This window comes from Bartonella sp. SD1336NMGDW, assembly GCF_042193565.1.
Taxonomy (GTDB): Bacteria; Pseudomonadota; Alphaproteobacteria; order Rhizobiales; family Rhizobiaceae; genus Bartonella; species Bartonella grahamii.
In genome coordinates, this window is sequence record NZ_JBHILW010000002.1 from 115,343 (window position 1) to 216,007 (window position 100,665).

General features: G+C 37.5%; 77 protein-coding genes and 3 pseudogenes (1 of these 80 running past the window's edge). 46 read left to right on the plus strand and 34 right to left on the minus strand.

Going from position 1 to position 100,665, the window contains the following annotated elements:
- Positions 1–84 carry the 3' portion of a uracil-DNA glycosylase gene (locus tag ACFIKH_RS02405; protein ID WP_375625043.1) on the plus strand. The gene continues 585 nt to the left of window position 1, outside the view, so the window shows 84 of its 669 coding nt (coding positions 586–669); its start codon lies beyond the left edge, outside the window; its stop codon occupies positions 82–84.
- 49 nt (positions 85–133) lie between these two features.
- Here the strand turns inward: ACFIKH_RS02405 and smpB are convergent, their stop codons facing one another.
- Both smpB and dapA read right to left on the minus strand, forming a co-directional pair.
- Entirely contained in the window at positions 134–610 is a 477-nt protein-coding gene (gene smpB, locus ACFIKH_RS02410; protein ID WP_012231306.1) for an SsrA-binding protein SmpB, read from the minus strand.
- Between the two features lie 18 nt (positions 611–628).
- The gene (gene dapA, locus ACFIKH_RS02415) at positions 629–1,513 is read right to left on the minus strand and encodes a 4-hydroxy-tetrahydrodipicolinate synthase (RefSeq protein ID WP_375625842.1); all 885 of its coding nucleotides are present in this window, start codon (positions 1,511–1,513) and stop codon (positions 629–631) included.
- A 252-nt stretch (positions 1,514–1,765) separates the two neighbouring features.
- On the opposite strand from dapA, the gene ACFIKH_RS02420 reads away from it, so the two are divergent.
- On the plus strand, positions 1,766–3,856 hold the full coding sequence (locus tag ACFIKH_RS02420) for a lytic transglycosylase domain-containing protein (RefSeq protein ID WP_375670922.1): 2,091 nt from the start codon (positions 1,766–1,768) through the stop codon (positions 3,854–3,856).
- A 242-nt stretch (positions 3,857–4,098) separates the two neighbouring features.
- Here the strand turns inward: ACFIKH_RS02420 and ACFIKH_RS02425 are convergent, their stop codons facing one another.
- Entirely contained in the window at positions 4,099–4,881 is a 783-nt protein-coding gene (locus ACFIKH_RS02425) for a cell envelope integrity protein TolA (RefSeq protein ID WP_375625186.1), read from the minus strand.
- Positions 4,882–5,125: 244 nt separating this feature from the next.
- Between ACFIKH_RS02425 and ACFIKH_RS02430 the strand changes: the two genes are divergently transcribed.
- The 5 genes from ACFIKH_RS02430 (at position 5,126) to ACFIKH_RS02450 (ending at position 11,475) form a co-directional block, all read left to right on the plus strand.
- Positions 5,126–7,306 carry a TonB-dependent hemoglobin/transferrin/lactoferrin family receptor gene (locus ACFIKH_RS02430; protein WP_375670924.1) on the plus strand — a complete coding sequence of 727 codons (2,181 nt, stop codon included), beginning with the start codon at positions 5,126–5,128 and terminating at the stop codon, positions 7,304–7,306.
- A gap of 271 nt (positions 7,307–7,577) precedes the next feature.
- The gene (locus ACFIKH_RS02435; RefSeq protein ID WP_375625047.1) at positions 7,578–8,621 is read left to right on the plus strand and encodes a hemin-degrading factor; all 1,044 of its coding nucleotides are present in this window, start codon (positions 7,578–7,580) and stop codon (positions 8,619–8,621) included.
- An 18-nt stretch (positions 8,622–8,639) separates the two neighbouring features.
- On the plus strand, positions 8,640–9,542 hold the full coding sequence (locus ACFIKH_RS02440; RefSeq protein ID WP_375625048.1) for a hemin ABC transporter substrate-binding protein: 903 nt from the start codon (positions 8,640–8,642) through the stop codon (positions 9,540–9,542).
- 5 nt (positions 9,543–9,547) lie between these two features.
- Positions 9,548–10,645 carry a FecCD family ABC transporter permease gene (locus ACFIKH_RS02445; protein ID WP_375625834.1) on the plus strand — a complete coding sequence of 366 codons (1,098 nt, stop codon included), beginning with the start codon at positions 9,548–9,550 and terminating at the stop codon, positions 10,643–10,645.
- The gene (locus ACFIKH_RS02450) at positions 10,642–11,475 is read left to right on the plus strand and encodes a heme ABC transporter ATP-binding protein (RefSeq protein WP_375653271.1); all 834 of its coding nucleotides are present in this window, start codon (positions 10,642–10,644) and stop codon (positions 11,473–11,475) included. The genes ACFIKH_RS02445 and ACFIKH_RS02450 overlap by 4 nt, the downstream gene beginning before the upstream one ends.
- A gap of 1,146 nt (positions 11,476–12,621) precedes the next feature.
- Here ACFIKH_RS02450 and ACFIKH_RS02455 read toward each other — a convergent pair.
- Positions 12,622–13,596 carry a tail fiber protein gene (locus ACFIKH_RS02455; RefSeq protein ID WP_375625830.1) on the minus strand — a complete coding sequence of 325 codons (975 nt, stop codon included), beginning with the start codon at positions 13,594–13,596 and terminating at the stop codon, positions 12,622–12,624.
- 2,556 nt (positions 13,597–16,152) lie between these two features.
- Here ACFIKH_RS02455 and thiC point away from each other — a divergent pair.
- The 9 genes from thiC to ACFIKH_RS02500 all read left to right on the plus strand — a co-directional run bounded on the left by thiC (position 16,153) and on the right by ACFIKH_RS02500 (position 27,858).
- Positions 16,153–17,988, plus strand: a complete 1,836-nt coding sequence (gene thiC, locus ACFIKH_RS02460) for a phosphomethylpyrimidine synthase ThiC (RefSeq protein WP_375625828.1) — start codon at positions 16,153–16,155, stop codon at positions 17,986–17,988.
- A complete protein-coding gene (locus tag ACFIKH_RS02465) occupies positions 17,985–18,935 on the plus strand; it encodes an FAD-dependent oxidoreductase (RefSeq protein ID WP_375625826.1) in 951 nt (316 codons plus the stop codon). The genes thiC and ACFIKH_RS02465 overlap by 4 nt, the downstream gene beginning before the upstream one ends.
- 3 nt (positions 18,936–18,938) lie before the next feature.
- Positions 18,939–19,136, plus strand: a complete 198-nt coding sequence (gene thiS, locus ACFIKH_RS02470) for a sulfur carrier protein ThiS (protein ID WP_273791115.1) — start codon at positions 18,939–18,941, stop codon at positions 19,134–19,136.
- A gap of 4 nt (positions 19,137–19,140) precedes the next feature.
- Positions 19,141–19,914, plus strand: coding sequence for a thiazole synthase (locus ACFIKH_RS02475; RefSeq protein ID WP_375625054.1), 774 nt, complete (start codon positions 19,141–19,143; stop codon positions 19,912–19,914).
- Entirely contained in the window at positions 19,911–20,516 is a 606-nt protein-coding gene (locus ACFIKH_RS02480) for a thiamine phosphate synthase (RefSeq protein ID WP_375625055.1), read from the plus strand. Before ACFIKH_RS02475 ends, ACFIKH_RS02480 begins: the two co-directional genes overlap by 4 nt.
- Positions 20,507–21,265, plus strand: a complete 759-nt coding sequence (locus ACFIKH_RS02485; protein ID WP_375625187.1) for a hydroxymethylpyrimidine/phosphomethylpyrimidine kinase — start codon at positions 20,507–20,509, stop codon at positions 21,263–21,265. The genes ACFIKH_RS02480 and ACFIKH_RS02485 overlap by 10 nt, the downstream gene beginning before the upstream one ends.
- 445 nt (positions 21,266–21,710) lie before the next feature.
- Positions 21,711–22,553: a uracil-DNA glycosylase family protein gene (locus ACFIKH_RS02490; RefSeq protein WP_273788417.1), complete on the plus strand. Its 843-nt coding sequence runs from the start codon at positions 21,711–21,713 to the stop codon at positions 22,551–22,553.
- A gap of 69 nt (positions 22,554–22,622) precedes the next feature.
- Complete coding sequence (gene pepN / locus ACFIKH_RS02495) at positions 22,623–25,250, plus strand: aminopeptidase N (RefSeq protein WP_375625056.1); 2,628 nt, start codon at positions 22,623–22,625, stop codon at positions 25,248–25,250.
- Positions 25,251–25,536: 286 nt separating this feature from the next.
- Positions 25,537–27,858, plus strand: coding sequence for an ATP-binding protein (locus ACFIKH_RS02500; protein WP_375625819.1), 2,322 nt, complete (start codon positions 25,537–25,539; stop codon positions 27,856–27,858).
- Here ACFIKH_RS02500 and ACFIKH_RS02505 read toward each other — a convergent pair.
- Positions 27,855–28,379 carry a methylated-DNA--[protein]-cysteine S-methyltransferase gene (locus ACFIKH_RS02505; RefSeq protein ID WP_375625817.1) on the minus strand — a complete coding sequence of 175 codons (525 nt, stop codon included), beginning with the start codon at positions 28,377–28,379 and terminating at the stop codon, positions 27,855–27,857. The two genes, ACFIKH_RS02500 and ACFIKH_RS02505, sit on opposite strands and share 4 nt — an antisense overlap.
- A gap of 825 nt (positions 28,380–29,204) precedes the next feature.
- On the opposite strand from ACFIKH_RS02505, the gene carB reads away from it, so the two are divergent.
- The 3 genes from carB to ACFIKH_RS02520 all read left to right on the plus strand — a co-directional run bounded on the left by carB (position 29,205) and on the right by ACFIKH_RS02520 (position 34,671).
- Positions 29,205–32,690, plus strand: coding sequence for a carbamoyl-phosphate synthase large subunit (carB, locus tag ACFIKH_RS02510; protein ID WP_375670927.1), 3,486 nt, complete (start codon positions 29,205–29,207; stop codon positions 32,688–32,690).
- A gap of 246 nt (positions 32,691–32,936) precedes the next feature.
- Positions 32,937–33,146 carry a cold-shock protein gene (locus tag ACFIKH_RS02515; protein ID WP_012754908.1) on the plus strand — a complete coding sequence of 70 codons (210 nt, stop codon included), beginning with the start codon at positions 32,937–32,939 and terminating at the stop codon, positions 33,144–33,146.
- Positions 33,147–33,468: 322 nt separating this feature from the next.
- Complete coding sequence (locus ACFIKH_RS02520) at positions 33,469–34,671, plus strand: pyridoxal phosphate-dependent aminotransferase (protein ID WP_375625813.1); 1,203 nt, start codon at positions 33,469–33,471, stop codon at positions 34,669–34,671.
- Positions 34,672–35,818: 1,147 nt separating this feature from the next.
- Here ACFIKH_RS02520 and ACFIKH_RS02525 read toward each other — a convergent pair.
- Positions 35,819–36,724 (minus strand): LysR family transcriptional regulator, encoded by a 906-nt coding sequence (locus ACFIKH_RS02525; protein WP_012754906.1) that lies wholly within the window; start codon positions 36,722–36,724, stop codon positions 35,819–35,821.
- Between the two features lie 42 nt (positions 36,725–36,766).
- Positions 36,767–37,723, minus strand: a complete 957-nt coding sequence (trxB, locus tag ACFIKH_RS02530) for a thioredoxin-disulfide reductase (protein WP_375625809.1) — start codon at positions 37,721–37,723, stop codon at positions 36,767–36,769.
- 312 nt (positions 37,724–38,035) lie between these two features.
- Here trxB and ACFIKH_RS02535 point away from each other — a divergent pair, with 312 nt between their 5' ends.
- Positions 38,036–39,430, plus strand: coding sequence for a TrkH family potassium uptake protein (locus tag ACFIKH_RS02535; RefSeq protein ID WP_375625807.1), 1,395 nt, complete (start codon positions 38,036–38,038; stop codon positions 39,428–39,430).
- Between the two features lie 1,163 nt (positions 39,431–40,593).
- Here the strand turns inward: ACFIKH_RS02535 and ACFIKH_RS02540 are convergent.
- Together ACFIKH_RS02540 and greA are read right to left on the minus strand one after the other, a co-directional pair.
- Positions 40,594–41,652: a glycosyltransferase family 4 protein gene (locus tag ACFIKH_RS02540; protein WP_375625805.1), complete on the minus strand. Its 1,059-nt coding sequence runs from the start codon at positions 41,650–41,652 to the stop codon at positions 40,594–40,596.
- A gap of 17 nt (positions 41,653–41,669) precedes the next feature.
- A complete protein-coding gene (greA, locus tag ACFIKH_RS02545) occupies positions 41,670–42,143 on the minus strand; it encodes a transcription elongation factor GreA (protein WP_007347010.1) in 474 nt (157 codons plus the stop codon).
- Positions 42,144–42,481: 338 nt separating this feature from the next.
- Between greA and ACFIKH_RS02550 the strand changes: the two genes are divergently transcribed.
- From ACFIKH_RS02550 to ACFIKH_RS02560, 3 genes are all read left to right on the plus strand, one after another.
- Entirely contained in the window at positions 42,482–42,796 is a 315-nt protein-coding gene (locus ACFIKH_RS02550) for an SH3 domain-containing protein (protein WP_273788409.1), read from the plus strand.
- Between the two features lie 259 nt (positions 42,797–43,055).
- Entirely contained in the window at positions 43,056–45,374 is a 2,319-nt protein-coding gene (gene uvrB, locus ACFIKH_RS02555; protein ID WP_375648333.1) for an excinuclease ABC subunit UvrB, read from the plus strand.
- Positions 45,375–46,116: 742 nt separating this feature from the next.
- On the plus strand, positions 46,117–46,698 hold the full coding sequence (locus ACFIKH_RS02560; protein ID WP_375625802.1) for a BA14K family protein: 582 nt from the start codon (positions 46,117–46,119) through the stop codon (positions 46,696–46,698).
- A 51-nt stretch (positions 46,699–46,749) separates the two neighbouring features.
- On the opposite strand, the pseudogene ACFIKH_RS02565 reads toward ACFIKH_RS02560, so the two are convergent.
- Positions 46,750–46,903 (minus strand): annotated as a pseudogene (locus ACFIKH_RS02565) (MBL fold metallo-hydrolase); the annotation flags it as partial.
- Between ACFIKH_RS02565 and ACFIKH_RS02570 the strand changes: the two are divergent.
- Positions 46,892–47,133, plus strand: a pseudogene (locus ACFIKH_RS02570) (excinuclease ABC subunit UvrB); the annotation flags it as partial. The pseudogenes ACFIKH_RS02565 and ACFIKH_RS02570 overlap by 12 nt on opposite strands.
- A 582-nt stretch (positions 47,134–47,715) precedes the next feature.
- Complete coding sequence (locus tag ACFIKH_RS02575; protein ID WP_375670930.1) at positions 47,716–48,474, plus strand: BA14K family protein; 759 nt, start codon at positions 47,716–47,718, stop codon at positions 48,472–48,474.
- A gap of 65 nt (positions 48,475–48,539) precedes the next feature.
- Here ACFIKH_RS02575 and ACFIKH_RS02580 read toward each other — a convergent pair whose 3' ends face one another.
- Complete coding sequence (locus tag ACFIKH_RS02580) at positions 48,540–49,190, minus strand: MBL fold metallo-hydrolase (RefSeq protein WP_375625798.1); 651 nt, start codon at positions 49,188–49,190, stop codon at positions 48,540–48,542.
- A 142-nt stretch (positions 49,191–49,332) separates the two neighbouring features.
- Here ACFIKH_RS02580 and ACFIKH_RS02585 point away from each other — a divergent pair, with 142 nt between their 5' ends.
- Both ACFIKH_RS02585 and ACFIKH_RS02590 read left to right on the plus strand, forming a co-directional pair.
- The gene (locus ACFIKH_RS02585; RefSeq protein ID WP_375625796.1) at positions 49,333–50,037 is read left to right on the plus strand and encodes a response regulator; all 705 of its coding nucleotides are present in this window, start codon (positions 49,333–49,335) and stop codon (positions 50,035–50,037) included.
- Between the two features lie 8 nt (positions 50,038–50,045).
- Positions 50,046–51,386, plus strand: coding sequence for an ATP-binding protein (locus tag ACFIKH_RS02590; protein ID WP_375625794.1), 1,341 nt, complete (start codon positions 50,046–50,048; stop codon positions 51,384–51,386).
- A gap of 45 nt (positions 51,387–51,431) precedes the next feature.
- Here ACFIKH_RS02590 and ACFIKH_RS02595 read toward each other — a convergent pair whose 3' ends face one another.
- On the minus strand, positions 51,432–51,932 hold the full coding sequence (locus ACFIKH_RS02595; RefSeq protein WP_375625792.1) for a YbjN domain-containing protein: 501 nt from the start codon (positions 51,930–51,932) through the stop codon (positions 51,432–51,434).
- A 381-nt stretch (positions 51,933–52,313) separates the two neighbouring features.
- Positions 52,314–52,586: an accessory factor UbiK family protein gene (locus ACFIKH_RS02600; protein ID WP_375625790.1), complete on the minus strand. Its 273-nt coding sequence runs from the start codon at positions 52,584–52,586 to the stop codon at positions 52,314–52,316.
- Positions 52,587–52,892: 306 nt separating this feature from the next.
- Here ACFIKH_RS02600 and lgt point away from each other — a divergent pair, with 306 nt between their 5' ends.
- The 4 genes from lgt to ACFIKH_RS02620 all read left to right on the plus strand — a co-directional run bounded on the left by lgt (position 52,893) and on the right by ACFIKH_RS02620 (position 57,135).
- Positions 52,893–53,771 (plus strand): prolipoprotein diacylglyceryl transferase, encoded by an 879-nt coding sequence (gene lgt / locus ACFIKH_RS02605; protein ID WP_375625788.1) that lies wholly within the window; start codon positions 52,893–52,895, stop codon positions 53,769–53,771.
- Positions 53,746–54,825 (plus strand): class I SAM-dependent methyltransferase, encoded by a 1,080-nt coding sequence (locus tag ACFIKH_RS02610; RefSeq protein WP_375670932.1) that lies wholly within the window; start codon positions 53,746–53,748, stop codon positions 54,823–54,825. The genes lgt and ACFIKH_RS02610 overlap by 26 nt, the downstream gene beginning before the upstream one ends.
- Positions 54,826–54,927: 102 nt before the next feature.
- Entirely contained in the window at positions 54,928–55,719 is a 792-nt protein-coding gene (gene pgeF, locus ACFIKH_RS02615) for a peptidoglycan editing factor PgeF (RefSeq protein ID WP_375651564.1), read from the plus strand.
- A gap of 483 nt (positions 55,720–56,202) precedes the next feature.
- Entirely contained in the window at positions 56,203–57,135 is a 933-nt protein-coding gene (locus tag ACFIKH_RS02620) for a ribose-phosphate pyrophosphokinase (protein ID WP_375625782.1), read from the plus strand.
- Here ACFIKH_RS02620 and ACFIKH_RS02625 read toward each other — a convergent pair.
- Entirely contained in the window at positions 57,132–58,631 is a 1,500-nt protein-coding gene (locus tag ACFIKH_RS02625; protein ID WP_375625076.1) for a helicase HerA domain-containing protein, read from the minus strand. The genes ACFIKH_RS02620 and ACFIKH_RS02625 overlap by 4 nt on opposite strands.
- 292 nt (positions 58,632–58,923) lie before the next feature.
- Between ACFIKH_RS02625 and ACFIKH_RS02630 the strand changes: the two genes are divergently transcribed.
- Positions 58,924–59,553, plus strand: a complete 630-nt coding sequence (locus ACFIKH_RS02630) for a 50S ribosomal protein L25/general stress protein Ctc (RefSeq protein ID WP_375625077.1) — start codon at positions 58,924–58,926, stop codon at positions 59,551–59,553.
- A gap of 76 nt (positions 59,554–59,629) precedes the next feature.
- Positions 59,630–60,211, plus strand: a complete 582-nt coding sequence (pth, locus tag ACFIKH_RS02635) for an aminoacyl-tRNA hydrolase (protein WP_375651565.1) — start codon at positions 59,630–59,632, stop codon at positions 60,209–60,211.
- A 242-nt stretch (positions 60,212–60,453) separates the two neighbouring features.
- Here pth and ACFIKH_RS02640 read toward each other — a convergent pair whose 3' ends face one another.
- Positions 60,454–61,197 carry a L,D-transpeptidase gene (locus tag ACFIKH_RS02640; RefSeq protein WP_375648323.1) on the minus strand — a complete coding sequence of 248 codons (744 nt, stop codon included), beginning with the start codon at positions 61,195–61,197 and terminating at the stop codon, positions 60,454–60,456.
- 264 nt (positions 61,198–61,461) lie between these two features.
- Here ACFIKH_RS02640 and ychF point away from each other — a divergent pair, with 264 nt between their 5' ends.
- On the plus strand, positions 61,462–62,565 hold the full coding sequence (ychF, locus tag ACFIKH_RS02645) for a redox-regulated ATPase YchF (RefSeq protein ID WP_375625777.1): 1,104 nt from the start codon (positions 61,462–61,464) through the stop codon (positions 62,563–62,565).
- 157 nt (positions 62,566–62,722) lie between these two features.
- Here the strand turns inward: ychF and ACFIKH_RS02650 are convergent, their stop codons facing one another.
- From ACFIKH_RS02650 to petA, 4 genes are all read right to left on the minus strand, one after another.
- Positions 62,723–63,163 (minus strand): PRC-barrel domain-containing protein, encoded by a 441-nt coding sequence (locus ACFIKH_RS02650; RefSeq protein WP_375625080.1) that lies wholly within the window; start codon positions 63,161–63,163, stop codon positions 62,723–62,725.
- Between the two features lie 113 nt (positions 63,164–63,276).
- Complete coding sequence (locus ACFIKH_RS02655) at positions 63,277–64,170, minus strand: cytochrome c1 (RefSeq protein ID WP_375670935.1); 894 nt, start codon at positions 64,168–64,170, stop codon at positions 63,277–63,279.
- Positions 64,164–65,420 carry a cytochrome bc complex cytochrome b subunit gene (locus tag ACFIKH_RS02660; RefSeq protein ID WP_375625773.1) on the minus strand — a complete coding sequence of 419 codons (1,257 nt, stop codon included), beginning with the start codon at positions 65,418–65,420 and terminating at the stop codon, positions 64,164–64,166. The genes ACFIKH_RS02655 and ACFIKH_RS02660 overlap by 7 nt, the downstream gene beginning before the upstream one ends.
- A gap of 4 nt (positions 65,421–65,424) precedes the next feature.
- A complete protein-coding gene (petA, locus tag ACFIKH_RS02665) occupies positions 65,425–65,973 on the minus strand; it encodes a ubiquinol-cytochrome c reductase iron-sulfur subunit (protein ID WP_375625083.1) in 549 nt (182 codons plus the stop codon).
- 728 nt (positions 65,974–66,701) lie between these two features.
- On the opposite strand from petA, the gene ACFIKH_RS02670 reads away from it, so the two are divergent.
- Positions 66,702–67,178 (plus strand): tRNA (cytidine(34)-2'-O)-methyltransferase, encoded by a 477-nt coding sequence (locus ACFIKH_RS02670; RefSeq protein ID WP_012754878.1) that lies wholly within the window; start codon positions 66,702–66,704, stop codon positions 67,176–67,178.
- A 537-nt stretch (positions 67,179–67,715) separates the two neighbouring features.
- Here the strand turns inward: ACFIKH_RS02670 and ACFIKH_RS02675 are convergent.
- A complete protein-coding gene (locus ACFIKH_RS02675; RefSeq protein WP_375625770.1) occupies positions 67,716–68,969 on the minus strand; it encodes a CCA tRNA nucleotidyltransferase in 1,254 nt (417 codons plus the stop codon).
- 246 nt (positions 68,970–69,215) lie between these two features.
- On the opposite strand from ACFIKH_RS02675, the gene ACFIKH_RS02680 reads away from it, so the two are divergent.
- The 5 genes from ACFIKH_RS02680 (at position 69,216) to ACFIKH_RS02700 (ending at position 77,833) form a co-directional block, all read left to right on the plus strand.
- On the plus strand, positions 69,216–70,247 hold the full coding sequence (locus tag ACFIKH_RS02680) for an AAA family ATPase (protein WP_375625768.1): 1,032 nt from the start codon (positions 69,216–69,218) through the stop codon (positions 70,245–70,247).
- Complete coding sequence (locus tag ACFIKH_RS02685) at positions 70,248–71,159, plus strand: DUF58 domain-containing protein (protein ID WP_375625766.1); 912 nt, start codon at positions 70,248–70,250, stop codon at positions 71,157–71,159. It begins immediately after the preceding gene.
- A complete protein-coding gene (locus ACFIKH_RS02690) occupies positions 71,156–73,954 on the plus strand; it encodes a DUF4159 domain-containing protein (protein WP_375670937.1) in 2,799 nt (932 codons plus the stop codon). Before ACFIKH_RS02685 ends, ACFIKH_RS02690 begins: the two co-directional genes overlap by 4 nt.
- The gene (locus tag ACFIKH_RS02695) at positions 73,951–76,047 is read left to right on the plus strand and encodes a glutamine amidotransferase (protein WP_375625762.1); all 2,097 of its coding nucleotides are present in this window, start codon (positions 73,951–73,953) and stop codon (positions 76,045–76,047) included. The genes ACFIKH_RS02690 and ACFIKH_RS02695 overlap by 4 nt, the downstream gene beginning before the upstream one ends.
- Before the next feature lie 895 nt (positions 76,048–76,942).
- Positions 76,943–77,833, plus strand: a complete 891-nt coding sequence (locus tag ACFIKH_RS02700; protein ID WP_375625089.1) for a metallophosphoesterase family protein — start codon at positions 76,943–76,945, stop codon at positions 77,831–77,833.
- Positions 77,834–79,209: 1,376 nt separating this feature from the next.
- On the opposite strand, the gene ACFIKH_RS02705 is transcribed toward ACFIKH_RS02700, so the two are convergent.
- The 12 genes from ACFIKH_RS02705 to ACFIKH_RS02760 form a co-directional block, all read right to left on the minus strand.
- Complete coding sequence (locus ACFIKH_RS02705) at positions 79,210–80,028, minus strand: outer membrane protein (RefSeq protein ID WP_375670939.1); 819 nt, start codon at positions 80,026–80,028, stop codon at positions 79,210–79,212.
- Positions 80,029–80,693: 665 nt separating this feature from the next.
- The gene (locus tag ACFIKH_RS02710) at positions 80,694–83,639 is read right to left on the minus strand and encodes a bifunctional [glutamine synthetase] adenylyltransferase/[glutamine synthetase]-adenylyl-L-tyrosine phosphorylase (RefSeq protein WP_375625759.1); all 2,946 of its coding nucleotides are present in this window, start codon (positions 83,637–83,639) and stop codon (positions 80,694–80,696) included.
- Positions 83,640–83,716: 77 nt separating this feature from the next.
- A complete protein-coding gene (locus ACFIKH_RS02715; RefSeq protein WP_375651572.1) occupies positions 83,717–85,099 on the minus strand; it encodes an ATP-binding protein in 1,383 nt (460 codons plus the stop codon).
- Positions 85,096–85,782, minus strand: coding sequence for a winged helix-turn-helix domain-containing protein (locus ACFIKH_RS02720; protein WP_375670941.1), 687 nt, complete (start codon positions 85,780–85,782; stop codon positions 85,096–85,098). Before ACFIKH_RS02720 ends, ACFIKH_RS02715 begins: the two co-directional genes overlap by 4 nt.
- Before the next feature lie 72 nt (positions 85,783–85,854).
- Entirely contained in the window at positions 85,855–87,366 is a 1,512-nt protein-coding gene (locus ACFIKH_RS02725) for a Do family serine endopeptidase (RefSeq protein ID WP_375625755.1), read from the minus strand.
- A 187-nt stretch (positions 87,367–87,553) separates the two neighbouring features.
- On the minus strand, positions 87,554–88,006 hold the full coding sequence (locus ACFIKH_RS02730) for a cytochrome c-type biogenesis protein CcmH (protein WP_375625753.1): 453 nt from the start codon (positions 88,004–88,006) through the stop codon (positions 87,554–87,556).
- Between the two features lies 1 nt (position 88,007).
- A complete protein-coding gene (locus tag ACFIKH_RS02735) occupies positions 88,008–89,987 on the minus strand; it encodes a heme lyase CcmF/NrfE family subunit (protein WP_375670943.1) in 1,980 nt (659 codons plus the stop codon).
- A gap of 7 nt (positions 89,988–89,994) precedes the next feature.
- Complete coding sequence (gene ccmE / locus ACFIKH_RS02740; RefSeq protein WP_375625097.1) at positions 89,995–90,474, minus strand: cytochrome c maturation protein CcmE; 480 nt, start codon at positions 90,472–90,474, stop codon at positions 89,995–89,997.
- Positions 90,475–90,551: 77 nt separating this feature from the next.
- On the minus strand, positions 90,552–91,322 hold the full coding sequence (locus ACFIKH_RS02745; protein ID WP_375670945.1) for a tetratricopeptide repeat protein: 771 nt from the start codon (positions 91,320–91,322) through the stop codon (positions 90,552–90,554).
- A 246-nt stretch (positions 91,323–91,568) separates the two neighbouring features.
- Positions 91,569–92,987, minus strand: coding sequence for an ATP-binding protein (locus ACFIKH_RS02750; RefSeq protein ID WP_375670947.1), 1,419 nt, complete (start codon positions 92,985–92,987; stop codon positions 91,569–91,571).
- Positions 92,987–93,652 (minus strand): response regulator transcription factor, encoded by a 666-nt coding sequence (locus ACFIKH_RS02755; RefSeq protein WP_375625188.1) that lies wholly within the window; start codon positions 93,650–93,652, stop codon positions 92,987–92,989. Before ACFIKH_RS02755 ends, ACFIKH_RS02750 begins: the two co-directional genes overlap by 1 nt.
- 21 nt (positions 93,653–93,673) lie before the next feature.
- Positions 93,674–93,910 carry a hypothetical protein gene (locus ACFIKH_RS02760; RefSeq protein WP_375625100.1) on the minus strand — a complete coding sequence of 79 codons (237 nt, stop codon included), beginning with the start codon at positions 93,908–93,910 and terminating at the stop codon, positions 93,674–93,676.
- Between the two features lie 348 nt (positions 93,911–94,258).
- Between ACFIKH_RS02760 and ACFIKH_RS02765 the strand changes: the two genes are divergently transcribed.
- The 4 genes from ACFIKH_RS02765 to ACFIKH_RS02780 all read left to right on the plus strand — a co-directional run bounded on the left by ACFIKH_RS02765 (position 94,259) and on the right by ACFIKH_RS02780 (position 98,874).
- Positions 94,259–96,409 (plus strand): transglycosylase domain-containing protein, encoded by a 2,151-nt coding sequence (locus tag ACFIKH_RS02765; protein ID WP_375625746.1) that lies wholly within the window; start codon positions 94,259–94,261, stop codon positions 96,407–96,409.
- A gap of 17 nt (positions 96,410–96,426) precedes the next feature.
- Positions 96,427–97,023, plus strand: coding sequence for a DUF1214 domain-containing protein (locus tag ACFIKH_RS02770; RefSeq protein ID WP_375625102.1), 597 nt, complete (start codon positions 96,427–96,429; stop codon positions 97,021–97,023).
- Entirely contained in the window at positions 97,016–97,555 is a 540-nt protein-coding gene (locus tag ACFIKH_RS02775) for a hypothetical protein (protein WP_375625103.1), read from the plus strand. Before ACFIKH_RS02770 ends, ACFIKH_RS02775 begins: the two co-directional genes overlap by 8 nt.
- 533 nt (positions 97,556–98,088) lie before the next feature.
- Positions 98,089–98,874: a DUF1499 domain-containing protein gene (locus tag ACFIKH_RS02780; RefSeq protein WP_375670166.1), complete on the plus strand. Its 786-nt coding sequence runs from the start codon at positions 98,089–98,091 to the stop codon at positions 98,872–98,874.
- A 687-nt stretch (positions 98,875–99,561) separates the two neighbouring features.
- Here ACFIKH_RS02780 and ACFIKH_RS02785 read toward each other — a convergent pair.
- Positions 99,562–99,753, minus strand: a complete 192-nt coding sequence (locus ACFIKH_RS02785; protein WP_375670949.1) for a hypothetical protein — start codon at positions 99,751–99,753, stop codon at positions 99,562–99,564.
- On the opposite strand from ACFIKH_RS02785, the gene ACFIKH_RS02790 reads away from it, so the two are divergent.
- Positions 99,737–99,907 (plus strand): hypothetical protein, encoded by a 171-nt coding sequence (locus ACFIKH_RS02790; RefSeq protein ID WP_375670951.1) that lies wholly within the window; start codon positions 99,737–99,739, stop codon positions 99,905–99,907. The genes ACFIKH_RS02785 and ACFIKH_RS02790 overlap by 17 nt on opposite strands.
- A gap of 91 nt (positions 99,908–99,998) precedes the next feature.
- On the opposite strand, the gene ACFIKH_RS02795 is transcribed toward ACFIKH_RS02790, so the two are convergent.
- Complete coding sequence (locus ACFIKH_RS02795; protein WP_375670953.1) at positions 99,999–100,214, minus strand: hypothetical protein; 216 nt, start codon at positions 100,212–100,214, stop codon at positions 99,999–100,001.
- Positions 100,215–100,468: 254 nt separating this feature from the next.
- Between ACFIKH_RS02795 and ACFIKH_RS02800 the strand changes: the two are divergent.
- Positions 100,469–100,665 (plus strand): annotated as a pseudogene (locus tag ACFIKH_RS02800) (peptidase domain-containing ABC transporter); the annotation flags it as partial.

Sequence of the window (100,665 nt, forward strand, 5' to 3'; positions counted from 1 at the left end):
TATAATACAAATACTGGACGCTTGACAGACGCCATGTTTCACCAAATTTTTCAAGCAGCAAAAACATACTTAGATCAATGCTAAAACTGTTTTAAACCAGCGCTATAAATAAAGGATACCTAGATCGCATTCGTCATCCATATCTTTTTAAAAGTCTTGCTTTTTCACGTCCCCAATCGCGTTTTTTTTCCGTTTCTCGCTTATCATGAAGTTTTTTCCCCCGCGCTAGAGCAATCTCCAACTTAACGCGCCCACGTTCATTAAAATAAAGTTTAAGAGGAACAAGCGTCATTCCTTCACGAGACGTTGCATTAAAAAAACGTGCCATCTCACGTTTTGAAAGTAATAACTTGCGCAAACGTCGCGGTTCATGATTAAAACGATTAGCCTGCGTATATTCAGGAATATAGCTGTTTACTAACCATAATTCCCCATTCTCAAAACTCGCATAGCTTTCAGCAATATTGGCATGATTAGAACGTAAGGACTTTACTTCCGCTCCCTGAAGGACAAGACCGGCCTCGAGATTATTAAGGATTTCAAAATTAAAACGTGCTTTACGATTGTCAGCAATTATTTTCCGTACGGGCGCGTTCTTTTTTTTATTCATGGCTTTGTCAATATCATTTTATGCTTTTAAAATACCAGCATGACTGAGGGCTGCATCAATAATCTTCTTTGTTCTTTCTGTTAACGGAACAATCGGAGAACGCACAGTATCACCACAAAATCCTAATTTTGCAGCAGCATATTTAATACCCGCTGGACTAGGCTCAATAAACACAGCACGATTAAGAGGCATCAAGCGATCATTTAATTCTCGTGCTGTTTTATAATCACCACGAAAACAAGCATCTTGAAGCTCTGCACACAGCTTTGGAGCAACATTGGAGGAAACTGAAATACACCCCATACCTCCATGTGCATTAAAACCTAACGCTGTACAATCATCACCGGAAAGCTGTACAAAATCCTTCCCACACTTTTCACGTTGTTCACTAACGCGTTCAATTCTGCTCGTTGCATCTTTTACACCAATGATATTTTTAAAATCTTGATAAAGGTCTTTCATCGTTTCCACAGCCATATCGATAACAGAACGACCAGGAATATTATAAATTATAATCGGAATAGAAACAGCTTTGGCAATGGAAGAAAAATGTTTGTATAAACCAGATTGATTTGGTCTATTATAATAGGGAGTGACAACCAAAACTGCATCTGCACCAGCTTTTTGCGCGTATTGTGCAAGCTCTACAGCCTCACTTGTGCTATTTGATCCCGCTCCAGCAACAACAGGAACACGCTTTGCGACCTGCTCAACACACAATTCTATAATCCGCTTATGTTCTTCATGACTTAACGTTGCTGATTCACCGGTTGTCCCAACTGGGCTTACACCGTTAATCCCTTGTGTGATCTGCCATTCAATAAAATCACAAAACGCCTTCTCATCAATTGCGCCCTTATTATCAAACGGTGTAATAAGCGCAGTTATAGCTCCCTTGAGCATGATAAACTCCCTATAATGTTCGCTTTTATTTTTTTTAATAATCGCCTTTTATAAATTTTAAATAGAGCATAATCTTGCTCTATCATTGAAGCAAGATGAATTTCAAAAAAAGCCCTCTTAAGATAAAAATATTCCTCCTTAAATGTTGCACATTTTTTTAAAATAAGCCGTCTATATTAACGCGTTTTTCATGCTTGTGTTCTATAAATCCTTAAGTTTTTACAAAAAGCAAGGTCTCAAGGTCTTTTCTCTATGCGTGTATTTTCCACCTCTCTTTTCGTATCAACCTTTACTGCACTTATACTGGCAATAAGAATTTTATTTTCAAGTGCATCCGCGCAAACACCCCTTTTGCACGGGAAAGCGCCAATCCCTTTGGTGCGCCCTACTCCCTTTACCGAAAAAGAAGCTCTAGAGCCTCTTCAACAGATACACACGACATTACACAATACTGCTACACTTCAGAAACTGAAAGCTGGGCTAGATGCACTAGCAAACAACAATATTGCAAAAACAATAAATCTTCGTAATTCAATGGAAAAACATAGCCTTGATCGTCATATTTTGACATGGGCGCTGGGGATATCAAACCAAGCTGATATACCAAGTTCTGAAATATTTAATGCAATCAACATGCTAAAAGGATGGCCCAGTATAGAAACGATGCAACGCAATGCTGAACGTGCTTTTCTTAACGAAACCAACCTCACACGCGCAATCATCCAAAAATTTTCTCATCACCCGCCCCAAACAGCGCAAGGAATGGCTCTCTTCGCTAAAGCACTTATTGCAACGGGACAAACCACTCGTGCTCGACACGTTATTGCGCCATGGTGGCATAAAACACAGCTTAATGCAAAAGAAGAAATATTTGTTCTTAAAAATGCAAGCGCTGCATTAAAACCTATTGATCATCTGAAACGCATGCAGTTTATGCTGTATGCATATCGTTTTGATTCAGCAGCACGCGTTGCAAAATTAGCCCATGCTCAATCTCTTTTTGATGCTTTTGTGGCCGTTGAAAAAAATGATCCTAGAGCTACACAAAAATTAAAAGCTGTAGAAAGATCATGGCAAAAAGATCCTCTTTTTCAGTTTGCTCGAATACGCCATCTTCGACGAACAGAGCAATATAATGCAGCTGCAGCACTCATGATGAAAACATCAAAAGATGCATTCCACCTTATGAACCCTCATTCATTATGGAAAGAACAACGCGCCCTTTCTCGTGAAATGCTCGATTTAAACAAACCAAAAATTGCTTATCAACTCGTTGCAATGCACACTGGTATAACATCTGCATTAGCTATCGATGCTGAGTTTCATGCAGGATGGTACGCACTACGGTTTCTTCATAACCCTAAATTGGCAATGCAGCATTTTTCACGTATTCCTCAACTCTCTTCTTTACCTTTTTCTGCATCACGTGGATATTACTGGATGGGACGAACAGCAGAAACGCTAGAAGAACATAAAAATGCCCAGCAATACTTTCATCGCGCAGCTCATTTTGGTGCAACTTACTATGGTCAATTAGCCGCTGCACGACTCAACCAAAAAAAGCTTAAAGTTTCCTTTCCCAAACCAACAACCGCTGAGCGACAACATTTTAGTGCACGAAAAGCGATCAAAGCAATTCAACGTCTTGAAGCAGCCGGCTATGCTGATTTTGCTAAAATTTTTTATAGAGAGCTCGGAAAAAAAATAGAAAGTCCCGGCGAATTAGCCCTTCTGGCTGTTATGGCAGAAAAAAACGGAGACTATTATACCAGTCTCAAAATTGGAAAAATGGCTGTTTTTCAGGGAAAAAATGTCGGTGCACTCTCTCATCCTCTGGGAGCTATACCAGCTTCTACTAATATTTCTGTAGAAGAAAAATCGCTTATCTATGCCATTGCACGCCAAGAAAGCGAATTTAATCCAACAGCCATATCAAAAGCAGGTGCACAAGGTATACTCCAATTGCTTCCTACAACAGCAAAAGCATTGGCAAAAAAACACTCAATTGCATGGTCTCCTAAAAAATTTAGCAGTGATGCTCATTATAATGCAACATTAGGTGCCCATTTTCTTAATGAACAATTGGAACGTTTTAATGGATCCTATATACTAACTCTTATTGGCTATAATGCGGGTCCCCGTCGTGTCAATGAATGGATAAAACGTTATGGCGATCCTCGAGGACAATCTCTCGATAACGTCATTGATTGGATTGAGCGTATTCCTTATACAGAAACACGTAATTACGTGATGCGTGTCATGGAAAATTATGGTGTCTACAAAGCAAGACTCACTGGGAAAATAGATATAAAAACCGACCTGCTTTCTGGTCGACGGAAATAATATGCCTTAACTTCCCAAATAGTACTTTGAAAGCGTTCATAAGACGTGTTTTTATTCCTTTTTAAATAGCACCCACATACCAACCTGCTTATGATGTATACGCAAGTAATTTTAATTGATTCAGTATCAATAAATTCAAAATGAGAAAACCCTATGCTATTAGGATCTTTTATTTCAAATACAAAATGATGAATTATCATTATAAATCAATATATTATAAGAAAAGCGCCCCATATAAAAAATCAGCTAAATATCAAGGATACTCTGATTATTTTATTCACTTTTGATGGGGGGGGGGGGGGGAAAGAACCAACGCGTTGAAGTGCCGCCATCGCTAATCGATCAAGTTCCGGATTACCAGCAGAGACTGCTACACGACTAGAAAAAATACTCCCCTGCTTATGCACCATAAATTCTAACTTCACCGTTCCTTTTGCACGACTGGTACGCTGTCCCACAATATAATTTTTTTGCCTTTCTAATTGTGACTGTACCTTTGCTAACCACTCCATTAACAACATATCTTCAAGCCCTGCTGTACTGACGCCCTTGTTGGTGGAAGAAGAACGTACCGCCTTTGCATTGGAGCGCTTTACTACAGCTTTTGGCATCGGTATTGTTTTTTTGATAAACGCTTTATGCTCCACTTTTTGAGGAAGGGGTTCTTCCAAAGACTTTAAGTCATCTTGTTCTACCATATGCTGAGGCTCTTCCGATTGAACTTCATCCACGGATTCTAATTCCTCTGACTCCTTCTCTAAAAGATCAGACTGTAATACTTTTGGCTCTGTATTAATATCCGAATTAATATCCGACTCTGTATGAATATCTGACAAATCTGTATCAACATCCGGATAGATAGTTTCTTGCACAAAAGTCAGCATAATCTCCGACGAGAGCAAGCTATTACTTACACCCGTACTTTGAAAATAAAACTGCGCTCCCAATAATACATGCAAAAATAAAGCTCCAACAAATGCACCAATCCAAAGAGTTAATAATTGCGTCGTATTTTCAAAATTCATCGTTTCTTCTGCCGCTATTTTAAGCTTAATATTGGTGTAAATCTCATTAAAACAGGCTATTTTGAAATTGCAACTTTTTTCTTGACTGATTTTGTCATGTTTAATATGGTTTTCTAGTGGTTTTGTCTTGTTGGCAAAATCACTTCTGCTTGGCTGGCAAGTTTTAATCAGCGGGTCCAGCCTTTTTGTATGTAAATAAAATTTCAAAACAGAGAGGGGATGTTTAAAAAGGTTGTGATGTGTTATGCAAATAAGACGAAAAAATATCTATAAAAGCTGTGTGATTTTAAGTGCATTATCGGTCTGTATACCTTCATTTGTTTTTGCACGAAATAAAGATGGAGGAGCTGTCACTGAACTCAAACCAATTGTTATTGAAGAGAAAAAAATAGGGACGGCCTTGGATTCGGTCACTATTCTGACAGATCGGAAAACCGCGAAGGATATTCGTGAGAAACAAATAACTGATGCCTATGATATTAGTCGTCTTTATCCAACCGTGGGGTATAGCCCAAGTAATAACAGTTTTGTCATTCGTGGTTTAGAAGCAAACCGTGTTCTCACAACAGTGGATGGTATTGTTCTTCCGTGGTTCAATGATATATTGCGTAATAACAGTGGTAACACAATGTTTGACTTTAGTGCGCTTTCCACACTTGATGTTATTCAGGGACCGGATTCTAGTCTTTATGGATCTGGTGCACTGGGAGGAGTTGTTGCGTTGCGTACCCTTGATCCTGAAGATCTTATCACAGAAGGAAAAAATTGGGGTGGTCTTATAAGAAGTGGTTATCATTCTGTTGATAATAGTTGGCACGTAGATCAAGCTGTTGCAATGCGTGCTCAACAAACGTTTTTGCTTTTCCAAGGTTCTTATGCGGAAGGTCATGAGCGCAAAAATATGGGAACCCTAGAAGGTTATGGAGAGCGCACACGTAAAAACCCTGCTCATTTTGACCAAAATAATTTGCTCTTTAAAATTCACCAATACCTTGATGACAATCACCGACTTGGTTTTACAGCAGAACGTTTTGGTCACAATGTTGATACACATTCATTGAATGCTTCTGAAAGATATTATGCCCGTGGTTCCGTTTATGACAAGGACGACAAACTCCGTGAACGCCTTTCTCTTTCTTATGACTATAACGGCAATGAAGATGCACTTTTTGATGCGTTTCGTGGACAGATTTATTGGCAAAGACAGTCAAGTCATGATATTATGACTTCATTTCGTGTTCGGGCACCCAAAGGGGATTTTTTGAGAGATAATTTTTTGCGTAATACCAATTATGGTTTCAATGCTGATGCTCTCAAGAAGGTTCATATTGGCACTGTAGACCATACGTTAAAGCTTGCCGCTAATGTCTTGTCATCTAAGTTTCATCATTATTTGTTCGGGAAAGATAATTGTCACTTGCCGGAAAATGCACGGGGATGCCTCTTTGTGCCCGCTAATCGGTCAGATTCACCAGATACAAATGGCTATAATTTGGGTTTTGTTTTCGAAGATGAAATTGGCCTTGCCGATAACCATTTCCGTATCACACCTGGAATTCGTTATGATTGGTATAAGTATGTCCCTCAGAAAACGTCTTCTTATGAGAAAGCTCTACTTTCTGACAAATTTCCTCCAGAAAGAAATGGTTCACGTTTTTCTCCCAAATTACGTGTGGAGTGGGATGTTCGTGATCAAGTAACGCTTTATGCCCAATGGGCACAGGCTTTTCGTGCACCACGTATTGCAGAACTTTACGTCTCTTATATAAAACCCTCTGCTTATTACTCGAAGGGCAACCCTGATCTTAAAGCAGAAACGAGCAATGGGTATGATGTTGGTATAAGGTATGGAAATAGAAATTTGGGTGGTTCAGTCAGTGCCTTTTTCAATCAATACAAGGACTTCATAGACACTGTGGATAAAGGTCCATCAGAGGAATTCCCATTAGCACGTCGCCATTATATAAATCGTGCAAATGTGCGTATTTATGGTGCTGAAGCAAAAATACATTTGGCTCTTAATGGTGGATTCCATAGCAATTTTGCTCTTGCCTATTCGCAAGGAAAAGATATTGATAAAGATGAATATCTTAACTCAATTCCAGCTTTAAAAGCGATTGTTGGGATCGGATATGCAAAAGAAATCTGGGGAGCAGACGTTGTTCTTACCTCATCTGCCAAACGTGATAAAGTTGCTAAGGAATCGGACTATCAAAAAATTCCAGGTTATAATATTATTGATGTGTCAGGTTGGTTGAAGCCATTTGGTGAAAAGGGTCCTGTTATAAGGGCTGGTGTTTATAATCTGTTCAATCAAAAATATTGGAATGTATCAGATCTTCCTTCCGATGACGGCTCAACACCGAAGGATTATTATAGTCAGCCTGGTCGCAACTTTAAAGTTTCGTTCGTGCAAAAATTTTAGTCACTTTTGTTAATCATTAGATCAATTAAAAAGGTTATATCGATAAAAAATAAATTATTGCGTTTCTGTTCTCATTGTTCTTTGAACAACGAATTTTGAGGTTTGCGCTTTAACTCTTTGTAATTTATTGGTTTTTATTGTTCTATTGTTGATAAAATAAGGGCTTTTTTGGTGGTGAGTTGAACCATTAGTTGATAGTGGTTCAACTCACTGTTTTTGAGTTTTAAAATTAAACAATTAACCTTTAAACAGGTAACATAAGGATAAGCCCATGTCATACACAGCCGAAATGATTATTCACTTGCGTGAAGAAAAAAAAGAAATGCGTAACCGCGATTTCGCGGACTCTATTGGTATATCCGAAGCAGAACTCATTGCGGCTTATTGTACAATTGGAAAAGCAAAAAAACTACGCGCTGATGTCGCTACTCTCTTGGAAAATGCTCCTAAACTTGGAATAGTCATGGCATTAACACGGAATGAAAATGCTGTCCATGAAATAACAGGATGTTTTGAGAAGATTGTTCAAAGTCAGCATATTCCGATAACACTCGGTGAAATTGACTTGCGTATTTTTTCAAAACAGTGGAAGTTTGGTTTCGAGCATGACGTGACTATTCTCGGAACACCTATGAAAAGTCTGCAATTTTTTGATCAATATGGCATTGCTATTTTCAAACTCTATTCTCAAGACGCAACAAATATGGAAGAATGGGCTGCACTTGTTGAAAAGTTGCTTCATGACGATCAATCATCCGCACTTGATATTTCTCCCGCTCCTACTCCAGTACAATGTGATACGGCAAAGCTAGATGTTGAAAAGTTCCGAGATCGTTGGCGACAAATGACTGATGTGCATCAACTTCATGGAATTATTTCTGAACTGAAAATTAATCGACATAATGCCGTAAAACATGCCGGAAATGAATTTGCCGATGAGTTAAAAATAGAAGCTGTTGAGATGATGCTCAAACAAGTTGCACAAGAAGAGTTACCAATTATGTGTTTTGTTGGAAATAAAGGATGTATCCAAATTTTCACTGGGCAAGTAAAGAATATTAAGCAAATGGGACCTTGGCTTAATGTTCTCGATCAGAAGTTTCACCTCCATTTACTCGTTTCTGGAATCAAGAAGGTATGGCGTGTTCGCAAACCTACAATTGATGGATATGTCAACTCACTTGAAGTTTTCGATAAAGATGATGAGATGATTATTCAATTCTTTGGCGTACGCAAGGAGGGCCAAAAAGAACGTGAAGATTGGCGCTCTTTATTGAATGGTTTACCATCGAGCCAAGAAAACAGCAGTAACTAAGATAAGGTAAGGTCAGACATGTTCATATCTCTTTTGCATAGGTTATCAAACCTTTTCCTTATATGTTTACTGCTCTCTCTTACCTGTTTTTCTAAACAAGTGATTGCTGAACCCACAACCCGTTTTCCTGAAAATGCTCGAATTGTTTCTATCGGCGGAGCACTTACAGAAATTGTCTATGCATTGGGTGCCCAAGATCAGCTTGTCGCCCGTGATAGTACAAGCGTCTACCCGCAAGAAGCGCTCAAGCTTCCTGTGCTTGGATATATGCGTGCTCTTTCACCGGAGGGTGTTTTATCACTTGCCCCAGAGGGCATATTGCTTGTTGAAGGAAGCGGTCCCGCTTCAACAATTGATATTCTCAAAAAAACATCAATCCCTCTGGTGATCATACCAGAAGACTACTCCCGTGAAAATGTGATAGAAAAGATTCGCCTCGTTGGTCAAGCCATTCATCGGGAAGTTCAAGCCGCTGCGTTAATTGAAAAATTGAAGCGTAATTTTTTAGAAAACGATACGCTTTTGGCGAAAGTAACAACACCAAAGCGTGTTCTTTTTGTTTTCTCTGTGCAAAATGGACGCGTCATGGCATCTGGAACAGGTACTGCAGCTGATAGTATGATAAAACTTTCAGGTGCTATCAATGCTATCACCGATTATAAAGGATATAAACTTCTCAACGGCGAAGCGTTATTGAAATCAGATCCTGATGTTATCTTACTTGTAAAACATGGTGCAAGATCAACTAGCATTGATAAGATTTTAGCCATACCGGCAGTTCAAGCAACAACAGCAGCAAAAAATCATGCCATAAAACAGATGGATGCTATGTATTTTTTAGGATTTGGTCCACGCACTGCAGACGCATCAAGAGAGCTTATTGAGATACTTTATGGTGCAAATCAAAACGGTAAGAGCTGATAAAAATGGTAGACGGTACATCCATGATGCATTTACCTGAAACAAAAGAAGGTAAAAAAATAAACCGTTCAAAGCAGGGGAAGGTTTTATTATTAAGCTTAATAATATTCCTTACCTTCAGTATTTTTGGTGGGCTCTTGAATGGTGCCGCAAAGGTTTCTTTCCTTGATCTCCTCCATGTGATGCTTACACAAGATTTTTCAGTAAGTAGTAAAACGCGTGATTACCTGGTGCTTATCGACATAAGGCTTCCCCGTGTTATCTTTGGATTGTTAATTGGAGCAGCTTTAGCTGTCTCCGGTGTTCTTATGCAAGGGCTTTTCCGTAATCCTCTTGCAGATCCTGGAATTATAGGTGTATCAGCAGGTGCTGGACTTGGAGCAGTCTTAGCAATTGTTGTCGGTATTGCTTTTCCTGTTTCATTTGCACCTTTTCTAGAGCCTTACAAAGTTATCATAGGTGCTTTTTTTGGTGGACTTTTATCAACGATTATTCTCTACATAATAGCAACGCATAATAGCTTTACCTCTATTGCAACCATGCTGCTTGCTGGTATTGCTCTTGGTGCATTAAGCAGTGCAGTTGTTGGAACATTGATTTTTATCGCAAATGACCAACAACTCCGTGATATCACTTTTTGGAGTCTTGGCTCTCTTGCAGGCGCTACATGGTTGAAAGTATGGCTCGTTCTCCCTTTCATCGTTATTGGTCTTCTTTTCTCTCCCTTTTTATCACGAGCACTTAATGCCCTTGCTCTTGGAGAAGCTGTTGCTGGCCATATTGGTTTCCATATTCAACGCGTTAAAAATATTGCTATTCCCCTTGTTGCCCTTATGTGTGGTAGTGCTGTTGCTGTCAGTGGTGGTATTGGTTTTATTGGTATTATTGTTCCTCATATTTTACGTCAACTCATTGGTCCTGATCATCGCTATCTCATTCCTTGCTCTGCTCTCTTGGGAGCAGCATTACTTATTTTTGCTGATACGTTTGCACGCTTAATTGTTGCCCCCGCAGAATTGCCGATTGGGATTGTAACAGCGCTTTTTGGTGCTCCTTTCTTTCTATGGATCCTTATATGCAAACGAGGAACAGACTTTTCATGATTAAAGCGACAAATATTTGTGTTCAGCGCGGAAAGAAGCAGATTCTTAAACACATTAATCTTCAAGCTAAAAGTGGTGCTTTTACCATTATTATTGGTCCTAATGGATCAGGAAAAAGTACTTTTATCAAAGCTCTGAGTGGTGAAATTCCTTACAGTGGAAAAATAACCTTAAATGGTTATAATGTATGCCAAACAAAAACTCATGAAATGGCAAAAATGCGCGCTGTGCTACCACAATCAACAACGCTCGTATTTCCATTCTTAGTCCATGAAGTTGTAGGGCTTGGCCTTTCTGTAAACCAATTTACCATTACCAAAGCCGAAGTGCAAAATCTTATCCAAAAAGCTTTAGAGTGCGTTGACCTTTCTGATTATGGCAACCTGTATTATCACCAATTATCAGGTGGAGAACAAGCTAGAGTACAACTTGCCCGTGTCCTTTGCCAAATCTGGAAACCTGTTCATAATGGGATTCCTCGCTGGATGATATTAGATGAACCTATTGCTAGCCTCGATATTCAACATCAAATCATCGTTATGGATATTGCTAAACAATTTGCCCATTCTGGTGGCGGCGTTCTTGCTGTTCTTCATGACCTCAATCTCGCAGCACATTATGCAGATAACATGATCTTGCTCAAGGAAGGAGAGATTTATTGCAAAGGAAATGCAACTAACGTTTTGACAACACAAAATCTTCGCGATGTTTATCATTGTTCTTTAAACGTTTCTGAATTACCTAAAGAAGATATCCCATTTATACTCCCTCAAACAGCCTCCTCCTATGAAATTAGATCTCTAAGCTATCGGTTTCAATCTAAAAACTAAAGTCCATAGAAAAATAAAACATGCAAATATTTAAGAATCTTTTTTATTTTTATATGAACTTCTTTTTGTCATCTGTCATTTTAAAAAAGAAAACCAAACACCCTAAAAATATTTTGAGAAAAAACCACTAGTTTAAAATCTTTCAAGATTTTACATAACTAAAAACATGCGAAATTTTGTTTTGCTATCAAGCTGTTAGATAATACGAATTTATACAACATAAATATGCGTTTTTCCACTCTTTCTATCACTTTTATCTTTATAAAAATGTTTCAAGAAATGCGTACAAATGCCTTTGTTATAATAATGGGGTGTATTATTTATATCTTCTAAGGACTATGTAGAAATCAAGTACCTTTCTCCCATCTATAAAAATTTATTTGTAGCTTTAATGGTAATATTTTCTTTATAACACATATACTTTAGCTTTTTGTATAAATAAATATTGATTTATAATGATATTTTTTACTTTTCTCTCTCTATTTAAAAAATCGTTTATTGGCATATCACAAAGAATTAAACTATTGAATAAAAACTTTAAAATAAAATCAATAACGCTTCTTGTAAGCCCCCTAATACAAAAACAATGCGGAATATAGGAATGAGGAGAGAGATAGCATTTGTCTGCTGCTTCACAAGCATAACGATGATTCCACTCAAGGAATACTATCATTTACAGATAAAGCCTACACCATAGCAATGCAAAGAAATGAAATGGACAACAAGATGAGAGATATCTTTATGAGATAAATTAACTCATACAGGGGTATGCTATTTTTACACAAAAAACGTTAAAAATATTGTACTTTTTATGCCTCAGGTTGAATAATTTTATCACCTTATCCCCTATCAAAACACCTTATGAACAAATATATCTCCAGATCTCTTCATGGCACAGTTTAAATGATTTAATACATTTTCCCTATGTTATCATACAATTATAAAAAAGTTATGATTTTCTTTTTCTTATAATAAATTATATCCTTAACTCTTTCTTTCAATCATTTTTAAATTGTTTTTTTGATTCTCTCAAGTATCCTATTAACAGTATAGACTTCCTCTTCATATGCATATGAAAATAACGCGGAATTGCTCCGCGTTAACAAAAATTATCAGGGTGTATAGATTATTATTACTCAAACATACTCATGATTTTATAGCATAGACAACGGTTGCATTAACAGGACGCGTTTCTGCCTCACCCGTATGGGAAAGAGTTACCTTGTGTGTATGTGCGCCAGCAGAACCTGTTCTCCCCTTCAGGGTCGCATTATAGGTATAATGGTTCGGTAGTCTCCCAATATCACCAACTGGCCATCCAACTCCTTTATACTCAAAATTATGCGCATGCTCGCCTGCATTTTCAATACTCCCAATATGCGTATGCGACTTTATGCTATCTTGTTGTTCATCTGCAAATTTTCTACCACCATCTAACCCCCGACCATTATCAAAGCCGCGTAAAAACATGCCTCTAAAATCAGGAACTTTAAAAGTTTTATTGCTGTCTTTTCCCCATTTATCACCTATTGCGTTGAATAACTGCGGATAATCTTCACGCTTATAGGCCTTACCATCACACAAAAGCCAACCATTTGGCACATTTTGCATAGCAAATGTTGCAATAAATCCAGAGGGAAAACTTTCTATCTTTGGTGGTGTAGGATTTAATAAATACCACCCCTCATGCTCTTTTATTAAAACACCATTATTGTATACCATTTCATAAATGCCATCTGTTTGAAATTCTCCACCTTCTAATGGTATAACCCCCGCATCAGTTGCTTTATAGATAAGCTTTTCTCCTATATTATTAACAGTTATTTTTGTCGAGCCAATATTTACACCACAAGCTTTAAAACGTATGATGATATCATTGTTGTATTTTTTTATAGGCGAAACTGTCTTTAAGGTAATTAATGTTGTTTTATCTTCCACATTTACTGTAAAGCTTGAATTAATAGATCCACCATTATCTGCAAGATATTCACGCACGCGCTGCATCATCGCCCGTGCACTATCATTAACAGAACTAGGCGGCTGACCTTCTGCCCAATTAATGATACTATCTGAATAAGCATTTTCATCAGCCTTTAGAGACCAATTGTAAATATTAGACATTATAAATCCCCCATTATTTTCATAGTTTTTCTAACAAATTCTCGTTCTGTGCACTAAAATGTGCTGCCACTGTTGATTGGTACATCATAATCACTGCACCATCCGTATTTACGCATTTTACCTCTCTTCACTCCTTATAATTTAATAACCTAAATTCACCAGATGCTTTTCATAACATTAGTATTAATGTTTTCTCTTCTAATGTGTGATGTAACCACCTCATCTGATGTTACTTAATATCTTGTTTTGTTGCTTTGCTGTTGTTATATAAATATTTCTCAAATCTTGCATCTTGTTGCAAAATTTATAAATACTGTTCAAAATTTTCCTTATTATGGATTTCATATAACCATTATCGAATGTAATAACTTATCATCCACATAGAAAGTTTCTGACTTAAGCATTATCTTTTTTATTTTTTTCAATAGTTTAAATCTATCTCGTTGATATTTTAAAACAAGGAAACTCTATCTTTTGGCTATCACTTGTATTAAAATTTTAAAGTTAGCTTTAAATTCTTTGCATGCTTCATTATGTTTTTATTCACATGCAAATGCTTTGTTCTATTTTATTCAATTTATTCCTGAAATTGTGTTACAAGGTCAGCACCAATGTTTTTTTGAACAGGCTTTTGTTCAATCTAAATGCACCATAGAGAATATACTCAATATGGCCATTTCCTCACACTTTCATTGAACTGGAAATGAAATACCACACACCTTCACCACATCTGAAGGTTGTATCCGATCCGGAAAACATTAAAAAACATAACCTAGCACCCTCCCCCAATTTTTATGAACAATACCCTTGTTTTTTTAATGCCCCGTAACCAAATTCTCCCCTCCCGCATTTAGCATATTTCTATATATGTTATTATATGTATATTTTTTTTGCAAGAATAATAAATCATTCTCAACAACATCTTGCAATTATTGGTGCTCTTCTCTATTCTTTCCAGCGTTTACCTCATTATTTAGTATAATTGAACTACTTAAAAATGATTTTTTTAACAAGATCTAAAAGATAAGCTATTTTTTATATCTTTCATAGTGTTCATAACGAGTTTTATGATATTAGTGGAACAATGCAAAGCAATTATAGAATGCTATGATAGTTTAGATAAAGAATTCACTAACGAATTTATCTATGAGTCTCTTGTTAACACATTTGTCTATCTCTGGGGTATACCAATCATCTTTTCCTGTATAGCTGCAGATTTTATATGGCTACCAATTGTAACATTGCTAATAATAGCAATATTAGTGGGAATTTGGTTACTCTTCCTCATAATTCCTTACTTATTCCAAAATTGGTTTTTGGCTTTGATAATCATTATTATAATAATTCTTTGTTTGCGTTTGTTTTATTTATTCCCTATTTTAGTGTTTAAAAATTTTTTTGAGGCGAATTTACTCAATTTTTCTCTTGTTGTATTATAATAAATAAGAGCACTTCATTATAATTAGAAAGCTTTTTGTATATCTTTTTGTATATAATGAGTGATTTCTTATCTGTAATATTACTGCACGATATCACATGACTCTTGAGTACCTTTACCTTGAAAACAAAGAGCTTTATGTCTCAGAAAATGAATTTAAGTAGTACTTTATACTGAGATACATCCTTTTGCTTTCTCTCTTCCAACTCTTTAAAAGTGTTGATGAAATTTCAAGATGAAAAGCCTTTGTTCATTTTCATCATCATTTTTTAATAATAAAGATTAAGTATTGTTTCACATTTTTGTTTATCGCATTCTTAATGGGAATATCTCCTCATGAAAAATAGAATGCCCCACACAAAATATAATGATATTGCATATCACGCACTTTTTAAAGAAACATTGCTCAAAATATACTCTGTTCATTTTACGATAGCACACGTCAATGATACAATAGAAAGCCATTACAGATCATCATCTTTAAGCTTTTGAAGATACAAGCTGGAACCCATTATACAATTTTGTTGGTCGCCACATTGCGATCGTCCTCGCATCTGAGAATGTTCATGTATGACTTTTCGCTTCCTTTCTTCAAGTATTTTGCCCCATATGCTCCCACTGATGACGTGCAAGAAGTGATTTTATATGAAAAGATGTATGATGAAAGAATCTTATGGTATTCTGAGTTATTATTTTAATATGAAAAAAATCTCGATCAGAGCTATAAACTATCTAATTTTTCCTTGATAATCCGTTTTTAACTTTATTCTTGTTTATAAAAGCTTCAGTATCATAGTTTATCACTTCATAATATCTATTTTCACTCTTAAAAAACACACCAAAATCATTTAAATATATTTTTATGATTGACAATATAGATATTTAAGCCAACCATATTCGTATTAAAAAAATACTTTAAATGGGAGGAGGCATGCAAATATTAGAATAGATATTGTATCAATTTTTCAAAATAAATTTTCTTGAGCTTTATTCGGTTTGCTTTGCTATAAAGCAAATACTATTTCTATTCATCCGAATGCTCGTAATTGATAATTTGAATATATCTCCATTAACATCGCAACCTATTTTTGAACTCTGTATCTATAAGGAAAAAGTTTGTGCAGAAAAATACTCCATCAATCAGTTGTAACCCCTTTCCCGCTTCACGCAAAATTTATCAACAAAGTCCTATCTTTTCTGATGTGCGCGTACCATTGCGTGAAATTTCACTGACTGATGGCAGTGGTGAGAAACCTTTAAAAGTTTACGATACTTCTGGCCCCTACACAGATAAAGATATGATCATTGATATTACAAAAGGCTTGCCAGCAATTAGCTTGCCTTGGCTCTCTAAGCGGGATGATACTGAAACTTATCCTGCACGATTAGTTAAACCTGAAGATAATGGATTGGCTTCTGATAAAAACCTTACACCAACCTTTAAACAAAAACGTCCCATTTTACGAGCAAAAAATGGCAAAGCAATTACACAAATGGCTTACGCGCGCGCAGGCATTATTACCGAAGAAATGGAATATGTGGCTATACGAGAAAATGAAGGATTAGCAGTAAAAGAACAGCAAAATGTACCATCAAATGAAACATTTGCTGGATCAATACCAGAAATTTATACTGCCGAATTTGTTCGCAATGAAATTGCTTGTGGACGCGCCATTATTCCACAAAACATTAATCATCCAGAGTGCGAACCCATGATTATTGGGCGTAATTTTCGTGTTAAAATTAATGCTAATATTGGCAATTCAGCAGTGACTTCATCTATGGAAGAAGAAGTTGATAAAATGGTTTGGGCCATTCGCTGGGGAGCAGATACAGTTATGGATCTCTCAACAGGTCGAAATATTCATAATATTCGTGAGTGGATTATTCGAAATGCCCCTGTTCCTATTGGAACTGTTCCACTTTATCAAGCACTCGAAAAAGTACAGGGTATTGCCGAAAACCTAACATGGGATATTTTCCGTGATACTCTTATTGAGCAAGCAGAGCAAGGTGTTGATTATTTTACCATTCATGCGGGATTAAGATTACCTTTTATCCCTTTGACCGTTGATCGGGTAACAGGTATTGTTTCACGAGGTGGTTCTATTATGGCAAAATGGTGCTTGCAGCATCACAAAGAAAGTTTTCTTTATGAACATTTTGATGAAATTTGTGATATTGCACGCACGTATGACATCTCTCTTTCCTTGGGGGATGGATTGCGCCCTGGCTCTATTGCCGATGCCAATGATGAAGCCCAATTTGCAGAGCTTAAAACTTTGGGAGAATTGACAAAAATTGCTTGGAAAAAAGATGTACAGGTTATGATTGAAGGTCCTGGGCATGTCCCAATGCACAAAATTAAAGAAAATATGGAGCAACAATTAGATCTCTGTCATGAGGCGCCTTTTTATACTTTGGGACCTCTTACAACCGACATTGCTCCTGGTTATGATCATATTACATCAGCAATTGGTGCCGCTATGATTGGATGGTTTGGAACAGCTATGTTGTGTTATGTAACACCTAAAGAACACCTAGGACTCCCCGATAGAAATGACGTAAAAACTGGTGTGATCACTTATAAAATTGCTGCTCATGCCGCTGACCTTGCCAAAGGTTTGCCTAGAGCACAATTGCGCGATAATGCTCTTTCGCGTGCACGATTTGATTTTAGATGGCATGATCAATTCAACCTTTCTCTTGATCCGGAAACAGCCTGTGCCTTTCATGATGAAACAATGCCTAAAGAAGCCCATAAATTGGTACATTTTTGTTCCATGTGTGGACCAAAATTCTGTTCTATGCGTATTTCTCATGATATTCGTGAGGCAGCAGCAATAAGAAAAACAAAAGGGGAAGGTATGATCGCCATGGCCGAAAAATATCAAAAAAATGGTGATCTTTATATGGAAATCATTTCTCCTCAAAAAAAGAAAGTAAACAGTTGAAGAACATTCTTATCAAAGGTGCAGGTGTAGGCGGCTTAACGGTTGCCTTTATATTACAGCAAAAAGGTGTTTCTGTTACTATATCGGCTCCCCCTCATTCTCCTATAGGAAGTGCTAGTTGGTATGCAGGAGGAATGCTCGCACCTTACTGTGAGAGAGAAAATGCGGAACAGATTGTTGAAGATCTTGGTATACAAGCTATACAGTGGTGGCGTAAAACGCTTCCCAACCTTGTCATACAAAAAGGCACTTTAGTGGTTGCACCTACACGAGATAGAGGAGAGCTTGAACGGTTTTCTGGACGCACGCATAATCACAAAACCATAGATAATATAGAGATAGCTCATCTTGAACCAGATCTTGCGGAACGTTTTAACTGTGCACTCTTTTATGAAAATGAAGCCCATATTGATCCTCGCAAAGCACTTATGGCTTTAAAAGAAAAGCTTCTCAACAATGGAGCGTGTTTTGTTGATGTAGAGACGGCTGAAACAAATTTTGATATTGTTATTGATGCGACAGGAATAGCACGTTTAGGAAAAGATAAAAATATACGGGGCGTACGCGGCGAAATGCTTCTCGTGCGCTGCACCGATATTAAAATTTCGCGTCCAATTCGTCTTCTTCATCCACGGTTTCCTCTCTACATTGTACCTCGACAAGATAATATTTTTATGATTGGTGCAACGATGATTGAAAGTGACTTTGATGGTGCAATCTCAGTGAGATCAATGATGGAACTGCTCAACGCGGCTTATACTTTACATCCTGCTTTTGCTGAAGCAGAAATTATTGAATCTGGCGTTGGTGTTCGTCCATGTTATCCTAATAACTTCCCTTCTGTGCATAAAGATGGTAACTTTATTTCTATTAATGGATTTTATAGACATGGTTTTCTGTTGTCTCCAGAAATGGCAAAACGAGCAATGGAATTGGCATTGGAATAAAGCATGCAAATATTTGTTAATGGTGAAACAGTCCAAACAGAAGTTATGACTCTCGGTCTCTTGCTTGAAGAATTGGGGTATGAAGGAAATTGGCTTGCAACTGCTGTTAACGCTGAAGTTGTTCCCATAGATGCACGAAGCCAATTTGTCTTGCATGAAGGAGATAAAATTGAAATTTTAAGCCCAATGCAAGGAGGCTAAAATTATGCTGAATCTTTATGGACGACAATTCTCTTCCCGTCTTCTATTAGGTACAGCGCAATATCCTTCACCAGCAATCCTTCGTGATGCTATTCATAAATCGAATACGGAAATTGTAACTGTTTCCTTGCGCCGTGAAACTGCAGGTGGAAAACAAGGTGGACAATTTTGGCAATTTCTTCAAGGACTTGGGGTAAAAGTGCTTCCTAATACTGCTGGTTGTTATACTGTTAAAGAGGCCGTAACCACAGCCCAATTAGCAAGAGATCTTTTTAAAACAGCTTGGATTAAACTCGAAATTATCGGTAATTCAGATACCTTACAGCCAAATATTTTTTCCTTAATCGAAGCAGCTCAAATTTTAAACAATGAAGGTTTCAAAATTTTTGCTTACACAACGGATGATCTCATTGTTGCTGAAAAACTTTTTGACATTGGTTGCCGTGTTATTATGCCTTGGTGTGCTCCTATTGGTTCTGCCAAAGGACCTCATAATACTGATGGATTGCGTTCTATCCGTGCTTACCTTCCGGATGCTACTCTTGTTATTGATGCCGGCATTGGACGCCCATCACATGCCGCCATTGCGATGGAACTCGGTTACGATGCAGTACTGCTTAATACCGCAGTTGCTAAAGCAGGTGATCCTGTCTTAATGGCTGAAGCATTTTCTAAAGCTGTTCAAGCAGGACGTATGGGATATAAAGCTGGCATGATCGAAGCACGCAATGTGGCAGTCCCTTCAACGCCAGTCATTGGAAAAGCAGTATTTTCATGAAACTGGATCCATTTTACCTCATCGTTGATAACGCTGATTGGGTTGAACGTTTGCTCCCTCTTGGCATCAAGCTCGTACAATTGCGTATGAAACATGAAAATCAACAAATAATCCGTCAACATATCAAGCGCGCAAAAAACATATGCAATAAATTGGGAGCACAATTAATTATTAATGATCATTGGGAAATAGCAATTGATGAAAAGTGCAATTTTATTCATCTGGGACAAGAAGATCTAAGCAATGCTGATCTTCACGCAATTCGTAAAAGTGGTATAAAAGTTGGTCTTAGTACACACGATGAACATGAATTGGATATCGCACTCTCTGTTAATCCTGAATATATTGCACTTGGTCCTATTTATCCGACAATCTTAAAAAAAATGAAATGGATGCCGCAAGGACTAGAAAAAATCAAACAATGGAGAAAGCGGATTGGTGCTTTACCTTTGGTGGGCATTGGTGGTTTAACACCAGAACGCGCAGTTGGTGTTTTAAAAGCGGGAGCAAATAGTGCTGCTGTTGTGACTGATATTATCCTCCATAAAAAACCTGAAGAGCGTGTCCAACAGTGGATAAAAGTGACACAAATATGGCGTTGATACCTTCCATTCTTATTGTTGCAGGCACAGATCCAACAGGAGGTGCCGGTATTGTTCGTGATATAGAAACCGCTGCACATTTTCAAATAAAAGCAAATTTAGCAATCACTTGTGTTAACGTACAAGATGATAATCGCGTTGCCGAAATCATTCCAATGCGTGAAGACCTCGTCGCTGCGCAAATGCGTGCTGCCCTAGAAGCAAATCCAATAAGCGCAATAAAAATCGGTATGATGGGGACAAAAGCAATTATAGAAGCAATCTGTAACGTACTCAAAGACTATCCCCATATCCCAGTTATTTTGGACCCCGTACTTGTCGCTTCATCAGGAGGAAAACTAACAACGGAAACAATCATCGACACGATGATCGATAAACTGCTTTCTCATGTTACTCTTTTAACACCGAATAGAGAAGAACTTGCTCTTCTTAGCCAAAGTCCATTGGCATCTTATGATGAGCAAGCAATACAACAAGCAAAAAAACTTTTGTCATTGGGAGCTCAATCTATTTTAGTAAAAGGGGGACATGCAGAGGGTCCTCTTGCAATTGATAGCTTCTTTGACAAAACTGAAGTCATAAATATTTCTACGCCACGTTTAAAAGGAACAATGCGAGGAACAGGTTGCATTCTCTCAAGCGCTATTGCTGCGCATTTGGCGTTAAATGAATCTATGACTGAAGCGGTAAAAAAAGCAAAAGCATATACCCACACATTACTTTTAAACCATTGTAAAAACAGTTTGTAAAGTCTTAGTATTTTTTCATATAAAAGTAATATTTATATATCTCATTAATATATTTAATATTTTTAATAAAAATTATTAAAAATAATATAATAATAAAAAAATATACTTAATTTTATAAATAAAATACTATAAAAGTAACTTTCATTAATTATTAAATATAGAATATAATGATCAAAAATGTTATCATACCACTTGCATTCAGTAGAGAATTCTTTTATTATAAAGAACTTAGTCTGTTTAAAAATTTAAAATAGCGTAATTTAAACAAATTGTACATTTAAAGATGTATATAATCGCGAACACTCGCATTTTACGATTTGCCTTTTTTGTGAAAAGAGAGAATCCTATCAGCGTTCTTGTACATTAATGGCTAGCGAATACATTTATAAAACTTGAAGGATAATTTTGTTTGATCTATAGTTGCTAGATCATTAGAAAAAATAAAATGTTAAATCAAACGCCGTGCTCAATTTCCTATGAAGAACTCTTAAACTTTTATAAAGAAAGTGGTGCGGATGCTGTTCTGACAGATTTCCCTATTAATCGTTTTAAGCAGTCTGCTTGTTCAGAGAGCAAATTAATATCTGTCGTGAACATTTCTCATAATCAACAAACATCTCCCAAAACATCTCCCACCGTAAAATCAGATCATCGTCCGCTGCATAACTCTAGGGGGGCTATACAAAATGAACCCACAGCTATAGAGAGTGCAAACAATGCAAAAACACTTGATGAATTAAAATCTGCTCTCCTTGCATTTAATGGCTGTTCACTAAAATTGACAGCAAAAAATACCTGCTTTTCAGATGGAACAGCAGGAAGCCCCCTGATGCTTATAGGCGAAGCACCAGGACGAGAAGAGGATATACAAGGAATTCCTTTTGTGGGAAAAGCAGGAATGTTGCTTAATAAAATCCTCGCATCAATTGGCTTAACAAGGAATAATGTTTACATTGCCAACACTATTCCTTGGCGTCCACCAGGAAATCGTACACCAACACCAAGAGAAGTCGCCTTGTGCCGCCCTTTTATTGAACGGCACATTTATCTAGCGCGTCCTCGTGTACTTATAGCACTGGGAGGCATTGCTGCACAGCTCCTTACGGGATCTCAAAATGGGATTATCCGAACACGAGGGAAATGGCATATTTATGAAAGTGAGGATAATATAAAAATACCTGTTATGCCAACTTTCCACCCTGCCTACCTTCTCCGAACCCCTAGTCAAAAAAAACTTACATGGATAGACTTCTTAGAAGTAAAAAATCGCCTCGATAGCCTTTTGTAATTCTTTAATCTTCTTTGACTCTAAAATTAAAAACCTTCTTTAACTCTTAAAATATGAATGGGAAAAACTATGGAACAGCCAACAACACCTATTTATCGTTTGGAAGACTACCAGCCAACCCCTTACGTTATTCCTAAAACACAACTTTCCTTCCAATTGGCACCAACAAAAACCTATGTTACAGCCATATTGTCTATTGAGTCCCGTCACAATACAAAAGAATTAACACCTCTTGTTCTTTCTGGTGATGATCTTACTTTAATTTCCGTTTCTATTAATGATGAGACATTAGCCCCAAACACTTATAAAGTGACGCCTTCACGTTTAGAAATTACAACGCCACCAGCAGCTCCTTTTACATTGAAATTGGTTACGGAACTGAATCCTGAAAGCAACCGCCAACTTATGGGCCTTTATCTTTCAAATGGTGTTTATTGCACACAATGCGAATCGGAAGGTTTTCGTCGTATTACTTATTTTTACGACCGCCCAGATGTTCTTTCTACCTATAGAGTGAAAATTGAGGCAGATTCCCAAACAATCCCAATCTTGCTTTCAAATGGTAATCTGGTGGAAACAGGAACTTTAGAGAATAATCGCCATTTTGCCATTTGGGAAGATCCTTATCCCAAACCATCCTATCTCTTTGCTTTAGTAGGTGGAGATCTTGATAAGTTAGAAGATCATTTTACAACTGTATCTGGACGACGTATCGAGCTTGGTATCTATGTGGAAAAAGGAAAAACCAAACGCGCAACCTATGCAATGGATGCTCTTAAACGTTCCATGCGTTGGGATGAACAATGTTTTGGGCGCGAATATGATCTTGATATTTTCAATATTGTTGCAGTGTCCGACTTTAACATGGGAGCAATGGAAAACAAGGGACTTAACGTTTTTAATGATAAATATGTTCTGGCAGATCCTGAAACAGCAACCGATCAGGATTATAGAAATGTTGAACGTGTCATTGCACATGAATATTTCCATAATTGGAGCGGTAATCGTATTACCTGTCGCGATTGGTTTCAACTCTGTTTAAAAGAAGGATTCACTGTTTATCGTGATCAGGAATTTTCATCAGATCAAAATGTACGCAGCCTACAACGAATTGAAAATGTAAAAGCATTAAAAGCGACGCAATTTGCAGAAGATGCAGGACCTCTTGCGCATCCTGTACGTCCTCGTCAATATAGCCAAATTAATAATTTTTACACCACAACTGTTTATGAAAAAGGTGCCGAAGTTGTTCGCATGATACGGACTATTTTAGGACCCTCTCTATTTCGTAAAGGTACTGATCTTTATTTTCAACGTCATGATGGACAAGCTTGTACAATTGAAGATTTTATCGCCTGTTTTGCTGAAGTATCTGGTCAAGACTTTTCCCAATTCATGTTGTGGTATGAACAAGCTGGAACACCAAATGTAGAAATCGATAGTCATTATAGCGATGGTGTTTTAACAATTCATGCAAAGCAACATATTCCGGCAACCCCACAACAAAATACAAAAAAGCCCATGCTTATCCCTATATTATTTGGCTTGTTAGGACCTAATGGAGAAAACCTCACCTATGAAGCGGATACAGATATTCAATCAAACGTTATGCTTTTATCCAAGGAAAACCAAACGTTTACATTAAAGGGTCTGCGTGAAAAACCTGTTTTATCACTGCTTAGAGACTTCTCTGCACCAATCAATCTACAAACTCCATTCAATGAAAGCGAACTTATTTTTCTTGCACAACATGATGACAATCACATCAATCGCTGGCAATCTCTTAATCATTTAATGACGCAAGCTTTGATTCAAAGCATTCAAGATGAAACAAAAGCAAAAGAGGGTATGCCCTCTGCTTTGATAAAATTGATTGAAGCTATCGTTACAGATGAAAGTCTTGAACCTGAGTTTCGTGCATTTTGTTTAAGTTTACCGAGCGAAGTTGAACTTGCCCACACACTTGGTAAAAATATTGATCCAGAGCGTATTCATCATGTGCGCAATCAGTTTTTAGCTTCGCTCGCGCATACACATCAAGGGCTCTTCACAAAATTTTATGGGCAAATGCAAACTAAAGAGCCCTATTCACCAAACACTGTACAAGCTGGAAAGCGAGCATTAAAGAATATAATACTGGATTATCTTTCCATTACTGAGGCCAATCCAAATCGTGCTGCCACACAATATGCAACAGCTGATAATATGACTGACCGTATGGCTAGTATCGCTGTTCTCGTGAAGCGTTTTAATGAAAGTGAGCAGGCGCAAAATGCCTTAAATGATTTTGAAAACCGCTATCACCATGATCCTTTGGTCATGGATAAATGGTTCTCCATTCAAGCAATGGTTGCAGGGGCATCAACGCTCGAGAATGTTCAAAAGCTCATGCAACACCCGCTCTTTTCAAAAGATAATCCCAATCGTGTGCGTTCCCTAATCGGTGTCTTTGCCTCTAACAATCTCACGGGCTTTAACAGGATGGATGGAGCGTCTTATCATTTTCTTTGCCAAATTATTTTGGAAATTGACAAAAAAAATCCACAGCTCGCTTCACGATTATTAACAACGATGCGCTCTTGGCGACAATTAGAACCCATTCGACAACAAAAACTTGAAACTGAATTAAAAATGATTGCTGCTGCACCAAAGTTATCAAGTGATGTCGCTGATATCATCAACCGTCTGCTCACTTGAAACGAAAAAATTATTTTAAATCAATATTCTATAATATTTTTTAAATAAATTCTACAGACTATTCGATCATCATTAAATCTATAAACAGGCAATCTAAGCCTGTTTATAGATCATGTTTAAAGTGCCTTTTCCTTTTCATATTCCAAATTCATAGAAGTAAAATTATTTTTTTTAAAAAAAAGACTGGACAGAAGACTCCTGTTTTGATTCATTGCACTCGATGGGGTTACTATGAATATCGAAGCAGTTTTTAAATCACATTATTCCATAATTAAAGGAACTGGAAATGGCTAAATTGGACGCATATCATGCGCCAACGGAGGTGTATGCTGATTCAAAATCGAGCGCTCCAAGTCATAAAGCGCAGAAAAAACGTATTCATCTGCTTTCTGGCTCTGCCTATCAAAAGCTTCTCTTTATTGAGCCTTGGTTGCGTCGCTCACTTCCATTTGTCATTGTAGCATTTCTTATTGTACTTGCATCAATTCGTTTTGTATCACTCTATGATTGGCGTAACACGATTGATAAAAACACGCGTTCTACCATCACTCTCTTAGCTTCTCATATTACCAATACAATTAATCATGACTTACTGGCTGTTTCTCAGAAAGGAAAAGTCTCTACCCTTTCTCATAGTCATTTACAAAATATCCTCACCACTTTTCGTAATCAAGAGCTTATTAATCCTAGCACTCTGATCGCCATTATTGATCAAAAGGGAAATGTCTTAGCTTCATCTAGTTCAGAGATTGCTTTAGGTAAACCTTTGCAAGATTTTATCTCTGACAGCATTGCTTTACAATCTCTTGGTCAGCACATTGGAATTATGAAAATCACAATAGGAAAAGATGCCCCTGCTCTTGCTTCATTTCACCAAACAGAAAATGGGCAATATGGCGTATTCATTAGCGAAAAGATGCAAGATAGCGCCATGGAATGGCGGAAAATTCTCTCGTTAAATATAACTCTGTTCATTGGAACTAGTGGCGTTATCCTCGCTCTTCTTTATGCTTATTACAACCAAATTGTACGAGCACGCAAAACGGATCTTGTTTCAGAAAAAATTCAAAACCGTATTGATATGGCAATGATGCGTGGACGCTGTGGACTATGGGATTGGAATATGGCAAGTGGACGCGTCTACTGGTCACGAGCAATGTACGAAATGCTCGGCTATATCCCTCAGGATGCATTGCTCTCAATTTCCCAAATTAGCGCCATTATCAATCCAAATGATGCGAATTTTTTTGATCTTGCTCAGGAATTAATGAGTGGTAAAAAAAAGCATATCGATATTAACGTTCCCATGCGTCATGCCGATGGCCATTATGTCTGGATGCGTATTCGTGCTGAAGTTACTGAAGAAGAAGAACCCCATTTGGTTGGTATTTCCTTCGATATTAGTGAACAGCAACAATTGGCTGAACAAACAGCGCAAGCCGACCTTCGTATCCGTGATGCGATTGAAAATATTTCAGAATCTTTCGTCTTGTGGGATGCTGAAGGACGTTTAGTCATGTCCAACAGCAAATTTTGCGAATATGCCGCTATTCCTAAACAAATTCTACAATCAGGTATCCAACGTGCAACCGTCGAAGCCATGGCACGCCCTGCACTCAGTGAATATCCCCTTAAAGATGATGGTACTGGTAACTTAACCAGTATTCGCCAAACGGCAGATGGTTGTTGGCTCAAAATTAACGAACGGCGAACCCAAGACGGAGGATTGGTTTGTATTGGTACTGACATTTCTGAGCTTAAACAACAACAGGAAAAATTTGAAGACAGTGAAAGGCGTCTTTTTTCTTTCATTCAAGAACTCAAACGTGCTCGAGGAAGTGCTCAACAACGTGCCTCAGAAGTTGAAAAACTTAATAAAAGTCTCAAGGCAGAAAAAGAGCGTGCTGAAAGTGCTAACAAAGCTAAATCAGAGTTTTTGGCTAATATGTCCCATGAATTGCGCACTCCACTTAACGCTATTCTAGGCTTTTCAGATATCATGTTACAATCGACTTTTGGTCCTCTTGGTTCACAACGCTATAAGGAATATATGCATGATATTTACAATTCAGGAACCCATCTTCTAACCCTTATCAATGACATCCTTGATATGTCAAAAATTGAAGCTGGAAGATTTACGCTTGATTGTAAAAATACCGATCTTGAGCCCATCATTAGTGAAGCAGTACGGACATTAACGCCTCAAGCTCAAGAAAAAAATATTGTTGTTACAACAAACATTACGCCAGAACTTCATGCTGAAGTTGATGGTCGTGCTATGAAACAGATTTTCCTTAATCTCATCTCTAATGCCGTTAAATTTACGCCTTCTGGCGGAAATATTGATGTTTGCGCTTTCAAGAAAAAAAACAGCCTTATTTTTAAAATTACAGATACAGGTGTTGGTATTCCCCAATCAGCAATTAAAAAACTTGGGCAACCTTTTGAACAAGTTGAAAATCAGCTTACTAAATCTCACACGGGCTCAGGTCTTGGCTTAGCCATTTCACGCTCCTTGCTAGAACTCCACAAAGGAAAACTTGAAATTACCTCAAAAGAAATGAAAGGGACAACTGTAACGATTATAATGCCCATCACACAAAATTAAATTCCTCCATTTTGTTCTCGTTGTAGCAAAATCTGTTTCCGTTTGGATCCCCAACGATACCCTGAAATAAAACCATTTTTACGCACAACACGATGACAAGGAATGATAACAGCCAATTCGTTACGTGCACACGCATTAGCAACGGCACGAAAAGCGTTCGGTATACCAATACGGCACGCTAAGACTTCATATGAAATTGTTTCACCACATGGTATATCACATAATACTGCCCATACTTGTCGTTGAAAAACTGTACCATTTATATCTAAGGGAAAATTATATTTTTTGACCAACTTAGGTGTTTCTATCATGGCTATAATATGGGCAACTTCTCTCTTAAATGTATTGTCACCTACAACTTGTTGTGCATCACCAAAGCGTATCGTAAACCCCTGTAATAATTGCTCTATAGTGTCTCCTAACGCTATATAACAAATCCCTTTTTGAGACCTAGCCACCAAAAGCTTTCCTATTGATACATCTTTCAAACAGAATATTCTCGTTTGGGAAATGTTCAGCATTTTAGCCTTCTTTATATTTTTAAATATTTTAAAAAGTTTTGAACATCATCCATAAAGTAAAGAGAGAGTATTCACTATCTTTTAACAACAAACAAAATCATTCTGAAATTATCTCCTTAGCCATTGTATTAAAATACACTCTCGCCCTTTTATGAAATGGAAACATACATCGATTGACTTCCTTCCTACCCTAAAACGGAAACTTCAACCAGAAAAGATCTATCAACAATCTTGCTTTTTATCTAACAGATTCCAACTGAGACCATTTCATATGGTTTATTTCACAAGCTCTCTACAAACAAATCCTGCCCTGAATTCTATCATATACTCTAACAAAAAACACCTTAATGTGGTAAATTTTCATACCTTATATTAGAGCTCTAAACGGTAGTATTTTACGGATTAACAAGATAAACTTCCCATTTCATTTTACGAAATCTCATCGAACCATAAATAATAGCTTATGTTTTACAAGCAACAGAAAAAGCGCGCGTCCTCTTTAGGCAAACAACGTCATAAAACACAAAATATGCCGGCAATGGATTGGAAAGATGTTCCGGCTTTTTATTCTCCACAGTATGCTTAAATATTCTAATTTGTTGGAGCACTATTATTATTTTTTATCAAAGATCATACTTTTGATATACTGACGAGATGACTCAGCTCAAAAAAGAAATTTATCTTTAATTTTATGAAAAAAAGCATGGAAAAGGTATTTTAGTGCTTACTTTCTTTGTCACTTAACTTATAAAATGACTGTAGCCTCAGAACTGAAATATTTTACCCGCAACAATCGCGCACAGATATTTGTCATAGGAAAAAGCCATGCCCAAACGCACAGATATAAAATCTATTCTTATCATCGGAGCAGGACCTATTATCATTGGTCAGGCATGTGAATTTGATTATTCAGGCACTCAAGCCTGTAAAGCATTAAAAGAAGAAGGTTATCGAATTATTTTGGTAAACTCTAATCCTGCCACGATCATGACAGATCCAGATCTAGCTGATGCAACTTATATAGAGCCCATTACTCCTGAAATAGTTGCCAAAATTATTGCCCACGAACGTCCCGATGCCCTTTTGCCCACTATGGGAGGACAAACAGCTCTCAACACTGCTTTATCATTAAAGCGTATGGGTATTTTAGACCGCTATCATGTTGAAATGATAGGGGCCAATGCTGATGCTATTGATAAAGCTGAAGATCGTGCTTTATTCCGCCAAGCGATGGCAAAAATCGGTTTGGAAACGCCACGCTCTATGTTAGCCAATGCAACAGAACTAAAAGAAGAAAATCGCCGACAGCACGCAAAAACGCGTGCTGAACTTAAAGCAAAACTTTCTGGTGCTGCACTTGACAAAGCACTCGAAGAACTTGAGCGCAACTGGCGACATACCGAAACTGATCGCAAACAACATTATATCGCCCATGCAACAGCAAAAGCAGTTCAAGCTCTTGATATTATTGGACTTCCAGCTATTATTCGTCCTTCATTTACCCTTGGTGGAACCGGTGGTGGAATCGCTTATAACCGCTCTGAATTCTATGAAATTATTGAACGTGGGCTTGAAGCTTCACCAACAACAGAAGTTTTAATTGAAGAAAGTGTTTTAGGGTGGAAAGAATATGAGATGGAAGTTGTTCGTGATAAGAACGACAACTGTATCATCGTTTGTTCTATTGAAAACATTGATCCAATGGGGATTCATACCGGTGATTCGATCACTGTAGCACCTGCTCTCACCTTAACCGATAAAGAATATCAATGTATGCGTAATGCTTCGATTGCTGTTTTGCGCGAAATTGGTGTTGAAACGGGGGGATCCAATGTACAGTTTGCTGTCAATCCTGAAAATGGGCGCCTCATTGTTATTGAAATGAATCCGCGTGTTTCTCGCTCTTCAGCGCTTGCCTCAAAAGCAACGGGGTTTCCCATTGCCAAAGTAGCGGCCAAACTGGCTGTTGGTTATACTCTTGATGAATTAAAAAATGATATCACGGGTGGTGCAACACCAGCATCATTTGAACCTTCTATTGACTATATTGTAACAAAAATTCCTCGTTTTGCTTTCGAAAAATTTCCCGGTTCATCACCTGTCCTCACAACTGCGATGAAATCTGTAGGAGAAGTCATGGCAATTGGACGCACTTTTCAAGAATCGTTACAAAAAGCACTCCGTGGACTTGAAACAGGACTTACGGGTCTTGATGAAATTGTTATTCCAGAGCATGCTGAAGGTGATGAAAAAAGTTCTATACGCTCCGCCATTGCAATACCAAGCCCTGATCGTCTACGCTACATTGCTCAAGCCATGCGCACAGGCTTACCCTTAAATGAGATTCACCAAATTAGCAAAATTGATCCATGGTTTTTAGAACAAATAGCCTCCATCATTGAAATGGAGCAGCGTATCCGCGTTCATGGATTACCCCAAGACTCAGATAACTTACGTATGTTAAAAGCTATGGGATTTTCAGATGCGCGATTAGCCTCCCTTACTGGAAAAGAACCCGATTATATCGCAGCTTTACGCAAATCACTGAATGTTAAACACGTCTTCAAACGGATTGACACTTGTGCCGCTGAATTTTCTTCTCCTACAGCCTATATGTATTCAACATATGAAGTTCCCTTTGCAGGTGTAGAGCACTCGGAAGCACACGTTTCTGAACGCAAAAAAATTGCTATTTTAGGCGGTGGACCAAACCGCATTGGGCAAGGTATTGAATTTGATTACTGTTGCTGCCACGCTGCTTTTGCACTGCGTGATGCAGGCTTTGAAGCGATTATGATTAACTGTAATCCTGAAACAGTTTCAACCGACTATGATACCTCTGATCGTCTTTACTTTGAATCTTTAACAACAGAAGATGTTATCGCTATTTTAGAAGCAGAACAGGAAAAAGGAGATTTGGTTGGAGTCATCGTTCAATTTGGCGGACAAACACCCTTGAAATTGGCAAGCGCTCTAGAAAAACACAACATTCCTATCTTGGGTACTTCACCTGACGCTATCGACTTAGCAGAAGATAGAGATCGCTTTCAAAAACTATTATTTAAACTTAACTTAACACAACCTCAAAATGGTATTGCTCACTCCATCGAACAAGCACGCCTCATTGCCCACGAACTAGGCTTTCCATTGGTTGTACGTCCCTCTTATGTTTTAGGAGGACGTGCTATGCAAATTATCCGTGATGAACGTAGCTTACAAAATTATTTACTTGAGAGTGTCCCTGAATTAATTTCAGAAGATATCAAAGTCCGTTATCCTAACGACACAACAGGACAAATCAATATATTGCTTGGTAAAAATCCGCTTCTCTTTGATACCTATTTAACAGAAGCAATTGAAGTAGACGTTGATTGTCTATGTGATGGCAAAGAAACACTGATTGTTGGTATTATGGAACACATTGAAGAAGCTGGTATCCACTCTGGTGATTCAGCATGTTCTTTACCAGTCCGTACGCTCTCAAATAAAATAGTTACTGAATTAGAGCGCCAAACCAAAGCATTAGCACAAGCACTTCATGTTCGCGGCTTAATGAATGTACAATATGCTATAAAAGGTGATACCATTTATGTCTTAGAAGTCAATCCCCGTGCTTCACGTACTGTCCCATTTGTTGCAAAAACGATTGGTCGCCCTATTGCTAAAATGGCTGCACGTATTATGGCAGGAGAAACACTTCATGATGCTCTTCAAGCTTATGGTGGATTACCTTCTTTGCAGAAAAAACAACATATTGCCGTCAAGGAAGCAGTGTTTCCTTTTGCTCGTTTTTCAGGTGTTGATACACTTCTTGGTCCAGAAATGCGTTCAACCGGTGAAGTTATGGGACTTGACTATGAATTTTCGCTTGCTTTTGCTAAAGCCCAACTTGGAGCTGGTGTAAAACTCCCTAAAGAGGGAACTTTGTTCGTTTCTGTAAGAGATGAAGATAAAAAACGCATCTTAAATCCTGTAAAACGTTTAACTGAGCTTGGCTTTTCTGTTGTCGCCACAAGTGGAACACAAAAATTTCTCACAGAACACCACGTTGAAGCAACAAAAATCAACAAAGTTCTAGAGGGACACCCCCATATTGAAGATGCTATTCGTAATCGCCAAATTCAATTGATTTTTAATACAACTAGCACTGCCAGTGCCATCTCAGACTCAAAATCATTACGTTATGCAGCACTCATGCAAAATGTTCCCTATTATACAACAATAGCTGGAGCCGAAGCCGTCGTAGAAGCGATCAAAGTACTCAAAAAAAGGCGCCTTGAAGTACGTTCACTACAAAGTTATTTCAGTTGAATTTTCTCTACTCAGCAAAATGTACACTGTTTTCTTATTTTTTCTTTATATAAAATTTGATTAAGACTTGCTTTTTGTTCTAAAGACTTTTATAGAGGTTTCATCGAATTTTCGGTTACGTGACTTTCTTTCCTGTGCGATCTGCACTTTTGACGAAACTTCTCCCACCTAATTTCGATCTACAACCGTATTGAAGGAATGAAAGCTTCAATACTCAATATAATTATATATTCTAAGGAGTTTCCTATGTCTACAGGAACAGTTAAGTGGTTTAATACAACAAAAGGTTTCGGATTTATTCAGCCTAGTGATGGTAGTGCAGATGTATTTGTACACATTTCTGCCGTCGAGCGTTCTGGTCTAAACAGTCTTAATGAAGGGCAAAAAATTTCCTATGATGTTCTTCAAGATCGTCGTTCAGGAAAATTTGCCGCTGGCAATCTTGCAGCTCTTTAAGGTTTAAGTTCTGCAATATTTTATTTAAAAATCTTCGTCTGTAACGACGAAGATTTTTTTTATTTTGTATGAAGCATCATTTTATCTTGTTAACATAAAAGGCTGCTTATCTCCTTTGCACAATTTATCAAACCTCCCTTATACTTCCTCAAAAACTTTCATAAAATCTACGAAGAGATTATCTTGTAAAAATCTCAAAAAAGATGAATATAAAGCCCGTGTAAGAGTGTTTTGGAAGTTTTTTATTGCATACAATATAATCTCTTATAGAATATCCTTAAAGCAATAACCATTTGTTGATATAATATAAGGATTTAAAATTATGGCTTTTATTGCCGACAAACTGTCTCGTATCAAACCTTCTGCAACAATTGCTGCTTCCCAAAAAGCCCGTCATTTAAGAACATTAGGGCGCAACGTTATTGCTTTAAGCGCTGGAGAGCCAGACTTTGATACCCCAGACAACATCAAAAACGCGGCCATTGAAGCTATTCGAAGAGGAGAAACAAAATACCCTCCCATATCTGGAATTCCAGAATTGCGCCAAGCAATTTCTGCAAAGTTTAAAAGAGAAAATAATCTCAATTATGAACCAGAGCAAATTATTGTTGGAACCGGTGGTAAACAGATTCTCTTTAATGCATTGATGGCAACTTTAAATAAAGGGGATGAAGTCATCATTCCATCTCCTTATTGGGTAAGTTATCCAGAAATGGTCGCACTCAACGATGGTACGCCTGTCTTTTTAGAAACAAAAGCCGAATTTTCTTATAAACTCCAACCACAAGAGCTAGAAGCTGCCATTACCCCCAAAACCAAATGGTTCATCTTTAACTCTCCTTCAAATCCATCAGGTGCCGCTTATACACATAATGAATTGAAAAAACTCACAGATGTTTTAGTAAAATATCCTCATGTTTATATTCTTTCCGATGATATATATGAACATCTCACATATGAGGGTTTTACCTTTGTTACTCCAGCTCAAGTAGAACCAGCGCTTTATGAGCGTACACTTACAATGAATGGTGTTTCCAAAGCCTATGCGATGACGGGGTGGAGAATCGGCTATGCAGGCGGACCACAAGAGTTAATTAAAGCTATGGATACCATTCAAGGTCAGCAAACATCTGGAACAAGTGTCATTTCACAATGGGCTGCTGTTGAAGCTCTCAATGGACCACAAGACTTTATCGCTAAAAATAAAAGTATTTTTCAAGAACGCCGTGATCTCGTTGTTTCCATGCTCAACCAAGCTCCTGGCATTCACTGTCCAACGCCCGAAGGTGCTTTTTATGTTTATCCTTCTTGCACAGGACTTATTGGAAAGAAAACACCCAACGGTCAATGTATTACGAATGATGAAGACTTTGCCATAGCGCTTCTAGAAACAGAAGCTGTTGCTGTCGTCCAAGGATCTGCTTTTGGACTTGGATCAGCTTTTCGTATTTCTTATGCAACATCAGAAGAATTACTTGAAGAAGCTTGTATACGTATACAGCGCTTTTGCAACAGTTTAATTTAAAATTTTTAATACCATCTCTTGTGATCGTTTTTTTGCCGAATGTCAGTATAGGCGAGAAAATATCGGAAACTGTATCATGACCTGAATCAATCGATTCAGTAAAAATATCCATGAATAAACACGTGTAGATAAAGATCAAAAAAATCTAGCGATCAAATAAATGAATCGGTTTATTATCATGAAAGATGAAAAACCTTTTCTGCTTTCTCCATTCAATTTATAACTCTAAAAAAGATCGAGAACTTTTAAATACAATTGCCCTTATAATCAAGAGCCCTTACAATCAAATCTTTTTTATTTCTCGGCTTCTTCTTGGTCCTAAAATGAAGAAGAAGCCACCTCCCGTCGTTATGTAAACAATCCAGTTTCCTTTAAGTTCTATCTAATAACGACTTGATTTACTTCATAGGCTTTATGAACAAAACCTGCCTTAAATATTCACCTCACACTCTAATAAAAAGCACTTCATGTATAAAGTTTTAAATATTTTATATCACGTCCCTAAAAGACAGACTTTTATGCTACAACATGATAAATCTCTCTCAAACTCCTTATTGAATTGTAGTATTCTTAAAAAAATGTTGGATATCTACAAATTTCGAAATTTTTTCCTTATCATCCTCCCATATATTGCAATTTCTAGGAGCTCTTTCAAAAATAAAAAAAAGCCGGACATCTGTCCGGCAAATTTGGAAAATCCTCAGAGATAAAATCAATCTGATAGATCTTCGTAAGGGAACACTCAAGAAAATGCACTGGGAGGCAACATAATCAAGAGATAGTATTCTATGTCATCTTATAAGAAAAAGTACAATAAAGACTTAAGCGTATCTGCTATGCAATAAACACATAGCTTTAAATTTGTCTCCATCATGTACCATTCTTTTTAATTAAATATAAAAATGTAAGCTACACCATCACACGATTGTCCAGTTTTCAATATATAATAACTCTCACATTCGCTAGTATTCATAAAAAACATTTATCCCTTTTTCCAAAAGTATTTCTCCACACGGACTCCCCCCACTTTTAATATGCAACGAATAGTTTTAATTGATTCAATATAGGCAAATTTGAAACGAAAGAATATTAGGGAGTCTCAAGTTATAGAACAGTTAATTATTCCTTATAAATTAAGGCATTAACATTAAAAAGACCACTGACGGGCTTTTAAAAAAATATAATCTCGAAAAGCATTTAATCTTGCCAAATTCTTTAAATTATAAGGATAACAAAAAAAAGTATCAAACGAAGGAATATCAACCATATCAGGAAAAAGACGCACCAAATGCTCATCATTATTGACGATATAATCAGGCAGCACAGCAATCCCAAGATCACGCATAAGCGCATTCTTTATTGAGATAATATTGTTGATTTGTAGAACTGAAACGCGCAATGATCCATCACTTCTACCAGCCTTTTCCAACCAATTTAAACCAGACAAATAAGGTGGGACAGGTTCACCGAACGAAATAATACGATGCTCATCGAGATCAGACAATTTTTCCGGCTTTCCATAATTTGCAATATACTTTTCCGAAGCATAAACATGCATATGAATTGTAAAGAGTTTTCTTTGTATAAGATCAGGTTGTTGGGGTTGATGTAAGCGAACAGCACAATCCGCATGACACATTGTCAAATCAAGCTCTTCATCGGAAAGCAAAAGCTGAACCTGCATATCAGGATAAAGACTAAGAAATTCTGGCATACGCTCTGCAATCCACCCTGCCCCCATTCCAAAGGTCGAGGTCACACGCAAGTGCCCCGTTGGTTTTGCATAGCTTTCACTTAATTGCAAACGTACACTTTCAAGCTTCATCAAAACATCATGAGCTGTACGATAAAGAGTTTCTCCCTGTTCTGTAAGAATCAAACCACGCGCATGACGTTGAAATAAGGATACCCCAACCTCTTGTTCTAAAGCCGAAACCTGTCGTGAAACTGCTGATTGAGATAAATGAAGTTTTTGAGCAGCATGCGTAAAAGATCCCGCTTCTGCTGCAGCGTGAAAAACCCTTAACTTATCCCAATCCAACGGTGGCGCCACAATTAATTCTACCTCTAGATTCTTTATGTTCTCAATGAATTACTAACGCTTAGGTATATCCAAAAACCGTTCTGCTTCCAACGCTGCCATACATCCTCTTCCTGCAGCTGTTACAGCTTGGCGGAATATTTCATCTGTTACATCCCCAGCAGCAAAAACACCAGCAATGCTTGTTGCTGTTGAGTCCGGTGCTGTCCATAAATAGCCGCCTCGTTTTTGTTTCAGCTGTCCTTCAAACAGAGAAACAGCAGGATCATGCCCAATAGCAATAAATATTCCCTCTGCATTCACTGTCATCTCGTGACCTGTCTTAACATTTTTTAGACGTGCCCCTGTTACAACAGCGCCCACTGCCCCCTGTGCAGGCAGCCCCACAATTTCTTCCACCACATGATCCCAAATGATACGTACGTTCTTGCAAGCAAGCAACCTATCTTGTAAAATTTTTTCTGCCCGAAACTGCCCCCGCCTGTGAACCACGCTTACACTTTTAGCCAAATGCGATAAATAAAGTGCTTCTTCAACAGCGGTATTTCCTCCTCCCACGACAATAACGTCCTTATCACGGTAAAAAAAGCCATCACATGTAGCACAAGCGGACACACCACCGCCCATAAAGGTCTGTTCACTTTCTAAACCAAGCCAGCGCGCTTGAGCTCCTGTTGCAATAATCAGGGAATCACAAGAATATTGTGTTCCTGAATCCCCATATAAAACAAAAGGATACTTCAACAAATCAGCCTTTATAATTGTATCATAGAAAATTTTTGTCCCCATATTCTCAGCTTGTTTCGCCATTTGTTCCATCAACCACGGTCCTTGAATGGGATCTGCAAAACCTGGATAATTCTCAACATCAGTTGTAATTGTCAATTGTCCACCCTGCTGCAAGCCCGTCACCAAAACCGGCTTAAGCATTGCTCTTGCTGCATAGATCGCCGCTGTATAACCAGCCGGACCTGAGCCAATAATCAGCAGACGAATATGTGATTGTACCATTAAATCCCCTTCACTTTATTATAACTTAATTATTCTATAAATGATAACGGAATGCAGCCTTTTAAAAAAATATTTTTCAAGAACTCCAATTATGTTATACATACTTTATTTTCAAGTTTTATGAAAAGGTCTGATTACAAATTTCATCAAGGCATGCTAATGTTAATAATTAATCTTTATCCTATGAAGAGAAAAACGTAAATTCTTATGAGCACAAAACCATAATAAAAAGAGATACAAAGATAGGGAACGGTCATTTTTCAGTTTATTATCAATGTTTGTGCACGGTTTGCGTTAATCATGGCAGGAGCAATGCTTTTGCCAATTTTTGTGGATCTGCACGACAACAATCGTAATTGGATAACCTTTCTCTATTCTTGTGCCATAACCACCATGTTAGCAACGCTGATTCTTTTAGCAACTAAGGGAGCTACTTGTCGTTTTTCAGCACGGCTTGGCTTTATGCTCACTGTTTGCCTTTGGCTAACAGGAAGTATCGTAGGTGCCTTACCTCTTTATCTTTCTCCTCTTCCCATTTCTCTAGCAGGAGCGATTTTTGAATCTGTTTCTGGAATTACAACAACAGGCTCCACAGTCCTTTCTGATCTTGATAATTTATCGCGAAGTATTTTGTTATGGCGTTCTCTTATATGCTGGATTGGGGGTATTGGTTTTATCGGTTTAGCCCTCTTACTTTTGCCTTCACTGCGTGTGGGTGGCGTACGACTTTTTCATATGGAATCATCTGATAAATCTGAAAAAATATTGCCTCGCATCAACCAAATTGCTAACGGAATTATCATCGCTTATGTTGGGTTAACATTGGCTTGTATGCTTTCTTATTTTGCTGCAGGCATGAATTTATTTGATGCCATTAACCATGCAATGAGTACAGTCGCAACAGCTGGTTTTTCAACGCATGATGCTTCTTTTGGTTATTTTTCTGATACACCAGCCATCTTAATTATTTCAACAATCTTCATGTTGCTTTCTGCTTTGCCCTTCGTACTTTATGTTAAATTAGTCCTTCCTGGACACTCCAAACGCTTCCTTGACCCACAAGTGATTGTTTTTCTCCATATCGTTCTCCTTTTCAGCTTTGCTTTAGCGGCATGGCTACGGTTTTATGATCATCGCGCGTTCCACTTGATTTTCCTTGATGTCATTTTTCACCTTTCATCCATTATTAGCACCACAGGTTACAGCGCTGAAGATTATCAACTTTGGGGACCGTTTGCGCTTGGAATTTTCTTCATTGTTTCTTTTACAGGCGGATGTGCTGGTTCTACTTCTGGTGGCATGAAAATCAATCGCCTCATTATTCTTTGGCGTATTACACAAACAAATATAGAAAAACTTCTTTCTCCTAATGTCGTTGTAAAGGCCCGCTACGATCACTCAAATATATCAAACGATGTTGCTCAAGCCGTTTTGTTTTTTGTTTGTCTTTATATGTTTTGCCTCGTTATCGGCACTGCACTTTTGCTTACAACCGGTCTTGACTTTACCTCTGCCTTTACGGGAGTCTTAACCGCACTTTCAAATGTTGGTCCAGGCTTTGGAGATATTATTGGCCCCACTGGTAATTTCTCTACAATCAACGATAATGCTTTATGGATTTTAAGTTTTCTAATGTTAGCTGGACGCCTTGAAATCATAACAATATTCGTCCTTTTTATTCCCGCTTTCTGGCGTGAACAATTCTAATGCATAGAGCATTTTATTCTACTATGATAAAAAATTTACAATATAAAAAGGCGTGAACAGTATGAGTCATAATATTCACCCCTTACTCAATCCACTGAAGATTTCCTAAAATTTCATACAAGTCATCATATCAACGATATAAATGTTGATATAAAAATAATTCGACAAGAACAATCAAATACCAAGAGCCTTCAAATCGAGAACATATAAAACTTCACTTTATTGATCTTCTTTATCAAATAAAGTGGGCACATAGAACATCCTTTTTTTACGAATAATCTCTCATGCAAAAAATATGAATATTTGCTGATAAAAGTGCTTTTTCTCTTTAATAGAGTTACATCCTTATAGAAAAAATGCTATTATATTATGGATTCACAAGCTTGTTTGTAAAAAAAATCTCACAATACTCATCAACCCCATTTCACGACAGTTCTCATGAAAGATATAAAATGGGCACCATCATTTTTACTTAAATAATAATAAGGTGCAAGTCGGTACCACAAAATAAGATATAAATTAGTACCACCATATTATTTTCTTTCTGTTAATGCCGTAACAACCTGCAGTTCAGACAATTTATAAGAAATCTCTTTACACCCTGTCTTCAATAGTTTTTATCCACCACATGCTTTCTTCCAATTGTGATGTGCAAGAGGATAGCTCTTATTCAAATTAAAAAGGTAAATTATCTATAGAAATCATATATATATATTGTATATATTGATCTTAGATCCATCTTATTATGAATTTATTGAAAATATGTACGACTATTTTACCCATGGAGACACCATAAATATCTTTTTTAAGACAAGAAAACGTTTTTTCCATCTATTTAAGTCTTCCAAAACGAACAATATCAGTACGACACCGTATATCTAGACTTGAGTTAAAGCATTATTTTCTTATTCTAAAATATCACTGAATAAAAATAGCTTTCCTCTCTCCTAATATGCTTTATCATAAAGCACATGTTGCTCTCAAGCGTATACATTTTTAATATTTTATCCAAAATTTTGAGAACTTCTTATAGCGTTCTACTAAAGAAAATATAAATTTTGTAAAATAACATTTATATCATTGAGCTGTTTTCTTGATGACTATGAAAAATCTTTAAGGAAAAAACTTTTTATCACTCCTCAAAAAGATTTTTGATATAATAATCAAAGTGTTTTTTCCGCAAACAGTTCTTTGTAAACACGCTCAATCTCGGTTGCCTCTTTTTCCAAAGGAAAGTGCGTACGAACATGGGTTAAAGCTTTCTTTCCGGCTGCCAATGTTTTTTCTACATCAGCAAAATAAGGTTCAATTGCTGCTTTTAAAGCCGCTCCATCTCCTGCTTTTACAACTGTTCCTGTTCCCTTGACCACCAATTCTTTAAAAATTCCTACATCACTCGCCACTACAGCCGTCTGTGATGCCATTGCCTCCAATGGTGTCAGACCAAAACCTTCCAAACGAGAAGGAGTCACATAAAGTGATAAACGGCGATACCACACAGGTATATCAAGCCTTTCACCAAGAAAAATAATGCGGTCGTTTAAACCAGCTTCAGCAATCTTCTGTCGTAATTTCTTTTCAAAACCATAATGCTGTTCTGTAGTCCGACCAGCGATAAGTGCTGTCCATTCGGGATAGTCAGGCAATAATGCTATCATCGCGTCCACAAACAAATCAGTACCCTTTAAATAGCGCACGCGCCCAAAACATCCTACCGCATATTTTCCTGGCACCCCAGTTGCTGGAAAGTAATCATCAGGAATTTTGGGGGGTGAAAAACGCCTAATATCCACTCCATGCATAATAACCTTATGAGGCACTTCTAGATAGGTTCCCGTACATACACTAGTAGCGATAACTTTATCCATACGACGAAGCAACCATTTGGTAAAAGGCTTGTGTTCGCGTCGAGATGCCGAAGTAAAGATGAGTTTAAGCTTCATTCGCAAAACATCGCGTAAAAACACCCCGCACAGCATCTCAATATTGCGTCGTGCATGCCAAATACGAAATGGCTTCCCTTTCGGACTTTTCCAAAGTCCGAAAAGGTCCTTAAAGGCAAGAGTCGGCAAAGTTTGTGGTAAACCAAACCCTAAAGTGGATATACGCACACCCTGTTCGCGTTGCAGTGGAATAAGCTGAATAATCGTAGATGTTACTCCCGATAAACGCCTTTTAAAGTGAGGCGCAATAATTTCAGTTTCGTCCAAAGATACACGCATAATAATCCATATGTTATTTAGATATACTGAACCTTAATGATCTCGTAATTATGCGCACCACCTGGTGCATTCACCTCAATCACATCACCTTCTTGCTTTCCAATGAGTGCACGTGCAATAGGCGAAGAAATAGAGATTTTACCAACCTTTACATCAGCTTCTTGATCTCCTACGATCTGATACACTTTTTTTTCTTCTGTATCCTCATCCAAGAGTTTAATGGTTGCTCCAAATTTTATTTTGTCGCCTGAAAGACGCGAAACATCTATAACTTCTGCTCGGGCAATATAATCTTCAAGCTCATTTATACGCCCCTCATTATGGCTTTGTGCTTCTTTAGCTGCATGATACTCAGCATTTTCTGATAAATCACCATGTGCACGCGCCTCAGAAATTGCTTCAATAATTCGCGGACGCTCCTGTTGTTGACGCCAACGCAACTCTTCTTTAAGACTCTCAAAACCAGCTGTAGTCATCGGAACTTTTTCCATAATCCGTCCCTTTCTATTACACGGAAGGTTTAATAAAAACACAAAAAACGGCTTCCAAAATTACTTTTGGAATCCGAAAACTACGATCTTTTTTATTATATAGTACAGTATCGCTATTTTCCATACAAAAATAAATAAAGGAAACAAAACATGCACAAATAGTGATTAAAACATCTCATTTTGGTGTTTAAAACGTTAAACTTCACTCTTCTCTTTAAAATCTCCTAAAGAAGAAAGAATTGTATTTTTTTCTGTTTTATCATAATCTAGCAAAAGAAATCATATGGGATACAAAGAGAGAAGGATAGAAAATCTCTAAAGAAATTCTTTACAGAAGAATGAAAAAAATCGTCATTTTTTTTATGTTTGGCTCTTTCTTTTTCGCCACAACAGTATCTGAAGCTGCGGATGCTTTTGTTACGAGAAATCTTAATTTTAGAACAGGTCCCAGCACTCAGTATGCACTTTGCGGCTTAATCTCTGCTGGAGAATTGGTTTTTGTTAAAAACTGTGAAGGCAATTGGTGCCATATCCGATATAACACTCAAATAGGTTGGGTGTCATCTCGTTATCTTTCATTTAAAGATGGAAATGATCTTTATCACACATACACAATGTCTTTAGTGCCCAAACGTACCGATTATTCTCCATAACAGCCATAATAATTTATGCCATCTTAAATATCATCATGGCAAAAATGCAATAGTGTCCAAGAACAACCACAATATGCCCCCTCCAAAGAACCACTTCGAAGAATTCGTCTCATAGAAAAAACTTGATCAATATCCTAATGAAAGCTCCAATAAACCAAAATAAATCTGTTCAATAACGTTTTGCTGTTATCGTAATGAAATTGTAAAAATTAGTATTTTCTTTAAAATCACCAGCACTTTTCTATTAAAGGATACAACAATGAAAAATGGTGTTACAGCAACAGTTGAGGCTCTTTCTGCTCTGATTGCCTCAGGCAATCCTCTTTTTAAGAATGGCGTATTATGGACACCTCACCGCCCTATTCGTCCTGAAAAATCTGAAGGTGGCATTCCATTTCAACTCGAAACACCCTTTGAACCTGCAGGAGATCAACCTCAAGCAATTAAAACTCTGGTTGAGGGAATTCAAAAAGATGAACGTACACAAGTGCTTTTGGGTGTTACCGGCTCAGGAAAAACCTATACAATGGCCAAAATCATTGAAGAAACACAGCGTCCAGCTTTAATCTTAGCACCAAATAAAACTCTAGCAGCGCAGCTTTACGGAGAGTTTAAAAGTTTTTTTCCCCACAATGCCGTCGAATATTTTGTTTCCTATTATGACTATTATCAGCCAGAAGCCTACGTTGCACGCTCTGATACCTATATTGAAAAAGAATCCTCAATTAATGAACAAATCGACCGTATGCGCCATGCTGCAACACGTGCTGTCCTTGAACGTGATGACGTCATTATTGTCGCGTCTGTATCGTGTATTTACGGGATTGGTTCAGTAGAAACTTATACTGCTATGACCTTCAAAATAGAAAAAGGTGATAAACTCAATCAACGAAAACTCTTGGCTGATTTAGTCTCTCAACAGTATTATCGACAAGATATCAATTTCATTCGTGGTTCCTTTCGTGTTCGAGGGGATACAATCGAAATTTTCCCTGCCCACCTCGAAGATCGTGCTTGGCGTATTTCGCTCTTTGGCGATGAAGTGGAAACAATTACGGAATTTGATCCTCTAACGGGACAAAAAACAGGCGATCTTCAATCGATTAAAATTTATGCCAACTCACACTACGTAACACCACGCCCAACACTCAATCAAGCGATGAAATCGATCAAAATGGAACTCGCTCAACGCCTTGATGAGTTGAACGCAGCTGGACGTCTTTTAGAAGCACAACGTTTAGAACAACGTACAATTTTTGATTTGGAAATGTTGGAAACCACCGGCTCATGCTCTGGAATCGAAAATTATTCACGCTATTTAACAGGACGAAAACCCGGAGAACCACCACCAACCTTGTTTGAATACATTCCAAACAATGCTCTTGTTTTTATCGATGAAAGTCACGTAACCATTCCCCAAATTGGAGGCATGTACCGAGGTGATTTTCGAAGAAAAGCAACCCTAGCAGAATATGGGTTTCGCCTACCTTCCTGTATGGACAATCGCCCTTTACGCTTTGAAGAATGGGATGCCATGCGCCCACAAACTATTGCCGTCTCTGCAACACCAGGACGCTGGGAAATAGAACAATCTCATGGCACTTTTGCAGAACAAATTATTCGTCCAACAGGGCTCATTGATCCGCCAACAGAGGTTCGTCCAGCGAGCAATCAAGTCGATGATGTTGTAAATGAAATTCGTAAAACAATTCAAAAAGGCTACCGTACATTGGTGACAGTTCTCACAAAGCGTATGGCCGAGGACTTAACTGAATATCTCCACGAACAAGATATTCGTGTACGCTATATGCATTCTGACATTGATACATTAGAACGCATTGAAATTCTACGCGATCTGCGGCTTGGCACCTTTGATGTCCTCATCGGTATCAACTTGCTCCGAGAAGGCTTAGATATTCCAGAATGTGGTTTTGTTGCCATTCTAGATGCTGATAAGGAGGGCTTTTTGCGCTCTGAAACTTCCCTCATACAAACAATCGGACGTGCTGCACGTAACGTAGATGGCCACGTTATCCTCTATGCAGATACAATCACAGGCTCCATAGAACGAGCCTTACAGGAGACACAAAGACGTCGACAAAAACAAATAGCCTATAATGAAGAACACCATATCACACCCAAAAGTATCAAAAAAAATATCGGAGATATTCTCAATTCAGGCTATGAAAACGACCATATTCGCACAATTACCCCTGATGTCATCGAGAAAAAAAATATGGTTGGCAACAATTTAGCATCTCATATTAAACACCTTGAAAAATTAATGCATGAAGCAGCTGCTGATCTCAACTTTGAAGAAGCAGCACGCCTTCGCGATGAAATCAAACAATTACAAAAGATAGAACTAGAAATCGCTGAGAACCCCTTAACTCATCATAGCGAACAATCTACCCTTGAGCCCGTATTACAACCAAGTCTTTTCTCCAAACCAGACCTTGCACACATGGGACCAACCATGGATACTGGTATTTTGGAAAATCGAAAAGGAAAATCTGGTAACCCCCCCCCTAATCAAGCAACAATAAAACGAAAAAAAACGCAACCAACAAAGGAGTAAGAAATTTCAAACCGCCTAAAATAATCTTCAGCTCTTCTAAAAAAACAACTAAAGCTCAAAAGCAAACAGCATTATCCGCAAAACAGACAACCTCAAACATCAAGGGAGCTCCAATTTATCTAAAACACCATGAGAGAGAACTTTTTACAAAAAATGCCTAAACTTTATTAACTTTTTAAGTAATTTTTCTTGTTAAACCGCGTTATAAAAAATTCTAAACTCTAAAAAAGCAGACAAATTTAAAGAGAATGTTTTATATATATCAAAAAATTACTTACAATATATTATCTTTATACAGTTATACTCTGATATCGAACTCAAATATTATTTAGACTCACAAGAGAATATTCAAATATTACACTGTACTATAACACAAATAAAGTAAAACAAGACTTTATCGTAGAACCATAAAATCATGATAAAAAATGATAACTTTTATTCATACTCCTATTATTCAATTTATATTGTATCAAGTGATGCAAAAAGTATCCCTAAATAAAGAGTTTATATTCCATAGTAAAAAATCGGGTACTCTTACTACAAACTTATTAATTAACCTCAAGCATAGTACATTAATTGAAATCAAAATTCTGTCATGATTTTATTTTACTGTATCTGAGATGGGTTTAACTAAATGAATTTTCATTTGTTTTGCCACAATAAAGTCCAAAATTATTCAGGCTCTATTCAGTTTGAAACATGTAGGATGTGAAAAATACGAATTTACACAAGGAGCATCATTATGAAAAAGATGATCAGGTTAGCGGTATTATCAGCAATGTCAACTGCAACCGTTTTCATGCCGCTAAATACAACGCTTGCGGATATGGCATGGTATCAAATGAGTGAAATGAAGAGGGAGTCTGGTTTACCGTCTCGCAATTTTAGCTCCCATTCTTTTCATAGTAAACATCACTCTTTTGATGATCCCCACAAGCGTCATTATTTCAGCCAGACATGGAGAGAACAACAACATCATCATGTTGAAAGCAAAACATATCATTATGTCGAACGTAAAAAGACAAAACACAGTAATATTCAAGGAGATGCTTTAGCATTGGGCATTCTTGCTCTTGCAGCAGGTGCAGTTCTTAGTAAAGTTTTTAAAAAACCAGAACAGCCACAAATTGTCTATCAAGACGTACCACAAAATCAGGTGATTTATCAAGTGCAGCAAACGGTGGAATATGAGCCAGTACAACAATCATCAGAATCTGATTGGCTTCAATATTGCAAGAAAAAATACCGTTCCTTCAACCCTAAAACAGGTACTTTTCGAGGCCGTGATGGCTTAAATCATGTCTGCTATGCTCCAGTAAATTGAATTAACATTGAGAAAAGCCCGCTCTAAAGCGGGTTTTTGATGCCCTCCCCCTTAAATCTCTTGAAGAAAAGGATTATTTTTGGCGCTCATAGCCTATGCTACTTTTGGGACCATGCCCACAGATAAAACAAACATCATCGCCTAAGGGAAAAACTTTTTCTCGAAGGGATTGCATCAATTTTTCATGGAAGCAGAATGGGATGCCATGCGCCCCCAAAAACTATTGCCGTCTCTGCAACACCAGGACGCTGAGAAATAGAACAATCTCATGGCACTTTTGCAGAACAAATTATTTGTCCAACAGGGCTCATTGATCCACCAACAGAGGTTCGTCCAGCCAGCAATCAAGTCGATGATGTTGTGAATGAAATTCGTAAAACAATTCAAAAAGGCTACCGCACATTGGTGACAGTTCTCACAAAGCGTATGGCCGATTAAGCAATTTTTCTTGTTAAACCGCGTTATAAAAAAATCCCTAAAAAAGTAAAAAACTTCTAAACTCTAAAAAAGCAGACAAATTTAAAGAAAATATCTTATATATATAAATTCCTAAAATATATTATATTTATACATTTATACTCTGATATCGAACTAAAATATTATTTATCCTCACAAGATAATATTAAAATAGGACGCTGTTCTATAATACAAATAAATTAAAATAAGACTTTATCATAGCACCATAAGCATATGATAAAAAATGATAACTTTTATTTATACACCTATTATTAAATTTATATTGTATCAAATGATACAAAAATTATCCCTAAATAAAGAGTTTATATTCCATAGTAAAAAATCGGGTGGGGTCAATAAAAACTTATTAATTAGCCTCAAGTAGAGTACATTAATTGAAATCAAAATTCTTTCATGATTTTATTTTACTGTACCTGCAATGGGTTTAACTAAATGAATTTTCTTTTGTTTTGTCACAATAAAGTCCAAAATTGTTCAGGCTCTATTCAGTTTGAAATGTGTAGGATGTGAAAAATACGAATTTACACAAGGAGCATCATTATGAAAAAGGTGATCAAGCTAGCGGTATTATCAGCAATGTCAACTGCAACCGTTTTCATGCCGCTAAATACAACGCTTGCGGATATGGCATGGGATGTTACTCACTCTATCACGAGAGAAATAGATGATATGATGAGGAAGATGCGTAAAGAAAGAGATGATGCGACAAGGGAAATGGATAAGGAAATTGATATGTGGCGTTCCAGTTTTTCTAGCTCCCGTTGTTCTGATAGCAAAAATGTCTGTCATTCTGATGATTTCCAAAAGTTTGTTGATGATTTCCGCAAGCGTTCTGAAGAAAACTCTAGAAGATTTGAAGCCAAACTTAATAGGACGGAACAACAACAACAACAACAACATCATCATCATCATCATCATCATCATCATTATTATCATCATGTTGAAAACAAAACATATCATCACATTGAGCGCAAAAAGACAAAACACAGTAATATTCATATAGACAACTCAGGAGATGCTTTAGCAGTGGGTATTCTTGGTACAATTTTAAAAAAACCAGAACAGCCACAAGTGGTTTATCAAATAGTACCACAAAATCAGGTAATTTATCAAAAAGTTCCGCAAAATCAAAGAGTTTATCAGGTGCAGCAAACGGCGGAATATGAGCCACTCCAGCAATCATTAGAATCTAATTGGCTTAACTATTGCAAGAAAAAATACCGTTCCTTCAACCCTAAAACAGGGACTTTTCGAGACCGTAATGGTTTGGAACACATTTGTTATGCCCCAATAAATTAACTTCTGTTCTACTAAAAAAGTCTTAAATGGCACAAAAAAATGCTTCAAAGCGTTTTTTTGTTTGCTCATATATTAAAATCTTGAAGAAAAGGATTATTTTGGCGCTCATAGCCTATGCTACTTTTAGGACCATGCCCACAGATAAAACAAACATCATCGCCTAAGGGTAAAACTTTTTCTCGAAGAGAGTGCATCAATTTTTCATGAGAACAGAAGGGGAAATCAGTGCGTCCAATAGAACCACGAAAGAGCACATCACCCAAGAGAGCTAAGCGTTCTTTTTCATTGAAATAAATAACATGACCAGGAGAATGTCCTGGGGTGTGAAAAACCTTAAACACATGTCCAGCAAAATGAACGCACTCACCATCTTCTAACCATTGGTCAGGAATACAGATGCATGCATCAGTGATGCCGTAATTTTTTGCGCTTTCGCTCACGGCATCCATCACAGGCTTATCATCGCAATGTGAACCGATAATTTTTACATTAAGCGCCTCTTTCGCTTGCATTGCTGCTCCCACATGATCAAAATGACCATGTGTTATCCAAATAGCCTCAACGATAACGCCATTCTTTTCGATTACGTCTTGAATCCGCGGCCAATCACCACCGGGATCAACGAGAACCCCCGTTTTACATTCACTATCAAAAAGCAAAGTGCAATTTTGTTGGAATGTCGTAACTGGAATAATATGTATATTAAGACTACCCATAATATCCTTTTCAAAAATAACTTTTTTAAATTTATAAATAAAACTTTCTCTCCTTTAAGGTAAAGGTGCTGCTCGACAGCTTTATACAACTTATGTAAACTTGCATTTTGTGTAAACTAAATTTTTATCAAGGTTTTTAAGAATGTCCGATCATGTTCAAGTTTTGTGTGATGACGCACCTCACCTTCTTGTGATTGATGACGACACTCGTATCCGCAATCTTTTATTTCAGTTTCTCATTAAAAATGGATTTCGTGTTTCAGTTTCAGCCAATGCTAATGAAGCAAGACGACTGTTGGCAAGTTTAGATTTTGATCTTCTTATTGTTGATGTCATGATGCCTGGTGAAAACGGTATTGATCTTACTCATTCACTCCGGCAAACAAAGGATGTTCCTATCTTCATGCTAACAGCTTTATCAGAAATAGACAATCGTATCCATGGCTTAGAAGCGGGTGCAGATGATTATCTTGCTAAGCCTTTTGACCCTCGTGAACTTCTTCTTCGTATCAATGCCATTTTACGGCGTGGTTTTCCCCCTCACCAACCCAAAATTGAGCAGATCGTTTTTGGACCTTATATATTTTCAATTTCACGGCGCGAACTCAAAAAAGGGGGAGAAATTATTAAATTAACAGATAAAGAACAAGAAATGATGGTCATTTTTGCCGAAAATGCAGGCAATACAATTCCGCGCCATAAATTCGCGACCGATGACAGCAATATAAGTGAACGTACCATTGATGTACAGATCAACCGCCTTCGTCGTAAAATCGAAAAAAACCCACCACTGCCTATATGGCTCCAAACCGTGCGAGGAATAGGGTATAAACTCTCTATTGAATAGGCACAAGAATGATCAAACCTTTAAGATTTTTTCTTCGATGGTTAACGAAAAAAATGCCTAAACGGCTTTATGCCCGCTCTTTGATCATTATTATCGCTCCTATGGTGCTTCTGCAAACAGTCATTGCTTACGTTTTTATGGAACGCCATTGGCAAATGGTAACCGAGCGTCTTTCAATAGCTGTCGTGCATGACATTTCAGCTATTATCGATATCATTGAAACATATCCGCAACAAGATAACTATGAAGATATCAAGCGTATTGCACAACAACGCATGGGATTAAATATTTCTATCCTGCCCCCTTCCCCTCTTCCCCCTCCAGGACCTAAACCATTTTTCGCAATTCTTGATTATTTTCTGAGTGAAGAAATCACCCGCCAAATTAACCGCTCCTTCTGGATTGATACAGTAGGCGATTCTAATCTTGTTGAAATCCGTATCCACCTTGGTCACAACATCTTACGCGTCTTTGCTCCACGCAGCCAAGCCTACGCTTCCAATACTGCTATTTTTTTAAGCTGGATGGTAGGAACAGCGCTTGTTTTATTGCTGATAGCAATTTACTTTTTGCGCAACCAAATCAAACCCATTCAACAATTGGCTGAAGCAGCAGAAAGCTTTGGACGCGGTCGTCCTTTACCAAAAGGATTTCAACCACAAGGAGCTGATGAAGTCCGTCGTGCTGGCATTGCTTTTTTACGTATGCGAGAACGTATTGAACGCCAAATCGAACAACGCACCATGATGCTCTCAGGAGTAAGTCATGATTTAAGAACCATTCTTACACGCTTTAAACTTCAGCTAGCATTAGTAAATACTGACTTTGATATTAAACCGCTTGAGCAAGATGTAAGTGACATGCAAAATATGTTAGAAGATTATCTTGCTTTTGCTCGTGGTGAAGGAAGTGAAAGTGTCAAGACTTTTGATTTAAATGCTCTTATGCAAAAATTCTCCGCCGATGCTCATCTTCACAAACGTCAATTTTCTTACACCATTGAAGGTCCTACAGAAATACAAGTACGTCCCCGTGCTTTCATACGCTTGGTCAGCAATCTTGTATCAAATGCATTTTGTTATGGCACAACCGTTACACTAACAGCTAACTCTCAACAAGAATCTTTTATATTAATAATCGATGATAATGGACCTGGAATTCATGAAAATATGCGCACAGAAGTTTTTAAGCCATTCTTTCGACTTGATAAAGCGCGAAATCAAGATGCAAGTGGAACAGGACTTGGTCTTTCTATTGCTCAAGACATAGCACGCAGCCATGGTGGCAATATACAATTAGATGAGAGCCCACTCGGAGGATTACGCGCTATTCTTGATATCCCCCTATGAGCAATATTTCAGCAAACCATCTGTAAAAATAACAGACTGTGTATTTTAGGCATTCCCTACAGTTTCAAACAAAGTGTACTGCAGTGCCTTGTAAGCACTTTCTCCCGACAAAGCAACCATCTGAAATGCAACATAATGGCTTTCACAGACTTTAAGTGCATGTATCAACAATGTTTCAACCTGTATATGAGATGGATGCATCCCACCAGCCAAAAGAAGACCTTGCCGATAAATAACTGAATTATTCCTTTGCCAGTAATCAAAATGTCCCAACAACAACTTTTCATTAATTGCTAGCAATAAGCGCTGTATTTCAGCTGTTCGAGCATTTTTAATAAAAAGATCAAACGAACAAGCCAAATGAAGTGCTTCATGCTCTTCCATCCATGAAAAAGCAAGACGATAATTTGCGCGCTTTCCTTCCACACAAACGCTAATTTCATCTTGCGCATCCCGCTCAAACGACCAATCATATTCACAGGCAATCTGTTCGATAAAGTCAACAGGGTGCTCTTTTCTCTCTGTGGCCCAAAATGCAAGCCTCATCACAATCCTCAATCATCTTAAAAACATTGTCAACAGAATATAAACCGCCTAAACTGTAACAATATTTTGCTACAATCAGAACCTTTACAACAAACAAATACACATAAAAACATCGACAGCACACAAACACCCAGAACACAATCGCGCTGTTTAGGGCAACCTGATAGTCATAAAACGAATCATCAAGTCTTTTCAGTGTATTGATACAATTTCATAGCGCCAGCCCCCCTGATTCAAAAAAATGTATTTTACCCAAAAAAAAATCAAAAATAGACAAATGCTCCGCTCTAACAGACTCAAGATTAAGCATTTTTTAGTTTCACGCATCATATTGAAAAATTGGGGATATTTTTTTGAAGATTCTTTTTTTAAGAAACTATCTTACTTTTTTTTTGTGTCTGCGTTTTTTAAATCATCTTTTTTTAAATCATCAAGACGCCTTTTCAAATCAGCATTATCAGCATGGATTTTCAGCATCATCTCCTTAAAAGTCTCAAACTCTTCGCGAGAAACAAGACCAAGTTTGTTTGCTATCTTTTCAGCCTGCACACGAAAAGCTGTTCCAGCTTCACGTCGTATACCTTGCGCGACGTCAGCAGCATCTGTTGTTAATTTTGCTAATTCATCAAGAATACGATTTGATCCATTACGCATAACATTTTTCCTTAAATTTTAATTATTGACGCACGCATTATAGCGTATTCTCATAACATTTAGATACTGTAATTTGTTCCTTTTACCCTATATTTTATATACTGTGCCGATTTTTCATGACTATTTTTTTTAAGATTTTTTAATATTTCTTTTATCACCATATTTTTTTACCGCGATAAACCAGTGGAAATCTATTCCCCTTTCTGACTAGCCTCCCTACTGACTTGACCATTGTGCATTCATCTGTCATTTCTGACCATCAGAGTCACTTCATATTCATCTCGTATAATGTAAGATGCTTAATTCATGAACAATCTTTCTTGTCCAGCCATTGCTTTTCCGTCTTTTCTTGATCCTGTCATTATCCAGCTAGGTCCCATAGCACTTCATTGGTATGGACTTGGTTACGTGGTGGGGATTCTTTTTGCTTGGTGGTATGCGCAAAAATTATTAAAAAAAACATCTCTATGGTATAGAGACCACCCTCCTATGGATAAAGAAAAGATCGGAGATTTTGTTGTCTGGTCTGCCATAAGTGTTGTTGTCGGAGGGCGTTTAGGACAAGTTCTTGTATGGGATCCCATTTACTATTTTAACCATCCAAGTGCTATCATTGCCGTATGGGATGGGGGAATGTCCTTTCATGGCGGACTTATTGGTATTATCATTGCTATGGTCTGGTTTGCCCGCAAAAATCATATTAACATACGAGCCATGTTTGATATCATTGCTGCAGGTGCTCCTATTGGTATCGGCATTGTACGAATTTGCAACTTCATTAACCAAGAGTTATGGGGCAATATTACTACACGTCCTTGGGCTGTTTGTTTTCCTCTCGATCCTCACTATCTACCGCGCCATCCAAGCCAACTTTACGAAGCTTTCATGGAAGGATTTCTTCTCTTCATCATCTTATGCCTTATCATTTTTGCCTTCAAGGCATTAAAGCGCCCTGGAGCTGTTGCAGGAACATTTATTATAGGCTACGCAGTAGCACGCAGCATTTCTGAAGTTTACCGTGCGCCTCAAGAAGATCCAGAATGGTTTTCGACTCTTTTCCATTCTACTGGTTTTACCTATGGCATGGCTTTATCTCTTCCCATGCTTCTTTTAGGGTTTTATCTTCTTCTCCACGCCTTTAAATATAAATCGACAGAAAATGACCAATCTAAAAGAAAAAATTAAAGAAATTATTGCCCTTAATGGACCAATCACTGTTAGCCAATATATGACGTTGGCACTTACCGATCCTCAATTTGGTTATTATCAAACACAAACACCTTTTGGACGTGCTGGTGATTTCATTACAGCACCCGAAATAAGCCAATTATTTGGAGAGATGATTGGGATTTGGACTCTCGCAAGCTGGAACGCTCATGGTTGTCCTCACCCTTTTATCCTCGCTGAAATAGGTCCAGGACGTGGAACTCTCATGGATGATGTTTTGCGTACCATTCAAAAATTATCCACAACAGCATTTAATGCAGCTGAGGTTTTTCTCCTTGAAATAAGTGAAAAACTCGCAGAGGAACAAAAAAAGCGCCTTTGCCCTTATCAAAAACAAATCCATAGCATTGAAAGTTTTGATCAAATCCCCTCAAAACCTCTCTTCCTCATAGCTAATGAATTTCTCGATACACTCCCTATCAACCAATATATTAAAGTCAATGGAGAATGGAAAGAGCGCTGCATTACAGTCAATCAAGATGGAGATCTCATCTTTATTGCTGCCCCGCATAAACTTCCCTCTTCTTATCTACAAACCTATTGTTCTAAAATGCCTGACGGAACAATTTTTGAATATTCCCCCTTACGGCATCAATTCATGCAACAAATCAGCCACCATTTAGTACAAGTGACAGGTTCTGCTTTACTTATCGACTATGGTGCTGCTGATCTTGCATTTGGCGATACACTGCAAGCACTGTCAAAACATAGATTCCGTGATATTTTTGATGCCCCTGGTGAACATGATTTAACATCCCATGTTGATTTTTCTTTTTTAAAAAACATAGCCCTTGAACAAGGTTGTTTTGCTGAAATCTTCGAGCAAGGAGATTTTCTTTTAAAAATGGGGCTACTGGAGCGCGCAAAACAGCTTGGAGTTGGCAAAAGTGCTCCTTTGCAAGACAAAATCCGCCAGGACATCGAACGGCTCGCTGGTCAAGATCAAATGGGAAAATTATTTAAAGTTTTACATGTTTGTGATAAAAACATCTCCATACCTCCCCAATTTTGATAACCGGCGCTTTTGTCAATAAGCACATCAGTATCTGAAATATTCATTGACTAAAATAAACATCTCCACCCTCGCTTCCAATAATCTCCATAAGGAACTTTTATGAAATCTATCCCTCATCCCATTCTTGCAAAAAATCTTTCTACTTTACAAACCCATGGGATAGAACATGGTTTTTTTACTCGTCAAGGTGGTGTTTCAAAAAGCCTTTACCAAAGCCTTAATGTTGGCCAAAGCTCAAATGATCACCCTGAACATATTATACAAAACCGCACTTTGGTCGCTCATTATTTTGATGTTGAGATACAAAATTTAGTCACTGTCAATCAAATACACTCTTGTGAAGTCGTTGTCGTTGATAAAGCTTTTATCGGCTCCCCTCCTAAAGCCGATGCTCTCGTTACCACCACACAAGAACTCGTAATCGGCATTCTTACAGCAGATTGCGGACCCATTCTGTTTGCTGATCCACAAGCAGGTGTCATCGCTGCAACTCATGCTGGCTGGCGCGGAAGCTTAAATGGAATTATCGAGAAAACAATTGCTGTTATGGAAAAACAAGGAGCCGAAAGACAATCAATAACAGCAGTCCTTGGACCTTGTATTGGTCCTTGCCACTATGAAGTAACAAGCGAATTTTACGACCAATTTATTGATTGCCACAGTAAATACCAAAAATATTTTATAAAAAAAGACAAAATAAATCACTTTTACTTTAATCTGTGGGCATTCATTATGCATCAACTCATAGAAGCAGGCGTTAATGCTTCTTGTGTAGAGCTTTGCACCTACAAAGATGAACAGCGTTTTTTCTCCTATCGCCGTGCAATACACCGTAGTGAACCTGATTACGGACGGCAAATTTCTACTATTATGCTAAAAAATAAAAGATGATCCCCTTTTATTTTTAAAACAATACCAAAACTGCAAAACTAAACTTTTTACCCAAATGTAAAAATAAATCCTATTGTACTTTGCTTTGCTTTTTTTACAAAATCATTTACCAGCCCATAAAATATGATAGCATTTGCTCTGAATCATTTTCAATGTTTAGTTATAATGATTGAAAGCAAGATTATACTTCTTTGTTATTTACTCCCCTTCATTCATCTTAAATATGAAACATTCCCCATATTGAAAGCATTTTTTTATAAAGTAATAACCAAAAAGCTTAATCAATACGTATTTCTTTGTCGCATGGAGAAAAAACTTTGCTCTAAAAGCAACAAACTTTTGGAAAAAGAGAAAACATACCGCATAGCTCTTTAACAATAATCGATAAAATTGTAAGGCTTTTGTAATCGTTCTCTTGCAATTTAATAAAAAGAAATTAAAAACCGTGTCGCATTCCCACCATGATGATTTAGAGGTTCTACTATGAAACTTTTCTGCGGAAATTCTAATCCACGCCTAGCTGAAGATGTTGCAAATTATTTGAACATCCCCTTAGGCAAAGCAACTGTAAAGCGCTTTGCTGATCAAGAAATTTTTGTAGAACTGCATGAAAATGTACGTGGACAGGACGTGTTTGTTTTGCAATCTACATCCTATCCTGCCAATGATCATTTGATGGAATTGCTCATCATGATTGATGCGCTTCGCCGCTCTTCGGCACGTCGCATCACAGCTGTTATCCCTTATTTTGGCTATGCACGCCAAGACCGTAAACCTGGTCCGCGTACTCCCATTTCCGCAAAACTTGTTGCCAACCTGATTACTGAAGCAGGGGCCCATCGTGTTTTAACATTAGACCTTCATGCAGGACAAATTCAAGGTTTTTTTGATATCCCTACGGATAATCTTTATGCTGTTCCTGTCATTTCTCGCGATGTCAAAGTGCATTATTCTCTTGAAAATGTTATTGTTGTTTCACCTGATGTGGGTGGTGTTGTACGCGCACGCTCGCTCGCCAAGCGTTTGAACAGTTTGCTTGCTATTGTAGATAAACGTCGTGAACGTCCCGGTGAATCAGAGGTTATGAATATCATTGGAGATGTATCGGGAAAAGATTGCCTTTTGCTTGATGATATTGTTGATTCAGGTGGAACTTTATGCAATGCAGCAAGTGCTCTGCTTAAACATGGTGCCAATAGTGTCACGGCTTATATCACGCACGGTGTTCTTTCTGGTAATGCAATCGAACGAATTAGCAATTCAGAGATGAAAGAATTGGTTATTACAGATTCAATTATGCCAACACAAGCTATTGAGAACGCCCATAATATTCGTGTTTTGCCCATTGCCGACCTTATTGGGGAAGCAATAGCAAGGACAGCAGCAGAACAATCGGTTTCCAGCTTATTTGGTTAAAGTGGTTCCTTGGGGTCTCCGGGTGCTGTTTCAACACCAAGATCAGGAAATGCAACAATACGTTGACCACTAAAATGCGTGTGAATAACAATAAGTCCACGCTCTTCAAAGTAGGTTAAAAGTCGGCGTGCACGGCTTAAAGAATGAGTTCCATAAAGACGTGCTAAAAATGCATCCGATGGACATGGCTTTCCCCCTAATGCGGCCTGTGCTACATTCAAGAACACTCCTTGGACATCTTCTTCTAAACTTTCTGATATCTGCAAAATATGTTTCCAATGTTCACTGACAGCCGTTTGTTCATCAACAAAAGCCTGAGCAATAGCCAATTTACGCCGAAACTGTGAAAGATTAAAAGGAACCTTTGACATACCATGGATACGACAACGAACTGAAAAATCTTGATAAAGCACCGCTGTTGAACGATAAAAAGCCTCAGAATCTTCAAGAATTTCCCGAATAATATGTTCTGCTTGGCCGTCACGCTCAACATCAGAAAGTTCAGGAAATAAACTCGGGGTTTCTTCCAACAACTCTTGTTTTTTATGCACTACCTCCTCTAACATCTCGTGCATTGATTTTTCCCTCATCGGCTCTCGTATTTGTTTAAATGGCTTTAAAATTTCCTCTGGTGAAGCAGTAAAAACGAGCTCTTGCACATCATCCCGCTCTGTTGGAAGTGGCATTAATTTAGGGCTAGAAGAGCGTGCCAAAGTTTCAACAGAACCGATAATGATTGGTAAGGGACGTCGTGATAAAGCGGGACCTAAAGCTATAAAATTCCCCCGCTCAAGATCTCTAAACATTTCCGCTTGGCGGCGCTCCATTCCCAAAAGATCAGCAGCGCGCACCATATCAATATCTAAAAAAGTCCGCCCTATTAAAAAGTTTGAAGCTTCAGCAGCAACATTTTTGGCCAACTTAGCCAAACGTTGTGTCGCAATAACACCAGCAAGACCACGTTTACGCCCTCGACACATAAGATTGGTCATAGCACTAAGAGAAATCTTACGTGCTTCATCAGAAACTTCTCCTGCCGCAGTTGGAGCAAACAATTGTGCTTCATCGACAACGACAAGCATAGGATACCAATAATCACGTTCCACATCAAACAGTGCCCCAAGAAAAGCCCCTACAGCACGCATCTGTTGTTCAGTATCCAAACCTTCAAGATTAAATACCACTGAAACCCGATGTTGGCGAATGCGATGAGCAATACGAGTCAATTCTAATTCACTACGTTGAGCCTCTACAATAACATGACCGAATTTATCTGCCAAAGTTACAAAATCGCCTTCTGGATCAATTACACAATGCTGCACCCACTTAGCACTTTGCTCCAAAAGACGGCGTAAAAGATGTGATTTCCCTGAACCGGAATTACCTTGTACAAGAAGACGTGTCGCCAATAATTCTTCCAGATCAAGAAGTGCTGGCATCGATTTATGCAAAGCACGACTCTCTGACATCTCACCCAAGGCAATCTCAACCTTCATAACATCTCCAGTGTTTGATTTTGAACATATCAGTGCCAGCGCATATTGGTTGATTCTCCATCCACACCGTAATTTGTAACATTTCCTCCTTTTTAACGGTAGAAATCATCGATTTTTCCCACAACTCTTGCATCTATGAATAGTTTGAATTATAGAACAAGCTTCTGCGTAGACACCCTTGGAGGCAACGCAGAATGGAGCGATCGCTGTTGGTTAGCGCATATCTTCATATCCATGCAAAAACTATTATTGTTTTTGAAGGATCTCCAATCATGTAAAAAGGACTTAAATTATGAGCAAAAGCTACACTCTTAAGGCCGAAAAACGCGAGCGGGTTGGTAAGGGGTCCTCCCGTGAACTTCGCCGCAACGGTCTTATTCCTGCTGTCATTTATGGTGAAAAACAACCCCCTTTGGCAATAACAGTTCCCTATAAAGAAATTTTCTACAAAATTCATGCCGGTGGTTTTCGTACCACCATTGCAACGATTATTCTTGACAAGCAAAAAATTATGGTTTTGCCAAAAGATTATCAATTAGATCCCGTGCGTGACTTTCCCCTCCATGTAGATTTCTTACGCATTTCAGCAAAATCCGTTGTAGAAGTGAATATTCCTGTCCACTTCCTCAATGAAGATACAGCACCTGGACTTAAAAAGGGTGGTGTCCTCAATATTGTTCGGCACGAAATTGAATGTACTGCTCCAGCAAGTGCTATTCCTGAAGCTATTGAAATTGATCTCGCCAGCTACTCTATTGGTGATTCTATTCACATTTCAGCAGTGCAACTGCCAAAAGATGTGACTCCCATCATCCAAGATCGAGATTTTACCATTGCAACCATTTCAGCTCCTGCTGGCATGGATGTCAGTGATGAAACTTCTGAACAAGAAGATGATGAAGAAGACACGCAAACTTCATAAAACTCAAAAGGCGGGAATTTTTTCCGCCTTAATTTATGAGACACTACCCTTACTCATACTTTGACTGAAGATACACATGTGGCTTATTGCTGGTCTTGGCAATCCTGGTTTACAATATCAAAATAACCGCCATAATATCGGTTTTATGGCTGTTGATGCCATCTATCAGTCCTTCTCTTTTTCTCCATGGTCGAAGAAGTTTCAAGCAGAAATCTCTAATGGTTTCATAAATAATGAGAAAATTTTTCTTATAAAACCGCAAACTTTCATGAATCTCTCTGGTCAAGCTATCGGTGAAGCTTTGCGATTTTATAAATTAGATCTGAAGAATTTGATCATCATTTATGATGAGTTAGACCTGTCACCAGGAAAAGTTCGTATAAAAATTGGTGGAGGAAATAATGGGCATAATGGTATTAAGTCTATTGATGCCCATTGTGGTACTAACTATTGTCGTATACGCATAGGAATTGGTCATCCTGGAAGTAAAGAACTTGTTCATCAACATGTTCTGGGAAATTTTGCCAAATCTGATCAAGAATGGTTATCCCCTCTCTTAGAGACAATCGCAAAAAATATCGCTCTCCTTATAAAAGATGATAAATCCCTCTTTATGAATGAAATTTCACAAACGATAAAAAACAATCAAAGCCATTGACTTGCGTATCACAGTCGCGTGAAGCATATGGATAAGAACTCTTGAAAAAAGAAAAAAATGCCTCTTATACACTTTCTAAAAGGCAAAATCTGTTGGCAACCTGAGAAGCTATAAAAAAAATAAGAATACAATCTTGTATACACTTTTGAAAAAGAAAGGTTTATATTCTCTTTTGAGAGAAAGAGAAGATTGAACAGCAAACCAAAATACTCAAACGGTTCTCTCCAATCTTCTCCCCCAAATTAAAAAAATTCATTTGGCTGAATGGTCGACTGTAGCGGATCATAGCCATTTGATTGTTGACTATAAACTGTAGGAATACTCCTATTGTTTTGTAAGACCACAACACGCGAACCAACGGGAACACGATCATAAAGATCAATAATATCTTGATTAAGCAAACGAATACACCCACTTGAAATAGCACGCCCAATTGACCACGATTCGTGTGAGCCATGAATACGGAAAAGTGTATCTTTCCCATTTTTGAACAAATAAAGTGCCCGCGCACCTAATGGATTATCGGGTCCTGGTGGCATTCCTTTCCCAAGATGACCATAACGTTCTGGTTCTCGAGCCATCATAGCTGCAGTAGGAGCCCAATTTGGCCACCGACGCTTGCGCTGTACAACCCCTTCACCATCAAATGCTAAACCTTCCTTACCGACCCCAATCCCATAACGCAAAGCCTTTCCATTTTCACCAATAAGGTAAAGAAAACACTCTTGCGTATCGATAACCAATGTTCCAGGTGGATAAGATGTATAATAAATCACTTCTTGTCGCCAAAACTTTGGATCAATTGTCGCAAGATCAACAGCAGGTAACAAATAGGTCTCATTCGTTACAGGACCGTACAAAGCCTGTATTTCTGGTGGAATGTATCGAACTTGTTGAAAAGGAACCGATGACATATCTGACTGATGTGTAGCACATCCAGCCAAAGCTAAAAGTGCTGCAATTAAAAAGGCACAACGAGATAACACTCTTCTATTTTCTCCGATTAATTATTTATGCAGATTTGCATATCATGAAAAACTTAGCACATTATTAACATTAATTCGAAGTTTTCTTATCCTTGAGACTAAGGAGAGCATTAAGATAAGAAGAACTAAGGTAAAAAAGCAGATTATCTGTTACTTTAGACTTTTTTCTCACTTATCGCAACACAAAGACTATAACTCTTCTGAAAATATGCTATAAAAAAGAAGCTATCTTGACTATAAAATCAAAAGAAAAGAAAGACTCTCATGGGCTTTAAATGCGGTATTGTCGGATTACCTAATGTTGGGAAATCAACTCTTTTTAATGCATTAACAAAAACAGCCACTGCACAGGCTGCCAATTATCCTTTTTGTACCATTGAACCCAATACCGGTGAAGTTGCCGTTCCAGATTTACGAATGGAAAAAATTGCATCAATCGCTGGTTCAAAAGAAATAATTCCTACACGCATTAACTTCGTCGATATTGCGGGGCTTGTACGAGGAGCTTCAAAAGGCGAAGGTTTAGGAAACAAATTTTTAGCCAATATTCGCGAAGTCGATGCCATTGTCCACGTTTTACGATGTTTTCAAAATGAAGATATTACCCATGTAGAAGGACGTATTGATCCTGTTAGTGATGCCACAACCGTTGAAACCGAACTCATGCTTGCGGATCTTGAAAGTCTTGAGAGACGAATCATACAAATTCGTAAACGAGCAACCGGAAAAGATAAAGAAGCTCTCACAATTTTACCCCTTATGGAAAAAGCATTAAACATACTGCAACAGGGAAACCCTGTCCGGTTATTACTCAAAGATATCTCTTCCGATGAACACCCCATTCTTAAGAGTTTGAATCTTTTAACCTCCAAGCCTGTACTTTATGTTTGTAACGTAAGCGAAAATGACGCCGCTCATGGAAATAGCTTTACCCAAACAGTTGAAAAAATGGCAACAGAGCAAAATGCGCAAAGCATTATCATTTCTGCTTCTATCGAAGCGGAAATCACACAACTGAGTGATGCTGAAGCATCAGAATATCTCAATGCTCTAGGACTCTTCGAACCAAGTTTAAATCGCCTTATTCGTGCTGGCTACTCTTTGCTTGATCTCATTACTTACTTCACCTGTGGGCCTAAGGAAACACGAGCATGGACAATTACGCGTGGTACAAAAGCTCCCCAAGCAGCTGGCGTTATTCACTCAGATTTTGAGCGCGGTTTCATTCGTGCCCAAACCATCAGTTACAATGACTATATTGCTCTGGGTGGAGAAAGTGGTGCAAAAGAAGCAGGAAAAGCCCGCGATGAAGGAAAAGAATACATTGTACAAGATGGCGATGTCATGTTATTTAAACATAATACTTAAATCTTCACTCTGTCTTAATAGTTTATCTTGAAAACTTTGTAATAGGTCCTTGGAATCTTGTAGCAAAAGCTGCCAAGAATTTTTTGAACAAAAAAATGTTGCTAGCATATTATTATGATAGCAACAGTTTTATCCATTAAAGAATGGACATATAAAATTAGCGCGCCCAACGCCCTTCGTATTTAAATGTTGGAGCGTCCTTTAAAGAATCCTTTGTCGCATTTGTAATGAGTTTCCATTTACCATAATCATTTGTCATCTGGATTGTTTCTGGAGAAACGACTACATAACTCTCGCCTATGCCAAGAAAACCACCAACAGCAACAACAAACCCTGCAATATTATTTTCACGCAAAATAATATCTTTTACTTCACCAATATTTTCATCTTCTATATTATAGACATTGGCGCCTATAAGGCTGGAAGCAACAAAATCCGTTGCTAAAGGTGTCACATAACGCACAGACTTATCTACCCCCACCTGTACAATACCCGTAGAAGAGATCATTTCAGGTTTTGAAGGCACTTCAAAAGACTGGGCGTAAGTACTAGAAACCATCAAAATTGACATAAGAGTAGTACATGCAATTTTTTTCATTTTAACATCTCCGTTTTTACTTTGCTTTTACTTTATAAAATCTCAATGCATCATAAACAGATTTGTTCCTTATGCTCTTTATACTCTATACTCTTTCAAGCCTTGTCGCTTTATCATTTTCTCTTTATTTCGTCTTTTGTTTCTTTCTCTAACTCTTCTTCTAAACCACACCAAATACGATTTTTTAAAATATAAACAAGCCCTGCAAAAATGATTAAAAATAAAATAACACGAAAACCGGTTTTTTTACGAATTTCCATATGAGGATCAGCAGCCCACATCAAAAAAGCAGAAACATCGCGCGCGTAATTTTCAATGATTTCTGGGGTTCCATCTTCATAAGCAACCATACCATCACTCAAAGGAGGAGCCATAGTTAAAGAATTCCCGCCAATAAAATAAGGATTATACCAATAACCATCCGCAATTTTTATCTCCTTCGGTGCCTTCTGATATCCTGTTAAAAGAGCTGTAATATAATCTGGACCAGCTGTATCATAATGATCCAATACATCAGTAATTAAAGCAGGAAACGGCAAAGATACACCACGTGCACGTGCCATCAATGACAAATCTGGAGGATAAGCACCATTCAAAATAAATCTTGCTTCTTCTTCATGTGCAAAGGGAGAAGGAAAATAATCCGTTGCAATCCCAACACGTTTAAAAAATTTTCCTTCTCGATTAGGACCATCGCGCACTTCATATTGCCCCGCCAAAGCTTTAATCTGTTCTTGATCATACCCAAGAGCTTTTAAATTGCGAAAAGCCACATATTTTAGCCCATGGCAGCTGGAACAAACTTGTTTATAAACCTTTAACCCACGCCTCAATTGCGCCTTATCATAAAGCCCAAATGGACCTGAAAAACTCCATTCTTGTTTTTTAGGAATCCTTAAAGGAAAAGAAATAAATTCCTCCTCCTGATCAGAGGCATCTCTCGCTAAACTCTGAGCAGAAAAGCTGATAGCAACGATAACAATCAGTCCGACAAAAACATTTACCATAGTCTCTTTTTTTTCTGTTTTAAATCTTGCATAATTGAAGAAGGAAGAGAACAATTTTTTTCAAAGGCTGGCAAAGTAGGCAAAATAACCAAAAAGAATATAAAATAATAAACCGTAGCCAATTGCGTCCATAAAAGGATTTTGTCATTTATTTCTCTTGACCCCAACCAACCAAGGAAAACGACATCAATAACCAACGCCCAAAAGAAAATTTTATAAACAGGTCGATATCTTGCTGAACATATTTTAGAGCGGTCTAACCATGGCACAAAAATTAAAATGCAAATCGAACTGACGAATAAAACAAAGCCCACAAAAGTGGAAGGGAAAATACCAATATCAAAAGTTATAGCACGAAGTATCGCATAAAAAGGCAAAAAATACCATTCTGGAACCACACGAAGAGGTGCTTTTAAAGGATCTGCCACATTATAATTTTCAGCCTGCCCCATATAATCGGGCATATAAAACAAAAACCAGGCAAAGAAGATCAGAAAAACAGTAATAGCAAAAATATCTTTGATAAGCGCATAAGGTGAAAATGGAACCGTTTCCTTATCTGATTGTATAGCAAGACCCGTTGGATTGCCTTGCCCAACACAATGGATTGCCCAAATATGCAGCCCCACAAAAAGAAGCAAAACAAATGATAAAACATAATGGAAAACATAAAAACGATTCAACGTTGGTTGTCCTACGCCATAACCACCCAGAAGTGTCTCATGCAACCATGTCCCCACCAAAGGTATCGTTTTTAAAAGCCCTGCAATCACTGAAGCCGCTGAAATAGACATCATCCCCCAAACAAGCACATAACCAAAAAATGCTATTGCCATCATGATGATATAAATAAAAATACCTGTAACCCACACCATTTCTCGCATATTTTTATAAGAACCATAATAAAGTCCACGTGCCAAATGGATATAAACAGCAATAAAAAAAAACGAAGATCCTACAGAATGCCATGGACGAAAAAGCCAACCAAACTGCCCTTCACGCCGAAATCGTTCACTAGTTTCAAAAGCCAAATGAATATCTGGAACATAATGCATAGCCAAGACAATACCAGTCAAGAGCTGTGATAAAAGCATAATGGTCAAAATACCGCCAAATGTGTAAAAGTAATTAAGATTACGCGGAACAGGAAAAATTATAAATGTATTATAAAAAAAACGAGGAAGAGGAAAACGCTTATCAAACCAACGAGCAAGAGCATTTTTAGGACAATAAGGAGGAAAGCTTGTCATAACCTTATCCTATTTTGAGCAAAGTATCAGAAAGAAATTGGTAAGGTGGAATAGCCAAATTATAGTTAGCTGGACCTGACCGCACTCTTCCAGCAGTATCATAAACAGACCCATGACAAGGACACAACCATCCTCCAAATTTACCCGATTGCCCAAGTGTTACACAGCCTAGATGCGTACAAAGATTAATAACAATAAGCCAATTTTCACGTCCTTTACCTGCTGAACGCGCAAAATCTGTTGCTTCTTTTTCACCTTCAAGATTAGGATTTCGCGCTTGACGGTCTTTTAGAAGACTTAATTTAGTAGCGCGCGCATCAGCAATTTCTTTTGTCGTACGATTTCGAATAACAACAGGCTGTCCTCGCCACTTTACCGTCACCGACATCCCCTCTTCAATACCAGAAAGATCAACCTCAACAGAGGAAGATGCCAAAATAGCTTCATCTGGACGCAACTGACGGATAAAAGGCCACGCAACCGCTCCCATTCCAACTGCTCCTGCAACAGCTGTTACCAAAAACAGAAAATCCCGCCTCGTTTGCTCAACCATGGCCTTAACTTAAAGAGACTATTTGCTAAAACATTCTTCTACCATACCCTCTCCCATTGTACAATGCTTGATCACTGAGTTGCCTCAACCATAACAACATGCCTGTAAAAAACTTCTGCCATTTGTATGGTCTATACAAAAAACTGCTTTATAATGATAATTCATCGTTTTACAGAGTGAATGAAATACTGAAACACCGTAAACTTCTTTCATTTCAAACCTATTCATATTAATCAATCAAAATTACTCCCCCGCCTGTGAAAAATGGAGATAGCGTGTAAATAAACACTCCTAAAGAAAGAAACATAGTCTTGTTATGACCAGGTCTCAGTAAATAAGTTGAGCTTATCGATTATTTCTTTAACACATTTACAGCACCTCTCCCTCCCTCAATTCCAACTGGTTGAATGAGTATTTTTTCCGCTTCTGCTTTTGCATAAAAAGCATATTTTGTTGATTTTCATTAAAATGGATGATCTAACCTTATTAAATATCCCACTTTTCAACATAATGAGCCAATCCATTTCATGTATCGCTCAATATAAAGGAAGTCCCTAATAGGGAGATTCTCTCTTATCCCAAACAAACCTGTGTACATAACTTTTTCCCTGAAATTTAAAGTGAATAAAAATTAAACGTAAAAAAACATGTATTTCTCAAAGCATATTTTTCGAATAAATTGTGGCGCTTCTTTACAAAGTCGAAAGAAAAATCATATTACAGAGAACATGACACTTCATATAGCTCTTTTCCAACCTGATATCGCTGGTAATACTGGAACGATTTTACGTCTCAGCGCTTGTTTTGGTTTACATGTGCACATTATTGAACCCGCAGGCTTTAATCTGTCGGATCGTAATCTCAAACGCGCAGGATTGGATTATCTCGAATATGCTTCCTTAGAACGACACATCGATTGGCAACATTTTATAAGCTCCATGAAACACTTTAACCGCCGTCTGTTGCTTTTAAGTACAAAAGCAAAAACATGCTATACGCAGATATGCTATCAAAAAAATGATGTTTTACTTTTTGGTCGTGAAACAGCTGGGGTTCCCGATTATGTTCATGAAGCTGCCGATTACACATTGAAAATTCCCATGCAACCACAGGCACGCTCTCTAAATCTCGCCATGTGCGTAGCCATAACAACGGGAGAAGCATTACGACAAATTGGTTATCATGAAAGAAACTGTAATCTATAAAAACACAACAATTCCATTAAAATCTTTAGTAGAATATAATGAGTAATTAAAAGCGCATAAAGTTCAATAATACTTTTGGAATAACTTACAGAATGCCTATAAAAACCCATAAATTATCACGAAAACAATATACAACATATAAAGAACAGTTAGAGCGTATAACGCTTATCATTTTCCAACAATCAAGTGCTGATAAAATAAATATTTCTTAGTGCTCATCACATCCATTTCATATCACCACCTATGAATGATTAAATACTCCTCATAGTAAAAATCCATTGGACATCCCCCTCTTTATGCTCATACAAAGTGCAAACCGCTATCATTATTCTTTTTATCCGTTTTCACTTTCAAAATCCTTATCTTTGAAATGGTTCATACGAGACTTTTTTTCTCTCTGTAATCATTTTTCCTCACACGGATTTCCCCACTTGTAATGTGTAAGGCTATAATTTTGATTGATGTAATAAGAACAGGTTTGAAATAACCTTACAATATTCAGAGCTCTTGTTTCACATGACGAATAATGAATTATTATTATAAATCAATTTTTTCTAATAATACATGACGATCCATTAAAAATCCGCTTTCAACCCATATCATTTCTAACTCTTTAAGCTTTTTTCCTAAAAGCACACCTTTAGCAAAACCTTTCTTTATTAAATCGTTACCATTAATGGGAAAAGTTGGAATCTGCCATTTTTTGGCAAGTTGATGAAGCTTGACATAATCCTCTGCTTTTTGCAAAGCATCACTTTTTTCCAGATTATCGAGATGTGATGCAGCGACAGACAACGATAATTGATCTAAAACTGGCTGTCGTCCATGAAAATAAATCAGTTTTTGCACAAAATGATCAGAACTGTTTTGGTTTATTATTTCTAACTCTGCCCATTCTTTTAATCGCGTTCTTTCTTTATGGGAAAAATGCAAGCGCTGTGCCATTTCATGAAGACGTATGGGGTCAGGAGGAAGAAGGCTTTCTAGCCGTAACAATGGATCAACTTTCCAACCAAGAGCGTGTTCTGTCTTCACCAATGCGTGAATTGCATCAATACCCCATCGTTCTGTTTCAGGAAAAATGAGTGCCAAAATTCTGCTTTGTCGCATCCATAACAGAGCACGCGTTGGATCAAACGCCGTAAGAAGCTTTTTCATTTCTGCCCAAATACGTTCAGAAGAAAGTTTTTTTAAACCGTCTTTTAAACGAACACATGCCTTCAATCCTTGTACATCAGGTCGCCCTGCTCCATACCATGCAAAAAAGCGAAAAAAACGTAAAATACGCAAATAATCTTCGCAAATACGATCTTCTGCAATCCCAATAAAACGAACTGTTCGGCTAGCAATATCACTCAAACCTCCCACATCATCATAAAGATTGCCAGCAGCATCACAATAAAGCGCATTTATCGTAAAATCCCGCCGTTCAGCATCTTTTTTCCAATCACGACCAAATGCCACTTTTGCATGACGACCATCTGTTTCAATATCGCAGCGAAGCGTTGTAACCTCATAGGAACATGAATGAGCAACTACTGTTATTGTACCAAAAGTAATCCCTGTAGGAATAGCTTTAAATCCTGCTTCTTCTACACGTGCAATAACCTGTTGCGGCAAACAGGTTGTTGCAATATCAATATCACTAATAGGCTGCCCTAGCAGTTGATTGCGCACTGCTCCCCCTACAATACGCGCCTCTTCTCCCTCCAAAGACAAAACACGAAGAAGTGTTTGGATATCCCTTTGTTGTAACCACGCAACCTGTTTGAAGTCCTGTCTTATGTTCACCCTTTAACCTTTCAAAAAAGTTGTCTTCATTGCTTTAAAGAACTCTCTTCATACAACAAAATTTTTAAGACATCCCTTATAAAACACGTCTATTCCTTCCAAAAAACTTTTCTCTTCTTGTATACGAATATGAAAAAATGGCATATGATACTTCATTTCTTCTCATTTTCTGTTACAAACAATAAGATATCCATTATCATGCAGAGAAAATTACCATTTTTGCGACAAACGCCTTAAGGAAGAAATATGAGTCAACATGATCCATCATCCAATTCTGTAAAAAAGGTCAATATCAATCATGAGGCTCAAGTCATTATTGATGATATTGATACGGCACACAAAGAATTGGATATTTTACAACAAGAAATTGACAAAGTTATTTTTGGGCAAAATCAGGTAATCGAATATGCTTTAATCGCTATTTTTGCTGGTGGTCACGCCCTTCTTGTTGGTGCTCCAGGACTTGCAAAAACACGTCTTGTTGAAACATTGGGAACAGTCTTAGGGCTTGACGAAAAACGCATCCAATTTACTCCTGACTTAATGCCATCGGATATTATTGGTTCTGAAATTATGGATTCCGATAAAGACGGTAAACGTTCTTTTCGATACATTCAAGGTCCTATTTTCACGCAACTTCTCATGGCCGATGAAATCAATCGTGCTTCTCCACGGACACAGTCAGCCCTTTTACAAGCTATGCAAGAATATCATGTTACTGTTGCAGGGAACCGTTATGATTTGCCACAACCTTTTCATGTTCTTGCAACGCAAAATCCTCTCGAACAAGAAGGAACCTATCCACTTCCTGAAGCGCAACTAGATCGCTTTTTGATGCAAATCGATATTGACTATCCTGACCTCACAACAGAGCGACGGATCATTTTAGAAACAACAAAAGAAAAGAAATCAAATGCAAAACCAATTTTATCTGCCAAAAAATTGCAAAAAATTCAAAATATCGTTCGCAAAATGCCTCTTTCAGAAAATGTGATCGAAGCTATTTTAAAAATTGTCCGCTCAACTCGCCCTCATAAAGACAATAGCCTTGCTAATACTTATGTTTCTTGGGGACCTGGTCCACGGGCATCACAAGCCCTTTCACTTTGTGTTCGCGCCCGTGCTCTTTATTATGGACGCTTAGCCCCCTCACTTGATGATGTTGAAGCATTGGCCTATCCCGTATTACAACACCGCATGGCTCTTAATTTTTCTGCCCGTGCTGAAGATATAACCGTAAAAGATATTATCAATAATCTTGTGAAAGATGCTCTTTGAATGGCTATTGGCAAAAAAGTTTTACAAAAGCCTCCATTGTCGCTGGCAAATGAACTCCATAAGGATATTGGCAAAATGCCATATTTCCTTTTACAAGCGCGTCATATCGCTAATACACTGATAACCGGATGGCATGGACAACGTAAACGCGGTAATGGGGAAAACTTTTGGCAATTTCGTCCCTATATGGAAGGAGAATCCATTACCCGCATTGATTGGCGTCGCTCAGCGCGTGATGAAAATACGTATCTCCGCGAACACGAATGGCAAATGACACAAATCGTTTGGCTCTGTCTCGATCAGAGCGCATCAATGCATTACTGTTCGCGCTTTTCTAAAATCTCTAAAGGTAATCATGCCATTATTCTTACCCTTACCCTAGCATCACTTCTTGCTCGCAGTGGCGAACATATTGCTATTCCAAACTTAATGTCCCCCACAATGACATCAAATGTCGTAGAGCGAATAGCCTTTGCTTTAGAAAATCATTCAGATGAAAATTCATTTCCGGATTTTTCAACGATTACACGCTTTTCACATGTCGTTATAATGAGTGATTTTCTCGACTATCCTGAAAAAATCATCCAACATTTAACTGTTTTAACTACAAAACAGGTGACAGCTCATTTAATTGAAATTTCTGATCCCGCAGAAGAAAGCTTTCCCTACACAGGCCACACAGAATTTTTTGATCCTGAAACGAAAGAGAAACATGTTTCCACAAAAGCAGAAGATCTTCGTAAGAACTATTGTAAACTATATCACGCAAGGCGACAAGAATTGGCAAATTTTTGCGCACGCCAAGGATGGTCTTATCATGTTAGTACAACGGATCAACCTTTAACAGAGACCATTTTTTATCTTGCAAATACAATGGGCGGCTCTCCATTGCAAAAAAGGGGGGCGCTTTGAGTTTTTCTGCTCCCTTTCTGTTACTAGGGCTTTTATTCCTACCGGTCATTTGGTGGCTGTTGCGGATAACTCCTCCATCTCCGCGTAAAGAGCTTTTCCCTCCGTTACGCTTCTTACCCAAACCGACTCATCAGCAGGAAACAGCAAAACATACACCTTGGTGGTTGCTCTTGTTGCGTTTAACCATAGCGGCACTTGTTATCATAGCTTTAGCACGCCCCACGTGGAATCAAAAACCAATCAGCTTTTCGGGATCTCAACCCCTTGCACTCATTATTGATAATGGTTGGGCTTCTGTAAAAGAATGGAAAAAGCGCATCTCTATCGCTGAAATGCTCCTTACACAGGCAGAAAAACAGCAAAAAAATATTTACCTTGTTGCAACGGCTGAAAATGATATCTCCAATATAGAGCCCCAACCAGCTAAGATTATAAAACAGCATTTAATGCATTTGCAACCGCGTCCTTGGTCTGTCAACCGTGTGCATGTCTTAAAAAAACTCAGAAAAATAACCAAAGGAAAACCTCTTGATATTGCTTATTTAAGTGATGGATTACAAACAAATGAAGATGAGCAAACTTTTGCTTTGCTTGAAGAATTAAAACCTGAAAAATTCTTATGGTATTTGGCGGATATTTCCGATTTAATCGGTATAACATCCGTAGAAAATAATGATGGAAGTATGGTCGCGCGTATTATCCGCTCAACAACACACGGCAAAACTTCCGCTACACTCAACCTCTACGATTCAAACAATCAACTTCTCGGTCAATTTACGAAAAATTTTTCTGAAGGAGAAACAACAGCTCTTGTCCCTTTTGATGTACCACTTGAACTACGCAATGACATCGCTTGGATAAAAATGAATAATCAAAACCATGCTGCTGCAACTTTCTTGGTAGACAGCCATAATAGGATAAGCCGTGTTGCTCTTCTATCACCCGATACCAATGAAATGGCACAGCCTTTACTTTCTCCATTTTATTACATTATCAAAGCATTACAGGAATATACACAGCTTATAACCGCCGGTGGAAGAGAGCTTTCAACGGATATTGATTATTTGCTTAAACAAAATCCATCTGTTTTCATTATGAGCGACATGGTTAACATGCCTGAAAAAGCAGAAAAAAAACTTTCTGATTTTGTGAATAAAGGGGGAACACTCATCCGCTTTGCAGGAGAAAAACTCAGTAGTGCAGAACATTATGATAGTCTCCTTCCGATACCGCTGCGTCAGGGTCAACGTTTCCTTGGAAGTATTATGTCTTGGACGAAACCACAAAAGCTTGCTCCTTTTGCAAAAAATAGTTTTTTCTTTGATCTCCCTTTTCCAGAAGATGTCTCTGTCTCGCGCCAAATCCTCGCAGAACCAGCCCCAGATCTTTTTGAAAAAACGTGGCTTAGCCTTGCGGATGGAACCCCTCTTATTACCGCAGCAAAACGTGGTAAAGGAACCCTCATTCTCATTCATGTTGCTCCTGACCCAACATGGTCTAATCTTCCTCTTTCTGGCTTTTTTGCACAAATGTTGCAAAAACTAATCACATTAGGGTCTCACGAAAACACCAACCTAACACATAGAGAAAAAAGAACAATGTTACAAAACCCGTGGCGAACCATAGCCGCTGACGGACAATTACAAGTACCGCCCTCTCATGTTGTTCCACTGGTCTTTGACTCTCAAAATCCACCCCATCCTTCCTATAATACTCCCCCAGGACTTTATGGTGTCAAAAGCGATTTTTATGCACTCAATCTCTTAACTCATTCGTCGCACTTGATGAAACAATCATCATTGCCAACTTCTCTTAATAAAAGCCCTTTATCTTACGATACAAAAGAAAAAAATCTTATCGGTCCACTTTTAGGATTAGCCATCTTATTATTCGCCTTTGACAATTTTCTCATTTTATGGATGGGAGATATTTTTTCTTTCATGAAACGGCGTAATATATTTCTCCTCCCTTTTATAAGTCTTATTGCCTTATTTTCATATGATCCAACACTTCATGCACAAACGAAAGAAAATCATCATGATAGTGTACAAGCTGCTGGTGCAACACATCTTGCCTATGTTATAACCAATAATCATGAAATTGATACAACGAGTAAAAGTGGTCTAGAAGCGTTAAGTCAATTTATCGCAGAACGTACAATGCTTACCCCAGGCTCTGTTACAGCACTTGATCTCGATAAAGATGAACTCTCTTTTTATCCTCTTATTTACTGGCCAATTGATGTTAAGAGTCCTATACCTACCCCCAAAAGTCTTGAAAAAATAAATAACTTTATGAAACATGGGGGAACAATTTTATTTGACACACGCGATCAGATAAAGAGTAATCTTAATCTTGAAGGAGATGCCACTCCAGAAACGCAACGATTACGAGATATCTTAAAAGAGTTAAATATTCCATCCATTGAGCCAGCATCAACGGATCATGTTGTTGCACGTTCTTTTTATATTATGCCAGATTTTCCTGGTCTCTACCGTGGTTCACCTTTATGGATTGAATCCTCATCAACAAACAAAAAAAATAAAAATTCTCTTGCTAGCGGTGATAATGTAAGTTCTCTTCTCATCACCGCCAATAACTTTGCCGGGGCTTGGGCACTCGATGAAAAAGGGACATGGAAATATCCCCTTGTTCCCAATGATCCAATGCAACGTCTATGGGCATTTCGTGCAGGTTTAAATATTGTCCTTTATGTTCTTACAGGAAACTATAAAGCGGACCAAGTTCATGTTCCAGCACTCTTGGAACGCTTTAAAAGAGAAAGAAGGCAATGATATCATTTTTCACTTTTCAGCCTTTTTTACCACTCATTTGGATTCTGTTCTTAAGTGGAATATCAATGCTTTTTGTCGTTGTTGGTCTTGTTACGCAACGTCAAGGTTCTTTATTTCGTCTGATGGCATTAAGCGCCCTCATCCTTGCTTTGCTCAATCCAATGATCATAAAAGAACAGCGCGAACCACTGAAAAGCACCGTAGGTATTGTTATTGACCGCAGCAAAAGCCAAACATTTGGAACACGTACAAACGACAGTGATGAAGCGCGCGCGCAATTAACGCAAGCATTAGCGCATTATCCACAATTTGAACCACGCTTTATTGAAGCTGGAAAACTTGCTGATAATCAGTATGCGCCCTCAACGAATTTGTTTGAGGCTTTAAAACAAGCAGTATCTGATGTACCGCCCTCTCGTTATGCAGGAACCATTTTTATCACCGATGGACAAGTGCATGACATTCCTGACCTATCAGACCTTCATCATGAAGCCCCTCTCAATGCCCTGATTACAGGGCACTCAGATGAATTTGATCGCCAAATCAAGTTTATTTCTCCTCCACGCTTTGCCCTTGTCAACAAACCACAAACGCTCTCCATTTTAGTAGAAGATAAAGGGCCAGCCCAAAAAACAATACCGCAGAAAGCAAATATTACACTAAGCGTCAATGGACAAGACATTGGCCATTATTCTGTGACTCCTGGCGTGATTTTTCAAACTGAAATTACCCTTCCTCATGCTGAAAAAAATATTATCCAAGTGATAACCGATCCACACAAAGGTGAACTAAGCTTTGAAAACAACCGCGCCATAACAATTATTGAAGGAATCAGAGAAAATTTACGCGTTCTTCTTATTTCAGGTGCTCCTTATAATGGAGAACGGACATGGCGAGACCTTTTGAAAGGTGACTCCAATATTGATCTTGTTCACTTTACTATTTTACGTCCTCCCACCAAAGCAGATAATACGCCCTTAAGCCAATTATCCTTGGTGGTCTTTCCGACAAGAAAACTCTTTGTTGAAGAGATTAATAACTTTGATCTCATCATCCTTGATGGCTACCAGCACTCTGCTGCTCTACCCTTAATCTATTATGATTATATCGCCCAATATGTACAAAAGGGGGGTGCATTGCTGATGGTAACAGGACCTGAATTTACAAAAAACAACTCACTTGCGAAAACACCTTTAATAAGCATTCTACCGGCATTGCCCAATGGAACTATTATTGAAAAGCCTTTTCGCCCCACATTAACCAAAGAAGGTGAGCGCCATCCTGTCACAAGGGGACTTGCAACACTTAACCTTCCAGCTTCTCAATGGGGGCAATGGTTGCGACAAATTGCTATTCAAAACATAAATAACGGAATCGCCCTCATGAAAGGAGCCGATGAACAACCACTTTTACTTCTCGCGCATGTTGATAAAGGACGTGTAGGCATGTTGCTCTCCGATGAAAGTTGGCTTTGGGCACGAGGTTTCGAAGGCGGCGGTCCTTATGCAGCTCTTTATCGTCGTATTGCCCATTGGCTCATGAAAGAACCAGAGCTTGAGGAAGAAAAATTAAGTGCAACTAGCAGCCATCATCATTTAACAATTCGCCGCCAAACTCTAAAAGACCATCCAGAACCCGCTGAAATAACCTTTCCTTCTGGAAAAAAAGAAAATATCACTCTCACCAAAGAGCAAGAAGGTCTCTTCAGCGCAACCGGGACCACTGATGAAACAGGAATTTTTACCATTAAAAATGGCGATTTAACAATACTTTCTTCTGTAGGGATACTCGATAATCTTGAATTGTTTGACTTAATTTCAACACAAGAAAAACTAGCTCCCATTATTAAGCACACCGGTGGTTACATCGGACGGTTACACCCTGAGGGAAAAGAAAACATTCATCTTCCTCCATTCAAGCTGATTCAATCAAAAATAAACCCGTCTTCTTCCCCAGCACATTCAATTGTTCTGAAAGAAGCGACAGAAACCCGTTTAATTAATACCTTTTATTTTTCGATATTTTCTGGTTTCTTGGCGCTGCTTGCTTGCCTTTTACTGTTGAGCAGCATGTGGTATCGTGAAAGCCGTTGAAAAATCTGAAATTTCATATAATAGTCTTAAAATTCAGCTTATTTTTTTGTGTATTTTCTTGTCTTTTACAATTAGATAAAAACATTGATCTATAATGATAATTTATCATTATTGTCATATTGAGTTATTATTCCCTGTAGGGTTTTTCTTTTTTGTAATACTTTCTATATTAAATTAATTAAAATCACTCGCTTGCACATCATTAAAAGAGATCTGTATGAATAAACACCATTGAAGAAAAGAGTAAAGTACCTCTTATGAATCCTCTTAAAGCAAGGATTTTCACAAAATTGGGAGGGAATAGTATGATGGTTTTACTTTGCACCTTGTATAAATGTAAAATGGTGGCGCATAATAAGCCTTATAAACGAGACTTTTCATAGAATTGAGAACTTTCGTGAAATGCGATCAAGCGCACTGGGAAATATCTCTTCAAAACAAATATATGAATGTACAACACAATGATATTTTATTTGGGATCTTCTTCTTGAATCGTTCTGTTTTGCGTGAAAAAATCTCCCGTTAAAAGCAATACATGGCAGCCAAAAACCGTAAAAATTCCTGATAAATACAATACATTCTTTTGCATTTTATACTGAATAATTAGATTTTTTATGATAATGTGTGGTCGTATGAAAGCTGTTTAAAAGTCTTAAAACTTTATGACCATCATTTTAAAGTCTATCCCATCATAGAAAAAACATATCGGCTACCAAGAATGATATGTTGTATTATGTTGTTCTTTTCATAAAAAATACAATACAGCGTTAATTCTTAAAAGAATTTTCTCATATTTTCAACAAGCTATTTTTCATTTTACAATCCTTCTTGCCTTTAAGTATCAACTTATCTTATGCTTATTATCTAAATCATTTTTAATACTCTACGAGCTTTTATGTTTTATCTTGCCCATATATCGGATGTACATCTTTCCCCTCTCCCGCAACCTTCCCTTTTTGAACTTTCTGGAAAGCGTCTTACCGGTTATCTGAATTGGCAAAGAAAACGTAAGAGTCAAATGGTAACAAATGTCCTAGAAACTTTAATAGATGTCTTGAACAAAAAAAAACCTGATCATCTTGTGATCTCTGGTGATCTTGTTAATCTTGCTCTAGATAAGGAATTTGAACAAGCACATCGTTGGCTACTTAACTTAGGACAACCTCAAGATATTTCCTTGACATTTGGAAATCATGACGCCTATGTCCGCGGTGCTTTCCAAAAAGCATGTACTCTTTTTAAACCTTGGATCACAGGTGATGTCCCTCAAAAAAGCGCCTTTCTTTTTCCTTATATGCGCATTCGCAAAAATGTCGCCATCATAGCAACTTCTTCAGCCATCGCGACACCACCTTTTCAAGCTTCTGGTTATTTTGGTAAAATGCAAGCGCAAACTTTACCGCTCTTTTTAAAGGAAGCAGCACAGCGTAACCTTTTTCGTGTCGTCATGATTCACCATCCCCCCTTTCCCAAGGCAACATCTTGGCATAAAAAACTACGAGATATAAAACGTTTTCTAGACGTTATCAAATATCACGGTTGCGAACTTATTCTTCACGGACATACTCATTTACCCACATTGAATTACATTGAAGGACCAATTAAAAAAATTCCTATTGTTGGTGTTCCTTCCGCATCACAAGCTTTTGGTGATAAAAAACCACCCGCAGGCTTTAATTTATTTTCCATTGAACACTTACAAAATCAATGGCACTGCCAATTGCAACGTTATAGCATTATCAACCCTCAAAACGAGATTGCATGTATTGAAACAATTAATCTTTAAACACCTTCATAGTTGCCAAAACAACCAAAAACGAAAATATTTTTATTTCATATCCCTTTGGAAATCATAATTCTTATTTCCCTTTTTCTCCTTAAAAGACAAAGTTTCACTTTCTCTGTCGATAAATTAATTTCTCTCAGAGAATTCTATCTGCTACCCCTCTTATATGACTGGCTTTACAAGCTCATCGGTCTATTTCCTTCCCGTCCTAAAGGACGAAAACTTCTACCACACCTGATCTATAAATAATCCAGATTCTTGTCGCACAGATTCCACCTGCTAATTGTGCATGTGATTGACTTCACAAAGTTCTACACACAAATCATGCCTTGAATTTTATCATACACTCCTCCAAAAGCATCTAATGCGCAAAATCCTTATACCACTACAGTGATGTATATTCTATAGAATAATAGAGAACCTCATTCAGATTCTATACCTGAAAATCAATAACTAAAGTATATAATTTCAATAACCAAACATACTTGTAGTTCATGAACAAATGATGTTGATTGATTTATCGTCAATACAGATTTATCGTAAATATATTTTAAATAATCCCCTACTATTTCATTCGACATTTATTATCGTACATTTAAAAGATTTATAAAAATAATAGATTCTATTTCTATAATAGGCATAGTTAATAATGTTTTTTATGTCTCGATAAATTCATAATTTGCTATCTATTTTTTCCTATAAATCACTTTATAATAATCTTTATAGATATTTTATTAATATAAATTATTATTATTAAGTTTTATTGCGGATGTAGTTTTACGTGCTTTAACGATTTTTTGTTATTAAATAAATATCTTACGACAATGAAAAACAGAAACGTCGATTGTATGAGAGGTATTTCAAATAAAACAAAACGCAATTAAGTTGCCAATTCATGTGTTTGTTTTAAAAAAGCATCTTTTAAAGCACCCAAATCCATTTCCCACAGCACCTATGAATAATGTAATGATAAGTCCATTTAGCAGCACCATCTTTACGTTTATGAAAAAGCCAGCTAGTATCAAAATCTCACACTTTGCCAAGTCCCAATGCAGCGACAGCCTTTGGCACTTGAGAAGGTTCATAAGGAGTATTTTTATTCTTTCTTTCATGTTTTTTATCTCACGGCTCTCCCTCCTTTTGACGTGCAAAAGACATGGTTTTCACTGGTTCAACATGGTATAGGTTTAAAATGAGAAAATCTTATGATACTTGGGTCTCTCACTCAACATGAAAAAGTAAATTATATTTATAAATAAACGTATTGTTCGAATAAAATAGTAACTCTTTTGAGTGAAGGATATTTCACTGCACATATCTAAAAAATAAAAGCCTCATTCTAAAATGAGACTTTTGAATTTTTAATTCGGCAAAAACTAAAATTTATAAGCTACACCCACGCGGAAATCGTTTGTCTTGTAGCCCATTTCAAATTTATCATGCACGAACTTCTTCTTACCAAAATCTGAATAACGGTATTCTGCACGCACAATAACATTATCAGCCATTGCAAAATCAACACCACCTCCGAGGGTATAACCAATCATGGTCTTTTTTTCATCATGCAACCAATCAGAAAAATTAACTGCTCTGTTGTTGCTGTCAGCAACTAACCCAAAAATATTCTGAAGTTGCGTATAAGCAATCCCTCCAGAAACATAAGGCATTACACGCTCAATCGCAAAACCAACTCTCACCCGCGTAGCACCAGCCCATTTTTGTTTTAAAGTATGACGTACAGCTTCAATAGGTATTGTCGAATCCTCCTCATGAGAATCTCTTGTTAGATTTGCTTCTTCTGAAGAATCTTCTTCAGTTTGACTTTTTTTGGGTCGATTAATATCTTTTGTACCCTTTTTATCAGACCACATAATATCCGTATCAATACCTATAATAAAACCATTATCGATATCAATATTGGAACCTGCATAAACTCCCCCTATAAAACCAGAAAGTTTAGGTAAATCCTCCTTTCCAATTGGATTCCATATCCCCGTCTCATCTTTTAAATAACTTGCAGTTGTTTTACCTGAAAAGCTACCAATCTGTCCTCCAAGATAAAATCCTGTCCAAGAAAAAGCAGGAGCTGCAATAACAGGAACGGGCTGTTCAGGAATAACCATATCCGCCGCCTGTACTACAGAAATTGAAATTAAAGAAAAGATAGATGTTGAGACTAAATACTTTGTAATCATAATTGCTCCCCTAAAAGCTAATGTGATACATAAATAATAGTAAATAGTTTCACAGTTTTTTTTTAAAATCTATAGCAAAAATGACACAGTTATAAAAAAATAAAATTAGTTTTAATAAATAATATTATAAAAAAATTTAAATATGCTTTATATTTCCATTAATTATTACATATTAGCTTTTATAGCTTCATATTAATCATGATTATACAAATAATTATAATATCAATTTTTTGAAAAAATGAGATATGTAATCAATAAAGATTTTTATCATATTGATTTTAATATTTTGGTATTATTAGTGTAATGAGACATAATCTCTATAAGTTTTTATATAAATATGTACGATAAAAACACTCTTGCATATATTTTTGTGTTGAATATCCCTTAATTCATAAATGTATCTGATATACCGCTGCTTAATAAATGACCCATATGCTTTTATCATACACATGAGATAAGGCTCATAAAGAATATCATTCACTAAACTCGTCACTCATCGCTTTTTGTATAAAGAATGACACATCTAACAGAAATTTTTTTTCATCACACTTGAGAAACCAGTAGAGAACTTCACTCTAACCCTCTCAAGTGTGTAATGAAATAAAAGACAAAAATTAATATATAAAAACGGAATTAATAATTTTTATTATTCTTATAAAATTATTTTAATGTTTCATGATTTTTGTAAAAACTGAACAGACCAATTGCCCAGTTTCTGCAATTAGTTTTTCAACACGAAGCAAATCAGGTTCCCCAACACTATTTAACAAAAGGTCACTTAATCCAGGTGGCATATCATTGGGATCAAGAGAATCATTTAAGCAAAGCCGTATAATTTGACTCAAATTTGTATAAAGATGATAGGCATAATGTAAATCAGCAATACATGACTGATTAAGAAAACTGTCTGGTAAGTGATCTAAAATATCAGCTGTTGTTGCTCCAATTTGAAACTCAATGACATGCGTAATAAGAGAAAATTGAGCAATAAACTCCAAATCCATAATGCCACCAGACATCGTTTTTAAATCCCATTGATTTTTTGGCGGCTTTTCTTTTGCAATCAAGGAACGCATTTCACATACTTCTTTTGCAACTTCCTTCTTATCACGAGAAATAGCAATAATTGCACACACTTCATTTTCTAGCTTTTGTAAAAAATCAGGATCTCCTGCAATGCCTCGAGCCCTTGTTAAAGCAAGATATTCCCATATCCATGCTTCTTGGCGATAATACTTTTTAAAAAATGGAAAAGAAACAGCAACAGGTCCTTTATTGCCTAACGGCCGTAACCTTAAATCAACGACATAAAGAACACCTTGGCTTGTAAGAGTGGATAAAGCAGAAATGAGGCGCTGTGCTAAACGCGTATAATATTGAGAGATATAAAGAGGCTTTTCTCCATCAGATATTTCTGCATCATCATCGTGTTCATAAAGCAAAACGAGGTCAACATCGGAATCTGCTGTTAATTCGCGACTTCCAAGCTTCCCCATACCCAATATGCCAACACGCCCCCCTTTAATACTACCATGAAGACGAGAAAATTCCTCTTGAACGGCAGCAAATGTTTTTGTAATCATAAGATCAGCAAGCGCAGTAAAAGCAAAACCCGCTCTTTCTCCTGTAATTGCACCATTCAAAATTCGAATACCAATTAAAAAACGTTGTTCATCTGCAAAAATTCTTAAATGGTCGAGAATTTCCTCATAAGAAAGAATATTTTCAAGAAAATATTCAAGCCGTTTTTCTAAATACGCTTTTGTTGGTAATTCTGAAAGAATATTCGGATCTAACATTCCATCAAAAACATGGGATCTGCGTGTAATAATTTCTGCAAGACGTGGAGCAGCACCCATAATAAGGACAAGCATATCCAAAAGAGAGGGATTAGACTGTAAAAGACTAAAAAGCTGAATTCCTGAAGGTAAGCCCTGTAAAAAACTATCAAAACGCAACATCGCCTCATCAGCTCGTTTTGTCCCACCAAAAGCTTTCAAAAGAGCTGGTGTTAATTCCGTTAATCTCTCGCGTGCTTCGGCTGATTGCGTTGCTTTATAACGACCACAATGGAGAGTGCGCATAATACGACAAATATCACTTGCTCTTTCAAAGCCTAAACGGCTTAACGTTATTAATGTCTCCGGATCATCTTCTTCACCTGTAAAAACTAAATTACCAATTTCTAAACCAAGTTCTTGCTCATTCTCAAACAGTGCTGCATAATGTTTTTCAACAACCTGAAGTGTTTTTAATAAATCACGGATAAAACTGTTACTGTCTTGATAACCCATTAAATAGGCAACACTCGTGAATTGAGCAATATCATTTGGAAGAAGGTGTGTTTGTTCATCGAAAAGCATCTGAATCCGATGTTCCACATTTCGAAGAAAAGCATAACTTTTTATAAGACTATTTCTTGTTTTCTCACTAATCCAACCAAGCGTGTGAAGTTCTGCTAACATTGCAACTGTCTGACGTCCACGTAATTGAGGAAAACGCCCACCGGCAATAAGCTGTTGTGTCTGAACAAAAAACTCAATCTCACGAATACCACCACGACCTAACTTTATATTATGCCCATAAGCTGCAATTTGACCGTAATTTTTATGCGCATGAATTTGACGTTTGATCGAATGAATATCAGCAATAGCAGCGTAATCTAAATATTTCCGCCACACATAGGGAAAAAGCTCTTTAAGAAAGTTAAAACCTGCCCTCTTATCGCCAGCAACTGGACGTGCTTTAATCATGGCTGCTCGTTCCCAATTTTGTCCACGCCCTTCGTAATACCGCAAGGCAGTCCTTACTGGTAAGGCCAAAGGGGTTGATCCTGGATCTGGACGAAGCCGAAAATCAAGACGAAAAACATATCCTTCCGCAGTGCGTTCTTGAATGATACGGATTAATCGGCGTACCATTTTAGAAAATACGTCAACACTTTCAGAAAGATTACCAATATGAGGTGATGTTTCATCAATGAAAACAATAAGATCAATATCAGAAGAATAATTAAGTTCCCCTGCTCCTAATTTTCCCATCCCTAAAATAATTAAACCACAGTCTTTTTCTGGATTCTCACGGCTTAATAAATTGATCTTACCATGATCATGCGCTTCTCTTAATAGAAAACGCAGCGCTACACTTAATGCTGCTTCGCCCAAACGTGTCAACCAAGCACATGAAACTTCGTAAGTAAAAACACCACTCAAATCAGCTAAAGCAATGAGAACATGCGCTTCTCTTTTTTTGCGCCTTAAAGCAGCCATTAATGAAGTTTCATTTATAGTTTCATCCTTATCAATAGCCGTAATATCATCTATAATTTCGCTCAGCCTTGTTTCTATATCAACATTTAATAAAGCACTAAGATATGATGGATTGGCAATTAAAACCTCACGCAAAAAAGGAGATAAGGTCATAACTGAACTGATAAAATCAATCTGCGTTCCACTCTCTAAGATAAGGGAAATAAGAGATTCTAAACCTTCTTCCCTTGCTTGTTCTTCCATGTCTTTTAACCATTGGGAACCACTTTTATCGAGAGGGCATAAAGGGAGAAGCTGTGTTTTTAAAAAAGCTTGTTTCGTCTGCGCTCCCTTGAAAAGCATTTTGCCTTCCTTTCTATTGCTTTATACTTTTAAAATAGTTGTTACGTATGAAAAGAGAAAAGTGAAGAAAAATATCTTTAAGGAAATAACAAAACAGCCCTAAGCCCTGGATTTGCATTTTCAAGTAACAACTCACCCCCGTGAAGCTTCATAACTGCTTTTGCTATACTTAAACCAATCCCAAACCCAGGTTGTGTGCGGCTTTCTTCAAGACGAACAAATCGTTCTGTCACTTTTTCACGTTTATCCTCTGCTATTCCTGGTCCATTATCGCTCACAACAACTAATAAATGTTCATCACGATATTCCATTGATAAGCAAACCTCCGCTTTCCTTTCACCTTTAGACGCATATTTAATGGCATTATCTATAAGGTTAAAAATTGATTGTGCAACAAGCTCACGATTCAACTTAAGCTCTTTATCAAATATATTCCCCAACCGAAGTAAAACACCTGACTCTTCAGCAAAAGGTTCGTAAATCTCAACAGCATCTTCAAGGATCAGTTTCATATTCATCATTTCAAGATGCTCAATCGCACTGCTGGCCTCAATACGTGAAATCATTAAAATCGCATTGAACGTACAAATAAGTTGATCTGATTCTGCAATAACCCTATCAAGGACCTGACGATATTCAAGCTTTGTCTTATTTCCTGAAAGCGCCTCTTCAGCGCGATTTCTAAGACGCGTTAACGGCGTTTTCAGATCATGAGCAATGTTATCTGATACTTGACGTAAACCAATATTTAACTCTTCAATGCGGTCTAACATAACATTAAGATTAGCTGACAATCGATCAAACTCATCCCCTACTCCAGAGACAGGTAAACGCCCACTGAAATCACCATCCATCAAGCGCTGTGATGCAGCCGTTACATGATCAATCCTTTGTAAAGCTCTCCTGCCAACAAAAAACCATATGAGTAAAGCGCCTCCAACCATTGCAGCAAGTGCAATGACCACAGCTTTACGAATAACCACTGCAAAACGTTCTGGCTCATCCAAATCGCGTCCTATAAGAATCTTCATAGCATTAGGTAAATCAACAATAACCGCCAAAGCGCGATGTTCACTTGTTTTGCCATGTTCTCCAAAACGGGAGTATAAAAAAGAGGTAGAAATAAAACCACTCTGATTCAAAAGACCTAATTCAATACGTGCTACATTTCCTGCTAAAATACGCCCCATAGAATCCGTGACAAGATAAAGAAATGCTCCTGGTTGTCTTGAACGATAATCAATAGTGCGCATTAATAAGGATAATCCTCCATAATTATAAGCATTTTCAATATACTTTAATTCTTCATGTAAAGCCTGTTCAGTTTGCTCTGTTAACAATGAAGCAGAAAATGCCGTCATATAAATAGAAAGCCCTGTTGCCACCAATCCAAACAATAAAATGTAAAGTGCTGAAAGCCTTAGCGCCGTCGTGCGCATTATATTAATCAAACGACTCATGCTTTGTTATCTGGTGCTTTCAGCATATACCCAGCTCCACGCACAGTATGGAGAAGGGGAACATCAAAATCTTTTTCAATTTTGGCTCTCAAACGGGAGATATGGACATCAATGACATTCGTTTGTGGATCAAAATGGTAATCCCAAACATTTTCCAAAAGCATAGTGCGTGTAACAACCTGCCCCGCATAGCGCATCAAATATTCAAGTAAACGAAACTCTCGTGGTTGCAATAGGATGTTTCTATCACCCCGTTTTACCGTATGTGCTAGCCGATCAAGCTCAAGATTACCTACACAATAAACAGTTTCTGCTTCTTTAGGATTTTTCCGCCGTTGTAAAACTTCAACACGCGCAAGAAGTTCAGAAAAAGCATAAGGCTTTGTCAAATAATCATCTCCCCCTGCACGCAACCCCGTTACACGATCATTGACTTGCCCTAAAGCAGACAGAATAAGAACCGGTGTTTCATTGCCTTTAGCGCGCAATTCAGCAATAATAGAAAGACCATCACGATGCAAAAGCATTCGATCAACAACCATAACGTCATAATTTTCCGTGGTCGCTAAAGCGTATCCCGTATCCCCATCATAAGCAATATCAACGGAATGCCCTACTTCCAAAAAAGCCTTTTCGAGATAATGCCCCGTCTCATGATCATCTTCAATAACGAGTATCTTCATAAAACGTATCTCCATTACTTTATTATGTTGTAGGACAAATATTTAATAAACATTTGTCCTACAACTAAAGCCTTATTTTTTCAAAATTGGAAGAGCAACAAAACGATTTTGATCATTTGTTCGCACTTGTAAGAGTATAGCCTTTCGTCCTAACTGCTGAGCATTTTTTATTGTGCTAACAATATCAGAGACTCGTTTAACCGGTTTATTATTTACTGTCACAATGATATCACCAGGGCGTATCCCTTTATCTGCAGCATCTGAATCGGTATCGACCTCCGTTACGACAACCCCTACACCATCATCAGAGGGTATAACAATCAGACCATAATCTTCCAATGTTTCATCTAAATCACCCCGTTCATTTGAATATTTTGAAGCCTCTTTCTTACTTTCATCTTCAGACATTGAAGCGAGCTTAACCTTGATACTCTCCTCCTTACCTGATCTCCAAATCCCTATAGTTACCGTTTCTCCTGGTTTAATATTTGCAATACGTTTCGCCAGCTCACGCGTATCAGCAACCTTTTCATTATTCACTGAAATAATTACATCACCCGCTTTAATACCAGCCTTTTCTGCCGGTCCTTTTAACGGATCAGTAACCAAAGCACCTTTGGCTTCTTTCAAACCTATTGAATCGGAAATCTCCTTTGTTACCGGCTGAATCTGAACACCTAACCAACCACGTTGAACTGAACCTTTTTCAATAAGTTGTTGTACAACCTGTTTTACAGTCGCTGCCGGAATAGCAAAAGCAATCCCAACATTTCCTCCAGAAGGAGAAAAAATTGCTGTATTAACCCCAACAACCTTTCCATTAAGATCAAACGTTGGACCACCAGAGTTTCCTCTATTAACAGCAGCATCAATCTGAATAAAATCATCGTACACACCAGTGCCAATATCACGTCCACGTGCAGAAACAATACCTGCTGTCACAGTTCCACCAAGGCCGAATGGGTTCCCAATGGCAACAACCCAATCCCCAACACGAAGCTTTGAATCATCACCAAAATCAACATAGGAAAATTTTCTTTTATCACTCACTTTTAATACGGCAAGGTCGGTTTTGGGGTCTTTCCCAATGAGCTTTGCATTCAATTCTGTACCATCATCAAGAACAACAGTATAACTTGTTCCATCAGAAATCACATGATCATTGGTCACGATGTACCCATCAGACGAAATAAAAAAACCCGATCCAAAAGCAACAGGACGGAGTCTTTGCGATTGGTGGGGAAATTTATTTTTAGGTTTATCAAAATCATAAAACTCTTTAAAAAATCTTTTTAAAGGATGCTGGTCTGGTAATTGATCAAGTCCTGGACCACTAAAAAAGTTGCTAAAGAACCTATCTTCTTTCTTTTTATTGCTCTTTACTTGTACTGCTACAACGGCTGGTTTCACTTGAGCAACAATATCGGCAAATCCCTGTTGTTGTATTAACGAAGTAAATACAGAACTTGCATGAGCCTTTGTTATCCACAAGCTTGATGTACATCCACTAAAAAACAGTGCACTTTCCAATATCGCAGAAAAACTCACTGCGACAAATGTTTTAAAGAAAGCCTTTTTAACCATTTACTCTATGCTCCTATTCAATCATACCTTTATTCCAATTTCGATCACTTATAAAACACCAGACCTTACCATTTTCTGTCTAAATTATTAAAGTTTTGTAAGGTTTCAGTATTCCCTAATATAATTACAATAAGATTGTATGCTCATTGCAGATGATCTGATTTTTTTCTTTTATATAACATCTTTTTTAATGCAATGGCATTTTTGGCTGTTCTTCTTCATTCACATAACTCATTATTTTCTCATGATTGTTCCGTTTGAAGTGGAAAAATATGATACTTGCGCCAATGATGATAATGATCAAAGGCGAAAACCATAAAAACCAAGTTATTTTATTCAATGGTGGCTTCAAGAGAATAAATTCACCATATCGCTCAACAAGAAAGTCAGTGACTTGCTGATTACTATAGCCCATTTTTAGCCTTTCCCGAATTAAAAGCCGTAAATCACGTGCTAAAGCAGCATCTGAATCATCAATTGATTGATTTTGACAAACCGGACAACGTAAATGCGATGAAATATGGCGTGCTCGCGCTTCAAGAATCTTATCCTTTAAAATCTCATCCGGCTCTACTGCTATTGCTAATTGAAAAGGAAACGTTGCAATTAAAAAAAATACAATCCAAAGAATTTTTTTCATCTCAATGTCTTTTCCAAAAATTTAAAGCAGGCATTACCCTATTGTACATACCAATGCGAAACCAATACCCCAGAAGAGAAAGACATCCCCCCATAGCCATCATGAATGCCCCTAACCAAATACATATTACATAAGGCTTCCACCATACATGCACAACAAGACCCCGATTATCGATATGTCCTGGTACAATATATAGCTGCGATAAGCCATGATTTTTCAGACCAACTTCTGTTGTTGATGTATTTTGGCTCGAGTAAAATCGCTTTGAGGCTGTTACATGACCCACAATGTTTTTATTTTCATATATTTTAAAATAAAACTCCATTGCCGAATAATTCGAACCAACATCATCATACACTGCATCAAAATGAAGCGTTTTATCCGCTATCGTCACCCTATCCCCTACGTTCATGATTAAAATACGTTCTTGCCCAAAACTTGCCACACAAACAATACCAAATAATGTAACACCTAATCCCATATGTGCTATTGCTGCACCAAAAGTAGACCATGGCAATCCAAGAAATCTCTTAACGCGTACTGAAAAAGCTCTCTTGCCATATCCACTCTTTCCCCATAGATCCGCTAAACTGCCTAAAAAAACAAACGCTGAAAGCCCAATCCCTAAAACGGCAAAAATATCACGCACAGATGTCGCATAAAATATTATAAAACAGACGATACCAACCAATACAAAAACAAACCATAACCGTTCAAAAACTGCAAGAAAATCACCGCGTTTCCATGCCATCATTGTCCCAAACGGAACAAACAACAACAGCAAAACCATTAGCGGTCCACAGGTAAGGTTAAAAAAAGCAGCCCCTACAGAAATTTTTTGTCCTGTTAATATCTCAATAAAATAAGGATAAAGCGTACCAATCAATACTGTTGCTGTTATTGTTGTTAGTAACAAGTTATTTAAAACAATAAACCCTTCACGTGAAATTGGTTGAAAAAAATTTCCTGTTTTTAAAATAGGGGTGCGCAAAGCAAAAAGAAGAAAAGCCGCTCCTGTAAAAAACAATAAAAGTGCAAGAATTGCTTGCCCCCGTGCTGGATCAACAGCAAAACTATGAACAGAAACTAAAAGCCCCGAACGCACAAGAAAAGTTCCCATCAGAGAAAGGGAAAAAGTAAGCAGCGCTAAAAACAAAGTCCAACTTTTCAATATTTCTCGTTTTTCGAGAACAAGAGCAGAATGTAAAAGAGCCGTTCCTGAAAGCCAAGGCATAAACGAAACATTTTCAACAGGATCCCAAAACCAATAGCCCCCCCATCCTAGCTCATAATAAGCCCAATAGGAGCCAACCATAATACCCAATGTCAAAAAACACCAAGAAAGTAAAAGCCATGGACGAATCCCACGCGCCCAAATTCTATCAACATGTCCCATAATCAATGCCGCAACGGCAAAAGAAAAACAAAGTGAAAAACCAACATAACCTAAATAAAGTAGCGGTGGATGAATTGCTAATGCGATATCTTGTAAAAGAGGACTGAGACCATTTCCCTGTAATGCTGGTGGATTCACACGTAAAAATGGGTTGGATACAAAAAGAATAAATAAAAGAAAAGCAGTTGTAATCCAACTTTGGCAAATTAAAACAAGCGTCTTAAAATCTTCTGGAAAATGTTGGCTAAAAAAGGCCATCAATGCACTAAAAAAAGCAAGACTTAAAACCCATAACAACATAGAGCCTTCGTGGTTGCCCCAAACACCGGTAATTTTATAGAGCATCGGTTTTTCTGAATGAGAATTCTCAACAACGTTCAAAACAGAAAAATCAGATACGACATAAGCATAAATTATCACTAAAAAAGATAAAAGTAGTAATGTAAAAGTGATATATGCTAGAGGAACAGCTGTTTGCATTAACAAACGCTCTCTCCACCAAACACCTAAAGCAGGTAAGAACGCCCCTAATAAGCTTACTGAAAATGCTGCAGCTAAAAAAATATGACCCAGTTCGACAAGCACAATCGAATTATTTCTCCATACTGTAATATTTTTTCAAACGATCAGCTGTTTCTTTAGGCATATAAGTTTCATCATGTTTTGCTAAAATACGCATCCCTATAAAAAAACCCTGTTTATCAAAATGCCCTTCTACAATCACTCCCTGACCTTCACGAAAAAGATCCGGTAAGGCACCGTTGAAAACTACTTTTTCATGTTTTTTGTTATCCGTTACAAAAAAAATAACGCCTCTCTCTCCAACATATTGAACGGTTCCCTTTTCAACAAAGCCACCCAAACGCAAAGGGCGCTCCGTTAAAATATCTTCTCTTGTAATTTCAGAGGGCATTCTAAAAAAACTGACCGCATGACGCATTGCATACACTATGAGACTTGCTGCAATTGTCATAACCAAACAACATAATAATATGATCAGTAAGCGCCTTTTTTTTCGCTGCTCTAAAATAACCTTCCATGAGGCAGAACTCTTTAAAGATTGACTGTTCATAGACACTCTGCGAAAAAAGTTTAAATACGTTATAATTAAGTATCAATATTTTATTTCTTAAGAGCTTTGCACATCTTCTACACAGGTGCAAGATTTCTTTTCTCTGTATGCTCACGCGATAAATCACGTAACTGAATCATCATTTTTTTAACACGTGATTGTCCTGAAAAATTTTCAGGCATTGTATCAAGAAAGCTTTGTAAAAATTGCACTGCCTGCGCAGTTTTTCCTGCTTGATGCAATGCATCGGCCAACAACAAACGTGGATAAAAATCTGTTGGCGCTAAATCTGCTGCTTTTTGAAAAGCATTTTGTGCTTCTTGTGTTATCACTCCCCCTTCATAACCAACCAATGCTAAACCATATCCTACAAGCCTTGGAGCTGTTTCTCCATTCAAACGAAGTGCGTCTAAATAAGTATTCACAGCCTCTTGAAAAAGGCTTTCTTCGAGATACCCTACCGCTAACGCATCTGCTAGCTTGCCATCATGAGGTGCACGGAAAAAAAGCACTTGTAAACGAATAAGCTTTTCTTGCTTACTAAGAGTTTTAGGATCCTTATCCATTAATTCGCTAAAAAAATAACTTTTCACTTCTGGACTGCCTGTCAGACCATAAATATTCCATGTCATAAGAAGAACAAATAAAATACTTAAAGCCTTAAGAATATTTCTTTTTTTATAATGCATATAAAGCTTGTTAAACTCAATCGTATGCTTATGACTTCTATAACCATCCGCGGTTTGAACTTTCCATTCTTTCTTTATCTCATCATCAAAACGTAGTGAAAGAAAAAGAATACTTGCCAGAAAAGTCAGAAAAAATGCTGCAAAAATTAATAAGAGCATATCATTTTTTTCCAATACAAACAGAGAATGACTCGCTTACATTTTACCCTCTTCATGAGAAAAATGATGTGAACTGATAAAAATTCATTTTTTCATGGAAAATATTATAAAATCTATTGTCCATTTTTCTTATATATATCAATTAAACAAAGAAACTCAAAACAATGTCTCCTTACTCTTTATGTATTATCTGAAAATACTGCTTTACAGACTTTATAGACATTTCTTGCTTAAGGAAAAAATGTGTTATTCTCCCATCTTAGGTAATAAAACTTTTGCATACAACCCACCCAAATCAGAACGTGATAAAAAGAGCTTTCCACCATATTCACTAACCATATCTGAAACAATTGCTAGCCCTAAGCCTGCCCCTAGTTTACTTTCATTAAACCGCCGCCCTCTTTTTAATGCTTCCTCCATTTTATCTTCTGTTAAACCAGGGCCATCATCTTCTACAAAGATACTAAAATATTCTGTTTCTTCAACATTTTCTTCTAAACAACAAGAGATCAAAACCTTTGCTCGAGACCACTGAGTAGCATTTTCAATCAAATTCCCTATAATTTCTTCTAAATCTTCCTTCTCTCCAGAAAAAACAATATCATCAACATCCATAGTAAATTGAATTTGTTTTTCAGGATTAAGCTTTTTCATAACCCGCACCAAACGTTCAAGTACACTGCGAACAGACGTATGATAGACAATACTATCGCATTGTGCTGCAATCCGCGCACGCTGAAGATAATGATTGATTTGAGCTTGCATTATTTGCGTTTGCTCTCTCAACAAACAAGCCTTTTCTCCGCGCATCTTATCTGTCTCATTCATAATCACGGATAGAGGCGTTTTCAATGAATGAGCAAGATTACCAACCTGTGTGCGAAATCGCTCAATAATACGCTGATTATTATTAATGAGAGCATTCATCTCTTGTACAAGCGGCATTACTTCGCTTACTAAATCCGTATTCACATAGTGAACTTTTCCTTCGCGAATATCATTCAATGCGCGTCGAATAAGCTTCAACGGTTGAAAACTAAAGAAAATAATAGCAATATTAATAAGGACACTCCCGATACCAAAACTCCAAAGAAAAATTTGCAAAGTTCGCTTAAATTCCTTTACCTGGGCATGAGCTTCATCGATATTCCCAACAAGCCGAAAACGTGCAATATGATTTTCATTATCAAGAACAACATCACTCTCAATCACTTGTAGCTTTTGACCATTGTTCCCCTTTATCCGATAAGAGCGAAAGAACTTATTGTCAAAAGGTATATCAACATCACTTGGTGTAAATATCTCGCCTGTTCCCAATGAGGGGGATGTCAATCTTCCTTTTAAATTATGGGATATCGCAACAACTTCCCAATACCATCCTGTTGTTGGATCAGAATAACGAATATCATCAATCCCAGCCCCTCCTCTCAAAGTACCTTCCGATGACACCGTCACTGTTGCAATAAGACTGTAGAGTTGAGCAGAAAGAATACGCTCTAGGCTTTGTTCAGTTGAACGTTTATAAAATAAAATACTTACTGCAGAAATCGATAAAAGAGAAATAACAACCCATAATGTTGATAAGACCATAACACGTAAACTGAGAGATCGAGTAATTACAAAAAAGAACCTCCTACACCAATTATTCTCTTCGAAAGTATTCATTAATCACCTAGCGTTCTCACGCGATACCCCATTCCTCGAATAGTTTCAATCAAATCCACTCCAAGCTTTTTCCGTAACCGACCTACAAAGACTTCCACCGTATTCGAGTCCTTATCAAAATCCTGATCATAAAGATGTTCAGTAAGCTCTGTTCTTGAAATGACCCTATCACAATGATGCATGAGATACGAAAGTAGTCTGAATTCATAAGATGTTAGTTTAATCAACTGACCATCCACAAAAACACGAGACGTCTTCGTATCCAACAAAACATTTCCGCAACATAATGCACTTGTCGCATGTCCCGTAGCGCGACGAATTAATGCCCGTAAACGCGCCATCACTTCCTCCAAATGAAATGGCTTCACAACATAATCGTCAGCCCCAGCATCAATACCGTGCACCTTATCAGACCAACGGTCTCGCGCTGTTAGCATTAAAACAGGCATGGAGTGCCCTTCTTGACGCCATTTTTCAACAACACGAATACCATCAATATACGGTAAACCTATATCAAGTATCACCGCGTCGTAAGACTCTGTGCTACCTAAAAAATAAGCCTCTTCACCATCGAAAGCACTATCGGAGACATATCCTGCACGTCTTACAGCTTCTACTAATTGATGGTGAAGATTCCGATCATCTTCAACGATTAAGATACGCATCACAACACCATCTGCCAAAAACTAATCAGCAGGAACAAAAAACTCAACACGACGTAACTTTTCACCATTACGGGCTGGTACAACAACTACAATTGCACACATATCCTTTCCGTCCTGAACTACCGATTTTGAACGGACGAGAACCCCGCTCTCTTGCGCGGCAACCTTCTTACCTACTTCAGCACACCCAGAAGCTAGAACAGAATCTGCTCCTAAAAAAGCTGCTATTATTACAAACAAAAATTTTTTTTTCATCATAAATATTTCAATAACCCATCTCTTCTTTTCCTTGATAAAGAATAAAAGAAATAATGTTTTTTTTGGGTCGACTTAAAAATCACAAATGGAAATAATTTATCCTCTATCTTACAGAAGAACACATTAATATTATTCCAAATTTTTAAAAACTCAAAATAAAATATTTTTAATAATGAGAATAAAATTTATTCAATAAAATAATAAAATCTTAATACACTATCTTACGAAAAATGAATAATTCTAAAATAAACTCTTTCTCTGTTAGCACTATAGCAAAAAAATACTTCTACTCCATATAATTATTGTAGATTTGTTTGGTTGTATTTCTTTGCCATAGGCTCTCTTTAAATGTTTGATTTTTTTAAAAAAAAGAAAAGGCAACATCGTAAGCCATTTCACAGTCCTGCTCTCATTGAATTAGACGCACGATTAGACACAGCGCTTTATCACATTCGTTCTGCTAACAGTTTTTTCTGGAAAAAGGCAAAAATCGTCTCACAAAATTTTCATCTTCAAGGATGGAAACGTTTTATCGTTGAAGTTCTCGATGAAATACTGACATTAGGGTTGATGGGATTTACTCTTTTCACTATTTTAGGCATTTCTATTTTTGAACTGACCAAAACAGATTGGTCTTCTCCTAAAAACTTTTCCATTCTTTTTCTAGATCGCTATGGAAATTCCATTGGGCACCGTGGTGCATTGCCAGCGATCTCTGTCCCCGTTGAAGAAATGCCTGACACTGTCATTAAAGCGGTTCTTGCTACAGAAGACCGTCGTTTTTTTGATCATTGGGGTATTGATTTTCAAGGACTTACACGGGCAATTTCACAAAATATGCAAGCTAACGGTGTGGTGCAAGGTGGCTCAACTCTCACACAACAATTGGCTAAAAATTTATTCTTAACAAACGAGAGAACCATAACACGTAAAATCAAAGAAGCTTATCTTGCTCTTTGGCTAGAAGCAAATTTTAGCAAAAAACAGATTTTACAACTTTATCTTGACCGGGCCTATATGGGAGGAAATAATTTTGGTATTGCCGCAGCGGCAAAATTTTATTTTGGAAAAAACATACGTCATATATCCTTAAGTGAATCTGCTATGTTAGCAGGACTCTTTAAAGCTCCAACAAAATATGCTCCTCATAGTCATCTCTTTGCGGCTCAAACACGTGCCAATGTAGTCCTTTCTAATCTTGTTAATAGTGGTTTTATGACGAAGAGCCAGATTATCAATGCGCATCGCCACCCTGCTAGGGCACTTCCCCAAATAGAAAATAATCAGGCTGATTATTTTCTTGATTGGGCATTCGAGGAAGTCAAAAAAATGCGTAATCAACTTCCAAGCCATAGTTTAATTATTCAAACGACCCTTGATCCGAATATTCAAAAAGCAGCAGAAGAATCAATTGCATATCATTTACATCAATATGGTCAACAATATCGCGTAACACAAGCTGCCACTGTTATACTCGATAATAACGGTGCCGTATGCGCAATTGTTGGAGGACTAGATTATAAAAAGAGTCAATTTAACAGAGCAACACAAGGCGGACGGCAAACTGGTTCTTCATTCAAACCCTATGTTTACGCAACCGCACTGGAACACGGACTGTCTCCCTCAACAATCGTTCTAGATGCTCCCATCAATTGGGGGGGGTGGACACCAAAAAATAATTCTGGTCGTTATTTGGGGAAAATTGATTTAGCAACAGCTTTAGCTTTTTCCATTAATACAGTCCCTGTGTATCTCACCTATCAATATCTTCACCGCGATACCCAACCCATCATAGATCTCATCAAGAATATGGGGATTAACGCGCATATTTTATCACACAAAACGATGGTTCTTGGCACTTCCAACATGACCCCCATGGATCAAGCTACAGGCTTTAATGTCTTTGCGAATGGCGGGATAGCTGGTAATCGTCATGGGTTTACACAAATCAAAACAATTGATGGTCGTGTCGTGTGGGATCTCGAACATAACGGAAAAAAATTACACCGAGTTCTGAGTGAACAATCAACAGCTTATATGAACCAAATGATGGTGGGTGTCACAACACGAGGGTCTGGTAAGCGTGCTGCTCTGCCTATGACTCTTGTCGCTGGGAAAACTGGAACATCACAATCCTATCGTGATGCTTGGTTTGTTGGCTTTACTGGTAATTATACTGGAGCGGTATGGATGGGAAATGATAACTTTTCACCGATGAATCGTGCTTTTGGGGGTGGAGTCCCTGCCATGATATGGCAACGCATCATGCTTGCTGCACACCAAAATATTATGCTCAAACAACTCTATGGTGTTAAAGATTCTCTTCTTCCTTATCATCCCCCAATACTTTCCTCCCATGTAGATTCTGAATTTTTTCCCCCAACACCCTCTACGCTTTCTCCTGAAACATTGAATATTGTGCGATTGATTAACAAAGATCTGAAAAAACCATCTGCAATTTCTTTGAAGATGAAAACAACTGGAGATTCAACATTTTGAATTCAAGATATTCACTGATGTTTTTTAATATCACCATTTTCTTTTTTATCTTCGCTTTTTCTATTTTATGTGGAAAATTGAGTGTCGATTATGTGCTCAATTCCTTTCATCATTTTGGACTCTTTAGAATTGGAAAATGGAGTGCTTATCCACAAATGGGAACCGCCAATATGGATCCCTATACCCGCGCCCGCACCGCTAAACAAGGCATTGTTTCACTCGGACGTACTGAAGGTATACAATTCCAGATTTGGCAAGATAACCAAGGGCGTCCACTCCACCCTCGCTGTCATTATTTGCTCAAAGGCACCATTCCTGAAACCCGTCTTTTTACCCTTTATACAGCTGACAAATCCCTAAAGCCCTATACTTCATCCAAAGAAATACCTTTTGAACTCCACACGAACGCTATTACTTATGAGCATGATGGCTCATTGCGCATCAATATTTCACCTACACCGCAAGCCGGCAATTGGCTTGCAACAGTTAGTCAAAAAGAATTCGGGCTTATTCTTACCTTATACGATACCCCAATCATCTCTGCAACGGCATTACAAAAGCTTACAATGCCATCAATAGAACAAATTCCATCAGGACAAATAAATTGTGACTAGATTCATTTATATCGCACTTCTTGCAATCATTGGCGCTATTATCGTTCATATTTGCGTTCTCTTTCTCATCCCCTATTGGGCACAAAATAATATATGGACAGCACTTAAAAAATCCGGCGCCCCTTATCAATTTGTTGCTTTTACTCCCGATAATCCTATTCAACAATCTGCTGATCCACTCTTTCTTCTTAAAGTCTGCAGATTTAATCTTGAAAATGGACCTGTTCATTTAAAAGCTTTGAAAACACGACAATTTTGGTCACTCGCTGCTTACACACACAAAGGAATTATTTTCTATAGCCTTAATGACCGAACAGCCCCTGATGCTACACTCGATCTTATTATTGGAAAACCAATACAAATAATAGAACTCAAAAAATCAAAACCTAAAATAAATGCTAATTCAGTTTTGGTTGCTAAAAATTTGAATGAAGGTTTTGTCATTTTACGTATTTTTGCCCCTTCTTCACTTGCAAAAAAGGAAAGTGAAGCTTTCCTTTCATCTGCGACCTGCCGCATATTTTATGAATAAAAACGGACTAACCTCTCATTTGGACAACACCTTACTTTCTACACAAAATAAACGAAGCCTCTCAAAATGGTTATCTTTTTTCTCTATTAATCGAATACTCGAATTCAAGTTTGTCTGATTGTAGATCCCTAAATTTTTTATTGAGGTAGAATGAAATCTCTATTGCACATCATCATATCCTATTTGATACGCATTATCTGACAGAAAAAACTCCCCGCAATCAGAAGAGAAAAATCAAGAGTAAAGTTCTAGAAAAATATGCTGCTAACAACTGTAAACTTGTTATTTGAGTTTTTTCTTTTTATTTACAAACGTTTCCATAAAGTTCGCATCAATGACATGATAAACTATAGAAGAAATACTGATTACCTTCAATGAAGTGCGAAAATAATCGCTGGAAACTTATAAGACATTATGCATCCTTGACCTCAAAAATAAGTGCTTTATTTTTCTCTTATAAGCAGAAGCTTTTTGTAAGATAGGCACTCTGAAAAAACTTGGCTTATAGTTTACAATTGAGGGGAAAAAACTTCATGAAGAAGAGATATGTTCGGTTCGTTTCAAGAGCAGCAGTATGGTCCCCTCGATTTGGTGGATTAGCGTTCTTTATTTTATTATTTTCAGTCATTTTACAACGTTTTTCCGTCATTAACGTAACCGACTTCATAATTTTGATCGGAATCTCTACCGGCTGTGTGATTATTTCTCTTTTTCTTGCTTTAAAAGCACTTTACAGCTTATGGGTCTATGGAGCCCTAGGGGGAATGAAAGCTTTAAAAGGGATCATTTATTCACTCATAACTGCTACACCACTGATGTTATTTTTTGGACTTTGGTTTACCTTACCGGCTCTTTACGATATTTCTACCGATACACAAAGCCCGCCGGCTTTTTTTCGCACAATACGTCCCAGCGATGCTTTACCGCTCAAAAGTGTTTTGACTGAACAAGAAACATTACAGATGTCACAATGGCCAGAACTATCGGGGCGCCGTTATGATGGTTCACCTGACCGTATTCGCGAATCTGTTCTTAATGTTTTAGCAGCCTATGATTGGCCTGTTGTGGCTCAACGAGAGTTTAAAGGTGAAGAAAATGCGCTTTATATTGAAACGAGAGCAAAAACTTTTTACCTTGGGTTTATTTCGGATATCGTGATACGCTTAACTGATGAAGGGGATACCACTTTTGTTGATATGCGTTCTGCTTCTCGTTATTTGCCAAGAGATTTGGGGACAAATGCTGCTTTTATTATCGATTTTATGGATGCACTTGATACGGAAATCGCGTCACTTCCTCTTTCTCAAGATGATGGATAAAAATCAAGAGAGATAAGGCACTTTATTTCATAAAAATTGCTTATTTTTCAATAAATATGACACATAAGAAGAGAAGCACTTTTCAAAAACTATAAACTGACAATGCTTATACAAAAGACAATAATCTCAAAACAACTCATTCTTTAAATAATTAAAAAGATTCAAAAATAGGAAATAAAAAACAGAACTCTTGATGATAATACTGATTTAAAGTATCTATCCCAATGTAATCAGTAAAAATTTTTTTAAAGATAAATATTATATAAAAATAATAACTTATTTTTTATAAATAACTCTACAAATAACACCTTATAATTATATTTTAAAATAATATAACAAATTGATTTTATATTATTTTAAAATTCCCATATATTTAACTAATAAATTTCCAGAATAATATAATATAAAAAACATAATTGTTGATAATATTGTCCTTTTTATACTCCAGTTCTCACCTTTAAATCTATTGTAAAAAAACATGCAAAATCCAAATCCAATTGCTGTTACTAAGGAGCGAGTAAAAGTATTCATAACAAAAAAATCCAAAATAAAATATCTATTATCATATACAAAAATATCCCTGAAATCAGTTTAGCCATAGCTTTAAAGTATGTTTATAATATCACTGATCTCAGAAATATCTTTATTGTTATTTTCTAAATAAATTAGAAACAGTGTTCTTCCACTTTACGGATGGCATTCATTGTACTTATCTATTAAACCTGTAGCAACTCCTCCTAATCCGCCTGCGGCTATTCCACCTGGCCCCCTTAATACACCAATTAATGCTCCTACGCCTCCCTTTATGACAGCTGCTTCAACATAATCGCTTGTTTCACAACTTGGTGCCGTATGGCATGCATTGTATTTATCTACCACAGCATCACCAGCTCCTGCTAGTCCACCTCCTATTGCTCCATTGACAAAGCTATTAACGACACCTCCCGGTCCAGCAAAAAGACCTCCGACTGCACCAGCAATACCTCCTATTACTTCTCCTATGATGCCGCCTTCACCTGCTGCTTGGGCATGAGCGCCTGCGCTACAATCATCTTCTTCTGGAAAAAGCCAACTTTTTGGATGTGAGTTACTACTTGAATCACCAGCTCCTCCTATTCCGCCGCTTACTGCTCCACCGAGAAAGCCAGCACCTGCACCCCTCCTGGTCCAGCAATAGAACCTCCCGCTGCACCAGCACCACCTCCTAATACTAATCCTACAATGCCGCCTTTACCTGCTTCTTGAGCATAAGCGCCTGTACTATAATCATCTTCTGGAAAAAGCCAACTTTTTGGATGTGAGTTACTACTTGAATCATTTGATGAGCTTGAACTACCCATTTAAATCCTCCTTTTATTATTAAAAATAACTGTATCACAACGATACGGTAGAAAATTCATTATTGTTCATTTTATAATAAGTCAAACATAATTTGTAAAAATAATAATAAAAATAATGTATAAACAATAAATAAATTATGTTTATATTATATTTATACAAAATGTATATTTTGTATAAATATAATACTATTTACAATACTGTTTAAATATGCGACATCCATCGCTCTTTCTCTTAAACAAAATCATAAATTCAAATGAGTCATTCACAAGAAAAACCAGTATCATTCTCTTGGTTTACAAGAACAACAAAGAAATATATCTATTATGTCATCGAACTCAGTTGCGTTGCTGTTGTTTTGCGTTTGCTGGGCTTAGTGAATCCTTTTATTTTTCAAGCGATTATCGACCGTATTCTCCCTTTTCAGCGTATTGAAAGTCTCTATGCTATCGT

Bases quoted from the DNA above. Each gene is read 5' to 3' on its own strand.
- smpB (WP_012231306.1), bottom strand. From the start codon at position 610: ATGAATAAAAAAAAGAACGCGCCCGTACGGAAAATAATTGCTGACAAT.
- dapA (WP_375625842.1), bottom strand. From the start codon at position 1,513: ATGCTCAAGGGAGCTATAACTGCGCTTATTACACCGTTTGATAATAAG.
- ACFIKH_RS02420 (WP_375670922.1), top strand. From the start codon at position 1,766: ATGCGTGTATTTTCCACCTCTCTTTTCGTATCAACCTTTACTGCACTT.
- ACFIKH_RS02425 (WP_375625186.1), bottom strand. From the start codon at position 4,881: ATGAATTTTGAAAATACGACGCAATTATTAACTCTTTGGATTGGTGCA.
- ACFIKH_RS02430 (WP_375670924.1), top strand. From the start codon at position 5,126: ATGCAAATAAGACGAAAAAATATCTATAAAAGCTGTGTGATTTTAAGT.
- ACFIKH_RS02435 (WP_375625047.1), top strand. From the start codon at position 7,578: ATGTCATACACAGCCGAAATGATTATTCACTTGCGTGAAGAAAAAAAA.
- ACFIKH_RS02440 (WP_375625048.1), top strand. From the start codon at position 8,640: ATGTTCATATCTCTTTTGCATAGGTTATCAAACCTTTTCCTTATATGT.
- ACFIKH_RS02445 (WP_375625834.1), top strand. From the start codon at position 9,548: ATGGTAGACGGTACATCCATGATGCATTTACCTGAAACAAAAGAAGGT.
- ACFIKH_RS02450 (WP_375653271.1), top strand. From the start codon at position 10,642: ATGATTAAAGCGACAAATATTTGTGTTCAGCGCGGAAAGAAGCAGATT.
- ACFIKH_RS02455 (WP_375625830.1), bottom strand. From the start codon at position 13,596: ATGTCTAATATTTACAATTGGTCTCTAAAGGCTGATGAAAATGCTTAT.
- thiS (WP_273791115.1), top strand. From the start codon at position 18,939: ATGCAAATATTTGTTAATGGTGAAACAGTCCAAACAGAAGTTATGACT.
- ACFIKH_RS02475 (WP_375625054.1), top strand. From the start codon at position 19,141: ATGCTGAATCTTTATGGACGACAATTCTCTTCCCGTCTTCTATTAGGT.
- ACFIKH_RS02480 (WP_375625055.1), top strand. From the start codon at position 19,911: ATGAAACTGGATCCATTTTACCTCATCGTTGATAACGCTGATTGGGTT.
- ACFIKH_RS02485 (WP_375625187.1), top strand. From the start codon at position 20,507: ATGGCGTTGATACCTTCCATTCTTATTGTTGCAGGCACAGATCCAACA.
- ACFIKH_RS02490 (WP_273788417.1), top strand. From the start codon at position 21,711: ATGTTAAATCAAACGCCGTGCTCAATTTCCTATGAAGAACTCTTAAAC.
- pepN (WP_375625056.1), top strand. From the start codon at position 22,623: ATGGAACAGCCAACAACACCTATTTATCGTTTGGAAGACTACCAGCCA.
- ACFIKH_RS02500 (WP_375625819.1), top strand. From the start codon at position 25,537: ATGGCTAAATTGGACGCATATCATGCGCCAACGGAGGTGTATGCTGAT.
- ACFIKH_RS02505 (WP_375625817.1), bottom strand. From the start codon at position 28,379: ATGCTGAACATTTCCCAAACGAGAATATTCTGTTTGAAAGATGTATCA.
- carB (WP_375670927.1), top strand. From the start codon at position 29,205: ATGCCCAAACGCACAGATATAAAATCTATTCTTATCATCGGAGCAGGA.
- ACFIKH_RS02515 (WP_012754908.1), top strand. From the start codon at position 32,937: ATGTCTACAGGAACAGTTAAGTGGTTTAATACAACAAAAGGTTTCGGA.
- ACFIKH_RS02520 (WP_375625813.1), top strand. From the start codon at position 33,469: ATGGCTTTTATTGCCGACAAACTGTCTCGTATCAAACCTTCTGCAACA.
- trxB (WP_375625809.1), bottom strand. From the start codon at position 37,723: ATGGTACAATCACATATTCGTCTGCTGATTATTGGCTCAGGTCCGGCT.
- ACFIKH_RS02535 (WP_375625807.1), top strand. From the start codon at position 38,036: ATGCTTTTGCCAATTTTTGTGGATCTGCACGACAACAATCGTAATTGG.
- ACFIKH_RS02540 (WP_375625805.1), bottom strand. From the start codon at position 41,652: ATGCGTGTATCTTTGGACGAAACTGAAATTATTGCGCCTCACTTTAAA.
- greA (WP_007347010.1), bottom strand. From the start codon at position 42,143: ATGGAAAAAGTTCCGATGACTACAGCTGGTTTTGAGAGTCTTAAAGAA.
- ACFIKH_RS02550 (WP_273788409.1), top strand. From the start codon at position 42,482: ATGAAAAAAATCGTCATTTTTTTTATGTTTGGCTCTTTCTTTTTCGCC.
- uvrB (WP_375648333.1), top strand. From the start codon at position 43,056: ATGAAAAATGGTGTTACAGCAACAGTTGAGGCTCTTTCTGCTCTGATT.
- ACFIKH_RS02560 (WP_375625802.1), top strand. From the start codon at position 46,117: ATGAAAAAGATGATCAGGTTAGCGGTATTATCAGCAATGTCAACTGCA.
- ACFIKH_RS02575 (WP_375670930.1), top strand. From the start codon at position 47,716: ATGAAAAAGGTGATCAAGCTAGCGGTATTATCAGCAATGTCAACTGCA.
- ACFIKH_RS02580 (WP_375625798.1), bottom strand. From the start codon at position 49,190: ATGGGTAGTCTTAATATACATATTATTCCAGTTACGACATTCCAACAA.
- ACFIKH_RS02585 (WP_375625796.1), top strand. From the start codon at position 49,333: ATGTCCGATCATGTTCAAGTTTTGTGTGATGACGCACCTCACCTTCTT.
- ACFIKH_RS02590 (WP_375625794.1), top strand. From the start codon at position 50,046: ATGATCAAACCTTTAAGATTTTTTCTTCGATGGTTAACGAAAAAAATG.
- ACFIKH_RS02595 (WP_375625792.1), bottom strand. From the start codon at position 51,932: ATGAGGCTTGCATTTTGGGCCACAGAGAGAAAAGAGCACCCTGTTGAC.
- ACFIKH_RS02600 (WP_375625790.1), bottom strand. From the start codon at position 52,586: ATGCGTAATGGATCAAATCGTATTCTTGATGAATTAGCAAAATTAACA.
- lgt (WP_375625788.1), top strand. From the start codon at position 52,893: ATGAACAATCTTTCTTGTCCAGCCATTGCTTTTCCGTCTTTTCTTGAT.
- ACFIKH_RS02610 (WP_375670932.1), top strand. From the start codon at position 53,746: ATGACCAATCTAAAAGAAAAAATTAAAGAAATTATTGCCCTTAATGGA.
- pgeF (WP_375651564.1), top strand. From the start codon at position 54,928: ATGAAATCTATCCCTCATCCCATTCTTGCAAAAAATCTTTCTACTTTA.
- ACFIKH_RS02620 (WP_375625782.1), top strand. From the start codon at position 56,203: ATGAAACTTTTCTGCGGAAATTCTAATCCACGCCTAGCTGAAGATGTT.
- ACFIKH_RS02625 (WP_375625076.1), bottom strand. From the start codon at position 58,631: ATGAAGGTTGAGATTGCCTTGGGTGAGATGTCAGAGAGTCGTGCTTTG.
- ACFIKH_RS02630 (WP_375625077.1), top strand. From the start codon at position 58,924: ATGAGCAAAAGCTACACTCTTAAGGCCGAAAAACGCGAGCGGGTTGGT.
- pth (WP_375651565.1), top strand. From the start codon at position 59,630: ATGTGGCTTATTGCTGGTCTTGGCAATCCTGGTTTACAATATCAAAAT.
- ychF (WP_375625777.1), top strand. From the start codon at position 61,462: ATGGGCTTTAAATGCGGTATTGTCGGATTACCTAATGTTGGGAAATCA.
- ACFIKH_RS02650 (WP_375625080.1), bottom strand. From the start codon at position 63,163: ATGAAAAAAATTGCATGTACTACTCTTATGTCAATTTTGATGGTTTCT.
- ACFIKH_RS02655 (WP_375670935.1), bottom strand. From the start codon at position 64,170: ATGGTAAATGTTTTTGTCGGACTGATTGTTATCGTTGCTATCAGCTTT.
- ACFIKH_RS02660 (WP_375625773.1), bottom strand. From the start codon at position 65,420: ATGACAAGCTTTCCTCCTTATTGTCCTAAAAATGCTCTTGCTCGTTGG.
- petA (WP_375625083.1), bottom strand. From the start codon at position 65,973: ATGGTTGAGCAAACGAGGCGGGATTTTCTGTTTTTGGTAACAGCTGTT.
- ACFIKH_RS02670 (WP_012754878.1), top strand. From the start codon at position 66,702: ATGACACTTCATATAGCTCTTTTCCAACCTGATATCGCTGGTAATACT.
- ACFIKH_RS02680 (WP_375625768.1), top strand. From the start codon at position 69,216: ATGAGTCAACATGATCCATCATCCAATTCTGTAAAAAAGGTCAATATC.
- ACFIKH_RS02685 (WP_375625766.1), top strand. From the start codon at position 70,248: ATGGCTATTGGCAAAAAAGTTTTACAAAAGCCTCCATTGTCGCTGGCA.
- ACFIKH_RS02695 (WP_375625762.1), top strand. From the start codon at position 73,951: ATGATATCATTTTTCACTTTTCAGCCTTTTTTACCACTCATTTGGATT.
- ACFIKH_RS02700 (WP_375625089.1), top strand. From the start codon at position 76,943: ATGTTTTATCTTGCCCATATATCGGATGTACATCTTTCCCCTCTCCCG.
- ACFIKH_RS02705 (WP_375670939.1), bottom strand. From the start codon at position 80,028: ATGATTACAAAGTATTTAGTCTCAACATCTATCTTTTCTTTAATTTCA.
- ACFIKH_RS02710 (WP_375625759.1), bottom strand. From the start codon at position 83,639: ATGCTTTTCAAGGGAGCGCAGACGAAACAAGCTTTTTTAAAAACACAG.
- ACFIKH_RS02715 (WP_375651572.1), bottom strand. From the start codon at position 85,099: ATGAGTCGTTTGATTAATATAATGCGCACGACGGCGCTAAGGCTTTCA.
- ACFIKH_RS02720 (WP_375670941.1), bottom strand. From the start codon at position 85,782: ATGAAGATACTCGTTATTGAAGATGATCATGAGACGGGGCATTATCTC.
- ACFIKH_RS02725 (WP_375625755.1), bottom strand. From the start codon at position 87,366: ATGGTTAAAAAGGCTTTCTTTAAAACATTTGTCGCAGTGAGTTTTTCT.
- ACFIKH_RS02730 (WP_375625753.1), bottom strand. From the start codon at position 88,006: ATGAAAAAAATTCTTTGGATTGTATTTTTTTTAATTGCAACGTTTCCT.
- ccmE (WP_375625097.1), bottom strand. From the start codon at position 90,474: ATGAACAGTCAATCTTTAAAGAGTTCTGCCTCATGGAAGGTTATTTTA.
- ACFIKH_RS02745 (WP_375670945.1), bottom strand. From the start codon at position 91,322: ATGCTCTTATTAATTTTTGCAGCATTTTTTCTGACTTTTCTGGCAAGT.
- ACFIKH_RS02750 (WP_375670947.1), bottom strand. From the start codon at position 92,987: ATGAATACTTTCGAAGAGAATAATTGGTGTAGGAGGTTCTTTTTTGTA.
- ACFIKH_RS02755 (WP_375625188.1), bottom strand. From the start codon at position 93,652: ATGCGTATCTTAATCGTTGAAGATGATCGGAATCTTCACCATCAATTA.
- ACFIKH_RS02760 (WP_375625100.1), bottom strand. From the start codon at position 93,910: ATGATGAAAAAAAAATTTTTGTTTGTAATAATAGCAGCTTTTTTAGGA.
- ACFIKH_RS02765 (WP_375625746.1), top strand. From the start codon at position 94,259: ATGTTTGATTTTTTTAAAAAAAAGAAAAGGCAACATCGTAAGCCATTT.
- ACFIKH_RS02770 (WP_375625102.1), top strand. From the start codon at position 96,427: ATGTTTTTTAATATCACCATTTTCTTTTTTATCTTCGCTTTTTCTATT.
- ACFIKH_RS02780 (WP_375670166.1), top strand. From the start codon at position 98,089: ATGAAGAAGAGATATGTTCGGTTCGTTTCAAGAGCAGCAGTATGGTCC.
- ACFIKH_RS02795 (WP_375670953.1), bottom strand. From the start codon at position 100,214: ATGGGTAGTTCAAGCTCATCAAATGATTCAAGTAGTAACTCACATCCA.